Below are 115,343 nucleotides of genomic sequence, written 5' to 3' on the forward strand. Positions count from 1 at the left end.
CTTCCAATCCATCTATTTTTAAATTCTGTGCAAAGGGGACTTTCAACACATAGACCGTCATTGAAATTTGTAACGGAATTCATAACAATATTACCTAAACCTCAGTATCCTTTAGATCTAACTAAACCTTTCAGATAATTTAAATAATGAGGCTATAAAGACTAACATGGCTATCATGGAATAGAGAAAATCAGTTCAAAAAGTCATGGAGCAATCGTTGTTCATCGCTTTGTTGTGCTTCTTCCAGTTTGTTGTTTCGTAAAGATGTTTAGGTATGAGACTTTCACAAATGGTGGGGGTAAAAGTCAATTGTCATAACTTTTTGATTTAGTACCATTGATTTTAGGAGTAGAGGCTCGGGGTATCTTCTGTTATTTTTATTTTTACGTAAACATAATTATTAGCATATAGGTTAAGCTAACAACGCAGGTCAGGTAAATAGATTCGATAACCAAATTAGACCTACCCACTCGAAAAGTCACCACGCTTGGTTGATTTAGCTCTATCCACTTTAACAACAAAAGTTGCCCAAGGTTCAATTAGCTACACGTTAGTGTATATATTACCTTATGATTTAATATGCTTCTACTTTCATTCAAGAGCATTTTATCTTTATTTATCTCACAGTAAGAAAGTGCATATCCTGATATTTTTTTACCATTTATGTTTCCCTTAAACTTACATACACTATTTGATTCTGTACCATTAGCAAGCCTGAGTGTTGGCTCACAGTGCACATCAAAGATCTCAAAATCTTTTACTTCACGTGGGTTAATTCCAACCAGAGTTAAGTGAAAAGATATATATAGAGATAAAAATATGAATATAGCCATAAGCATTATTATAGTAATTTTTTTCAGTTTACTTCTCACACAAAACTCCTTTGACAAACCTGTTGTATACATCAACAATCACACATAAAAATTTTGAGGGAGGAAAGATGGTACTAGCCATATCACATACTTTCTATTGGACTCTCTTTCAATTTTTTCAATACCATCAGTTACTTCTTTGGGATAGTAATTCTCTAAAGATCTATCTGGTACGCATGGTATTGGGATACTTTGTTGACCATCCGGGTCCACATACCCTAGCGGATCACCATTCACATAAGCATAGAGGTAAATCTCGCCTGCTCTGCAACCAACTCTATGGGGTCAGAGAACAATCATTGTGCATAGATCTATTCTATTTCTTCTAGCTTATTGTTTTATAGCGATATCTAGACATAAGTTTACGACAATTGGAAAGGACAACAGATCGATTGTCGCAACTTTTTTAATTAGGTTTATTTATAGTCAATGGATAAGATCCATTTCCATTCCACTCTATTTCGCTAAGATATTCTAACAAAGTCTTTTCTGCGTAGAGTGAACCTTGATTAACATCAAGATGAAAAACTTGATAGCAACCTAAACTTTCAGCATCTCAAATAGCATTCTCACCATTATTATTTGATGTTACAATAACTCCATATCGACCAAAATCAGGAAATATCCTTTCAATTTCCCTAGTTATTCCTTCTTTATTTTTAAAAACAAATGGATAATTAAAGTCTATGCCATTTTTTTCATAAAAATCTATGCATAGTTTTCTTGCCGCATTAAATAATTGGAATATTTCTTGAATATTTTCACTTCTAGATTCGCATTCTACTTTATAAACTTCCAAATCTAAAAAACCAGACTCATCAAAGCTCACTAGCCAATATTTATCTCTCATTATGATTTTCACTGATATCCATGATGAGCACTTATAATCAATTTCATATTTAATATTTTCAGAATCTAATTTATTCAAAAATTCAAATAATTTCATATTTTCCAGCCATGATTTGTCAACCATTTTTAGCAATAATAGAAAACTTGGGGGCCGAATCTTTTGGCTCACTATCTTGATTTAGTGCTCCTCCTTTAGTTCCATGAGCATGCCACCAAGAACTCCATACGCACCAGCAGTCTCTAAGATTCAAAATGTTCATTGTTAAAATTACCAAAGCGAACCTAATAAACATTATGCAATCCTTTAAAATCATTAATAGATGTAGAAATATTAAACTCTGCTTTGAGAAAAATAGTCATTTCGGTATAGCAACCTCGACTATATACAATAAGATTCATTAGTGGAAATAACGTTAACTCATACCATCATAAACATAACTTATACCATCATAGAGTCATGTATATTGAACGATAGCTTTAATAAAAGGTAATTGGAGTTTATTGAGATGCTATTATGACTATTATAGTTCTCCTGCTCGCTGACCATTTGTGACAATATAAGAGTAACTCTGTGGTAGCCCGATAAAATCAAAGAGTTCTAAATCAGTAATTCAGTTAAATAGTTAGAAAATTCAGAAAAAAGAAGAATCACGAAGATTGATGTAGAGCGGTTAAAAGAGGTAAGTCAGAAAAAGTATGGAAGGTGTTAAAAAGAGTTCATGAGGTGATAAATATTACTCTCTTACAAAAAACTCCGAAAAACACTGTAGTTTTTCGGAGTTTTTAACTGGTACCAGAGTGGCGGAAGTAAAATTCTCCTAAGAGAACCTAGGAACTATTTTACCAGCTTTGCTCTATTCCCAATCAAGAATAACCTTGCCTGACATACCGCTACGCATTACGTCGAAGCCTTCTTGGAAATCATCAATCTTGTAGTGGTGCGTGATGATTGGTGATAGATCCAAACCAAATTGGATTAATGAAGCCATCTTGTACCATGTTTCGAACATTTCACGACCGTAGATACCTTTGATCACCAAACCTTTGAAGATAACTTGGTTCCAATCGATACCCATGTCTGATGGTGGAATACCTAGAAGTGCAATGCGACCACCGTGGTTCATCGTCGTTAGCATGGAGTTAAATGCTGATGGGTTACCAGACATTTCTAGACCTACGTCGAAGCCTTCTGTCATGCCTAGCTCGGACATTACGTCTTCTAGCTTCTCTTCAGCCACGTTTACTGCGCGAGTTACGCCCATCTTACGAGCAAGCTCTAGGCGGTATTCGTTTACGTCTGTGATAACAACATGGCGAGCACCAACGTGTTTCGCTACCGCAGCTGCCATGATGCCGATTGGACCAGCACCTGTGATCAGCACGTCTTCACCGACGAGGTCAAAAGAAAGCGCGGTATGTACAGCATTACCAAACGGGTCAAAGATTGATGCTAGATCGTCAGAGATGCCTTCTGGGATTTTGAACGCGTTAAACGCTGGGATCACTAAATATTCTGCGAATGCGCCTTCACGGTTTACACCAACACCGATCGTGTTGCGACACAGGTGAGTACGACCACCGCGACAGTTACGACAATGACCACACGTGATATGACCCTCACCAGAAACGCGGTCGCCGATTTCAAAGCCACGAACTTCCTGACCAATCGCAACCACTTCACCCACGTATTCGTGACCTACAACCATAGGAACTGGAATTGTCTTTTGCGACCATTCGTCCCAGTTGTAAATGTGTACGTCAGTGCCACAGATAGCGGTTTTCTTAATTTTGATCAGAATGTCGTTGTGGCCAACTTCCGGTTTTTCAACCTCAGTCATCCAGATGCCTTCTTCAGGCTTTAGCTTTGATAGTGCTTTGATTTTCATAATATTCACCCAATATTGCCCCGCTCTATGCGTGACAAAAAATTCTTTCATCTACCGTCATTAAAGAAGAGGTAAAGGCTTTACCCATGAGCCGACTCAAGAGAGTTGGGAAAGCCTTTGTAACCTTTTAGTCTCTCAGACTTAGATGATGCCCATATCTTTACCAACTTGGATAAACGCATCGATTGCTCGGTCTAGCTGCTCACGAGAGTGTGCTGCAGACATTTGAGTACGGATACGCGCTTGACCTTTTGGTACTACAGGGAATGAGAAGCCAATTACATAGATGCCTTTCTCTAGTGCGCGCTCAGCAAATTCTGCTGCTACTTTTGCATCACCTAACATAATTGGAATGATCGCGTGGTCAGCACCACCCATAGTGAAGCCTGCGTCTTCCATACGAGCACGGAAGTGTGCTGCGTTTTCCCATAGACGCTCACGTAGGTCACCGCTCTCTTCTAGTAGATCCAGAACGCGGATAGAAGCGTTTACGATTGCTGGTGCAACAGAGTTAGAGAATAGGTATGGGCGAGAGCGCTGACGTAACCAGTCAATCACTTCAGCTTTACCAGATGTATAACCGCCTGAAGCGCCGCCCATTGCTTTACCTAGCGTACCGGTGATGATATCGATACGGTCCACTACGTTATGGTGTTCGTGCGTACCTGCACCTGTTTTACCCATAAAGCCAACAGCGTGAGAATCATCAACCATAGTTAATGCGCCGTACTTATCTGCTAGGTCACAGATAGCTGGAAGGTTAGCCACTACGCCGTCCATTGAGAACACACCGTCAGTTACGATAAGAATGTGGCGAGCACCCGCTTCTTTTGCAGCGATCAATTGTTGCTCTAGTTCTTCCATGTTGTTGTTTGAGTAGCGGAAACGCATCGCTTTACATAGACGAACACCATCAATGATTGACGCGTGGTTTAGAGCGTCAGAGATGATCGCATCTTCTTTACCTAGGATAGTTTCAAATAGACCCGCATTTGCATCAAAACATGATGTGTAAAGAATCGTGTCTTCTTTACCTAGGAACTTAGAAAGCTTCTGCTCAAGCTCTTTGTGGATGTCTTGAGTACCACAGATGAAACGTACTGAAGCCATACCAAAACCGTGCTCGTCCATGCCTGCTTTGCCCGCTTCGATAAGCGCTGGGTGGTTAGCAAGACCAAGGTAGTTGTTTGCACAGAAGTTTAGTACTTCTTCACCAGTAGAGATTTTAACAGCCGCTTGCTGTTGAGACGTAATGATACGCTCTGCTTTGTAAAGACCTTCCGCCTTCACTTCTTCAATTTGCTGTTCAATCTGTTGGTAAAATGCAGAAGACATTCGCAATTCCTTCCTGTTTATTTTGTCGAGTTTTCACTCGATTAGAATTAGGTTGAGCCTTTATGTGACGGGGGTCACAGGCAATTACTTCTCAATTAAGTGTAGTGTAATTCAAGGAAGGAAAAACGATTATCCCTCAAGGTGGAAAAGCATTAATGAATTCTAGGCACGAATCCAACTAATGCTTTTCTATGAGGTTGTATTGAAAGGAGTTATAGCCAAGTTGGCGTTGTTAAAAGCGCTTCAAACTCCTTCGCTGGCAATGGTCGGCTATAGTGGAAACCTTGTCCGAACTCACAGTTTAGGTTTTTCAAGTAATCAACGTGACGCTGCTCTTCAATACCTTCTGCGACGATCTTAAGGTTAAGCGCTTTCGCCATTGCAATAATAACGTTCACAAGCTCACGATCCGATTCATTCTCAAACATGTTCTGTAAGAAACTGCGATCAATTTTAAGTCGGTCAAATGGGAATTTCTGTAAGTAACTCAATGCTGAGTAACCGGTACCAAAGTCATCAATCGTTAGCTTCGCCCCCATCGCACGTAAGTTATCTAACATGCTCATCAGTTCATTGCTGTGGTTGAATAAAAGACTTTCAGTAACTTCAACATCAAACAATTCTGGCGACAGCCCCGACTCCTCAAGGTGAAGCTTGATTTGCTCAAAGAGGCGATCACAGTATCTAAACTGCACACTAGAAAAGTTTACTGATACAAACAAGGGTGAATCTTTCTGCCACTTCGCCGCTTGGTGGCATGCTTGACGAATAGCGAAATCACCAAGTTGATGAATCAAGCCGTTCTTTTCTGCAATCGAAATAAACTCTTCTGGGTTCACAAACCCAAACTTGTCGTCATTCCAACGCATTAGAGCTTCAGCGCCGACAATCGCCCCGCTTTCTAAATCAATAATAGGTTGATAGTAAAGCTCTAATAAGTCTTGTGAAATGGCATTACGCAAGCGAGTTTCCAACTCTAAGAAGCGCTGCAAATCTTGGTTCATGTTGTGATCGTAAAAACAGAAAGCGTTACGTCCATCCTGCTTAACTCGATACATGGCCATATCCGCGCACGCCAACAACTGCTCGGCGTTATCACCATCTTCTGGGAAGACTGACATTCCGACACTCGCCGAGAGGAAAAACTCGTGGTTTTGCCATACAAACGGCTCGTTAAACACAGATAGAACCGTTGTCGCAAATCGTTTTGCGCTGTCCGCATTGTGCAAGTCTGGAATCACTAACAAAAACTCATCACCGCCAATCCGAGCCAATAAGTCTGTTTTTCGAACTGCGTTGTGCAATCTTTCCGCTGCGAGTTTTAATACTTCATCACCAACGAAATGTCCCATGGAATCATTAATCTGCTTGAAGTGATCAAGGTCGATGAACATCACCAACACATTCGAACCGATGCGTTCTGCACGCGAAAGCTCTAAGTCGAGACGCTCGGAGCCATAAACTCGGTTTGGTAATCCGGTCAAGGAGTCATGTTTCGCTTGATAAGCTAACTCCATCTCTGACGATTTACGGCGCTCGATTTCACTGGTCAGGCGCTGGTTCTGTTGAGAAAGAAAGTCTTTACGCTTCTTCTCCTCTTCCAATTTTATTTTCAGCTCTACGCGAGTGTTGTTTAGCGTGAATGCATAAAGCAACCCAACCACAATCATGATGGCAAGTACACTTAAACCATTAATGAACATGCGTGAAGTATAAATATCTCGCTCACTGAGTGATTCAAACCACGCCATCAACTTAAAGTGATGATGTTCAATGGGTACTTCAAAATAGATTTTTTGCTTTAGCTCTTTGGCAAGTGCTTCTGGAGCCGTGATGTTTTCTTGTTCCAGCTTACGACTAATAGAATCCCAAACTTCCATTTCCACATCGTTGATCTTTAACACCATCCGGCTATAGCTGCCTTCATGTTCTTGATTCGTCAGTTGGGAAATCACCACTTCTTTGTTGATATCAGCAATCAAAAAGCCAACAGGCTTGCCAGAAAACATCACTTGCTTAACGACTTGAATGAGGACCTTACCATCATTTTGTATCGCTCTGACTTCCTCAGGATGAGCGTGGTCGTTAAGCAATCGAGACGTATCGATGCGATGATCTGTTTTAACGCCCGTAGTGACGATGGTTGAACCATCTAGACCAACTAACGTCAGCTTGGTGTAGATGATCTGGTTGTTGACAGTTTTCGCGTTGGCTTTCTCTTGCAGCTTACGCTTCAAGTTGATCAAACTAGCGCCTAAGCCATATTCCATCGACATGCCTGAAGCAAGATTCGCAAAGAAGGTCTGCACCGTTTTATCAGTTGATAAGTGGTCGACATCTTCGCTGGCTATCGTGAATAAATTATCGAGAGTACCCGCGTAGCTTTTTACCTTTAGGTCAAGTTCACGATGCTGAGAATCTTTTAATTTGTTTTGACCTAAACTCGTCACAGTAATAATCATCGCTAAATAGAGCGACACCAAAATAGCACTGACGGTGATGATCTTCTGGCTTGATATCTTTTTTACAGACTTTCTCATATATCGTTCTTACTATCTTCTAAGAAGTAGTCATTATAAAAATAGTAAATTGACGGGTAGTATTTCTCGACCAACTTCTGGTACGTCCCATCTTTTTTAATTGACTTCAAATATTGATTAAATGCGGCTTTTAATTCAGGGGAGTCCTTACGGAAGGCAACCGCCATTTTTTGATTTTCGGACACAGGACCAATTACTTTGATTTCTCCTGGCCACTTTTCCAATGCAATCAGTGTATCTGCTACATCAAGCAGTGTACTTTCTGCATCATTCTTCATTATCGCTGGCACCATCTCATTCAATCGACGCTGCCCATCAGGCAAAATAACTTTTGCTCCCGTGTCATACAGATTGTAAAGGTTCGGGTCTAGACACGAGTGCTCCATCGCGAGAACTTCACGACCTTTGATAAGCGATTTCACCATCGAGATATCGTTCTCAATGGAACCTGTCGGTTTGATTGGAGTAAGGGTGGAATCTGTGCGTGCGACTAACCAAACCGCAGATGGGAAGTAATCATCAGAAAAATCGACGACATGAGTTCGCCAATCAAGAATAGTGACTCCGTTAGCAATCAGATCACCTTCAATGGGCATCGTTTTGCCAACCTGAAGCTGAGCGTCTTTGTACTCAACTTGTTGACCTGTCAGTTTGCCTACCACATTGTTCCATTGCGCTGGTACGTATTCATATCGGACGCCAAGAGACTGAGCAAACCCTTTAATAATATCCACATCCAGCCCTGTCAAAGTCTGCACTTCACCTTGGTCGATGTAAGAAACAAAGTTCGCGTATGGCACACCGATATGACGCAAAACGCCGCTGTCTTTGATGTCTTGTAAATCACCAGCAAACACTGAAGCAGAGAGTAGTGACGTCATACCAACAGCCATTGCCGTCATGGTTCGTTTGATTAATTTCACTGACATGGTGAATATCCCTCTCTTTAACAAAGCGCCCAAACATGGGCGCTTTGACGATAAACAACATTAGAACGAGTAATAAAGATCCGCAATGGCTTCAACCAGACCTTCAACATCTCTCTCATCATGGAATAAATGAGTCGAAATGCGCAACGCATGTGTTTCGTACGAATCATCCTTGTACAACTTGAAGCTTGTTGTACGAATGATGTAACCATAATCTTCACGAAGACGATCACGGAACTGCGTTAGTCGTTCTTCATCTGTTACATCAAAAAACGGGTTAAACGTAGTCAGACCGCTAGTTAAGCCCTCAACGTTTGGCGAGTACATTTGCGCTTCAGGTAACGCTTCGCTAAGCAGCACCTTACATAACTCACTTAACTCCAAGATGCGTTCTTGAATTCGATCGCGACCAATTTCATCCCACATCTTACAGCTGTCAGCAAGTGCTTGTTTTGCTGGGTAGTTGTCATTACCAATGTACTGCATTTGTAACTGCTTACCTAGGTAATCTGCATGAGATAAAGAAGAGTTAATCAACCACAATGGGTTTTCACGATCGCTCCAGTACTCATTTAAGCGTTTACCGTTGTCACGTACATATAAGATACCCGTAGCGCCCGGACCACACTGCCATTTATGACCAGAACCTGCATAGAAATCACAGTCCATGTCATGGAAATCAAGATCGAACATACCCACAGTGTGCGCACCGTCAACTAAGGTCGGGATTCGATGTTGCTTAGCCAAAGAACAAATGGCTTTCGCTGGAAGTGTTGTGCCAGTTTTGTAGGTGATATGAGAGAACACGATTAACCGAACATTTTGATGTGCTTGAATCGCATCGCTGAACGCTTGAATATAGTCTTCTTCTGTCACATCTTCTGTACCTGTGAAGACAGGAAGTTGAATCTCTACGACATCCACACCAAATCGATGCTTGGCAACGTTCATAGGGGACGTCGCCGCAACGTGTTCGTGATGAGTGGTTAAGATCACATCGCCCGGCTCGAAGTGAAGACCGTTGATGATAGAGCATAGACCATCAGTAGTGTTACGACTCAAGATGATTTCATCCGCATTTGCACCAAAGCCCGGTGCAACTTGCGTCACCATTTCAGACACATAAGGCCATGAACCAAATTTATTCTTCATGTCCCACGGGTATTTCGCAACCAGTTTGTTGTTATCCTCATACCCTTCAAGAACATGTCTTGGCATTGAGCCCGTAGTACCGATGTTCATATAAGTCGTTCGCTTATCCAAAACGAACTGCTTTCGAACTTTACGCCAGAGGCGTCTTTCATTTCTTTTACCTAGTCTGCTCCAATCGATATTCTGTTCCTTTGCTTGAACAGCACCAGAAAACGCCGAAGCACTGACGCCAGCCACAACTGCACCAGTTGCACCTTTTAAAAAATTGCGGCGGCTGCGATTAGTCTTAATAGATTCCTTGTCGCTCATCTTTTCGATCCTTGTCGGAAGTTTAGCCATATTATTAATTATGAATCCGTAACTAACTGTTACTTAAACATTATTACCAAATAGATTCCCTGTTTAGATTTTTCGGCGGCAATTAAGTGACTTTAGTTCCATTTTTTCATTTCATTTGATGATATAAGCAACAGTTCTTTACGATAAAAATAAACAACTAAACGCATATTACAATATTCACTAAAACACCTAACTCTAATATAAATAGAAATTAATTTTATAATGTAAAAATCATAAAAAAGCGTGAGTTGTAATATTTACGAAACAAATTAGATAGCAAGGTTAATATCAAGTTCTAGCACGTTAAATATGTAACAGAATAAATTTAATTCATCAGCGCTATCATTCGTTTGTTGAAATAACAATCATGACGAATTATTAAGCGAAAAATTCTATTTAAACAGTAGATTTGTTCGATGAACAGAAAGGGAAAGTAAGCAAGAGGAAGGTGGCGGTAGCTATACCCAAGTAATCTCGAGACACTTCATTCAGCGAGAATGGCTTGGGTATAGATAGATTAAACGGCTCGTAATGTGAACTTTTGTTGATATTGAGATGGTGTGCTGCTGGTCTCTAGATAACTGTGATGCAACATGAGTATCGACTGTACAATCTTGGTCCCAATACCTAGCGAGCCTCCCTGTGCTTCTTCTTCAATATGGTTAATAAAGGCAAAATGAATTCTTGATTTATCGTCACTCAAATGAGCATGACAATGTACTTCTGAACGCATTGGACTGTGGCGCAGCGCATTTTCAAGCAAGTTAAGCACCAACCGCTCTAAAAGGCCTTTATCACCCACAGTTTGAATTTCGTTATCGACGTCTATTTTCAGCAGCACTTCTTTTCGAGCAAACTGGCTTTGCATCGTCTCGGCGCACTCTGCCATCAAGGCTCCAAGATCCACTGGTCGATACTCGTAATTCGGCATGGGCGCTTCTTTTCGAGCTACGTCCAACAAAGAGTGCAATTGCGTAGACAGCTTCTCACAGTTTCTGAAAGCGACGTCAATCAAAGGGTCGGATTCAGGATGCTGCAAACGCCACGTTTCCAAATAGCCAAGAACGCTCGATAACGGTGTTTTTAAATCATGACTAAGCTGCAATAAGCTTTGACGACGATGAGACGATTGATACTCCAACTGCAAAAACTGTTGCTGGATATGCTTCGCCATCATCTGATAGGAATTTGCTATCGGTACTAATTCCGGAACTTGGCGCGTAAAATCGGGTTGCAGGCGGAAATCATGTTCTGCTTGTTGTTGAAGCTGATTGGTCACACGCTCAATCGGGTTCAATAAACTGCGTTTCACTAACACATAAGCACCTAATGCAAAGCCTAAAATAGACACTAAAACTAACCCAGCGAGCGCGATATAAGGTGTGTCTACTTGGGCGTTGGCAATCGCATCATGTCTGGTACTGCCAATGACTACATAGAGATAACCCACGGTTGAGCCGAGTTCCTCAATCGCTGCTACGGAAAACACTTTGTGCTCGCCACGATTACGAGGATCTTCGCCTAAGATGGGGAATGGCTCGTCATTCAAGAATCGTTTAATTGGGTTAAGATCTACCTTACCCATGATCTCTGCACCTTCTGGTGCTGCATGGGTAGTGATGTTGCCTTGGCTATCAAGAAAGTAAATTTCGAAATCCGGACCAATCAACATAAGGGTATGAAAGATGGATTTAAGCGCTTTCGGGTTGTAATCCGTACCTATCATCAACGGATTATCATCACGCATGTGGCTTGCCAGCTCTTTGTGCAGACTCTGTTTAGTGCGTAATTCAATGGTCTCTTTTTGCCAATTGTACGTTAATGCAATAACGGCTGCTGCTAAACAAAACCATAGGCTCGTGAACACCACTAAGCGAGATTTGAAGCTCATCCTAGCGCCTCCTTAATCAGTCATTACTCGGGTAGTAAAGCTACTGTCGTGGTTGAAACTTGTACCCCACGCCCCATACCGTCTGGATAAAATGATGATCAGAGTCAGACAAAGACAACTTGCTACGTAGGCGATTGATGGTGCTACACACCGTATGATGATAACCGGAATGGCTGGTATTCCACACATGGTCGAGCAATTCATCTTTACTGTAGACTCTACCCGGGCGTGTCGCGAGGAATTGCAGCAAGGTAAACTCTGTCGCGGTAAGAGTGACATCCTTGTCATTTAGGGATACCTGATGCAATTCTGGAATAATTCTTAATGGACCAAAATCCATGCTATCTTCAAGTTCACTTCTTTCAACTTGTACTTCAACGGTTTGACTTACCCGTCGCAATACATTGCGTACTCGAGCTTGAAATTCTAATACGCTAAACGGCTTGGTAATGTAGTCATCCACACCCGCCTCCAAACCATCCACTTTATCCATCTCACCATCTCTGGCGGTCAGCATGAGCACAGGGCTCCAATCTTGTTGCTGACGTAAATAATGGCAGATATCTAAGCCGTCACCGTCTGGCAAACCTCGGTCAAGAATGAGTAAATCAAAAGGTTGTTGTTGGTATTGCGCTTTGGCTTCGGCGACATTCGTTACCCGCAACACTTGGTGTCCTTGAAACTTGAGATGCATTTGAACCAGTTCTGCCAAATCATCATCGTCTTCTACCAGCAAAATGTTCGCGACTAAATTGATTGCCTGCTGTTCCATGGTCCTTTCCCTGCGTCTGAGAATCCTCACTTTGCACATGACCGGAACAAATCGGAATTTCTTTCAAAAAAGGTTCCGATGACGCCATGAGGATTAAAGCGCTCGGCTACAAGCGCTTTGGAAAGGAGACGCCATCGGAGCCTGTATTACTCGACTCGGGTGATAGTGAGTTTCGCTCCAGGATTCAGGAAGCGATGGTTCGCAGAAAGCGCAGAATTGGCTAAACCATCATCTTTACTTACCACTCCCGCGTGAAACGCCACTACGTCATTTGTGTCGTTACGAGTAGCATTAAAGCCTTCACCACCGCCTGCAGGTCCCGGAATGGTGGCTGCAAGTTCATCGTTCAATTCCGTGCCGGAATCCCAAACGTTCATGCTCATTTCGTAGCTTTCTCCCACCGCCAATGATTTAAGCGATAGACCCGTTTCCCCAACAAACGCATCGTTGGTGTTCACAAACATGGAAGCGACTGAAACGTAGCCCGCTTTGTGTGGGTCAACTGTAAAGGTTACGGAATCACTTGAACCAGGAAGCACTAAACCATTACCTGACAACGTTTGGTAGACATAGTCATTGGAATCCTTTAGCGCTAACAGCTCGGCATTGCTGCCCCCTTCTGCAAGATGCTCAAGCTCAACAGAAGAGCTTTTGCCAATTTCAAACAGTTTGTATTTGTCGTTGTGAGCCAAAATCGCAAGTGGCGACATTGGTTGATTCGCGGTCAAGTTTGCAACGTTAATCGTGTAACGGTATGACTTCACCACATCATTATCATCATCGCTTGGACAACCGGCGAGTAAGCCGACTGAAGCTGCTACGAGTAAGATTCTGTATTTCATACATCCCCCTTACTTCACAACAATTGTGATGGTTGCAACTGGGTTCAGCCAACGATGGCTGCTGCTGTCTAGGTCACTGATGCCGCCAGTTGGATCGCTATCACCAAGGTTACCCGGATGCACGTGAACTTTGTCATTAGTCACTGCCGCTTCAACACCGGTGCCGCCTGTACCAAAGGTAATGAAAGGTGGATTTGGCATGCTACCTTTAAGTTCATCATTGGCTTCTGTGCCTGCATCATAACTTCTTAGCGTTGCTCGGTATGTGCCAGCTTCCGTTGGGATTTTCCAGCTATCTAGCCCCACGAAACCATCATTGGTTGGCAGAAGCATCGCACTAAGAGACAAGTATCCATGATCACCACTGTTCATGGTAAAGGTAGTCGCGACACCCGGATTCAAAATACCACCAGCCGGGTTCTCAACCACAACACCACCAGCATTACCAATGACACTAGCAAGACCCGAGATGTCACCACCTTCCGCCATTGCTTCTAACTCTGGGGTAGCGGCTTCACCGGTTCTGAACATCTTAAGATCAGAGCCATGTGCTGCGACAATCAGTGGCGTAAAGTAAATGCCTTTTGTCGCGTTAGTCACGGTGATTTCCAGTTCTGCTGCATTCACTGATGCAGAGCCTAGTGCCATAGCGACTGAAGTCATGACGAGTCCGAGTTGGGTACGTTTTTTCATTGTGATTCCATCCTTTAATGAGGGTTGAACTACTCAAGTCCATGTTTACGGCTTTACTTCTTTGTTTGTAACTTGAGTAGGTTAAGCATTACGTTTCGAACGTTTTGCGTTCTTGCCTCTAAGAATGACGAACAAATCTATCAGCAACTTCATCGAATTCTCATATAATTCTCACAAGTTCTGTTCGATTTTTTCAGCAGCGATTTTTACTCTTAATCAGCTATTTACACTTCGTGTACTCCCCTCCTACAATGCGGCATTCCCTGTTTAAATCACGATTCTCAGCATGATTCATAACGTACTGGCTGCTTACTATGGCGAAATCTACGGCATCGCTTTTTTCAATCACTACTTGAACCATTACGCCCATGGTAAACAACAAACGCTGTGGCAAACCTTGATTGAAGTAGAAGAGCTCACCGCAGAAAAGCTCAAGCTTGTATTACTAGCAAATGGCATGGATATAGAAAGCCGACACCAAGAGATGCTTGATAAAGGCTTGGCAGACGCAACCAAGTGGATAGAGTTGCCATGGCTGGAGTTGGTGGCAACTCTTCTGAAGTGGGTAGAACCTTATGAGGTCAAGTATCGAGAGTGGCATGAAGAAGTGAAAGCTTCACAGCAGTATTCAATCGCTGAGCAAGAAGCTATCGAGTTGATTGCGGACCACGAAACGGCTATTTATCACTGTTGGCAGCACTACCATATTGGTGAATCTGGCTTGCCTGCCCTGAATACCTTCTTAGCAAAATATCGCTAAAGCGAGACGGTGACACTTGAACCGAACAAAACCGTACCAGACAATACCGTTATTCCGCTGCGCAGAACTGAACAAATATGGTTAACCCAAAACTCATTGCCCTACTCCCTGATCTTGCTTCGTTTATCTTAGTGGTAAACGAGGGCAGTTTTACCGCTGCAGCCAAACAACTTGGCGTGACGCCATCGGCTTTAAGTAAGTTGATCACACGGTTAGAACAAGCCCTCTCAGTGAAACTGTTCGAGCGAACGACTCGCAAGTTGATCATCACTCAAGCCGGGCAAAAGGTTTACGACCAAAGCATCGCCATGGTGAATGCGGCGCAGCAAGCGGTTGAATTATCGGCGGAAGATCATGCCGAGCCCACGGGTGCACTCACAGTGGCTGCACCCGAAGCGTTTCTTAACTCGGTGCTTCAACCATTTGTGTTGCCATTCCTAGATCGCTACCCAAACATTCAGCTCAAGCTACGTGCTGCTGATGGTGAGATTGATCTTTTTCGCCAAGGTATCGACGTAGCATTTAAGCTCACCGACAAACCCGATGAGAATCTGGTACTCAAAGAGATCAGCAAGACCAATCTTGTTTTGTGTGCCTCTCCAGATTACCTTGCCAAACACGGTATGCCAGAGCATCCGACTGAACTTGAGCAGCACGATTGTATTTATCTTGCTGAAAACGACAAAGACAACATCTGGTCTTTCTTTAAAGAAGAAGCTTTCCACTCTATTGCCGTGAGTGGACGCTACGCCATTAACCACTCTCAAATGCGATTGAACGGGGTTAAGTCTGGCTTGGGAATTGGAATCTTCCACGACTTCGTGATTAAAGACGCGTTAGAACGAGGAGAAGTGGTAGAGGTTCTGTCTGATTGGATGATCAAAAGTAACTACCACGGCGCTATCGCGATGCAGTATGCACAAACCAAATACATGCCTGCTCGCCTGCGCGTGTTTATTGACTTCGTTAAGGAGCACTTAGTCTCCGGAGAGGCTAACCATGTTTAATGCCATTCACCACGTCGCCATCATTTGCAGTGATTACCCAACATCAAAACACTTTTACACCCAAGTCTTGGGGCTAAAAGTCATTGCTGAAAATTATCGTGAAGCTAGAGACTCTTACAAGCTAGACCTTGCTCTACCTGATGGAAGCCAAGTTGAGCTGTTTAGCTTTCCGGGCGCACCGAATAGACCAAGCTTTCCCGAAGCACAAGGGTTGAGACATCTCGCGTTTTTGGTTGATGATGTTGATCAAGTAAAAGCCTACCTCGAATCGAATGACGTTGAAGTCGAGCCGATTCGCATTGACGAGTTCACAGGCAAAGCATTTACCTTCTTCCAAGATCCAGATGGCTTGCCGCTGGAGATTTATCAGAAATAAAAAGAGCCAGCAATTCGCTGGCTCTTTTACTCTTTCACTCGTCTCTTGCTAGTTCAACGCCGTTTTCAGCTTCTCGACGCGGTTGAACAACAGCCAATCCAGTGCGAGAACGGTAACAATTGCCAAACCGCCCATCGGAAACGCCAAACACAATACTACCAACGTTACTAAACCAAGCTTCCAAATGCCGTCTTGTTGAAATTTAGGTGGCGCCCCTAATGCAGCACTGCGACTTGGTCGACGAATCCACCACATCACAACCCCTGTGATTGAGATTAAAATGAACGCCAGACAGAACACCACGTTGAGCACTTTGTTCAATACACTCACATCACCTTGGTGCAACGACACTCCTGCCGCCATGAACTTGGCAAACAAACTGTAATCTTGCCATGTGACGTCCACCAACAAGCGACCGGAATATTGGTCAAAGTGACTGGTGCGATCTTGTCTTGGATCGGAAATATCACCGCCCATTGAGTTAGCAGCCACGGTGTAAACACCTGTCTCAGAGCGTGGCAAAAATAGCTTATAGCCAGTAAAACCCATCATTTCTGCCTTGTGGACGATATCATCAATAGATAGTGCATCATGACTGCCTGCATAAGCTGATTCTTCCTTCATGTTGGCGTGATCATGAGCTGGTTTATCTTTCGACTGTGGCACAGCAGCAAGCTCTAAGTTCCATGGCATCTCTTCTGATGCACCATGATTCAGGTCTTTGTGTATCAGTGTCGACTCTGGTTTCTCACCCCATGTGTAATAGGTTGGGAAGGTATTCCAAGCTTGCACCATTTTCGCGCCCCATATCCCAGCCCAAGACAGACCTGAAATCAAAAAGAACAACAGAACAATTGATAGCACACCGCCTAAATTCGCATGCAGATCTCGCATCAAAATACGAGTTCCACTGCCAAAACGAATTTTCAAAAAGCCAGCACGGCTTGCGTTGTCTCTTGGTAACCACAGGTACAAACCAGACACCAACAGTAAAATGCCTAAACTGGCGGCGATTTCTATTAACCGATCACCCAAATCACCAATAAGCAAAGTGCCATGGATGTTATTCATCAGTTCATAGATGCTATCACCACGGTTAATCGTCCCTTGTACTTCTCCGGAGTATGGGTTCACAGCAACAATCAATGAGCTGCCTTCTTGATTTTGAATCGAGAATCGGTTGGCGATATCAGATGTTTTTGCAGGCACAAATTGGGTGATATTAAAATCGGGATACGCCTGCTTTACCGCGTCTAACTGTCTAGAGACAGGAACGGTTTGCTCTTGCGGTATAACGTGCAACGTTGCCTCATATCGAGCCAGTTCGATTTCATCATCAAACAGCATCACTAACCCCGTAAGGGAGAGCATCAACATAAATGGAATAACGAATAAACCTGCGTAGAAGTGCCATCGCCACGTCATAAAATAGATGGACTTTTCGCGTGAAGCTTCCTTGAGTTGAGGCTTTGCCGAGTTTCTCAACATGTGTATTTTCCTTTTTTCATTGTGAACACCCAAATTCAGTCAAACGCATCCTGAACATACTCATCGGTATGTGACGTCATTTGACTTAGATTCGGGAGTACCACTGCTCGAATGGCAGTGTTGTTGGCTTTATTTACTTGTAATTGTTTTTGTTATGAGAAAAAGGAAATTGGGGGAGCACGAGGAACTGGCGTTTCAAATCGCACACTTAGAGCCAAATAAGTGTAGCTGTCAGAAACGACCAAGCTCAATCTTGAGAGTATCGGTGTCGTTGGAAGTGTATCGTGATGAAAAGTCGAGAAGTGGCTGAACGGACAAGGCTTACCTTTGTGGCTGACGGAGTTGTCACCCTCTTCTATCTGCACCAACTCAAAACCGTTCAGTGTACATAGCGTCGCCCACACCCCCATGCTGTTACCATGAGCATTGATAACAGGCATCAGTGTCACTAGTGCCCAACTTAGAGCACTAGCAAATAACATGGAGCGATAAAAAGGAATTAATCTACGCATAACGGTGACTTAACAAATTTCACATAGCGTAACCAATTCTGAGTGCTAGCTCAAAAAGAGGATTCATAAGTGGCTGCTACCTCACAGGTTTTCTTGAATACTGTGATTGACAGGCACAAAAAAGCCCGCCGAAGTGGCAGGCTGATGGTCATCTTTTCAAGTTGGATAAACGGTTAGCTAAACAGCTTGCTCCAAATACTTGGGTTACGCTTATCGTGGTACTCTTCGCGTAGACTATCGATTTCACGTAATTGATCTTTCGCTTCTTGTAGCTTGCCCGCATCGAGATCAGCTTCAATCTTATCTAGCGTTACCGTCAACTTGTTAAAGCCTTCTAGGTAGATATCAAACTTCTCTGGTGGGTAATTACCACGCTTAGATTGTTCGACGATCGCTTGCAAGCTATCAATCGCAGATTTCATGGTTTCAACATCAGACGCTTCCGCCGCCTGTTTGAATTCCATCTTCATCTGCTTCATGTTTTGTTTTAAATCGACGGCTTCTGCCATTGCATAAGTTGAGCCTAACGCAATCACACACCCCAGTATTAAAGGACGTAACATCTTCACTTCTCCATTGAATGCCGAATTCTGAGTCGGCTTTTTAATGCGAGCAGTGTAAAGCAATCCCTTAACACTTGCATAACCAAAAGTGTAATCAAGTTTATGCGTTGCGAATCTCGTCATACTCTGCGATTGGCTTACGACCGCGCAACTCTAAGAAGGCTAAGAATTGTTGTGCTGAGTGAGTAATAACTTTGCTGCTGTCGATACCCACTCTGTCCATTAACTCGCCGACTAAGCTCAGATTACCCACATCATGGCAGAAGTGTGCATCGCTGCCGGTAGTGAAAAATACACCCAATTCTTTGCCGATTTGTGCAATCTCATGGCAGCGGTCTACACTACCGACGCGGCTATTGCCCTTCAGAGTGGTGTTGTTAATTTCAATCGCTACATTGTGCTCTTTAGCGCACTTCAGCACAGCTTCAAAATCAAAGTCAAAGTTCGGGTTACCTAAGTGACCCAACGCATCAACACGACCATTTTTGATGATATTCAACAACGCTTCCGTGTGCGTGGCACTATCTGCAGGGCGGAATACTGGCTCATGAAAACTGGCAATCACCCAATCCAAATTTCGATCAACGCTGTCGGGAATGTCGATGTCACCTTGAGTGTTCATAATGTTAGATTCAACGCCACGAATGATCGCAACCCCCTCAAGAAAACGAGGCAGAATTTTCTGGTTAGAGAAAAACCAGTAATGAGGCGCACCCGGCATTGATTCAGCGTGATCGGTCGTACAGAACATATCAAGTCCGTTCTCTTTTGCCGATTTCGCGTTTTCAATCAACGTACTGTATGCGTGACCACTGGCGTACGTATGCGTGTGGGTATCAACCTTAAATTCCATCATCAACTCTCTTGGTGCGCAAATTGGCGGCTATTGTATACCCACAAGTCACCTGTCGTCAGCCCAATCTTAGCTTGCAACCTCACCCTATTCTTCGCTGATGGTTTTGATCAAAGGCAGAGCCTTCTCCCAGCCGTGGTTGAACATCGACACAAAATCACTGTGAGTGTGTATGGTTATACTCAGCAATAAGCGATCCTCCAAAGTATCGATCTGATAGATCTCTCGCGATCCGATCCACTTTGACGCTAAGTCTCCATCCAATTGCTGCCGATTATCTGGGTTAAAAATGGCAACATGATGAAACTCCAGTTTTTGTAGCGGCTGTACCGTGTCAATTATCGCTCTCGTTCCGCCCATGTCTGGGTCAAAAAAGGTCATGTCACAACCTTCTTCCCATGCGCCATCAAATTGAGACTGAGGCGAAAAGGCTTGTGCCCATCGTTTGTATAGTTCGACATCGGTCAGCACGCTCCATACGCGCTGAGGTGTCGCGGCAATCTCGACGTGATAGTTTAAAGTCAGCATGTTTTCTCTCCCTGCACCTTTCTTGACGCTAGCTCATTCTGATTAAAAATCAAACAGGCACTGACGTTTACACTTCATTTGTCACAGCTTGCTAGGCTAAACCTCCCCTTAAGGTGTTTTAGCTCGCAGTACATGTACGCGGCGTGCCGAGAACCTAACCCAACAGGTATTCAATACCGTCGCTAACACAATCAAACTCACTCCTGCAACTTGGCTATGACTCATTTGGTCGTCAAAGAAGGTCCATTGCCATACTGCGGTAAACAACAGATTGGTGAATATCAGCGGTGCAAGCTGCGAACCACTGCTTGCAAGCTGGTACGCTTTGGAACGGAATACTTGCGTATTAATAATGAGTAACGACATCAAAAATACGAGTGCAGTATTGGGCGTTTCAAAAGTGCTTATCGATAGGGAATTAACCAACATACTCGCATCATTCACGAACACGAGTGGCAAGATAAGCAGTGCCGCTGTGCCGAAGGTCCAAAAATTGATTTCTAGTGGTGATAGACCACTCTTACTTGCTTTGTAGAGCGTCAATTGAGAACCCGAGTTAAACAGCCCACCAGCTAACCCCAAGAGCAAATCGATACGCCATGTAAACTCGCCATCTGCACCCGCCAATAAAATCACACCTGAAAACGCCATAACGAGCGCTACGATAGTCGACATTCGAATCTGACCACGCATAAACAGCTTCTCGACGATGGGCATAAACAGTGGTCCAGTTGCGAACAGTACAACCCCTTCAACCAAGGTGAGCGTTTGCAAAGAAGCAATGAAACACAACTGACACATTGCGATGAAAAGAGCACGCAGAACAATTGGTTTAATAGTACCTACAGTAGGTAAAGCCAGATTCTTGAAGCGCAGCATGACCAATAAAATGAGAGCTGGAGTAAAGAAGCGTAAAAAACTGAACATGGTCACGGATAAATCATCACTGAGCTGCTTTGCTAACAGCCCTGTAACAGATAAGCTTAATGTCGACATCAACATAAAGATGACGGGTTTATTTTCTTCTTTCATTGGATACTCCTTAATTCACGGAGTATTTTAGGAAAAGGCGTTAGTGATAAATAGCGAGTATTTTTAAACGCTAATGTAAGTAAAACTTACAACTTAAATTAAATCCAGTTCATAGAGAGAGCCGAAGCAGTATGCGCAAATTAGTCCCACTAAAATCCATCTACGCATTTGTCGCTGTAGCGGAGACAGGCAGCATGACAGAAGCCGCCCACCTACTCTCTGTGAGCCACTCTGCGGTGAGCCAAGCCATCAAATCGTTAGAAGGTCAGGTCAATAAACCTTTGTTTGATCGCATTGGTCGCCAAGTCAGACTCAACAATGATGGTAAAAAGTATTATCGCAAAGTGGCGCCTGCGTTGGAGCAAATCGTCGATGCCACTGAAGCTTTGATTCACGATCAAAACTCCAAGCGTATTACGCTCAATATGGTTAACTCACTTGCTTTGCATTGGTGGATCCCTCGCATGTCGAGCTTGCAAGATTACGCCCCTCAGTTGGATGTTCGTCTGTCTAATTTGGTGGGATTGTTTAGCTTAGAGCAAGAGGGGATTGACGCTGCGGTCGTGCATGGCAGTCCTCAAGAGTGGCAAGATTACTATTGTGAAAAGCTGAGTGAGGATGAGTTAGTGTTGGTGTGCAGTCCCGAATTATTAGAGCAGCCTGATAACCGAGACATTCAGCAACTGCTATCAACTTACCCCATCATTGAAGTCACTAACGATCGCCGAAAGCATGACTGGCAAGTTTGGGAAGAAGAGACAAGATTACTGCGACCTACCAATAAAAAGCCAATGACCTTCAATATGTCCATTCAAGCGGTGCAAGCAACGACAAGACGTTTGGGGTTATTGGTAACCCATCGTCTATTTGTCAAAGATGACATCAAATACGGGCAATTGGTGGAATTGGGCGAGCCTGTGGTCAACCCATACCAGCAGTTTTACTTTGTTTGCCCACCACACAAACTCAAACAGGAAGCCTTTCATTTACTGAGGTCTTGGCTAAGACAAGAGTTTAGCTGATACGCCAACATGCCCGTGTGCTGGAGCAGCGATCACACGAATTGTATTGAACCTAAAGTTTCGCCAGTACAAATGTGCAATCGACTGAATATTAAATTGAGATAATCGACTTTATACCCAAGTGACTTCAAGATGCAGGATTCAGAGCGTTGTCATTGATTCGAGAGTAAGGAAAACAACTTGGTAATAGCTAGCTCTTTCCAAGTTGTTTGACGCAGCCATTTGTTTGACTAAAAAAGCGAGTCAAAGACACGCTCCCAAAGGGCACTCTTTGCAAATAGTAAGGGCCTTGGCTTGTATACTTTGTTGCCGATTCTTGATTTAGAATGACTAGATCTTTAAATCGCCGCCGCGTCTACAAACCAAGTCATTCTCGCTGAACCTAGCATCTCGAGGTTACTTGGGTATAACGTGGATTTATTTGCATCACGAGTGAATAGATTAATGCCGGAATTGGTATAAAGTAAAAAGAGTGCTTTTGAAATCCAAGGATGGCTTTATGAGGTTGTATCATTTCTTTATGAGTGGCGTTGTTCTCATTGCCCCACTTTCTAGCTCAGCCGAAACGATGGGTGAAGTCAGTTCACCTGACGTGAAACCTTTTATTATTGGCGGACAACAAGCTACAGCCAACCAACTCCCTTTCTTTGCACGCGTCATTTTACACCGTACGGGTTCCAGTCAGTTTGCCAACATTTGCGGTGGTACCATCGTTAATGACAGGTACATCATGACCGCAGCACACTGTGTCGAACCGAGTGTCTTCACTGGCGGATGGACAATCAACGATCTTCGCGTGTTGGTAAAAAACCCAACCATGAACGATGTGTTTGTGGAAGAATTTAAAGACGTGCGAGCTATCACCATTCATCCAAACTACGATCCAGATGACCTTTGGATTAACGATATTGCTGTCTTGGAGCTCACGCGTCCAATTACCGACAACGTCCAATCCATCACACTACCACAGGACTTTGGCGACTACAGTGAGCAGACGGTATATCAAATCTTTGGGCTTGGACAAACCTCAACGAACGACACATCAGGCCCTAACTATCTACGCTGGGCAGAAATCCACCCCTTAACAGATTTACAGTGTGCCTCACTTGTTTCAGGCTTTAACTCACAAGAAAGCTTGTGCGCTAATGGCTTCCCTAACCGAACTTACACTGGGATATGTGCAGGAGACTCTGGTGGTCCTTTGACCTATCAAGACACCAACGGGGATTATCAACAGATCGGCATAGTGAGCTACGGATCTTCGGTTTGCGAGTCTCCCGCTATTCCTAGCGTATTTACAGAAGTACTCAATTACACTTCTTGGGTCGAGGCGCAAACCAGTTCCGGAGTAAAAACGGTCTACAACGCCGCTCTGGCTGCAAGCGAGGATTACCATAGCGAAGGGGATTCAGGGTTCGATCCGGAAGACACCACCAGCAATGATTTTGGCAATAATAACAGTGGTGAAAGCAGTGGCGGTTCACTTGGTTTCGGGCTGGTCACTCTTGGCAGTTTATTCGCTTGGGTCAGACGCCGTCAGCCCTTGTAGCACGTGCCTTAAACCTTACTTACAATTTTTAGAATAAAAACTCTAAAACTTATCATTTTCCAGTACATCTTAAGCCGATAATCCTGTTATTATCGGCTACCCAACTACTTTCAGATCAAGTCCATGAATAATGCTGCATCGAGTCGCCGTATTTCAGCGATGCTGTTTTTGACTCTTGGCGTCATATTGTCCGTGTTTGCTGGTTTTGCGCTGTCGCAGATGTTTGTTATTGAGCAAGATTCCTTTCAGCTAATTTCTGCCGTCAGCTCCGTCATGATAGTGAGTTTTCTTCGTTATCAATGGCGCGCATTGCCTGCAGTAATACTCGGGTTATTCGCTTATTATTTTTGGACCGGAAGAACACTCGAACATGCGTTGCTTTACGCTTTCACTGTTCCATTGTTGCCTTTCGCATTTTCTAGCTTGTTTCATTACCTCAACAACCGTGCCCTCTATCAACCCGCAGAGCAAAGGATCACTTTATTCTTTGTCGTCATTGGGTGCTTATTTCCGTTCGCTAATACGATCAAGATGATGTTGGTCAACACCTTTGTTGATGGCCAATTTCTAAGTCCGGACTTTTTGTTCTATGCCACACTAGGGAATTACTTAACTCAGTTGTTGGTGACACCTATTTTGTACGTCATGGTGAGCTTACTCACCGATACCGACACACAATCGTATCTTGCCTTAGACAAGCGTTTAAGAGTTTCAAACTCCCGCTGTCGCGGCTACATAACATGGCTAGTAAGCTGTATTACCATTTTTATTACTGCGGTACTTTCTTCATCTTCTTTCATGCTCAACTCGCTGAGCTTCTTTGCCGTACTTCTTGTCGTGATTGGTTTAGCTAAGCACGGACTCATTCGCCCACTGTTTGTTGGCGCGCCGTTCATTTTATTGATCATTAATGACAGTATCAGCCACTACAACGCGGGCTTAATTGGTGACAAACAGTTCTATGGTTTGCTGATCATCATTACCGTGCTCACTACCTTGGCATATTTACTCGGTGGCTATTCGGTGAAGCTGTTCGAGATGACACAAAGACAGATTCGTTCAGAGCGGATTGACCCGTATTCAGGCTTGTCCAACATCGCCCAGTTAAAAGAAGACATCAGTCGTCAACGCCATTCCCTGTTGCTCTATCTTGATCTGACGCCAACGCTTTCTATGCTCACAGACCTCGGTCATGAGGGTAAATCGCAATTAATCATGCAACTGAGTGAGTTTCTTTATTCTCGCAACGACAGTATCAATCGCTGCTACCGCCCACCTTTCTCTACAGGGTTGTTGAGTTTTACTCATTACTCAGACCTCGCAGAGGAAGAGTTGCAAGAAGTCGTGGAGTATCTAGAGAGCTTTCAATTCTATTGGCGTGGCACCTCTGTTGCTCTTGTTTCGCCAACGATATTTTGTACCGTCGTTCATCACGGGCAAGACATTGAAAAGGTGGTGTCGATTTTGTGTGATCAACCACCTCAAAGCGATCGCAGTATTCATTGGATTAACGCGCAATCGTTCGAAATGGACCGCGTCGATAAACTCAACCATATCCAACAGGTGTTTAAGCGCGAGCAGTTTGAACTGTTCTGCCAACCATATATGAAGCTCTCAGGTGTCGAAGAAACTAAGCACAGTTTTGAAGTGTTGTTACGCCTAAAAGAACAAAACGGAAAAGTGCTCTCACCTGCGGCATTTTTTCCTCTGATCAACCAATTCGGATTAGAGATAAAACTTGATCACTGGGTGATCATCAACACGTTTCGAATGCTTGGGGACAAGGTAAAAAACTGGGATGACATTGGGCATTGCGCGATCAATCTTACCGCGAAAACCCTAAGTGCAGAAAACCTAGCCTCTCGCATTATAGAGAGTGCCAAAAGCTTTAATGTACCGTTGGAAAAGATTTGCTTTGAGATTACCGAATCTTCAGCACTCATCAATGAACAACAAGCGATTGAAACCTTAAGCTTGTTACGCAAACTCGGCTGTAAAGTCGCAATTGATGATTTCGGTACTGGTTACGCTAGCTTTGCGTATTTGCGCCGCCTGCCATTAGATATTCTGAAGATTGAAGGGGCATTTGTACGTGAAATCACTAAGAGTGAAACCGACCGATTGATCGTCAGTTCCATTGCGACGGTTGCGAAAGAAATGCACTTAGAAACCGTCGCAGAGTTCGTAGAAACCGCAGAACATAGCGAGATATTACGCAGTTTGGGGATCAACTTTGCACAAGGTTATGGCGTCGCAAAGCCTATGCCGCTGAGTCGTTACCTAGCGAACCTCTTTGACCACCAAGACAAGAAAGAACAGTTACCAGCGCCAGAGTTCGCAACTTTATAGCGGTTTGCGTTTTAGGCGGGAATTGATGATGTCTTCAATCAATTTCTGCTCTTTCTTGGCTTTCTCATAATTTTGTTTACTGCGCCAACGTTCCAACACTTTCTCTAGCCCCTGCACTCGGGCATGTTTGTATTCAAGGTGTTTTTGTACCGAAGCGCATTCTGCTTGCATCACGGCTTGTTCGTGTTCGTGGTGGTGAAGCATTTTTTGTAGCATGTGATCAACGCGATTTAAGTTCATCAGCGTCGCGCTATTAAGCACAGGTGTTGCAAGGGCGGATTGACCCGCATGGTTTTTGAGTTCAGAAAGCTGCTCTAGCTGCATCGCAAGATGAGAGTGACGCTGCCGCATCACATCGAGCTGCTGCCCCACTCTATCACGCTGCTTTTCTTCCATTTGTTGCAGCTTACCAACAGCTTTTAGTTTGGACTCCATGCTGTAACCTTATTGCGTCTCACTCTGGAACATCTGCGCCAACGCCGTCAAACTGGTTGGGTAGTCTACGGCTTCATTTGCAGACTGCTGTAGATAAGCACGCAATTGCGGATACATAGAAACCGACTGATCCAACTCAGGATCTTGCCCTGGTTGATAGCCACCCAGTGGTAATAACTCTTTAACTTGCAGATAGTTGGAGTAAAGCTGACGGAAGTTATTAGCAATCGTGCTGTGCGCTTCGTGAGTACAAGCGTTCATACAACGGCTAATAGAAGCATTGATATCAATCGCTGGGTAATGCCCTTGCTCAGCCAATTGACGAGACAACACCACGTGCCCATCCAAAATTGCACGAGCAGAATCAACCACAGGGTCTTGTTGGTCATCACCTTCGGCAAGCACGGTATAGATTGCGGTCAGACTGCCATGCGGGTTTTCGCTGTTACCCGCTCGTTCTAAAAGCTGAGGCAAAACGCTGAATACCGAAGGCGGATAACCTCGTGATGCTGGCGGCTCACCTAAAGACAAGGCAATTTCTCGCTGCGCCATCGCATAACGCGTCAAAGAATCCATCAGCAGCAATACGTCTTTACCTTGGTCACGAAAGTACTCAGCAACTCGGTGACAAAGTAATGTAGCGCGCAATCGCATCAGTGGCGATTCATCCGCGGGTGCGGCGATAATCACCGCTTTCTGACGGGCTTCTGGTGTTAGGTTTCGTTCAATAAACTCGCGGACTTCTCGACCACGTTCGCCAATCAAACCCACGACAATCACATCTGCCTCTGTGTTCTGCGTGATCATTCCCATCAAGACACTTTTACCGACACCACTGCCAGCCATCAAGCCAATGCGCTGCCCTTTACCCACGGTCAATAAACCATTGATAGCACGAACGCCAACATTAAGAGGCGTATCGACCGGGCGACGTTTAAGTGGGTTGATCGGTTTAGGTTCAAGTGAAACACGATCTCCCCCTTTAAGTGGCGCACCGTCATCGAACGGTTCACCTAATCCGTTGACCACCCGCCCTAACCATTGCGAACTAAGCTGTACCGTGCTGTCTCCATCCAGTGGAATGACTTTGGCACCAGCAAATAAGCCACCTAAACGGCGAATAGGCATTAAGTAGGCGACGGTATGATCAAAGCCAACCACTTGCGCTTCGATCATATCCCCTTCTGCGGTTTCAACTAGGCAACGTTGTTCCAGTTTGAAACGACAGCCAACGGCTTGAAGCATCAAACCATTTACTTTGATCAATCGCCCTGTCACTCTCGCAACGGGAATTGAATCGAGCGACGCTAATGCATCGCTCAAACGCTCACTTAATACTTCATGGCTTAAGGTGCTATTCATCTTCGGTTTCAACCTGCGGAATCGACACTTCATCAAGCAAGTGCTGCTTTACGTTGTCCATACAAGCTTCCAAGCGTGAATCGCAGCTCGCATCAGCTTCGGCATCTTCGGTGACAAGCTGACAACCGCCCACAGGCAACTCGGCATTTGCAACCAACTTCCAAGCTGATGGCAAATCTGCATTGATCTGATTAATACGCTCTAAATCCTGCGGATTCAAATGCACAATCACACTCTCCGCTTTGCCCGGCATTGCCGATAGCGTTTCATCAACCAAGGCTAAGATTTGCTGTGGCATTAAGGTCAGCTCAGCACGAATAACCTGCTGCGCCACCTTTTGTACTAGCTCGCAAATCATGTGACGTTGTTGCTGTTCCTTTTCGTTCTGCCAACGAGACAGAGCATGGAACAACTCATTCACTGGTTTCGCCGCTTCCATAAAACCTTGCTTTCCAGATTGCTCTCCAGAAATAAACCCTTTTTGAAAGCCTTCTTTTTGTCCATCGAGCAAGCCTTGTTGTTTACCCTGCTCAATGCCTTGACGTAGACCTTCATCATGACCTTGCTGTAAACCCTGTTGAAAGCCAGCCTCAAGCTGTTGCTGAATATCAGCTTGAGTATCTTGCCAACCTTGATTTTCCAGCGCGAAGTCATCTTCAATATTTACTGGCTGTGCCAAAGGTGGAAAGCGATGTAAACGGTAACCACTTGGGGGTAAACGCATGGTATTTGGTGCTTTGTCTGCCATTGCGTTACTCCACCGTTGGCTCTTCGTAAAGTAGCAGTTGAATTTCGCCCGACTCATCGAGCTCACGAACTAGCTGCATAATGTCCTGACGTGCACGCTGCACTCGGCTCAATACCACGGCGCCGCGCAGTTCCATATCGTCTTCTAGCGCTTTAACCATACGTTGAGGCATAGAACGTTTGATTGCCTGCTGCATAGTAATCTCGGAGCCTTTCAATGCCACAGCCCACAATTCCAATGGGATCTGTTGAACCAGTGCATCCATGGTTTCTTCGCGCTGACGACCCAGCACCATGAAGTCGAACATGTTCTCTTCGATTTCATTCACAACATCCTCGTCGTGCAGTTTGAGCATTTCCATCAAGGACGCGCGATCACCTTCAAATCGGTTAATGATGTCTGCCGCTTGCTTCACACCAGACAAAGGCGTGGTTTGACTAGCAGAAACCTTGTCAATGCAACGCTCTACAAGCTCGTGCAAATCGTTCGCAACTTGGTGATCGATATCTTGCAACTGAGCAATGCGGAACAAGATCTCATCATGGTAATCCTGCGGCAGGTGCTTCAATACGGCTGAAGAACTGTCCGCGGGCAGATAAGCTAAGAAAATAGCCTGCATCTGTGGGTGCTCGTTGACGATAAATCGTGCCAACGTTTCCGCCTCTACCCACTGTAAACGCTGCATGTTATTGCGAATTTCATCGCCATACAGGTTGTTGAGCAACCCCTTTGCCAAATCGTTACCTAACGCTTTACGTAGCGTATTGGACAAGTATTCTTTCGACGCGCCACGAATGCCGCTGTGCTCTCGGAAATCTTCAAAAAAGTTTTGGATGACACCACGAGCAGAATCACTTTTGATGCCATTCAACTTCGCCATTGCGCGAGTCACACGCTGGGTTTCATCACGAGTAAAGTTTTGCAGCACTTTTGCAGCCGCGTCCTCTCCCATCCCCAGTAGCACAAGGGCGGTTTGTTCTACATAACTAAGCGTCTGTTTTGACGTCAACGGCGCTGTGTTCATTGATGTTTACCCATTGTTTCAGAATTTCGGCTACACGCTCTGGCTCTTCGTTGGCAATAAGCTGTAGGTGTTTCAATTGAATCTCAAGTGGAGAGCCTGCTGGCGGTAACATGTCACTGTTAACATCCAATCCAGACGAAACGGCAATCCCTTTCTCTGATAGTTTGCGATTAAGCACTTCTTCACGCTCACGCTCTTCACGAGTTTGTAGGTTGTCGTAATCCGGTTCGATTTGCGGCTCAGCAAACTCCAGCTCAGGAGCAGGTTTGTCTGCACCTGTGAGATGCATGATAAGCGGACGAAGAACAAAGAAGATCATCGCCAAACCCAACATTCCGCCAATCACGTAACGCAAAGGCTGCTGTACCGTCGGGTCTTGCCACCAAGGCATTGCTGGCGGCGCGTCAATCTCGATTGGAGTGAAGTTGAAGCTCATAAGGCTCAAGCTATCACCACGAGCGTTTGAGATACCAACTGCGTCCATGATCATGGTCGAAATTTGCGTTTTATCGGCTTCGCTCCAAGCCACACCATCCGGCGCCGCTTGTGAGTTCAGCAAGACTGAAACACTTAATTTGTCTATCTGACCTTGTTGGTATTGAGTACGACGAACACTGCTACCCACTGCGTATTGACGGTTGATCTCCGAACGCGCGTTTGAGTTCTGGCTGTCATTCGTTGGCGTTTCACCGGTGACTGGCGGTTGGTTGCTCAATGAACCAGGGATACCAAGAGCGATTTGGTCGATTGAGTTATTTTGAATCGTATGCTCATTACGGACCACTGGAGCGTTGTCTAAGATTTCTTGCGTTTCTTCAACTTGGCTGAAATCCATATCTGCCGCGACTTGAACACGGAAGTTACTTGGTCCCACGATTGGGGTCAGCATGTCAGCGGCACGTTGAATGATTTGTTTCTCAACGTTTTTTTGATATTCAAGGTATTTGGCGTTCACTTTGCCAGCTTCAGCAGAAGCAACGTCTGCACTCAATAGGCGACCGTATTGGTCAACGACAGAGACAAACTCCGGCTTCATTGCCGTCACACTGCCAACCACCAAGTTAATGATCGCTTCAACTTGCTCAGGCTTAAGGTCTTCACCCGGTTTAAGCTCTAGCATGACCGAAGCCGACGGGTTTTCCGTATTTTGACGTACAAACAGGGTTTGACGAGGAATAGCAAGGTGCACACGTGCGTTTGCAACCGAGTTTAGAGACATGATAGTACGTACTAACTCACCTTCTAAACCATGACGGTAGCGTGCAGTTTCCATGAACTGACTGGTACCAAGAGAACTGTCTTCTTTTAATGAATCAAGACCCGTTGGCAGCTTCGCTTTTACCCCCTTTGAAGCCAAAAGCATACGGATACGTGCAACCTCACCTTCAGGAACCAGCACTTGTCCATTTTGCTCTTGCATACGGTAGCTGATGCCTTCCGTTTCTAATACCGACACAATCTCGCCAATATCAAAGCGTTCTTGCTGGCTATATAGAGGACGGAAGCTCTGAGAAGAACTCCAAAGCGCGACCACAATGAGCGCGGCAACAATAGCAGCCAATACAGCAGACAACACCAGGTTGCGTTGGCTGCTTGACCACAATTGCTTGATTTTGTTTGTAACGTCATCCATTCCATTGCTTGAAGAGAATGACTGAGTGGTGCCAGTATGCATTGCAGAAGTACCGGCGACTTGAGTGGATAGTTCTGACATGTATTACACCGGCATCTTCATAATATCTTCAAATGACATCACGACTTTGTTGCGCACTTGCATCAAAGCATTGAATGAGAGACTCGCCTTTTGGCTTGCAATCATTGCCCCGACCAAATCATCACTTGCCCCAGTTTCTACAGCCGTCATTTTCTGGCTTGCGACTGACTGATGTTGATTGACCGTATCGAGCACGTTCGTCATCGCTTGTGAAAAAGAAATTGGAGTATTCAAGGTTTTCTGATCAAGTGGGTTTGCACTTACCACAAATTCCGGAGGTTGAGCTTGTGTTCGCATCACCTCCATTTTTGACAGCATTAGCTGCTCTGCTGAAACCGCATTGGTTGGTTGACTTGCCATCTTTGTTTTCCCCTTTTAGGCAGCCGAGCCAAGCGCCGACTGTAGATCAATACCGTGCTCGCGCATTGCCGCGAGCTTGTAACGTAACGCACGGGTAGAGACACCCAATGCGTTTGCGGTTTTGGTTCGGTTTCCACCAAACTGACGTAATTTATCTAGAACAAATTGAAACTCAGCTTGCTTCTTCGCTTCGACATGTCCAAAGCTTGAAACAGGCTCAACAGACTGGACTGGTGTTAACAATTCAATCGGCAACATCAAGTCATGGGCGGTAATGTAATCACCGTGACGCATGACTAAAGCGCGTTGAATAACGTTTTCGAGTTCACGAATATTGCCTGGCCAGTGATATTGGCTCAGTGCTGAAATCGCATCTTGGGACAGATGACAACGACTGCCATCTTGGTATTTTTCGATGAAAAATTGGCTGATCGGTAAGATGTCTTCTTTGCGCTCACGCAGCGGCGGCCAATGCAATGGCAGCACATCCAAACGATAGTAAAGGTCTTCACGGAACGTGGCTTTTTGCACTTCTTCACGCAAGTCTTTGTTGGTCGCCGCGATCACTCGGATATCCAGTTGAATTGCTTTGTGACTGCCAACTCTTTCCACCTCACGCTCTTGAAGTACGCGTAGTAGTTTCGCTTGCACTGCTGGCGACATCTCACCGATTTCATCCAACAAAATGGTGCCGCCATTGGCTTCTTCGAATTTGCCGCTCTGTGAGTTTGTTGCTCCGGTGAACGCGCCTTTTACATGACCAAACAACACCGCTTCCAACATAGATTCTGGAATAGCCGCGCAGTTGACCGCAACAAAAGGTCCATCCGCTCTTGGAGATTGCTCATGCACATAGCGAGCAAGCACTTCTTTACCCGTACCCGATTCACCAGTAATAAGAACGCTTGCATTAGTGCACGCTGCGCGATGAGCTAATTGAAGCACCTGTTTGCTACGCCATGATTCCGCCACAATGTTTGCCAATGGCTTACCTAAAGCTTCTACGCGCTTAAGTAAATTCAGTAATTGGTTGGTTTCGAACGGACGAAGTAGGTAGTCTGTCGCGCCTGACTTCATTGTTTCCGCAGCTAAGATGCCCTGTTCTTGATCGACAATAGCGATCACGACACCAGCATTGCGCTGCTTCTGATGACATGCCACAAACTCACGCACACACATATCAGGCAAGTTAGAACTCACCAGAGTGATACAAGCACGCTCTTGCAAAAGTGCGCTACGACCAGTGCGGCTGTGTTTTGTCGAATATCCTGCATTCTCAAGTACACCCAACACTGGTTGAGCAAGGTTTTCATTTGGCTCAACCAACAAAATATCTGTTTTCGTCATCATTGAACCTTTACCTTCTCTTGTTGGGGTTGTTTTACTTCTGGGCGATTTTTCGCAATCACACGTTCATTGTCTCGAACCAGTCTTAATGTGACTCGGCGATTTTTGGCTTGTCCGGCTGACGTGTTATTACTGGCGATAGGGTAGCGAGCACCATGGGCACGAATTTCAATCATGCTGCGCTCAGCACCTAGCGCAACAAGGGCATCTGCGACTTGCTGGGCTCGTTGACGTGATACGCTTAAATTTGCAAGCTGAGAGCCTACATTATCGGTGTAACCATCGATCAAAATCTTAGTGACGCGCTCATCGACAGACACATAACTGTATAAGGCGGCCAATGTGTCTGATTGCTTAACACTTAATTGCTTTTGACCAAAATTAAATGGCAGATTGATATCGCGTGCTTGGGAAAACGAAAGCTTAGGCAAACGAGCGCGGCACTGGTTGAAGGACTCCAATGCACTCTGCATTCGGATAGTTGGTAACGTTACAGCGCTAATAGCGGAAGGATTACTTCCGCCAAGTGACAATGTCACCCAACGACCTGAAGCAACTTGCTCCAGTAATGCATCTGCACCATGGTTAAACTTAAACCGATTCGTCGCCAATTTATACTCAACCAACGCCCCATCTTTCGTATAAAGCTCATTAGACCATGGAGCATTCTCACTACTTAGCACCGCGCTATTCCATTTATTGTTGTTATTTCGAACATCTGCAATAAACGAAATTTGGCTATTTGGTTCCGCTAGGAAATAAAACTTCCCCTGTGGAATATTTGAATGCATCAAGTTGCACTCAAACTTATTTCCTTTATATGTCCAATTAGAAAGATCCATGGGTATGGTGATCTTTTCTCCAGCAACTGAAGAATTAGACAAGGTTAATAGTGCAATAGAAAATAAGCTTGAAAATATTATTAAGCCATTTCTGCCTAGGTATATCTTACAAAGCCCTGACATAGAATGGTTAATTAAATATGCCATCAAATTAGGAAATTTGGCATAGGTAATCATATTAAGACCCTATTCTGAAATATTAAAATTGGTCAACAAACGCCCACGAAAGCAGGGTTCATTCTTACTTAAACTTAATTTGACCAACAAAAAATGGTTTGTATTGCATGAGGTTAGATGATTTTATTATCTTTCAACCCTAAATAGTTGAATTAACACCATCTTAGCTTCCGCTTGTTATATTTTTTATTAACTATTTTATAAGCCACAACCTAACTCTTTTTAAATTTCATTAAAAGTGCATATAGTTACCTACAAATCAACATGTGAACTAAAGTCACAATAATCAAAGTTGACACTAAAGGATCATTAAATTTTATGTATAGACTGGCCGCCATTAAGTTGAAGCAGTTTAGATTGTTAACGCACGGTAAAATATAGATGGAAAACAAAGTTAACGAGCCTATTTCCGACATCAATTTGTTAGATGTAGAATTATTAGGCAAACCTATTCATATCATTCGTGAAAAGCTCGAAATTTTGATTTCAGAATCCTGTTCCAGCCTCACAAATGAATTGCAAAATTGGCTCAGCTCAAACAAAGTCGAAGCGAGCTTAGTTTCTGTCGAGCTGCATCGGTTCTCGCCAACGCTGTTGGATAAGGACCAAACGTCCACTTACCAACATCAAGATGAGGGCATGGTGTATGTTCATGGTGATTCGCAAACTCTGATTAAGTTAGCAGACCGTTTTTACGGCGCAACGACAGAGCGCAGTTCAACCTCATTAACCGCTAGTGATTTACGATTACAAGAACGGATTAGCCGAATCATCACCAATTGGCTCGCTCCTCAAGAAATGTGGCAACTTTGTGAGTATGAAACGCCACGCGGAATTGGCTTACACGCCGAACTTTCCATCGCGTTTGAAGACTATCAGGGCACCATCCACCTCAAGCTAGACAGTGCGATGATTCAAACTCTGATTGAGCAGCTGGAAATGCACAGCGATGCCGATCTGTATCAGCCGTTTTGTCGTTCTTTAGAATCCACCCCCGTTCGTCTCAACGTCGTGCTAAGCAAAAAAACCATGGCGCTCAGTGACGTTGTGGGGCTACAGCCTAACGATATTTTGCCAATAGAGCTTCTAAATACCGTGCCTATCAGCATTGGTCCCCAAACCCTTTTCACTGGTCGTGTTGCCGAGCAAGACGGTCAGCTTGTTTTGATTTTTAACCCAGATAAGGAATCGCAGCGATGAGCGAAGCGCAAGAGAACACAGCATTCGACGCCGATGAATTAAATTTTGATGATTTTCAGTTGGAAGATTTTGAAACTGAGCCAACTTTTAAAGCTGAACCTGTTGCCGAGCGCGATTTGAGTTTCTTCAAGAGCATTCCAGTGACCGTAACACTTGAAGTCGCGAGCAAAGAGATACCGTTAGGTGACTTGATGAAAGCTGGTGAAGGTACCGTCATTGAGCTTGATAAACTCAACGGTGAGCCTCTAGACGTTAAAGTTAACGGGTCGCTAATGGGACAAGCAGAAGTCGTCGTTGTTAACGATAAATATGGACTTCGCCTTATTGATGTACACGACTCCGCACTTAGCGGTGTAGGTCGATAAGTTCGGATGGATTGCGCAATGAATGTTCTGAGTGTTTGTCAGCGTCGACGATCTTTGCTGACGATGGTGGTGTTCGGTTTATTACTGTTTGCACTGCCAACCATGGCGGCGGACAACGGCTTAACGATCCTATCGGTTTCCGACGGCGACACACAACAAGAGTACAGTGTGAAGCTTCAGATTCTGTTGCTCATGACAGCACTCAGCTTCTTGCCAGCGTTTATCCTCATGGCAACCAGCTTTACGCGTATTATCGTCGTATTGGCAATTTTGCGTCAGGCTTTAGGTTTACAACAAAGCCCACCAAACCGAGTGTTGGTGGGTATTGCTTTGACGCTGACGATTCTAATTATGCGTCCCGTTTGGACTGACATTTACGACAATGCGTTTAAGCCCTATGACAACGGTGAAATTACTTTGGTTCAGGCGTTTTCTGTGGCTGAAAAGCCAGTCAGAAGCTTTATGTTAGCGCAGACGCACCAAAGCTCATTAGAGCAGATGTTACGTATTGCGAATGAGCCAATAGATCAAAATGTTGAAGACATTTCTTTCGCTGTTGTACTGCCAGCATTTGTGATCAGTGAACTCAAAACGGCTTTCCAAATTGGCTTCATGTTATTTATTCCATTTTTGATCATCGATCTGGTGGTCGCTAGTGTCTTAATGGCAATGGGTATGATGATGTTGTCACCTCTGATCATCTCCCTACCCTTTAAACTGGTCATTTTTGTTCTTGTTGATGGTTGGGCAATGACGGTTGGTACCTTGTCTGCCAGCTTTGGGTGATGGGAGAACATCATGACACCAGAATTAACCGTCACTCTATTCTCTGACGCAGTATGGCTTATCATCTTGATGGTGGCAGTGCTTGTTGTACCTGGTTTGATTGTTGGTTTGTGTATTGCGGTATTTCAAGCCGCAACACAGATTAACGAACAGACACTAAGTTTCTTACCGCGTCTATTAGTCACACTCCTTATGGTGATTTTCGCAGGTCACTGGATGCTGCGAAAAATCATGGAGCTGTTCGATTACCTATTCCACAACATTCCGGGGATGATCGGCTAATGACGATCTCGTTCGCGGAATTGTCCATGATTCTTGGTCAACTTTGGTGGCCATTTTTCCGTGTGGGCGCGGTGTTTATCTCCATGCCTTTTTTCGGAGATGCGCTTATTCCTGTTTGGGTGCGCAGCTTGCTCGCCCTTTCTATTGTGGTGATCACCGCTCCACTGATGCCACCCATGCCAGAAGTCGAACTCTTCTCTATGACGTCTCTGTTTCTTGCTTTCGAGCAAGCAATCTGGGGCGTGATGTTTGGGTTGATTCTGCATATGCTATTCAATGTCTTTACCATGCTTGGTCAAGTCATCTCTCTGCAGATGGGTTTAGGTATGGCGATGATGAATGACCCAGTGAACGGACTTTCGGTCGCCATTCTTGGACGTATTTTTCTGATTTTTTCTACTTTGCTGTTCCTTGCACTTGAAGGACATTTGTTGGTTATCGACATTGTCATTCAGAGCTTTGTCGTTTGGCCGGTCGGCTCAGGTATTACCGCTCTATCTCTTCAAGGCATTATCAACATATTTGGGTGGATGTTTGCCTCTTCACTTGCTTTAGCGCTACCGGCTATCGTGTCCATGCTGCTTGCAAACATCAGCTTTGGTGTGATGAACCGAGCAGCCCCGTCACTTAACGTGTATGCACTCGGCTTCCCGATGACCATGTTATTAGGTCTATTCAGTGTTTTGATTTCAGTATCTGGCGTGCCAAGCCGCTACACCGCATTGGTGCATGACACGATTCGTTTTCTGAACAACTTTATGTTGGGGGGCTCATGAGCGATCAGTCGTCACAAGACAAAACCGAGAAAGCCTCCCCCCAGAAGGTAAAAAAAGCCCGCCAGGAAGGGCAGATTCCTCGCGCAAAAGAGTTCACGACTGCTGTGATATTTTTAGCGGTGGCGCTGTTCTTTTATTCTCAACTGAATGGCATTTGGGAAAGCGTCTCGGGCGTATTCCGCTACAACATGACCTTGACTAAAGCAGACTTAGAAAATCCAAAACAGTTGGTTGAGCACCTAGGTCAAAGTTTGGCTGTCATTATTGAGATGCTGTTACCGCTTTTCACGGTGATCATCATTGTGACCTGCGGCAGTAGCATGGTGCTAGGTGGCTGGATGTTTCGACCAGCCAACGTGATGCCAAAGCTAAGCAAGCTCAACCCTATCTCAGGTATTAAGCGCATTTTCTCGACTCGCTCAGTCGTTGAGCTGTTGAAATCGACCTTCAAGGTTTTGGTTATCTTCGGCATCCTCTATGGCTACTTGGACAACCATTTGCAGCCGCTACTTGGTATGCAAAACTTGCCATTGAGCCAAGGTTTTTCTCTGATCGTGTCGATTTTGTTCGAAGGTCTACTGCTGATGGGGTTTGCTCTATTACTGTTTGGGGTTATTGACATTCCTTACCAACGTTGGGAACACCTCAAGGAACTACGAATGACCAAACAAGAGCTCAAAGAAGAGTTCAAAAACAACGAAGGTCGCCCTGAAGTCAAACAACGTATTCGACAAATTCAACAACAGTTTGCTCGTCGTAAAATCGACAAAATGGTGCCAACTGCAGACGTAGTGATCACTAACCCGACTCACTACGCCGTCGCATTGAAATATGAGCCATCACTTTCTGATGCGCCATTTGTGGTCGCAAAAGGCGTCGATGAGACCGCAATGCACATTCAACGTATTGCTCGCGAGAACAAGGTCGAGATCATCAACTCGCCGCCTCTTACTCGTTCGATTTATCACACCACCGCAATTGAGCAAGCCATTCCGAGCCAGCTCTATATCGCTGTGGCTCACATTCTAACTTACGTTTTGCAATTGAAAGCCTTTCGTAAAGGGGAAGGAAAAGAACCAACACCTTTGCCTCATTTTTCAATTCCAAAGCATTTGCAACACTGATTAACCCGCGTTTACCCAAGGACACGAGAGTATGTTTAACCGGTTAAAACAACTTCAAACTTCCACCAAAGGCTATATGGGAATTCCAATTGTCTTGCTGATGGTTTTGGCAATGGTAATTTTGCCTCTACCACCATTACTGTTGGATGCGCTGTTTACCTTCAACATCGTTTTAGCGATTCTGGTATTGCTGGTCAGCACTACAGCAAAGCGACCACTCGACTTTTCAGTTTTTCCAACCATTTTGTTGGTCGCGACGTTATTACGCTTAACACTGAACGTAGCATCAACGCGTATCGTATTGCTTGAAGGTCACAACGGTGGAGATGCGGCAGGTAAAGTTATCCAAGCCTTCGGTGAAGTGGTTATCGGTGGTAACTATGTCGTTGGTATGGTGGTGTTCATCATCTTGATGATCATTAACTTCGTCGTGATCACCAAAGGTGGTGAGCGTATTTCTGAAGTATCCGCTCGCTTTACCTTGGATGCCTTACCAGGTAAACAAATGGCGATCGATGCCGACCTCAATGCTGGTTTGATCGACCAAGAGACTGCACGTCTGCGTCGTAAGGAAGTCGCGAACGAAGCCGATTTCCACGGCTCAATGGATGGTGCATCTAAGTTCGTTCGTGGTGATGCTGTCGCAGGTTTGCTGATCCTATTCATCAACATCATTGGTGGTATCAGTATTGGTGTATTCGAGCACGGATTACCTGCTTCCGAAGCCTTCAAGACTTATGCCCTACTGACCATTGGTGACGGTCTCGTTGCACAAATCCCATCACTATTACTTGCTACTGCCGCTGCCATTATCGTTACTCGTATCAACGATAGCGACAATGGCATGTCAGAAACCATGCATAAGCAGCTACTGGCAACACCAGCAACCTTGTTCACCGTTGCTGGCATTATGGTGGTGATTGGTATCGTACCAGGTATGCCTCATTTGGCATTTTTCACCTTTGCTGCAGTATTGGCATTTGCTGGATGGCGACAAAGTAAAAAGCCCGTTCAAGACCCACAAATTGACCAAGTAGAAGCGCTTTCTCATGCAATGCAAGAAGAAGAGACCACGCTAACTTGGGATGATATTCCACACGTTCACACTTTGTCCCTTGCCCTAGGTTACCGCTTAGTGCATTTGGTCAACAGAGAACAAGGTGCACCTTTGGCACAGCGTATTCGTGGTGTGCGTCGCAACCTCTCTGAACAAGTGGGTTTCTTACTGCCTGAAGTCCGTATCCGCGACAACTTAAGCTTAAAGCCAAATCAATATACCATCGCTCTAAATGGTGAAGTGATTGAACAAGGCTTTATCGAACCAGAACGCTTAATGGCAATTGCTGTTGGTGAAACCTATGGCGAAGTTGATGGTATTTTAGGAAGCGATCCCGCTTACCAATTGCCAGCCGTTTGGATTGAACATCAAGACAAAGCCAAAGCCCTGAATATGGGTTATCAGGTGGTTGACGATGGTACGGTAATCGCCACCCACATCAGCAAGATCATGAAGACCAATTTGGCAGAGTTGTTTACGCACGATGACGTAGAAGCCATGACTCAACGCCTTACAGCACAAGCGCCAAAACTGGCTGAAGCGTTAGCGGCAGCATTAACACCAGCCCAGCAACTTAAGGTTTATCGTCAGCTTCTGCTTGACCAAGTGCCACTAAAAGACATTCGCACCATCGCCAATACCATGTTGGAATCATCGGAAAACACCAAAGATCCAATTTTGCTTGCTGCAGACGTACGTTGCGCACTCAAACGCACCTTGGTCAACTTAGTTGCTGGTCAGAAAAACGAGTTGAACGTATACGCCTTGTCTGACGAACTCGAACAGATGTTGATGACATCACTGCAACAAGCACAAGCAGCAGGCACGGTCATGCTAGACAGTTTCCCGATCGAACCAAACATTCTTGGGCAGTTCCAACAGAATTTACCCTTGATTCGTCAACAACTTAAGCAACAAGGTCTGCCACCAATTTTACTGGTGATGCCTCAACTGCGACCATTGCTGGCACGTTATGCCCGCACCTTTACCCAAGGGTTGGCAGTACTGTCTTACAATGAAATTCCAGAAAACAAACAAATCAACGTGGTAGGTAACCTTGGATAATCTCATCTCAAACAAAGCGATGTACGACTATTTGTGTTGCCTTGCTGAGGAACACATTGTCACGGAAGACGATAAACTGGTGTTTGATGCACTCAAACACAATGACATTCAGCATGCATGTCAGGCAATTCGTGAGACGAAAACAGGAGAGGTGGAATACCAACACCTCACATTACGTTTTGGGTCACGTGGTGAGCAGAGCGTGTATCAATTTGAACTTTCTGAGCAAATGCTGTTTTGCTTAGATCTTTACAGCTTGTATCTCGCGCTTCGCCAAACTCAATTTCAGTTGGAAGCGTTTCATCCCGATTTGATCAGCAACGTGGTCGTGCCAATTCATGTTGATGCGCTGCTTTGGCAGCCTGGCGCGCACTTTCTTGAGCAAATGATTCAGTTTCACAATGCAGGATTTCAACATGTCGAGCCATCTCTGCAAGCAGATAAAGCGCTCTGCTTACACGAACGCGTTGGTACTTTGGTTGAGCAGCTCAAAGAAAACGCCTTCGCACTCTGGTTCGAGATCGCGACAAATCAAATTCACTTTGAGCATATTGTGGATTTCGAGCCAGACATGATTAAGTTATCTGTGACGATAGAAAACAAAGAAGATCAACATGCGTTTTTGCCTATTGCTCGTTTCCTACGTCGCAATCAATTTCCATGGGTAGCAGGGCGTGTCGCAAGCCAAGTAGAACTCAACCGCTACCGTTTATTAGGCGCGAGTTACTATTTCGGATACTTCAGCGATATTCCTACGTCACTGTCTTTTCAATCGTTTGATGACGAATAAAATAAGAATGCCGTAGAACAATAAGGGCGAATTCTAAATTTAGAGTTCGCCCTTTTTTATACCCAGTCGTGTCGAGACGATGGGTTCAGCGAGGTTGATTTGGTTTGTAAACATGAAGGACTTAGTTTGTAGATGCGATGGCGATTTAACGGTCTACTGGGCCTAAATCAGCGATTTTCTGGAATGGGCATCACCAAAAACCATCAAAATGAGCCATTTGGAAAAAATATTTAACTTTCTAATTAATCATTAAAACCAATTAACCGCCTCTTGTTAGTGAGCAGGGAAATTCCCGAGGCCTGAAAAGATATTGAAAACCAAGGAGACTTACGATGGCTTTATCTATGCACACTAACTACGCTTCACTTGTTACGCAAAACACGCTGAACAACACAAATGGTCTATTAAACACTGCAATGGAGCGTTTGAGCACAGGCTTCCGTGTTAACTCAGCGGCTGACGATGCTGCAGGTCTGCAAATTGCTAACCGACTAGAAGCACAAACTCGTGGCATGAACGTAGCAATGCGTAACGCACAAGACGGCATCTCAATGATGCAAACTGCGGAAGGCGCGATGGACGAAATGACTAACATCGTGTACCGCATGAACGACCTAGCAACACAGTCGTTGAACGGTTCAAACAGTGCTACTGACCGCGCATCTCTTGATAAAGAATTCCAAGAGCTAACTAAAGAACTTAACAACATCGTTGACAACACTAAGTTCGGTGGTCAAAACCTTCTTAAAGGCGGCGGCTTCGGTGCAGGCGCAGTATCATTCCAAATCGGTTCATCTTCAGCTGAAACACTATCTGTAGACGCAAGCGCTGGTATTACTGAAATCACGGATATCCTAGCTGACGCAGCAATCACTGACGGTGTTGGTGATGCTACTAAAGCGAAAGCAGCTCTTGATAAAATCAGTGGCGCTGCTGGTCTAGTTGAAAAGATTGGTTCTTCTCGTGCAGACTTCGGTGCGAACATCAACCGTCTAGAACACACTATGACTAACCTTGGTAACATGGTTGAGAACACTACTGCAGCGAAAGGCCGTATCATGGATGCAGACTTCGCAGCAGAATCTTCAAGCATGACTAAGAACCAAATGCTTATGCAAGCTGGTACAACGGTTCTTTCTCAAACGAACCAACTGCCTGGTATGGCAATGTCGCTACTACGTTAATAGTCCCCTTCTATTAACTAAAAGGTTACAACATTTAGTTCGTCTGAAAGCTCTAAGCCTCCCATTCATCCGGGAGGCTTTTTTCGTTCACATAGGGTTGATTTATACCTATACCCAAGTGACTTCAAGATGCAGGACTCAGAGCGTTGTCATTGATTCGAGAGCAAGGAAAACAACGCAGTGTAATAGCCAGCTCTTTCCAAGTTGTTTGACGCGGCCATTTGTTTGACTAAAAAAGCGAGTCAAGGACACGCTCCCAAAGGGCACTCTTTGTAAATAGTAAGGACCTTGGCTTGTATACTTTGTTGTCGATTCTTGATTTAGACCGACTAAACCTTTAAATCGCCGCCGCGTCTACAAACCAAGTCAGTCTCGCTGAACCTAGCATCTCGAGGTTACTTGGGTATAAATGAAAAACCGCCACGAAAAGATTTATTAACGACGAATGTAGATACTACTTGCACCATTATTTTGATTGGCAGGGACACGAAATCCAGCTTTGAGCATGGTGTTGATCAGCACCTTATTAAACAGCTCAAGCTCCGCAGATTCCGCGCCATGAGTCGGATGATAAGATTTAAGCTCAGGGAATCGCGAAACCGCTTCAATACGAATACTCGCCAACTCCTCAGCATTAATACTCTGTTTACTGCGTAGTTTGGTTCCAATGAAGGCTTCGTATGCACGGGCACACTTCATAAGTCTAAAAACAAAATCATTCATTACTGTCGTTCTTTTTGGGATCTAATTGAGGAATAGCCGGACGTTATACCCAAGTGACTTCAAGATGCAGGATTCAGAGCGTTGTCATTGATTCGAGAGCAAGGAAAGCAACGCAGTGTAATAGCCAGCTCTTTCCAAGTTGTTTGACGCAGCAATCGGGTCAATGACACGCTCCCAAAGGGCGAGCTGCCTTGGCTTGTATACTTTGTTGTCGATTCTTGATTTAGACCCACTAAACCTTTAAATCGCCGCCGCGTCTACAAACCAAGTCAGTCTCGCTGAACCTAGCATCTCGAGGTTACTTGGGTATAGCAACCACAAAAATTGCAGGGGCATAAGATAGCAAAAACAGTTCTCTTATTAGGGTCAGAAAAATCTGAAACACTTAGCAGTAAACCCCGAAATCCGCTCACTATGCGTACAGCCTCATAGCCTCGTTTTCTCCTCTCGATACCCAACTTATTCTCACTCAACCAAGCCTCTCAGGTTACTCGGGTATTGCGTTAAATCTTTGCCTAATTTTGGTCGCCTCTTCTATTTGGGAAACCCCAAGAGTATTCGGGGGAAGAGCGGAACCAACAGGTGGAAAACCCGCTTCCTCCCAACCACACAAAATCATCGTAATGCATTGTTTTATATAGACTTAAACATTAGGCACGCATCTTGCGATAGACAATTTATTAGTGGCACTGCGACAGCTCGCAGCGCCAACCACAGATGAGAGAGGGAGCGACCTCATGAGTTCGTTAGATCCAATAAGCATGGCAACCCAATTCGCCACGTTAGATGTTCAACCATTTCAGCAACGCTACAAGCTACAAACAGACAAGTATCAATCTCAATTAACGGCGTTGGGCAAAGTAGAAACCGCTCTGCGTGACTTCCGCACCGCCGTTAAAGAGATGAACAGCAGCACCAACAGCGTTATCAAAAACAAAGCTACGACATCTCAAGAAGGCTTTTTTACTGCTGATGCCGATGCTAAAGCTTTGGTGGGTAACTATCAGATCTTCGTTGAGCAAGTTGCAACCTCACACCAGATCTCTACGGGTATGCCTGCGAGCTTGGATGCATCGACAGAAATCCCTGCTGTGGGTTCTTTAGATTTCACCATCAACGGTGAAAGCATGAGCTTGGACTTATCAACCGTTGATAGCGACGGTGACGGTAAAGCAACCATGACCGAGCTGGTTAGTGCAATCAACAACGATGCCGATAACCCTGGCGTTAACGCCACACTTGTGCGTTCTAATGGTCAAACTCACTTCATGTTATCTAGCACCAAAACAGGTGTCGCAAACACAATCAATGTGAGTGCATCGGGTACTGGTGAAGCATGGTTTGAAAATGCTTTCACTAGCACGACTGAGATTAGTAAACCTCAAGACGCTGTCATTTGGCTTGGTGCAGAAAGCAGTGGTCTAAAGCTAACTAACGCAAGCAATACTTTTGAAGGCGTGATTGATGGTGTCGACCTCACAGTAACAAAAGCGCAAAAGTCAGGTGAAACACCGATTGCACTTGAAGTAGGCACAGATTCAGAAGGCACAAAAGAACAAGTTGATAAGTTTGTTGAAGCATATAACTCATTGATTTCAACCATCGACGAATACACCAAAACAGGCGGCGAAGATCAAGCACGCGGCGTACTTGCTAGTGATCCAACCATGCGCTCTATCGAAAGCCAAGTTACGAGCCTAGTTCGTGGTGAATACGGCGGCATGCGTTTGAGTGAAATCGGCATTACGTTAGACCGTTCAGGAAAAATGAAAGTCGATCAAACCAAGTTCAACGAAGCTCAAAAGAGCAACAGTGCCGCACTAGAATCCATCTTTAACGGCGATGGTGCACTTCTAGATTCACTGGATGACATGGCAGAACCTTTCCTGAAGTTCTCTTCTGGCACATTCAAATCTCGCAAAGATGCACTACAAGCCAACCTTGGACGCATCGAAGATAAACAAACCACGTTAGAGCGCAAGTACGAGATGTCGTACAAACGCTACATCAAACAATTTACCCAAATGAACACGTTAATGACGCAAATGAACCAAACCCAGTCGTTGTTTGGTTAAGGCTTTAGGAGAACTACTCATGCTCATGGATTCCGGCTACGACTCGTACCAGCAAGTCGATCTTGATGCGCAAGCTGCATCAGCAAACCCACATCAGCTCGTTGTCATGTTAATCGATGGCTTACTCGATGAAGTTGAACGCATACGCGGTCACCTAGCTGCCAACCGACTTGCGGAAAAAGGCGCAAGTATTAACAAATGCATGAACATCCTCATTGGATTAAGCAGCGCTTTAGACGAAGAGAACGGCGGTGAAATTGCTGATAACTTACGCCAACTTTACGACTTCTGCCAAGTAGAGCTGTTCTACACCAGCGTACAAAACGACACATCACGTTTAGACAACGTTGAACGTGTCATGGGTAACATTCGAGAAGGTTGGATGAATTTTGGACAGCAAGCATAAAGTGTCGCCAGAGCGATTTCGCCACTTGTCAAAACTGATCCAAATCGCCACTAAAACGGCTGATTGGCGAGCTCTCAAGCGCTACGACTTACAGTTGCGAGAGCTGCTTATTAGCCACAAGCCATTCTTGAAAGATCCAAAACTGGCGCCGGAAATCCAACGAGCGAAAGCAGTGCACGCGAGTGCTTTTACTACGTTAGAAAAAGCCACCAGCGAGCTAGAGCAAGAAATGAGTTCGGTGAGTAACCAGCAAGAGCGAGCCATGGCGTATCAACTTGCAATGACCATGGAGCTAACACAATGATGGTAACCAATTCAATTTCTGGCGGTGTTGCTTCTCAGCCAACACAAGATGGAAAAGTAATGCAGGCACGATCCGAGCAAGGGTTTTCTGCATCATCTTCTCAAACTCAGCAAGAAGCGCTATCCGGTCACGTTCCTGTACCCGGCTTTCGTTTGAATGCACAAGCGTTGCCTAAAGCGCCTGCCGATACAGAAACAACCGAGCAAGGTTCAAGTTCTGAAGATGCCCCGGTGGATGCCCTACTCAGTTCTCAAGCTCCAGCGACACCAGCCAATTTAGCAGCTCAAGCACAAGCTCTGATGCAAGGCATGGTGAAAGCAGCCGGCAAACAAGGCGAATCTGGTCAAGTTACGACCAAAGCGATAAATGGCTCAACGCAAGCAACCAGTACGGCAACTCAACCACACTCTACACTGGGAGCGGCGACGCCAACGTCAGAGAATCAAAGCATAGCTAAAGCTAGCACCACAAATCAGGTCAAAGTATCTGCAGCAGATTTGCAAACACTCCTTAACCAGCCAGTTCAGGGACAGCCTTTGACGGCTAATGCGCAAATGCAGTCACCGACAGCTCATGCGGCGCACACCAATCCTACGACGCCGCTCGCAGCAACCCAAGCTCAGGGCTCGGAATGGGCGGCAGTTCGTGTCGATACCAGTACTGGTAAATGGGGTGAGCAGATGATGCAAGTACTTCAAGACCGCGTGACGTTGCAAGCACAGCAGAACCTGCAAGAAGCCAAGATTCGTCTCGATCCGCCAGAACTCGGTAAGTTGGATCTATTGGTTCGTGTCGAGGGAGATCGCTTAAGTGTGCAAATCAACGCTAATAGCGCCGTAACACGCGAAGCATTGATGCAAGTTTCAGAACGCTTAAGAACGGAACTTCAAGAGCAAAACTTCGTTCATGTCGATGTCAATGTCGGCTCGGATCAAGGTCAAGAGCGACACGCGCATGATGGCAACCAAGAAGAGGCATCTATCTTTGCCGCTCGCGAATCCAACACCTTTCAATCTAATACAACAACAAACTATTCAGAGCATTGGCTAAACACTCAAGCCTAATGAATCACCGAGGAAAAAGGTTATGACCAAACAACAAATGATCGCCCTGTTTATCGCCATGATCATCACCAGTGCCCTCGTTTCCGGAGTCACTGTGATTGGTGGTATTTGGTATCTAAACAAAAGCGCACAGTCAGTATCATCGGCGTCCAGTTTCAACGATTATTTAGAGGACTCCCCACTGGCTTTTCTAGCGGTCGAGCAACCAACGAGTAAAGGACCAAGCTTCCATCCGTTGGAGAGAGTGGTATTGACTATCAAAGGTAAAAAACAAACGCACTTTGTAATGTTAGAGCTAGCCTTAGAAACACGTCGCCCTGAGCGCATCAAAAGCATCGATGACTACATGCCTATGGTGCAGAACTCATTGCTTAAGCTATTCAGCGATAAAACATTCGATGAGCTACAACAAACAGGTGCTATCGACACTTTGCAAAGTGAGGTGAAAGAAACCTTGCTACTGGCATTCGCAAAAACTGACATCGTGCGTGATATCGATGATGTTCTGCTAACCAAATACGTTGTGCAATAACGGGGCACAACTATGTTGGAGATGAACTTACAGGAAAGTTATACCGAGACGGAGGAAGTGAACACGCCGTCTCGCCCGATTGACGAGAATGCGCTATTGCAGCGTCATCAGATCATGGTCAAACGTGTTGTGAACCAACTGCGTGTTCATGCAACGTCTCATTGCAGCATCGAAGATATGCAACAAATTGGTCTAATTGCTCTTGTCGAAGCGGGTCGTCGTTACGGGGATGTGGAAGATCCACACTTCCCTGCTTTCGCCGTTTGTCGTGTTCGTGGTGCCATTCTCGATGAGCTACGCCGATTGGATTGGCGATCGCGCAAGACACGTCAGCAAGCGCATGAGCTGAACGACGTAACCCGAGATCTCACTCGTGCTCTTGGCAGAATGCCCACCGATGCCGAGATCATCAAAGCCCTCGGCACCGATGAGAAAGATTACTACAACCGTCAAAACGCGGCGCTTGCAGGCGAAATGCAAAGTCTCGATCAGTTGATGGAAAGCGGTAATGACAGCCACTTTGGTGGTCAATATGACGGTATGGAGCATGAACATATACGTCGTAGCTTAGACAGTGCTCTTGGCAAAATGCCAAAACGAGACCAACTGTTGCTGACCTTGTTTTACCAACACGAACTCAACCTACATGAAATCGCGCTCGTGCTCGACCTGACACCACCTCGCATCTGTCAGTTGCACAAACAAGCGCTTAAACAACTTAACCAATTAATGTCCTCTTAGGAGTCACGAGATGCAAAAGTTTTTTGGAGCCATTACTGTCCTGTTGTGTGTCTTCGGCGGATACATGTGGGCAGGCGGTAATCTGGGTGCAATCTGGCAGCCCGCTGAATTTATGATCATCATTGGTGCCGCTGCTGGCTCACTGATCATTGGTAACCCTCCGCAAGTCTTGAAAGAAATGCGTCAGCAATTGCGCGCAACCATTTCAGGTCCTGACGAAGAATATGAATACTACATGGAGTTAATGGCGCTGCTTAACAATCTACTAGAGACTGCTCGCAGCCGCGGTTTTAAGTTTCTCGATTCACATATTGAATCACCAGAACAGAGCTCTATGTTCCTCGCTTATCCAAAAGTAAGTGACGACCATCGTCTTATTTCTTTCATTACTGATAATTTACGTTTAATGGCAATGGGACAAATGTCGCCTCATGAATTAGAGGGACTGTTAGAACAAGAAATCGAAGCAATTCAAACCGAAATGCTGTTGCCATCGCGCTCTATGCAACGCACCGCAGAAGCACTTCCTGGGTTCGGTATTCTTGCTGCAGTTGGTGGCATCATCATTACCATGCAAGCCATTGATGGTTCGATTGCCCTAATCGGTTATCACGTTGCTGCGGCCCTCGTCGGTACATTCATTGGTATTTTTGGTTGTTACTGTTGTTTAGATCCACTCAGTAACGCCATGGCTCAGCGAGTGAAACGAAACATGACGGCTTTCGAATGTGTGCGCGCCACTTTGGTCGCTTACGTTGCGAAAAAGCCAACATTGCTCGCTATCGATGCTGGTCGTAAACACATTCAGTTAGACATCAAACCTACTTTCAACCAAATGGAGAAGTGGCTATCTGAACAGGAGGGATAATGCAAAAACAAGAGCATGTGGTGTTCAAACGCGTCAAAGCACACAACCATGATGAGTTTCATGGTGGCGCGTGGAAGGTCGCGTTTGCCGACTTTATGATCGCTTTGATGGCGCTGTTTCTTGTACTTTGGGTCATGCAGGTGGTCGACAAGGAAGAGCGCAAAGCCATTATGGCTCACCTTCATAGCTCGAGTGTCTTCGATAAGAGTTACGGTAACCCTTTCGATACCTCGCAAAGTATCTCTCCAATCGACTTGGCACAGGACTCTTCTGTGCCAAGTAAACACAACTCGAATCATGTCGTGAGCTCGTACTTCCAAGGTGATGGCGATGGTCCAGAAATCGACTCGCTGATCCCTGGTAACTTCGACACACAAGAGCAACTTGCTTTATTGGCGAAAGTCATCGATGAAGTGGTAGGTCAAATCAGCGCGCAAGGTAACGTCAACGTAACCATTACGCCACAAGGTCTACGTATCGCACTGCAAGATGATTACAAGCAGCACATGTTCAGTCGTGGTGGCGCGGAGTTGACCCCTTTCTTTGAAGATTTACTGCTTGCGCTTGCACCTGTGTTTGAACGCATCAGCAACCCATTGATCATCAGTGGTCATACTGACTCTACACCTTTCAAAAAGCACTTTGGTCGACAATCAAACTGGGCATTGTCCGCATCTCGTGCCGACGTTGCGAGAAAAACACTTGTTGAGGGTGGCATGCCTGATGAGCGAGTCATGCAAGTCACGGGGATGTCCGATCGTGCGCTGCTTAACCCGGATGAACCAGATTCAAGCGAAAACCGACGTATAGAGTTGTTTATTCTCACTACGCCCGCTGCTCAGGTTTTAGAAACCTTCTTCGGAGACCAGCAAGACAGTGAGCTAGAAAAAGCAAAACAGAAAGCGGAGTTTAACCAGCCAGTGATAAGACAAGAAGTGATTCGTTATTCTGTTGAATCTGACAATCAAAAAGCCAAGATTCAAGACCTCTAAACCCAAAAAGGTCACCAGTTTCATTCCTTCTGCGTGACCTTTTTTTTCCCCAATATCATGATTGCAGTAATTGTTTAGTTGAGTTCGATATGCCATTACCCGCGGCCAATAAGCCTAACAATGATTCGCTAAAGAAAGCGTTCCTTTGGCTAATCGTTTTTGATTATCTATTGCTGGGATTCTTTCTTACTCAGTTATCAAGTTTGAGCCTGAATAGCGGTACCATGATCAGTTTACTGCTCGTTGTTTACAACATCTTGCTGGTCTCATTCTGCTACCAGCGCACCAGCAATCATGACTCCTACATCATCTACCCAGTGTTATCTGCAACCTTGTTGGCGTTTGTCTTCTTCCTGTATTTTTTCTTTTTGGTATGAACTCGGGGGCTATTGTCTCACGAGTTTTCGCCCTCTTAATCGCAGCATCGCCAACGGAATATCAACCGAGTGGCACCATTTGTACGTTTCTAATCGCGTGGCTTTTTAGCGGAGTCGCACAATCAGTGATCGTTCCAACCTCAATCCGACTTGTTTTCGAATAGACCGCAAGCACGTCAATACAAGCTTCTTCATGTTCTACTTGCGAAGGATTAGCACGGATAAAATCACGAATTTTGTCCACATAAATGGGATGTTCTGAGTACAAGCTCGCGAGCTTTTTTCTACCAATATACGTATGTTGATTTGCGTCTCCGATTGGGAATAACACGCCTTTATGTCCACGCTCTAAATGGTAATTGCAGTTGTTGCAGCTCTTCACCTGAGCGAGAGTTAACGTATTTTCTTCATCCTTGAAAACTTTGATATTGGTTTGGGTTTGATTAAGAGCAGCGCTACTTTTTGTGTCGGCTTTTGAATATTCAATCTGCCCGACCAAGCTGGCTTTTTTACTGATTAAGAATGCCGTATCAACCCCTGAGGCACTAACAAGATGACTGTCGACGGGCTTAGCGCTCGAACATCCATTGAGAATAGCTACTCCAAATAGAAGAGTGAGTCCAAAGGGAAAAGTGAGTAGTTTTGATTTCATATCTGAATCCTTATTGAATGGGATAAGTGATACAAAAAGAATAAGTAAACCCCTACAGGATTAATTGTCATTGCATGCCTAAGTACATTGAACAGACATAAAAAAGCCCAGTATAAAACTGGGCTTATATTCAATTTTTGCGCTCGAAGACGTTACTCAGCATCCATGCGTTGCTTCTCTTGCACATATGCTTTTACGATTTTCTCTGCGGATAAGTCGATATCTTCAAGAGAAGTGTGACAACTTAGCACTGAGAACAACATAGTTTTCAGCCCTTTGTAACCCGAAGTAGAAGGGTAAAGCGTCCCTTCTTGCTGTAGCCGATGGACCACGCGTGCTGTCAGCTCATTACGATACGCCTCATCCCCTTCACCAAACTGTGCGGAAAAACGGTTGGACACAACATCATTCAAAATAGTAATGCCATCTACCGTTGAAAGCCTTTCTGCCATATGTTGTGCAAGCGAAGTACAACGATCAACATGCTCTTCAATGCCCTGTTTGCCAAGCGATTTAAACGCAGCGTAGACAGGTACACCGCGTGCACGACGCGAAGCACCAATGCCAAAATTAATGGCATTACGATCTGGTTTATCCATCGCATCGTTCAGGTAATCCCCCATATTGCTGCCTCCCATCGCTTGAGCCAGCAAACCTGCATCCTTCACAATGACCATGCCCGAGTCATAAGGCATGTTGAACCACTTATGACCATCTGTATCGATGGAATCGACTCTTTCAATACCATCAAGAAGGTAACGATGTGTTGCACTTGCAGCCGCCCACAAACCAATCGCACCATCAACGTGTAACCATGCATTGCCATGCGCAGCGACAGCGTCAGCAAGCGCGTGGAAAGGATCGAAAGCGCCAGAGTCGATACAGCCCGCTTGCGCACAAACTAAAGTTGGTCCTTCAAGTGCGGTGATCGTTTCCATTAAGTTGTCTGGAATAATGCGTAAGTTGTTGTCTGTCGGCACCTTAACAATATTTTCCAAACCAATACCGATCATTGAAAGAGCACGCTTAATCGTTGAGTGAATTTGATCACTTACAACCACATTAATGCGCGGCGCACCATACATACCTTGAACAGCCACATCCCAACCTGCACGTTGCAATAGTGCATTACGAGCAGTGATAAGGCTGGTGTAAATTGCCTCTTGCGCGCCAGAAGTAAAGCCAATGCCAGAGTTAGGCGCCAAACCGAGTAGTTGAGTCATCCATTCAGCGGCCGTCTCTTCAACCACTGACAACGCAGGGCTAGCAACGTAATACGGTACGTTTTGGTCCCACGCGCTTACTAGCCAATCTGCCGCTAATGATGCAGGGAAAGAACTACCAATTGCATAACCAAAGAAACGAGGACCACCTGTTGCAATCAGACCGGCATCGACGTTCTTAACCATCTCATCAATCACCGCAGATGGATCCGTTGGCGTAGTTGGCAGCGCACCACCAATCGCTTTTCTCAGTTCCTGGGATGTCACACATTTGTCGACAGGTCGTTCATTTAATGACTCTAAGTACTCGACGGCGTGCTCGAAGGATTGGGTAAGCGGTGAACGGTACTCATGGAATCGATGGGACATTTTCGTTTCTCTCTCTTTAGTTTCGATGCCCTTCATCTTATTGATTGAGAGAAATATAAATTGTCATCCTGTGCCACAAGATGGAATTGATGACCCTGAGTGAAAAGCACATTAGCGCCACACCCCAAACCTCAAGTTTTGCGGTAAGCAGAAGGCGTGATGCCTATTTTCCGACGAATAAAACGAGTGAAATTGGCGGTATCGGCATAGCCCAAGGATGCTGCAATGGTCGTGATAGAAAAAGTGGAGTTTTTGAGCAGAGATAAACTGCGCTCCAGCAGCAATGATTCCATCACTTGGCTGTACGTCACCTCACAATCATGCAGACGTCGCTGTAACGTTCGTTTATGAATACCCAAAATTTGAGCCGCTTCCAAAATGGAAAATCGCCCAAAAGAAATATAGGGAAGAATCGCAAAACCAAACGAGGAAACAAACGAGGTTGGCACTTCACTGAGATCGGTACTCCCATCAAATCGCCCTTTGTTCGGCATACAAATCGTCTTGTTTAACACGGCGTCATCAAGCTGGATACCCGTTGCCGCTCGGTTGGTGTAAAACTGCACATGCTTTAATTGCCGGCAATCAAAGAAGCGTTCCATATTGGTGCTCTTCACACTCACACTTACGGTTTGCTGCCGATAGTTTGCAAGTGCAGCAACCAGTTCATCCATAAAAATGAGACTAAACATCTCAGCATATTGATACCAAGGTTGGTTTTCCCCATCTTTGTACCTCGCAAACCATATGCGATCGTGGTATTGCTCCAAGCCAAGGCGTGTATTGTTCGAATATCGGCGCATCGAATGACAGAATACCTCAATGGCTTCAGCGACCGTCATTGTCGGCGTAAGGGCTAACTGTGCTAACACTTTGGGCACATACAAATCGCGACACAAGGTCCAAATGGTGTGAATAAATTCGTCGGTGGGGCAAGACTCTCCGAACGCTAAAAGCAGATTTCTAAGTATGGTTTCGGGCAAAAACTCAACGTCTGACATTTGAATGTCTTCAGGGGCTTTGCTTACTTTAATAAGCTGATGCACATCGATATTACTGTTGTCGAAAAGCGCTGCCAGATCGTGAACCCACTCTATTCGAACAAGAGGAACACCCTCAAATACAACCGTCATTTTCTTCCCTTTGCAATCATTCAAAAAGCCGAAAGGTAAAGAAAACACCATCGCTTGTCTTGTCATTTGGCGACAGCGCAGTGATTCAAACAGCAAACTTATCTACCCGTTCTTAATATACCCAAGTACAAGAACAAAAAAGGAAGCATATTTGCTTCCTTGTTGGCTATCTATATATATGGCATTGAGGCTCATTAAGCCAGCACATACTCGCTTATCATCTTATTGAATGAGATTAGGTCGAACGAGCCTTTTATCTCAAAGCGCACTCGCCCAACCTCACTGAGAAAGAACTCAATCTCACAGTCTAAATCGAACGTGCCTGATGTCTCAATTGAGAAAGCATTTATCTTGCTATAAGGAAGCGACGTGTAATCCACTTTTGAGCCAGTGATGCCCTGAACGTTAGCAGCGATAACACGCTTGTTGGTGAACACCACTTGGTCACGGACGGTTTTAAAGCCAGCAAAAACGGTCTCACCGTCAATTAAGAACTTGTGAAAATCGTCGCGAACTTTAGAGACTTCTATTGGCTTAAGCTTGAATACCGAGGAACTGTCAAAATCGATCATGGCATTACCTTGTGTTTGAATAAGTAGAGTGACGACTCCATTAATAGCAAAGTCTCTACAACGAACCTACTCATATTCATCACTTTTCTAACTCCATCTCGTTTTTGGGTTTCCAACGGCTTATTTCCATCCTTGTCGCCACTGCTGTGTATCTTTTAGATCATGCCAATCTAATTCATGCTCTCGCTTGGTCATAACCGCCTCAATCACACACCTCACGACATTGCCCTCTTCATCAAACTCCATTTCTGAAATGATAAAGTGCTTTTCTTTATTTACGGGTTGTGCCGCCGTCCATTTACTACGAAGCAATTTCTTAGGATGAATCCGATTCATAACGCCCTGCCATTCATACAAAAAACCTTGCTCTTCTTACGTATAAAGAGACAAATGCAATCACTTTCAAGACAAAAAATTATTTTTGAAAAATTACGCTTTTTTCGATTGGTTTGATCTGTTTTTGCTGCGGTTCCTGTTAGTTTGAAAATTCGTTCAAACACAACAAATCAGACAACAACAATGAAAAAAACAACATTATTACTTGCTTCCGTAGCACTTGCAGTTTCTGGCGTCGCTCAAGCCGACAAGCTAGAAGACATTCAAAAATCAGGAACATTGCGTGTCGGTACAACTGGCGATTACAAACCCTTTTCTTACTATGACGGCAAAAGTTACTCTGGTTACGATATTGATGTCGCGAAACACATCGCCGAGCAGTTAGGCGTAGAGCTAAAGCTGGTTCGTACTACTTGGAAAGACCTGCTGACAGACCTTAACCAAGACAAATATGACATCGCGATGGGCGGTATTACACGTAAGATGCAACGTCAATTGAATGCAGAACAAACTCAGGGTTATATGACGTTTGGCAAGTGTTTCTTGGTCGCAAAAGGCAAAGCCGAGCAATACAACACGTTGGATAAAGTAAACCAAGCATCCGTTCGTGTAGGCGTTAACATCGGTGGCACCAACGAGAAATTCGCCGATGCAAATCTGCAAGATGCCAACTTTACTCGTTTCAAAAATAACTTAGATGTGCCGAAAGCTGTCGCTACGGGCAAAGTGGATGTGATGGTTACCGAGACACCTGAAGGTCTATTCTATCAAGTCACCGATGAGCGTTTAGAAGCCGCACGCTGTGAAGACCCGTTCACCAAAGGTCAATTTGGTTACCTTATCCCGAAAGGCGAACAGCGCTTATTGAATACGGTGAATTTCATCATGGACGACATGAAGCTCAAAGGCATTGATGATCAATTTATGCACCACAACTCACTGAAGTAATTTATTAGCCGGCTTTTCCAAGCCGGTTTTTCTTGCTTCTTTTAGCACTTAACGCCATATTGTAATGCTGCGCTAATTTTACCGCACTAACCATCTCCTGATGGTTCTAATATCAACCATGATTAATAGGTAAAATATGAAATTCTCAAGCACGCTCCCTCAAGCTCATGAACAGCTTCTAAAAAAGATTCTTGCGGTATTTACTGCCGACCAACGCATCCTCGGCATTGGAGCGAGTGGCTCTTATGCTTCTGATTCAATGGATAAATACAGTGATTTGGACTTGGTTATCGCCATCAACCCTGATGATGTGGAATCGGTGATGACAGAACGCTTTGCACTTATCGATAAGGTAGAAGGACAAGTCGCGGCGTTCACTGGTGAGCACGTGGGAGAACCAAGGTTGGTCATCGCGATTTATGCACCTGATGCCATTCACGTTGATTTCAAATTTGTCGCACTGCAGGATGCAGCAGCACGCGTGGATCATACAAAAGTACTTTGGGAGCGCGATGGTCAATTATCGCAAGTCTTCACCACTTCGCAGCCCCATTACCCTCAACCAGATCCGCAATGGATTGAAGACCGCTTTTGGATTTGGGTCCATTATGGCGCGACCAAAATTGCGCGTGGTGAGTATTTTGAAGCAGCTGAGTTCTTGTCTTTCCTTCGTTCGGTTGCCATATCACCACTGGCTTTACAGCAACAAGGATTAACCCCTTCAGGTGTAAGGAAGATTGAATCCCGTTTGCCTAAGTTTAGTGAACAGTTAAAGCAGACCGTTGCAATGCCAGAACGCGACGCCCTTATTCCCGCATTCCAAAAGATCATTGAACTCTACTTAGCATTGCGAGAGAACGAGCAGGTCAGTATCAAACCACAAGCCCAACAGCTTTGTATGGATTATTTTACCCAAGAGCTAATGGGTAAGTAGAAACAGTAAAGGGGATAGTCATATCCCCTTTTTGTTGTACCCTCACGCTGTGCTGTTATACCCAAGTGACTTCAAGATGCAGGATTCAGAGCGCTGTCATTGATTCGAGAGTAAGGAAAACAACGCAGTGTAATAGCTAGCTCTTTCCAAGTTGTTTGACGCAGCAATCGGGTCAATGACACGCTCCCAAAGGGCGAGCTGCCTTGGCTTGTATACTTTGTTGCCGATTCTTGATTTAGAATGACTAGATCTTTAAATCGCCGCCGCGTCTACAAACCAAGTCATTCTCGCTGAACCTAGCATCTCGACGTTACTTGGGTATACTCACGCCACCGTTGTTGTTCAAAGCCTTATAGTGAATAAAAGTAGCATGGTCGCTGAATGCAGAGGCGTCACTAAAAAGTGGTGGGCACTTAATAAAACTTCCTTAACTTGAGAACCGTCGACTCAACATCTCGAAGCTTACGTAAACGAACGCTGAGAAAGCTCTGATTGATACCCACCGTTTCAGTGGCTAAGCGCTGGCTTTTTCCTTCGACTAAGTGCATTCGAAGTGCTTTTATTAATACTGTTGAGCGAATTTTAGTAAGCTGAATCAATAACATCAGTTGTTCTTCTGAAACTTGACCTCTTCTAAGTGCCATCACCTTTTCTCCTTGAGCGCAGAGTTTAAATTGCCTTATGAATAGTCAAACTTTTTAATTTCGGTATTGGCGTAAGAACTCGCCAAAACCAAGATCCCCGGTCCAAAAATTAATCGCGTGTTCAACGCCTTGGCTGGTGTAGGTTGCCCCACTGATTCCATCGACAGAGTAAGCGTCTTGTGTATTGCGCCCTTCCTGTACGATACGAATCGATGGATGACCATGGTCGAATAAAGGCTTGTCTTTGAACTGCTTTGTCCAGTTAGCGTTATCGGTAATCTCCGCCCCTAATCCTGCGCTCTCCCCATGTTTGTAAAACGACAGACTCGCAATGTGGTAGTTGTCGCTATAGAGGGCTAAGTAGCCATAAATCAAACCAAACTTACCTTCACCACGGATTGGCAAAACAATTCGAGAGACTTGCCCGTTATCATCTTTAATCAAATACACAGGCAACCTATTTTCACGCATTTTAATCCCAGCAAGATCATCACGAGAAGAAAGCTTTACTGCATTACTTGGGTCGATGGGAAATGCAGAGAATGACTCGTCTACACTCATGGAGGCATCGCGATATTCACCGCTATCAAGGTCGACGGCTTCAACCGATACATATTGCTCCATCAATTTCTTCATCGGCATACGCTTGTCCATTAACCCTGCCGATTCCGCGAGGGTAAGACGCTGATCCAACTGCGTCAATTTAGGTGGCTCTTTCTTTGCTTGCTCGGGTTCAGAACAACCACTCAAACTAAACAACGCTGCTGCGACCAGCGCCAAACCTATTCGTACTTTCATTGAGCCACCTTATTTCAGTTTACGAGGCACCACTTGCGCGATCACTTTGAAGTCACCTTGATTGGTGTTTACTACCATCGTCAGGTACTCACCAAGTTCTAATTCACGCTTTGGACCAAACATCATGAAATGGTGTGTATTTGGCGTAAGCGCGAGTTTTTTATGTGCAGGAATAGTGATGCTTTTCACCATAAACATTTTGCGCTTACCCGCTTCATACTTCGTCCCGTGTAGCATGGTCTTGTCGAATTCATCCACTTTGAAGCCATTGATGACTAAAGCTTCATCTGAGTTATTGTGAATGGTCATTTTCGACCCCGTTCCCTTTGCACCGCTGGCTAACTGAAAGATGACTGGTGATTCAATTTGTACTTTTTCTTGTAAGTTTTCAGTCGCCCAAGCAGAAGACATCATGGCAAAGACAGTAATCAGAGCGGTCAAAAACGGGCGGAATTTTGTAAGTAACATTTGGTTGATTCCTAAAATGATTAAAGTTGAGAGATGACCTTGTCCAGATCCATACTCGCTGAATAGCCGATGTGCATGTCCACCAGCTTTCCATCGCGATTAATGAGGTAAGTTGTGGGTGTCACCCCAATAGAGAAACGTTCTTTAGTGATGCCCAATTGATCTTTCACCATCGGAAATGAAAACCCATACTTGGTGGCGTATTCATTTAAGTCGACCTCGTAGTCATCAATGTTAATCGCTATCACTGCGACTTCATCGCTTCGACGTGCATATACGTCTTGCCATTTCTTCATCATGGCAATGCACGCACCGCAGGTGGAAGACCAAAATTCCAGAACAATTTTCTTACCTTGATAGCTTTCAAGGCTTACCGTTTGTTGCGCCGCATTCATTGCAGCAATATCAGGACTCGGTTGCCCGATTTGTGCTTTTTGGTCTTTACAACCAAATAGCGCAAGCATGGCTAACAGCGCGATCACGTAGCGGCGTTTATGCCACATCTAACACCTCCTCTCCGATGTACTTGCCGTGTTGGAGGCGGATGATTCGGTCCGTGTACTGACCTAAGCTTGGGTTGTGGGTGACCATAATGATGGTTCGGTTTTGTGCATGGAGTTTTTGGAAAATATCGAGGACGATTTTTTCGTTCTCCTCGTCCAAGTTACCAGTGGGTTCGTCAGCAAACAGGATCGGGCTTTCATTCACAATCGCGCGAGCGATGCATACACGCTGCTGCTCACCACCAGAAAGCTGACTCGGCAAGTGTTCAAAGCGGTGCCCTAGCCCTACTTGTTCTAACACTCGCTTTGCTGCTTCTTCATCGGGCACACTATGGTAATGCTGCGCAAGCATCACGTTCTCCAGAGCAGTGAGATAAGGAATGAGATGAAACTGCTGGAAGACCAGACCGATTTTCTCTGCTCGAAATGCTCGTCGCCCTTCTTCATCTAGGCTGTCCGCTTCCTCACCATCGAGGAACACCTTGCCTGAGGTCGGATTGTCCAAACAGCTGAGGATATTCATTAAGGTCGTTTTACCTGAGCCCGACGCGCCCATAATGGCAACAAACTCCCCTTTCTTGACCTCAATATTGATGTCGTCCAACGCATGAACTTGGTCAAAAACCTTGCATAAGCCTTCGGTCTTAATAGCGTAATCTGACATGGTTAATCTCCTTTGAGCACTTTAGCCGGATCGATACGAATGGCTCTGATGGTTGGAAGCGTTGCAGCCACTAAAGCCGCAGCGAAAGAAAGTAAGCTAGTGATAACCAGCACAGGGAAACGTAAATCAATGGTGGCGTTAAACACCGAGTGTCCAAGAAATTGCGCTAACACATAGCCGATTAGCAACCCTGCAATAACTGCAGCAAAGGTAATGGCAAGAGTTTCAACAACAATCTGACGAGTAATGGATTGATTGGATGCGCCCAAAGACTTTTGTAGTGCGAACTCATAACGTCGCTCAGAAATCATCGACGTCATGGTTGTATTCACGCATAAGGTAGACAACACTAAAATGACCAAAGCGACGATGCCCATTAACAGCTTAATCTTATTGAGTACTTTACCTTCCGATGCTGACACCTTTCGGATAGGACGAACAAGCAAGTCTGGGTACTGCTGCTTCAAAGTCGATTCAAACTGCCCTACCTGACCTTTATCATTCGTTAGACTGAACATGGCAAAATTGATTTCATCCCCTTTGTTCAACCATTTTTGTACGAACGGTAGGTTTACAATTAGGTAGTTATCTTCATCCGAACCTGACTCAATGATGCCCTTAATCTTGAACGTATAACGGTCACTTTTGTTGTAGACCGTCAGGTCAGAGCCAACTTTGAGTTCTAATTTCTCTGCCAGTTTCTTTCCGATCATGACATTCCGATCATCAAAAGAGACACCAATCCATCGACCTTCCACTTGCCAATAAGGAACCAGTTTTTTCAACTGCGAAAAGTCGATACCCATTAAGACAATTTTCTCTAGCTCGGCTTGTACCATGCCGTACAGATATGGGCTGGAAGCAATTAAACTGTCTTTAGGTGCCTCAGCTTTGATCTGTTGGTATTGCTTTGTCGTTAATGTCGCTGTCGCGTCCGGTCCTACAAAAAAGTTCGCTCCGTAGTTTCGTAGCTCATGACTCATCTTCTGGTTAATGTCGAAGTAGACCCCTGCCATTGCAGTAATGATTGCCGCGCCAACCGTCAACGCCATAAACACCACGAGAACACGTTGCGCACGTAATCTCAATGAACGCCAAACTAAGGTAAGCAGCATAGAGGAAGATTTATTTGCGGCCATACAACACCTCAATTGGGTAGAGAGAAGCAATTCTGCGTGAAGGGAAGTAAGTACCTAACACTGTAATTAGGGTTGAGATAAACAGCACCACTGGAACGATGATCCAATCAAAAGAGATGGATGAACCAAACAGTGCATAACCAACCACTTTGGATAGTCCCCACCCGGCAAGGCAACCAAGTAAGCCGCCCAACACGCCACAAATCATCGATTCAGAATAGAACAACGCATACACTTGCCAGTTGTGAGCACCAAGGGACTTCATCAAACCAATCTCTTTGGCTCGCTGCAATATCGCATTGGTCATTAATGAGGCGATCCCCATCGCAGAAGCGATCAAGGCGGCAAATGTCACAACAAATAATAAGCTTTGGATCTTATGAATCACCATGCCTTCTGAAGCGGCAACCTGCCACAAAGGCTTCACCATTGCGTTATTCATCGCGCCTTCTAATTGGAAAGAGATTGAGGAGACAAACGCCGTGCAGAACCAAAGGTCATATTCATCCGAATCGAGCGATTCCAAATCTTCACGTGCTTTTTTTGATAGTGCGTTTTCCGGCACCGTCAATGCTGAGACTTTTACCGATTGTACTCGTCCTTCCAAACCCAGTAGTTTCTGGCCAAGGTTCAGCGGCAGTAACACTGCGTTCTCATCCGTCGTGCCATTTTCCAGTAAACCCGTTATCGTTACTGACAATGTGCGGTTTTCGATGCCGCGCAACTCAAGCTTGTCACCAGATTTAAGACCCAGTTTTTGCGCCAATGACTGCCCTACCAAGGCTTGAGTTTTTTCATCATCTGGCCATTGACCATCGACATGCCAATACGTCGAGATGGTTTTATTACCCGTTCGGTATTTGCCATCGTCAGAAACAGGCAGGTTCTTATCAAAGAAAGTACCGATAATATTGACGGTTTTATTGAACTCAGGCGCTTTAACTTGCCCACGTACAAATGGAGCAAAACCAATAATGTTATTGCGCCAAAAGATATCCATGATGTTGGGCAGTTCACTCTCTGCAAGTAAGTCTTCTTTTTCCAACTTGTTGACATTCTTCGCCAAAATATCTGGCAGCTTTACTTGTCCTTCAGGAGAGATTTCAATGTTGGCACCATAGCTTTTCATCTCCATCGACATCTTGTTACCGATATTGATTGAAATAGCCAGCAGCGCTGAGATTAGGCTCGCCGCGAGAAAAACCGTAACGACGGCGAGTAATTTTCGGTTGGTATCATGTCGCCATGACTGACGAAGCATTCTGATTAACATGATTACTCTCCTAACGGATTTAGCGGTTCAACGTCCGCGTATTTCCATGGATCATCACGGAAAGCGTCATAAGATTGCTCAGAGGTAAAGAAGTAGGTCTTTCCTGAGAATGAATAACTGTGCTCAGCCTCCATATTGCTGATCTTCTCGCCATTGACTGGATCTGTCGCCATGACTTCCACCACGTCACTAAAATATTTCAGACCGCTTTCTAGGGTTGACTTCGAAATTACGATTTCATGATTCGCGACGGTCCATTTAGGAATAGGGATTGGATTACACCCACCAGGCTTACCAATCGAAGGAATAAAGATATGTACGCCACACGCCAAGCACACCACTTGATCGCCAACTTGCGCGTACCCTGCATCACCACACAGCATGCAAGCATCAAAGACAACGCCAAACTTCTCTTCACCGGCAAAACGATCAATGATGAAAAAGCGCACCACTTTGCCATCGCTTGCTACCCATTCAAATCGGTGCAGTTTTCCATCGATTAATTGCTCAGAGATAGGGACATGGACAGCGCCATCGGCTGCCACTTCAATACGCTGCGCTTCTGAACGACGAATCGGTTGAGAAGCGACAAGATCCCAGAAAAGCAGCGCAATCAGAATTGTAGCAATAGTCGCAATATTAAAACGCACTTTACGTTGAGCTGAATTCAAAGCCGCTTGATGTTTGCGTCGTTCAATCGCGGATTCAGCTTGCTTCACTTGCTCTTGTAGTGGTCGAGTCTGAGTAACGAAAAAGACAGTCACACAAATTGAAACTAATACCAGTACGGCGTAAGACAGAATCCAAGAGAAGTTGGTGACTTTAGATACGTAAGACAGTAAACCTTTATCGAGACCAAGAATCCCCAGCTTCATGCACGCCAGGATAATCTCGCCAGAGAGGGGCAATGCTGCCAGCACTAACAACAGTAAACAAAGTGCATTACGAGCCATCTTGGATAGGGATTTGGTCGTCAAAGAGACCGCGATCTTGATTAGTGCAATCAAGACAAATCCTAGAACCACAGAACTGATGTTTAAAATCAGCTCGGTGTTAATAACGTTGGTTGTGCTCAACATCGTGAGCTTGGCTTCTTTTGCCCAAACAAAACTGCATAGAAAGACCGTTACGCTTTGCAGGCACACCAATAAGACCGAAGGCAATCGCCATATGGCACCAAGTAAAACCGACAGGAAGATAACGCCAAGATAAACACTGTTAATAATAAGTACATTCACTTGGCTAAATGGCAGTAGATGAAACAGTGCAGAACCGGAAAGCACCGCAAGCACAAACCACCCAATCTGGTGTTTATACAAAGTGTTAGATTGCGCAGCCCACAGCACACCAAATAGCATCGCAGGGAGCAAAAAAACGAGTAAGACGTGAGAAAGATAGAAGCTCATATTTACCACTGACCATTCATGCACAGTGCATCAGACAGATAAGTCACTCAAAAAACCAGAACAACCAGACCACAAACTGCAGCCTGGTTGTTACGTAAGGAAGGTTACTTAATGCCTACGTACTTAAACTTGTATTGAGCATCAAATGGTTTGAACCAACGACCAACGCCAGTTTCTTCATCCGTATGACGTAGCAAACCCGCTTTTGACGGTGGATCGATGTGGAATGTAAGCTCGTAGTTACCCACACCTAACATGTTGATGTTTGAGCCGTAGTGAGGACCATCTGCTGCCACCATCGGCATGAAGGTCCCCTCTTGCACTTTACCGGTATCGACGTTTTTCAACGTGTAGTTAATGGTTAGGTAAGGGATCCACTCACCCGCACCAAAGCCGTTTTTGTTACCAGCAAGAGCATGGATGTCTGCCTCTAAGTGCACTTCCGATTTAGAAGCTGCACGCATCATACCTTGAGGCTCCATCGTAACGGGCTTAAGGTAAACAGCAGCAATCTCCATACCATTCATTTCAAGAGGTTCACCAGCTGGGTGCTCAACGAAAGGTAGATCATTTGCCATAGCCATACCTGATAGAGCTGAAGCAGCCACTGCGGTAGCGATGAGTTTTTTATTCAACATAGTAATGTCCTTTACTTACTTGATTTTACAAAGATTTTTTCATGTTTAACAACGAGCTTGCTGAGCAAGATCTCGCTTACTTCTTGCTTTCATTACGATGAGCGCAAAGACTGCTGCCACGATAAGCGCCAGTTGAGGCAGCAAAGTTTCCATGTATGGGTAAATGCCCAACGGAGCAAACTCTGGCGCGCCTGAAATTAATGTCGGTTGGAATAACTTGCCTTCAATCAGCTCTAGGACACCTTTACCCGCAAAGACAAACGCCATCAGATACATGAATCCGCCAGTAAAGATGAAGAAAGGTTTCAGAGGGAGCTTGACCACGCTATAGCGCATGACAAAGAAGATCACCGCGAGCAGTAGCACACCAATAGCGAATCCAGCAATCAGGGCGATCATGGTTTGAGAGTTGGTATCGGCCGCCAAAGCAAAGTAGAACAAGACCGTCTCTGCACCTTCACGGTAAACCGCTAGGAAGCTCGCCAGCCATAAACCAAAGAGAGAACCTGTGGTGATCGACGTGGCAAGTTTGCTTTCGAGGTAGCGCTTCCATTGAACGGCTTCAACTTTGGAAAGCAGCCAGTAACTCATAGAGAACAGCACGACAACAGCAATCAACATGGTGATGCCTTCAAGCAGCTCTCGACTTGCGCCAGAGTTTTCAAATAGCCACTGGAACAATACCGCGGTGATCGCACTGGCAATAAGACCAACAACGACCGAATTTTTGACAACATGTAGCTTGTCAGAGGCATCGTTTTTGATCAGGTAAGCGGTAATGGCGGCAACGATAAGCAGCGCCTCCAATCCTTCACGGAAAATAATGGTGAAGCTCGCGATCAACATCGCCCACCAACTCAAGTTGCCTTCAGATAGATTGCCTGCTGCATCCATCAAGCCTACTTTTAGCTTTTGCACTTGCTGGTCAATATCAGCCTGAGCTTGGTTTGCCTTTAGCATACTGACAATACGGGTGAAGTAGCCTTCAAGTTCTGATTTGAATGCGCTGTCTCTCGACCCCACCGCATTTTCCATACCTGATGCTTCAAAATGATCGAAGTAAGCGTCTTGTACCGCAAGAATAGCCGCCGTTTTGTCACCATGTTTATAGCTATCAATAGCGCCATCAATCGCAGTCATGATATCGCTGACGACTGGGTTCCAATCACGTGCAGCAACTGCTGTATCGGCGTTCTTCGCAGTATCAGGAACTTGGAAATCGCGTGTCGCTGGCAGACCCGGTAATTCGTCTTTCAACCCTTGAACCAAGGTCGACAACTCATACCCAAATCGGATCAGGTTTTGTTGATTAAAAGGTTGCTTGGTGATTTTGGCAATAGAGCGGAACGCCGCGTTGTATTCTGCCGAACGCTCTGCAGATCGATGTAACCGAATAGCGATTTCCAGCTCGGTATTTTTGTACCCTTTGAACTGCGCTTGTTGCACTAAATCGAATGCACGTTGTTGTTTTTCTGCTGCGCTTTCTGGTTGTTCGCCAGATTCACGATATTCAGTCAAAGCCGCATTGAGCTGGGTGTCGATGCTTGTGACCGCTTCACGCCAAAACGGCAAGATATCCTCGGTATGTAGATTGGTGTTTTCAGCTTTAAGTTGGTGACCTGACGCCAAGATCTCCGGCAGACCCAGAATTTCTTTTTTCAACCAATTGATTTCCGTATCCACTTCATCAACTGGTTTTCCCGCAACGATTAACTTGCGAATGTCACCAAACTTCGCCTCTAATTGATACGCGTATTGCTGTGAGTAATTAATCCGTACCGGACCTTCTAGGCTTTCAAACACCTCGAAATACGCCATTTGTACTGTTGTTTTTGCTTGGTCTTTATCGCCTTGTTCATAAAGCTGAGATGCTTTATCTAAGCGCTGCGCAATGTCGTTGACCGCACTGTCATAGTCAATCGCAAAGGCAAAAGAAGAATAAATAGAGACAAGTAACACCAAGAGTGTTGAGAACGTCGTTTTCTTTACCGCCAACATAGTTCGTCCACAAAACATGAATATTTCGTGAACGCTATTGCAAATTATTATCATTTACAATGAGTAAAATTTGCTGGGTGAAAACAACCATGAAGCACGTATAAGTGGTAAGAAGCTATCGCCTCAAATGTAAGGCTATGATTTTGTGGCGATATTTGCGTTACAGGATTTTTTAGTATTCATCTGGATAATAAATACGACAAAATCGACAAAACTTAAGTTTTCACTTCTGATGACAGGATATCATCCTGTTGTGAACTGTTTTCATCCGAATGAAAGTGCATATAAAACGAAAGTTCACGGTCCAATAAAAGTAAAAATGTAGAAATAAAGTCTGTATACCCAAGTGACTTCAAGATGCAGGACGAAGAAGATAGGCTCGAATAGCTGGCAAAAGGAAAATACCCACGACACATGCCATGGGTATTTCATTTTCCGGTTCGATTACATCACACACTCTTTGGCGGCTTGCGCTTTTTCGATGCCTTCTTCAATCAAAGATTTGGTTTCTTCACTACCGATCGATGACATTACTTTATCCATCACCTTATCCACCGTCGACTCTGAAGACGCTTCCACCAAACAAGCGTATGCGTTGGCAATATGCTCTTTTGCTTCAATCAAGGCTTGTGGATCACTGAAATCCACATTCATCGCTTCCTCTACAGATGCAGCTAACTGTTCTGCAGATTCAGCAGCATCACCAAACTGATCGAGATTGAATGCATCTTCTACCGATTCCATCTGCTCTTGAACCGTATCAATCGCTTTGTTTGCTGCTTCTTGTGCTTGGTCAATGGCTTTGCTTGCGTCATCACAGCCAGCCAGCGCCACTGCCAATACCATTATTGAGATTGTCTTTTTCATGTTTGTTCTTCTAACAAGTAAATCGCTCATCATCACAATACGTGATAAGCCAATAGATTTTAATTCAAGAGTTGTAAGAAGAGGAAACAGAAATACTTGAAAGCCCTAAAAACAAAAGCCGCTAAAACGAGCGGCTTTTGTTTTTATATTAACTTAACTGTTTAACCAACGGCTAAGCTATTCTACCGTGGCTAATCGCCATCATTTCATCATACGACCGTTGTAACGCATCAAATGTCCACTCGAAGTACACTCTTCGCTCCATCAGTGGCGCAATTTGATCGGCATAAAATGATTCAATAGTAAGATCAGAGTACTCAACTTGTAGGCTATCGCCGTCCGTCCCCCAATCTTCGTATTCACGATTACCAATGAGATCATAAAGATTGTTACTTAAGAAGCTGTATATCACTAAGAATGATTTTACTGCATCTTCAGAAAAGTTAAGCATGCCGGCAATCTGCGCCACGTCATACGACTTTTCTTTATCACCTTGGTTAATATCAAGCCTTACCAATTGGGTCTCCCACGTTGCCAATTCACCGTGGGAGTCCAAGACATGTTGATTCAGGGCTTCAAACACCTGAAAAAAGTCTTGGATCATTGCAATGTATTTGTCAGACATAACGTCCCTTATTGTATTTGGTGAACGGGCGATCTTCGCCGCCGTATTGTTGCTCACCCTAGCCAGTGGTTGTTAAAACGTAGACTACAAGTTGCAGCATTGCATACTGCCTCTGTAATCTTATTGTCATTTTTGAGTGATTAGTCAACTAATAGCGAAGGGTCATCAATGCCCATGTAATCACACAATTCACGCTTAATGCGGTGGAAGTCTTGGATTGAAACGAAGTAGTCGGCGTAATCAGTTTTGCCTTCAATACCAATATGAATCGATGTAAAAGTCTCAATTGCCGCGGTAATTTCAATGAAATCATTCGCAAGCGAGAACGTCACAACATGATCCATATTTAGGTAACGCCCTGACTCGATTTTTAATGCCTTCGCCATGATGATTTCCTACAGCCTAAAAGTAATAATGAAATTCGGTAACTGAACAACAGACCGATGAACAGCCACACAGTGACTGAAATTCTGCGCCAAGATTGACGTGAGACTATCATAAGCGCTCGCCTTCAAAATTAGAGCCAAACCGCACTTTCACTTGGATTTACTTACAAATGAAACATTTACCAAAAATCTGACCGCAAGTTCACAAACAAGGTAAAAAGCGCGTGTATTTCACAAAATATACAAACAAAAAGACCGCTGAATTAGCGGTCTTAAGAGGGTTCATAGGACAAGAGCATTAGATGTTGATTTGGTACATCGCGAAATAAGTATCCGCTTGGATAACATGCTTTTGGTTATGCTGTTTCAGCGCTTCAACAGCGTTTACAAATGGGTCATCTCCTGCAAATGCTTCCGCTAACTTGGAGTATCGCTTAGAAGACGAGAACAACACATGCGCCAGTTCTTCTGCACTGACTTCTAACTCTACTGTCTCTTTATAAACGTTGACCGCTTGAAACCCTTCACAATCACTGAAGTTGATAGCATGGTCGTAGTTGGATTCAACCAAGTCCATCTCGATACCAAGCTGCTCAAGAGATTTTTCTAGCAGCACTTCAAAATCATAAACCACGACATGTGCTTTAGGCTGGCAAACACGCTGTAGCTCTGCCAATAAAGCCGTTGACTTTGCATAAGAGAGCGAGCCAGCAAACGTCACCACATCCACGCTACTGTCTGAAAGAGGTACGTGTTCACCGTCACCAACATGATATTCAATACTTACTGATGGTTTGGCTTGTTCAATCATTGATGTGCTCGGGTCAACCCCATGAACCTGCTGACAGAACTTAGCCAAAGCAAACGTCGATACGCCCGTGCCGCAGCCGATATCCAACCCCAATTGAAACTGAGGTAACTCTTCCAAATTGGCTTGCAAAATCACTTGATGCAGTGGCGGACGATAAGCCGCGTAGTGCTTAGAAATGGCTTGGTTGTATTCTTCGCTCACTGATGTTCTCCCAAAAAACTGTCGATATTAACTAATCGTATAGTGTCGGATATTACTGCCACTCAAAAGCAAAAAGCCACTCAATTGAGTGGCTCTATCTCACAACTTTAAATCCTTAGCGATTTTGTACTAAACGCAGCAAGAAACCGACCTATAGCTTAGGCTCCGCTTCAAACTGTTTAAGCTCATCAGTAATCTCATTCCATGGCGCTTTCGAACCGACAAAAATGTGGAAACTCGGTTTGTCGGCAGGGATATCGTCAAGGATACCTAAACGAACATTCACAATACCGTTGTTCTTTTTCGAATAGAGGCTAGATCCGCAATGACGGCAGAATGAGAGTTCGGTATTTGCGCTCTTCTGATAGGTTTGGATATGCTCTTCACCTTCGATAACTATCAGCTTGTCGAGTGCAACACCTCCCGCCGATGAATAGTCAGAGCCCGTAAACTTGCGGCATTCAGAACAGTGACAATTGCCCATGTATTTGAATTCATCCGCAACTTCGATTTTTACCTTGCCACACAGACATGAACCTTTGAGTACTTCCATTTTTTAGTCCTTCTCTTATTGGAATTACGGTAACCATGCCAGTCCCATACAACGAAATAAAGATAAGTAAGTCAGGTTTGCAAAAATGGAACGAGAAATTGGAAGTAAAGAAACAGAAACACAAAAGCCGAGCATAGTGCTCGGCTTTCTCATTTTTGTTCGGTCAATTTAGAACACACAGTGTTTAGCAAAGTCTGTCGCTTCGTTTGCCGTCCACTCACCTTTCGGCTTGTCTTTTAGGTTCTTACACCACTGCTCGCTACCGATGCCATCTTGCAGAACGCAGTGCTTTGCAAAATCTACTGCGTTATCAGCGGTCCACTCTGTTTTAGACTTGTCACGCATGTCTTTACACCAAGCTTCTGTGCCCACTTCGTCAGTACATGCGGTAAGCGCTGTTGCCGCTAGCAGTAGCATTACCAATTTTTTCATAAATTCAGGTTCCACTTTCAATTGATGAATGGACTATACCCAAAATATCAGCGCAAGTGTTAAGACTCAGACAATTTATCGACGTTCACTCTGTAAAAGACGTGAAATTCGGCGAAATCAACCTAACTGTATCAATAAGCGAGTAAATATTAGCCGTTGAGCTAAAGACGACGAGCTTGGGTCAATGCTTGGAGATTTACAGAGCCGGTACCAAAGCACGCTAAACGCAGCTCTAATGCCATTTGTTCAAAGTGATCGACAACAGACTGTGTGCTGATTGTTGCGGCTTTTAATACCGCACCAGCTTGCCCAACTAGATTGGCACCCAGATGTATCGCCTTCGCGGCTTCTAAGCCGTTATGCACGCCGCCAGACGCAATTAAAGGTAAGTCAGGGTATTGAGCGTGAATTTGCTCTAAACACTTAGCCGTTGGAATGCCCCAGTCACGAAACAACTCAGCTGCGCGCTGCATCTTATTGTCTGTCTGACAGTAACCTTCGACCGCTGACCAACTTGTACCACCAGCGCCTGCAACATCAATCGCATCCACGCCCACTTCGACAAGTTGTTTCGCCACTGCGCCACTGATGCCAAAACCCACCTCTTTGATGATCATCGGGACATCAATGCGCTGTTTTAGCTGCTCAATCGATTTAAGCACACCAATCCAATCATGGTCGCCATTCTGTTGAAAAGCTTCTTGCATAGGGTTGAGATGCACAAATAAAGCGTCCGCTTGGATAAAGTCGACCGCACGTTGGGCGTTGTCGAGACGTTGTTTGTCTCTCAGTTGAGCGGCACCCAGGTTGGAATACAAAGGCACGCTCTTGGCGAGATCACGAATGGTTTTACCCAGACCTGAATGTAGGCTGTCTTCTAGGCTCACTCGCTGTGAGCCAACCCCCATCGCAATGCCCATTTCACTAGCCGCTTCTGCCAAACGACAGTTGATGATTTCTGCGTCTTTTGCGCCGCCAGTCATCGAACTGATCAAAAACGGCAACGCCAATGAATGACCAAGAAACTCGCTCGAAAGATCGATGGTGTTAAAGTCACATTCAGGCAATGCGCAATGCTCAAATTCGACAGACTCAAAGCCCGCCGTTTTGCTTTTCATGTTCATTTCATGATGTAAAACAGCGTCTAAATGTAAGTCTTTTCGATTAGATTGCGGAGCCATAATGTCACCCTAAAGTAAAACAGTCGCGCAGTATTGCGATCCTTGTCATTTACGTCAATGCGAAAATTCGGAAATTGAACAATTTATTCGCCGAATCGAGCCTTGTAGGCTCTGGTCTTATGACTAAGGAATCATATTACGGAGCAGCGTTTAAAACACTGCGCCTCACTGCTCTATTAAGCTTGGGTAACGATTAACAATGTTGCCACTCCGATGTGCCAAGAGTGGCAGTTCTATACGCCATTTGAGCTATTGAGTCTCGACCGATTGAATAAGCGCCACCACAGTGCTGGTTGTAGGCGGTTTGAACTGGTCTGGATCATCACAGAATTGAATTTTGCCCTTCTCTTCAACATGGAAAAGCGGAATCACCAAATTGTCTTTGTGGTGATCAAGGTAATCTTGGTAGGTGAAACTCTCGCTTAGCTTGGTGTGTTTGATTTCTGCCCCTTGGCTCAACAAACTTGCCATTTGGGTGTAACTGACGTTGCCACCCATCAGCAATTTGCCGTGATACTCTTCGGCAACCGAGTGTTTTTCATTGCCGTTAGATTTGGTTTTCTGCAGGCAATGTACTTTATCTTCGCCAAACTCGCCGACAAATTGCATACAAGCCATGATATTGAAGTGTTGGTCTGGCGTCAGTGCCACAACTTGCCCAATGCCAATTAGATTCAGGTTATCATCCGCATGGCTAGAGATCGGGTTACCGTAGTAATGGTCTAAGCCCAACATGCGAACTTGGCTGATGTAATCCCAGTTAGAATCGGTGAGCAGAACTTTGCGATCGTATCTCGCCAGTGCTTTTCCTATCTCTTGCGCCACTCGGTTTGCGCCAATCAATAGAAAGCCTCTCGGTGCTGGCTCAGCCACGCCCAACACTTTAGCCATAGGGCGAGCCGTAGCACTTTGTAGTACCACGGTGCCGATGATCACCATGAAGGTCATTGGCACCAACAGCATGGCTTCTGAAATGCCATATTCTGTCAGCTTGATAGCAAACAGAGACGAGATGGATGCTGCAACAATACCGCGCGGCGCAACCCAAGAGAGGAACAGCTTATCCTTGAAGGTTAAGTTACTGCGAATAGTTGAAGCGAAAATCGAAAGTGGACGCGATACCAACTGCATGAAAACAAACAACATTACCGCACCAATGCCAAGCGCGGCAAAGTCATCAAGACTGATTCGAGCCGCTAAGAAGATGAACAACCCGGTGATCAACAAGATGGTTAAGTGTTCTTTAAAGTGCAGGATCTGCTGAATGTTGATGCCCTTTGCATTTGCTAACCACATGCCCATAACGGTAACCGTCAGTAGCCCTGCTTCCGATTCCATTTGGTTAGAAATCGAGAACACACCGAGCACCACCATCAATACCGCAAATGGCTGAAGGTATTCCGGCAACCAAGCTCGGCGCAAAACGGTAGATACCGCAGCACCGGAGGCAACACCAAGAATCAAACCCACCGCAATGATGGTACCGAATACTTCGATACTGTTTACGGCATTGTGCGAGACAATAAACTCGTACACCATCACCACAAACAGCGCGCCTAGTGGGTCAATGAGAATGCCTTCCCAACGCAGAATATTGGCAAGTTTGGAGCTTGGGCGCACGGTCCTTAGCAATGGTACGATCACCGTTGGACCAGTAACTACGGTTAAACTGGCGAATAAAATCGCAAGCTCCCAAGTAAAGTTAAGGAAATAGTGCGTCGCCACACTGGTTGCCACCCAAGAGATGATTGCGCCGACAGACACGATGCTCCACACCGAACCGCTCACACCACGGATCTCTTTAAAGTTAAGGGTTAAACTGCCCTCAAATAGAATCACCGCCACAGCGAGGGAAACTAAGGGGAAGAGTAAATCCCCGAGAATGTCATCTGGATTGAGCCATTGTAGAATCGGACCAACAATGATCCCTGCTAATAGCAAGAACAGAATGGCAGGTAAGCGCATTCGCCACGCCAACCATTGACAACCTAAACCGATAACCCCAACCGCCGACAGCACCAGCGCCTCGTTGCCCACTTGCATTTATCATCACCTAATTTGTTATTGTTATGGTGAGCTTTCGCCCAAAACCAATTAACTCTATAAAAAAGATTAGTTTAGTGTGAATGCTCCGCCAGTTTTCGTTCAAATATGCGACTCTCCCTCAAAATTCTCGGTCTGTGTTGTATACCCAAGTAACCTCGAGATGCTCGGTTCAGCGAGAATGACTGGGTTTGTAGACGCGGCGGCGATTTAAAGGTCTAGCGGGTCTAAATCAAGAATCGACAACAAAGTATACAAACCCAGTCAACTCGCCCTTTGGGAGCGTGTCATTGACCCGATTGCTGCGTCAAACAACTTGGAAAGAGCGGGCTATTACGCTACGTTGTTTTCCTTGCTTGCTTTCGGTAAAAACAGAGAATCAATGACAACGCTCTGAATCCTGCATCTTGAAGTCACTTGGGTATATATCCCGTTAGCTTGCCACACAGTGAACTAAACTTAGCTAAGTTGCTCAAAGTTAAGGGTTCTCAAACAAGGAAGGGAGTGCAACAGTTGTTAATCTCATTGGCGGTCATCTTGGCGGTTTGTGCCATAGTCATCACATGGAAAGCAGTCGGTCGAATATCAAGGCTCGAAGACGAAGTGTCTCTGCTTCATAAAGAACTGACAGAGCTGCGTGCGCGTTGGTTTGAGGGAGATACATCAACGACTCCACAGCCTGAGCATAAGGTTACAGCAGCACTGCATGCGTCAACACCACCAGACAGTCTCGTACCACCTAATGATCCGGAGCCTAAATCAGATCCAGAGCCAATAACTGCGCCTCTAGCCGCCAAAGAAATGCCACAACCAATTGTTGAGCCGAGCCTCCCGTCACTCGACGAAGTGCACATTGGTGGTTTAGCCCATAGCAGTGAATCCGTTTTTGAGAAGCAAGCCAATAAACTGCTGACCAACATCCAAGAAAATTGGTTAGTTTGGGTTGGCGCGCTCGCCATGCTGATTGGTGGCGGTTACCTCGTGCAAGTGATTGGCAGTCATATCGAGTTCTCACCAATCATGCGCGTGACCATCGCATTCTCAATCTCCCTTGCTACCGTGATAGCAGGTGAGTGGTTCCATCGCCGTGAGCAAAAATCCTCAGACCGAGCAGAACGAGCGAAAGGTTTTACTTACGTGCCTGCTGCCATTACCGGAACAGGGTTAACAGGGATTTACTGCACGGTGATCTTTGCGTTTGTCTTCTATCAACTATTATCGCCTAGTGCATCGCTGCTGATCTTAGCGGGCGCCGCATTTTCGAGCTTAGCTCTCTCCCTGCGCCAGGGACCTTTAATGGCTGTACTTGGTTTGATCGGCGGCTACTCCGCGCCCCTGTGGATTGGCGGCGCAGAGCCCAACTATTACTTGCTCGCGGGCTATATCACTGCGATTTCAGTTGCAGCGACTTTGTTAATGCAAAAGATCCGACACGCTTGGATTTCACCATCGATGACCGTGCCGCATGTTTTGTGGATGCTTCTGCTGATCGAAAGCATACCAATAGAGCAACTATTCTCTTGGCTTACGCTCTTCCTTTCACTCAGTTTGTACCTGTTGTTTGTCGTACCAAGAATGGGCTGGATGCTCAAACCGCGTTACCGTCATTGCCAAGGTAAGTGGACACATCCGCCAACAGGCATTGCTCTGGCTGTCACATTGTTAATGCTGTCGGCATTGGCTCGCATGTCCAGCGTTGATACCGCAGAGATGGTTTACTTCTATGTGTTCTTTATTGCCATGATTTGGCTACCAGCCGTTCGAAAGGCTTGGTCGTTAAGAATCTTTTTACCATCAATTTTGGTGGCTTCTACCGCAATCATGCTGCTTTCTATCGCGCTTGAGTCTATCTATATGGCAGAGGGGCAAACACCAGTATTGGTTGCGCTCGGTGTCAGTATTGCGTTGATTGCACTGCGAACGTTATTCCAGACACTAGCAGGTGATCACTCACGGCTGACCGGTATCCTCTTCCTTGTTCTTGCCCCAGCAATGACATTGATTACCCTGCTCTACGCGTACGAGTTTATGAGTCGTCATGTTTTTGCTTGGACACTCTTCACCGCCGTGATTGCGGTTTATTACGCCTTACTCGGACAGAAATTCAAAGCTCTGGCGCTGGAGTGTTCAGCTATCATGCACGCCATCATTGCAGGAACGGCTTTTGTTTGGCTCAATGACACATGGCTTACGACTGCCATTTCGATTCAAGTGGCAGTAATGGCATTACAGACTCAAGCCAACCTGTTCCGCCCTGCAAGTTGGGCAGTGAAAGTTACCATGGGGATCTTGGTCATGCGTCTGACTTTGCTACCATTCATTCCAGAGTGGCAACCCGTTAATGCTGGGCACTGGGCTTGGGTATTGATCAGTTACTTGCCGTCTTTGGCGATTCTTGCTTACGCTCGTACTGTATTACATCACTCAGATACAGAACTCGCCAATTGGTTTGAAGGTGCATTTTTACACGTGTTCTTGATGGCAGTGTTCACTCAGACCAACTACTGGCTGACGGGGCAATACGGCTACCTTGGCTACGTCGATTTCACTTCTGCCATTGTGTTTGCCAACCAAGCATTAGTGATGGGATTGGTTTACAGCTATCGCAGCAAGTTCGCGCAACAATTAGAACGTGTTTATCAAGCTTACAGCTACCTACTTTGGGGCGTCTTTGTTGTGTTGGTGTTGCTACTCAATAGCCTTGAATCACCGTTGATGGTCAATAATGTTTCCGCTGAGTCCATGCCTGTATTTAACATGCTATCACTCGGCTGGCTACTGCCTGCAATTATTTTGCTAGTAACTACTTACAAACACTGGGACACATTGCAAATCCCACGTCCTATTGTTGCTAGCTTTGGTCTTATATTAACGGCAGCTTGGCTAGGTATGTCGATTCGCCAATTCTGGCAGCCTATCTCGATGACGCTAGCTCAACCAACGGGTATGGCAGAGCTGTTTACCTACTCGATTGCTGGTTTGATTGTCGGCGGCTTACTCACTTGGGTAGGCGCAACACGTAAAGCGATGACGATTCAACGCATTGGTTTGGCAGTGTTGGCGTGCATCGCGCTTAAGGTGTTCTTGTGGGATGTAAGCTCACTAGATGGCTTCTGGCGAGCGGTTAGCTTCTTGGGGTTAGGGGCGTCACTGATTGGACTTGGGTGGTTGTTCCAAAAACTCCATCGTTCGGTTGCAGGACCTGTTGAGCAAGCAGAATAGTGTTTGAACAAAGAAAGAGATTCCCGACGTCGCTCTCGGGAATGACCCAGAAGAGTATTGAGCGGTTGACGAATTCTAAAGCGGAATACGCGCCTAATGATCGTCTTTTCAGAGTTGAGGAATTAAGTGTCTGGAATCTCTCTTTTAATCGCGAACTAGAAAGGCGATTCCCAACTCTTTTCTGGTTTTTGAAACCACATATAGAATCGAGAAGGGAATCTTGGAGTGTTCTTGAAAGGTTATTTCAGGAGCGCCACAACCGTATGGCGACGCACATTCGCTTGTGCATTTAGCGCTTGGAACGTTGAGGTAAATTGATCTGACGTTGCCATAAATCCATCGAGTTTCGAATTCACATCCTCAGCACTCATCTGGTTAGATTTACTTTGCACCGAACGCATCTGAGCACTCAACTCACCGTGAAAAGCTTTGGCTTCTTCCAAACTGGTTTGCACTTGTCTTAAATGCTGATTCACCTTGGCAATAGTTTGTTTGATGCCATCGCGAGAACCTAGGTCAAAGCTTAACTCTGCAATACCGTCAGGTTCCGATTTTAGGTTCAGAACATTAGCGTGCCCCGCTGGGAATCGATGCCCTTCACCCGTCACCAATACCTTTTGCTGCATTTGCTGATAAGCAGTATCGCGCGCTTCAAATAAAATAGTGCCGTCTTCCGCCAGTGATGCGCGCATTCCCATCGCAATCAAACTGCGATCGAGCATTTTCACCGTACGCGCACCATCCGCCTGACCGTCAAACTGGATCATCACCGATTGACCCTGCGGAAAATCCAAGCGAATTTGCTCTGCTTTTTCACTCAAACGATGTACGTTCAAACCCGGGATAGAGAAGCGGCGAATATCGGCTTTATCCAGTTTTAGGTGCAGTTCGTTATCAATCACCTTTTGTCCATCAAAACGCGCCTGATCAACCACTTGTTGAATGGACGTTTTGGAGCGAACTAAGCTGTCTTGCAAACCGGGGACGTTCTGTGTTCCTTGGCTAACGGCTTGGGTCAAACCTCGCTTAATTTGAGTCAGCTCTCTACCAATCACTTGCAGCGATTTTGATGCGATCTGCACAGCGGTTGCTTGTTGCTGACCTTGAGTAAGCTGAATACCGGAAACAGAATAGGCTGACGCGGTGTCAGCCTGAACTTGCCTAGGACGCGGTTTAATCGCACTGCTCGTATCCGCTGAGCGGGTCGGCATGATAGAGGCTTGTTCTTGCCCACCTAAGCGTATACTGTGGGGTCTTACCTCTACTGTGCTCATCACCATATAAAACTTCCTTAAATACGATCAAACAGGTTGAGATCGTTGATCTTAACGTAGCTAGCTTGCGTTGCTTGTAACGCTGCCATGTAGTTGCTCAAACGTACTGATGCTTCACCGTAATCGAGCGCAGACAAATCGTTCGTCACTTTATCAACAAACAGCTTATTTTCGCCGTGAGCTCCATCCATCAGATCTAGGTTGTTGTGGCGTCCACCAATCTCTGTGATAGCACCTAATACGTTTGCAGAGGTATCATCAATGGCAGCAAGGCTAGCGTCCACTTCAGCTCGAAAATTCGGACTCGGCTTCTCAAATTCTGCAATTAAAGCATCAAGTTGGTTCAGCACATTGTCGCCACTGCCAAGCTCTAAAATGTCTTTAGCGGTCATGTTGGATTCCATGGTGACGCCTTTAGCAACCGTCACAACACGCTTATCGCTGTTGCCGTCTACTTGGTAAACACCGCCCCCGTTACTCACCGCTGGTTTGTCGGTTTGAGTGCCTGAAAACAAGTAATGACCTTCTTCGTCTTGTGCATTAAAGGACGACTGTATGGCGTCTCGGTAGCTTTTTAGTTCGGTAACCATGCCGCTGCGGTCATCATCGGTTAACGAGCCATTTGCCCCCCAAAGCACCAAATCGCGAACACTTTTCAGGCTTTCATTCACAGAATCCAAATGTGTTTCTTGCGCAGAAAGCGTCGTTTTCAGATTGGCAATATTGCTTTGGTACTGACCGATTGCGCTGTTTTCACGCTCAAGGTTAAGTAGCTTAATGGACGCCATTGGATCGTCTGAAAGCTTGGTCAGTCGATTACCTGTCGACATTTGTTGTAGCACATTCCCCAAGCCTGCGTTGTTGGTTTGCAGACTTTGCAGCATCATTTGGCTAAATTGAGTGTCACTGATTCGCATATCGAGTTCCCTTTAGAAAAGCTGCAATACAGCATCGAAAAGTTGGTTAGCTGTGCTAATGACTTTCATATTGGCATTGTGTGCGTTAGCAAACGTCATCAAGTTCGCCGCTTCTTCATTACTGTTAACCGCACTAACATTATCGCGTGCCGCGTGAGCTTGCTTGTTCATTGCGGTTTTTGCTTCATAATCTGCCGCAGCTTGGCGCGCTTTAATCGCCGTTTCACCAACCATTGCGGTAAATGCATCGTTCAAGCTCAAAGAACCAAAACCTGTAATGGAGACCGGTTTGTTGCTCAACTTAATCAAGTTATTCAGTACGTCGGCATTACCTGGCGCGCCATCACTTGAGAATGCCAATTCCTCTGCGCTGATTCCCGTAATTTTTAAGCTAGATGAAGGGTTTGCTGGGTCGTAACTGAACAAAGGTTTACCCGGGTTACCTTTAAGGTCTTTACCCGTCGCAAGTACCGCGTTGTACTCGTCTGCCATCGCCTTTGCCATATCGTCCAGTGCCACTTGGTTTGGCATTAGGATTTCTGTTTGATAGTCGTTAATCGCTCCCAATTTGCCGCCGACAGATTGATCGAGACCAAAACTTTGAGAAGCAAACTCAACATTTAAATCAGCAAGATAAGGATCGGAAGGATTTGGCTTCGACGTTAGCTGACCGTAATCAGTCCCCATCACCAAAGGCTGACCTGAAGCGAGTGTCACTTGCATGCTTCCATCAGCTTGATCCGTTGTCTTGATTTCAACGATCTGAGAGAGCTCACCAATCAAAACATCACGAGTATCCATTAGCTGAGCCGGGTTACCGCCCGTTCCCTGCATTTCGACAATCTGTTTGTTTATGTGAGCAATGTTCGTCATCAAGCTATTGGCATGATTTAACGCCGCATTACGTTGCTCACTCATGTCTTTATGCTGATTATGAAGCGACTCGGTTAACGTATTGAAGCGACGCGCTAACGCTTCTGATTCGTTGATAATTTGCTGACGGTATGGAATTGATTCTGGTTTTACTGTGGCATCATTCAAAGCTGCGTTAAGCGAATCCAAGCCCGCAGAAATACTAAAACCATCAGCGCCAAGCGTACTTTCAAGCTGGCTCATTGCGGTAGTGTAACCACTTGAGTATGACGCTAGGCTGTTTGTCGACCAAGTCTGTTTGACCAAAAACTGGTCTGTTACGCGGCGAATACTTGTGACTTCAACACCAATGCCCGGACTGAGCTTGTTGTACTTACCATCCCCTACAGATGCCATAAGCGCTTGTTGACGGCTGTATCCTGGCGTATTGATGTTTGCCACGTTTTGTGCCGTCACTTCAAGTGCGACTTGGTTTGCGTTCAAGCCTGAAAGGCCGATATTAACAAGGTTCATTTACAGCTCCATTTTTCTGATCAGCGGCTGAGTAAACGCGGTCGTCATACCGGCTTCACCGAGCACTTGTTTAACAGAGGCGACCACTTGCTGCACGGAATTAACTGCATCAGTGACTGTGGCGATATCATCACTTTCAAGTTGTGACTTGCGTTCAAGCGAGGTCACTTTTCCATCATTCGCCGAAGAGATACTGCGTGATTGGTCGAATGCTACCTCACGCATTGATGGGCTTAGCTGTTGAACCAGCATATTGGCAATGCCCGCATTTTGCTTTTTAGCAAGCTCCATTGCCAGTTGACCGTCATACATATCGCGAAACACACCTTGTTGTTGGCTAGCAAACGGACTGTCTTTGTCAGCCAACACGTCACTACTGCTGCGCATTTGACGAAGCACCATTTGCAGAAACATGGCTTCAAACTGACCTGCAACCACTTCCAAGGCACCTTCTTGATCACGGCTTCTCTTGATGTTCGCTAGCGCACTATTGTCGTGATACAACATGGAGCTCAGTTTGGCTTGATCGTTACTGGTATCTAATTTCATCTCAAACTCCTTAAATCACGACAAGCTCGGCATTCAACGCACCCGCTTCACTGAGCGCTTGCAGAATCGACATCAGATCCGTCGGTGTTGCACCTAAGCTATTCACTGCATTGACGATGGTGTTCAGCTCCGTTCCCGGCGGCCATATCACCATTTGCGCAAGCTCTTCATCAACGTTAATTTGCGTTTGATCTATGACTTTTGTATCACCACCAGCAAAGGCGTTCGGCTGGCTAACTTGCTGCGATTCCGATATACGGACAGTCAAGTTACCGTGGCTAACTGCCGCTTCGCCCACTTTGACATTTTTACCGATGACAACGGTGCCAGTACGAGAGTTGAAAACAATTCGAGCCGGTTTACGACCTTCTTCCACGCTCATCTCTTCTAGCATCGACATCATGGTTACACGCTGCTGGGTATCCATTGGTGCTCGCATTTCAACGCGTGCTTTGTTGATTGCTTTCGCTACATTTGGACCAAAGGTGTTGTTGATTTCGCGGGCGATGTTTTTTGCGGTAGTGAAACTTGGTTTACGAAGGTTTAACGTGATTTCACCACGCTGGTTAAAGTCTGTTTCGATTTCTCGCTCCAACGTTGCACCGTTTGGAACACGACCTGCAGTTGGTGTGTTCACTTCTACCTTGGAGCCGCTTTTGCCTTCTGCCGATAAGCCGCCAACTACCACACTACCTTGAGCGATGGCATAAACTTCACCATCAATACCGCGCAGTGGTGTAAGTAATAGCGTACCGCCACGTAAGCTTTTCGCGTCACCAATTGAAGAGACTACGACGTCGAGTGTTTGACCAGGTCCCGCCATTGGATCTACCGATGCAGTAACACTCACCGATGCCACGTTACGTAGTTTCGGGTTCATGCTGTCATCAATTTGTACACCAAATTGGCGTAACATGTTGGTAATCGATTGAGCAGTGAATTTGACTTGGTTCCGGTCACCTTGACCTGCCAAGCCCACTACCAAACCGTAGCCGACCAATTGGTTTTCTCGGATGCCCTGAACATCCACCAAGTCCATGATCGGAATTTCCACTTCAGCTTGCGAAGTGGCAGGAAGTCCCAAGGTCAATGCCAATAGGAAAGAAGAAAAGAATGCGTTAATTGGCTTCATTAGAATGGTACCCATGGGCTGTTGAAGAACTGCGTCAGCCACCCAGCTGCATTGCTGTCAGCTAATGCGCCGCGACCTGCATAGGTGATACGAGCATCTGCAATACGCTGAGAAGAAACTTGGTTGCTACGGTTGATATCATCAACACGCACGATGCCAGTTAGGCGAATAAATTCATCGCCTTGGTTAAGTCGCAACCACTTTTCACCGCTAATACGAAGCACACCATTTGGTAGCACTTCATGCACAGTAACCGTGATTGCACCCTGTAATTTGTTGCCCTGTGAACTAGAAGCGCTGCCATCAAAATTACGGCTACCGTCCACGCTTACACCCAATTCATCGATGGTTTTAGTGCCAATGGTTGGCGCAACAAAATTTACAGTGGAGCTTTTACCAAACTTAGTGCCTGCTTTTTTGCTGGATTCCGTCTCTTCCGATAGCTGCACCGTCAAGACATCACCAACACGGTAGGCACGTCGGTCTTGGAATAACGTCATGGTGTATTGGTGACGATAAAGGCTACCTGAGTTTGCTTCTGGCAAGGTGTAATCCAACACCGGCGGCGCGTATTCCTCTGCATTTGGTTCAGGCGGAATAAACTCCTGACGCCCAGCACATCCCACCAGCAACACGACGGCAACTGCCCAACTTTTCGAAAGCCATTTCATTGCTTTTTCCTTCATCATCACCAATTTCTTACCTACATTGCCTGTGCGACAAACTTCAGCATGTCATCCGCTGCAGAAACGACTTTTGCGTTCATTTCGTATGCGCGCTGAGTTGTGATCATGTCGACCATCTCTTCAACAACTTGCACGTTAGAGCCTTCTAAAGCCCCTTGCTTAATGCTGCCCGCGCCATCTTCACCTGCGATTAACTCGTCAGCTGGTCCGCTTGCTGCTGTTTCACGGAACAAGTTGCCACCCACTGCTTCTAAGCCTGCTGGGTTAATGAACTTAGCCAGAGTGATTTGCCCTAGTTGTTGCGGCGTCGGGTCATCTGCTGACGTGGTTGTTACCGTGCCATCCACACCAACAGAGAATGAAATGGCGTTATCTGGGATCTGAATTTGAGGCTCTAGTGGTAGACCTTGACTGTTCACCATCAAACCTTCTGAGTTGATATGGAACTGACCATTTCGGGTGTACATGATCTGACCGTCAGAGTTTTCGATTTGGAAAAAGCCCTGACCCATTACCGCCAAGTCGAACTCACCAGTCGTGTTTTGCGTGTTACCTTGTGTGAAGACTTTTTGCGTCCCCACAACACGAACACCAGAACCCAACTGAACACCGGTTGGTAGCTCGTTAACTTGGTCCACTTGCGCGCCTGGCTGACGCTGAATGCTGTAGAACAGGTCTTCAAACACTACTCGGTCACGCTTAAAGCCGACCGTGTTGACGTTTGCTAGGTTGTTCGAGATGGCAGTCATTTTTGTATCTTGAGCTGCCATGCCCGTTTTACTTACCCATAATGCTGAATGCATTGGTTATCTCCTTTGTGGCAGGAATTATCTAGAAGCACGATTTACGTTGAGCAAAAAGTGTTATCTCGCTGCCATCAATTTGTTTCCGGCTTGCGCCAAGGTTTCTGCGGTTTTCATCATGCGAACTTGCATCTCGAAGTTGCGCGTCAGTGACATCACGCTGAGTAGTTCATCGATGGCTGAAACGTTACTACCTTCGATATGCTCTGGTGCCAATTGCACCGTTTCATCAGCGACAAAAGGCACACCATCAACACTGTGCAGTAAGCTGTCGCTTTCTTTCTGAAGTTGGTTAATGGCAGGTTTCACCATTTTTAAAGTGCCAACTTCAACTTCTGCACCACCGCCCGGTGGGATCACAGACACGCGACCGCGCTCACTGATCTCAATCTTTTGAAAATCAGGCACGATCATTGGTCCGTTTTCACCTACAACGGGAAATCCATTGATACTCATGGCACCAAACGTATCGATTTTGATGTTACCCGCACGCGTGTAAGCCTCATTTCCAGCCGGTGTTTCTACTGTTAGGTAGCCTTCACCCATGATCGCAACGTCTAAGGGGCGTCCCGTTTTCATGATGTCGCCAGAATCAAAACGCGTCGATGCAGAGTTCGTCACTACCATGGTGCGACCATCAAAGCCCGCACCTTGCAATTCAACGCTTCGTACACGTTCCATATCCGCACGGAAACCAGCGGTGTCGGCGTTCGATAAGTTGTTAGAACGAACGTGCTGAGCCTTAAGAACTCGGCTCGCACCAGACGTTGCAGTAAATAACAAGCTATCCATGCAATACTCCCATTACACTGCGTTGAACAGAGCTTGAGTTAGCTTGTCGTTGGTTGAGATGGTTTTGGCGTTCGCTTGGTAGTTACGCTGCGCCGTCATTAGCGCGACAAGCTCACTGGTTAAGTCAACGTTAGAACCTTCCAATGCACCCGGAGTAAGGTCACCCAGTGTACCTGTACCCGGAACGCCCATGATCGGCGCACCAGAGCTAAAGCTTTGTGTCCAAGCGGTACCGCTCACTTTCGATAGACCTTGCGTGTTAGCAAAGTCCGCAAGCACTACTTGACCTTGAAGTTGAGATTGACCATTGGTGTACGTCGCGTAAACCATGCCGTTGTCTTCCACTCGAACGCCAGCAAGTTCACCCGATGTGTAACCATTTGGATTATTGGTGCTCACGCCAAATGCAGCACCAAACTGAGTACTACCTGAAAGGCTAATATCAACGCTCATTGCGTTTGCACCCGCGGCTGGGAATGCCACATTAAATGCGCCAGCAGGAGAAGCCAGCGTACCATCGGTATTAAATTGAACGGTTTGAGCTGTTGCAGGAGTCGTAGGCGCGCCATCCACTTCTACATTCACTTGCCATTCGTTATCTGACGTTTTAGTGAAGTACTGAGTCACCGTATGGGAATTGCCTAGCGAGTCGAAAACCTTGGTGGTGTAAGAAGAGTTGAATGATTTAGGGTCCGAAGAATTAAATGGATAAACCGCTTGATCAATCTTGGTCGCACTTGCATCGAAGTTAGCAACAAATTCTAAGCTGCTTGTTGCTTTAGCACTCAGAGAAGAAGTGGATACCTTGATATCGCCGACTGAACCTGTTTGCAGGTTATTATTGTTGTCAACGCTGTAGCCTTGTAGTTTGGTTCCGTTGTTCGCGGTAACGAAATTGTTCTTATCTGTGCTAAATACACCAGCACGGGTGTAGAGCATTTGACCCATAGAGTCTTTGGTCACAAAGAAACCGTTGCCGTTAATTGCTAGGTCCATTGCTCTGCCAGTACCCGTTACAGAACCGTTTTTTTCGAAGTTCTGAGAGATTGACGCCACTTCTACGCCGCCTGGCTGCATGCCGTTGTAAACCGCCGCGAATTCGGTACGACCGCCTTTGAAACCATACGTCGAAGCGTTAGCAATGTTATGACTGATGGTGTTCAATTCTGTATTGGTCGCGTCCAGACCACTAAGTGCGATGTTAAAACTCATAAATAACCTCTGATTTCCTTATTTGGTTAAGCACCAAACTGAGTAATTTGATAGAAAGGAACGTTGCCAACGCCTTGAACATTGACCAGTGCTGAGCCACCTGAGCTTGGAATACGAACCTGCTCAACCGTGCCTGCCAGCAAAACTTTCGGGCTTTTCTGCCCATCTTGAACTTCCACCGCAACGGTGTACTTACCCGGTTTCAAACCGAGCTCTTCAGGATTAATGGAGAATTCCAAATCACCAGCAGCGTGCGCGCCAAGAGGCACTTTCGTTGATTGACCAAACTGGTCTTTCACCACTAGCGTTACTTGGTTAGAACCATGTTCTAGTTCTATCTTGCCGTTTTGCGCGCCTTCACCGAGTTCAAACTCATTCGATGAAACGTACACGGTTTGACCAACCAAACCAGCGGTCGAAAGCACTTGCATGTTGTCGAGTAACACCATGCTGTTTTGCATCAACTTCGACATGTTTTCGGTACTCTGCACCTGAGAAAACTGCGCAAGTTGACCAACGTACTCGGTTCCGTCTAACGGGTTTAGTGGGTCTTGGTTTTGAATTTGTGCCACCATCAACGAGATAAACTCATTTTGCAGTGAGCTGGCACTGTTCATATCTGATGGGTTGGCGGAAACACTTGCGTCACTGCCAGACTTGGTTGTTACCGGCTTATCGGAAGACAGTGGGGTGTATTGTGCGATACTCATTAGCTACCCTGCCCTAATCGAAGCAGACCTTGCTGCATGCTTTTCACATTCGCCAATACCTCGACATTGGTCTCGAAGCTGCGTGTCGCTGACATCATGTCTGCCATTTCTGACACCACATCAATATCCGGGTAGTACACGTAACCTTCATCGTTTGCCAATGGGTTATTAGGTTCGAAGCGCTTCTCTGCCTGCCCTGCATTTTTCACAACATCCACAATGCGAACTTCTGCATTTGGATAAGCACTGTTCTCTGTTGCCATTTGCGTTTTTTGATACACAGTTGCAAACACAGGTTTAAGTGCCTTGTAGGCATCATCTGGGTTGGCAGACACCGCATCGGCGTTTGCAAGGTTACTGGCTACCGTGTTCAGACGAACGGTTTGCGCCGTCATCGCTGAGCCAGTGATCGAATAGATATCAGTAAATGACATGTTTAACGTCCCTCAATCGCTTTCGCCAAGCCACTGAATTTCATGTTGAGAAACGTCAGGCTGGTTTGAAAGTCCATGTTGTTTTGTGTGAATTTGGCTTGTTCAACACCAAGTTCCACGGTGTTGCCGTCTTTGCTGTTTTGGTAAGGCACTGAATATTGCGCCTCTACCTGAAACTTCGGCACTGATTTGCTCACACTTCCCGTCGACATATTGTTCATCACGGTGGTGAAGCTCAGGTCCTTTGCCAAGTACCCTGGGGTATCAACATTTGCTAGGTTACTGGCGAGGACTTTGGTACGCTGAACGCGAAAATTAAGTGCCTCTGGATGTACACCTAACGCATTTTCGAATGTGATCGCCATGCATCTTTCCTTCAAGTCGGCTCGAATACGCCAAGAATGAAACAAGATGCGTGCCATAAAAATTAACTATAAAAATCAATGAATTACAAACAAGGAAGGAAGCCTCGCTTCCGGTTTACGGAAACCACTCAAAACAAGGGGAAAGGTCGATTTCCCCAAATTATGCTGCTTTGTGGTTTGGTTTTGAGTGCCAGTTCGATAAGTGCCGCTGCCGCTGAGAAAACCCTCACGGCGAACGAACTAAAAGTCACCGTCAGTGAACAATTTGAGCAAGAAGTCGCACAAATCGCGCGTTCACACCATTGGGGAACCTATCAGCTCGAATATCGTATTTGGGTTCCGGGTTCTGCCAATCACTTGCCCGCCTGTACGTCGCCTTTGGTCATCGCAGGACGAGATAATCGCCCACTGCCTGTTGGCAATTTGAAGCGCGCGGTCAGTTGTGAGGACATCACCTCTCCTTGGCGAATCAACGTTACAATCAAATCTGCAGTGACACTCCCTGTCCTCGTTGCGACCAGCACAATTGGGCGTAACGAAACGATCTCCGCGACTCATTTAAAATCTGAAACGCGCACGATTTCGCGCCAAGACGACTTCTACACACAAGTGAGCCAAGCGGTAGGATTGGAGACCTCTCGCCGTATTCGCGCCGGACAAATTATTGATCCTTCAAACCTAAGCTCCCCTGCTCTGGTTGAGAAAGGCAACGAGGTGATTATTGTTGCGAGCAAAGATGGATTTAGCGCCAGTACCAAAGGCGTCGCCCTAGAACAGGGAAGGAAAGGTCAGCAGATCGATGTAGAAAACATCAGCTCTGGCAAAGTGATACGAGCAGTCGTGACAGGGTTAAATCAAGTACATACTCAGTTCTGATTTTGGACTCAGGTTATCATTTTTTGATTTTTACACTCGTCAGCACAGGTGAACTTCGAGTACAAAAAATAAATATTTAATGTTCATCACACCCTAGTCGCCTATTCGATTTAGAACATGATGATTGAGGACAACAGCATGAAAATCGACAAAGTCGCGGGCGGTCATGTCCCACAAACGAAATTCCAGCAAGCAAGCAAGAAGCCTGTCGAAACCATCGCACAGAGCAAAACTAGCGAGCCAGCATTCCAAGCTAACACTGCCGCCATCGATCGCGCTCAAGCAGAAATGAAATCACTGCCAGACGTAGATATGGCAAAGGTTGAAGAGATCCGCAACGCATTAGCACGTGGTGAACTGAATCTGGATACCAAAGCACTATCCAAAGCAGTAATGCAGTTCCACACTGGTCACGAGTAACGCAGCGCACTAGGAGTCATGCATGGCAACGGCCGCATCGCAGCACATTCAACAATTTGTTCGTTCCCTAGCGGAAGACATTAAACTCTACCAGCAATTGCTAGAGCTTATTCAGCAACAAAAAACGCTGTATTTGAAGTTTGATGGGGAATCGCTTAGCGAGAACATTCAAAAGCAAACGCCAATTTTGAATCGACTTAGTCGCTCGGCGAGTGAAAGAAGTCAGTTGATGCGCTCGCTTGGACTCCCTTGCAACGAAACCAGTGTGAATCGAATTTTCAATGCTCTGCCTGCTAAAATTGGCACGCAAGCAAGAAAACAATGGGCGCTGTTGGAAACCTTGGTAAAACAATGCCAAACGGACAATCAGAGCAACGGTCAAAGCTCTGCGGCGTTCCAAGAGTTGGTCAGTCAACTCAAGCAACCTGTGCAACACACTTATGAAGAGCGTTCGTTCTAAACAATTCTCGCCTTGCCTACAGAATCTTCCTCCATCCAGGTCGATTACTGTGGGCTTTTTTGCGTTTTGGCTCACCTGCTTTTCTTCTCTCTCAATAGCCAAACCCAACGAAGAAACCATTACCCAACAATATCAAGTGCTCGCGCCCTACCAGAGCCAAATTGCCAAACGTCTCGATTCTGTTCGCCCATTGCTCGATCATATTTTCAAACAGCTTAAGCAGCAGTCGTTACCGCCCACATTCGTTTTGTTGCCCATGTTGGAATCGTCTTATAACCCTCAAGCCGTCTCACATGCGAATGCTGCGGGTCTATGGCAATTAATCCCTGCCACAGCGACACGATTTGGTTTACAAGTATCAGACACCGATGATGAACGGTTTGATACCAAAGCCAGCACTCAAGCGGCGTTGAAATACTTGGCGTTCCTGTATGAGAAGTTTGATCAAGACTTGGCACTGACTCTAGCAGCTTACAACGCGGGCGAGGGACGCGTATCAAGGGCGATGAAAAATGCGGGTAGTCGAAATTTTGATGCGCTCACTTTACCCAATGAAACACAAGAGTACGTCAACCGCTTCTACGCACTAGAGCGCTTGGTTGATGTACAACAACTTCGTACGGATTCTTTTCAGCCTTTGCTGTTATTTTCCGACCAGTCATCTATCTACACCAAACCGCTTATAGACCTTAGTCGATTACCACCTCTGGTCGAATTGTGACACCTATCACTAAAACTCGACAATGTCAGGTGTTCGTAAAAATACAAGATCCTGTACTGCCAATTTGCAAACTCGTGATCTCGATGCAAACGCGTGCATAAAAGTTAAGGTAATGTATCTCAAAGATAAGAAAGAGCAGTGGTTTGCTGATAATTCACCAATTTGTGCTTGTGTATTGAGTAGAGATGCATCACATTACGGGTGCAAATTCAGTGAAATGCAATGGTTAGACCTATTAATTATTTACACAACAAATATAAAACCGCTATTGTTTTTACAGATTGAAACAAAATACAGAATATCGAGATGACGCTTCGCTTGCGCGTCTGGAATAAGTCCGGGTTCCGGGGGGGAGCTCGGACTTTTTTATTGGCTGGAAGTTACAACTTTGATCGGAGGGTGATTACAACAACTCTTTTGCGATTAGTTGGAGCAAGAAGGTTTCGCGTTCAATGCTCATTCCTTTCTTTGGGCTTTCTGCCATCGTCTTTTCATTATGCGCAATCGCATCATGCACATTCATCCAAACTGGACGCATGCCGTTTTTCACTTCGTAATCTTCATAAGACGTTTCACCTAGCTCACGGTCAATCTTGCACGTGTAGCAGTATGACGTCATGTGCATCACATCCGCATCGTCTTTGTACCAAGGAAGAAACTCTTCAAAGATACCAAATGGCTTAATGTTGTGAATGTTTTTCGCACCAGTTTCTTCTTCAAGTTCACGAACCAAACCTGCAATCACGTCTTCGCCTTCATCAATACCACCACCCGGCAGAGTGTAGTCGTGGTAACGTTCAGTGTAGAGGAGAAGAACATCTTCACCATCAAGCACAATGGCACGTGCTGCATTACGCTGAAAGATGATTTTGTCATCCAAATGTTCGATGTCTGGGTGCGTAGTTGTTTTTAAGTGTCTCATCGCAGGATCCGCTGTGAATGTTTTGCGCGCATACTACCGAAATTCATAACTATTCCCAAGTTTCAATTTGCGCAAGCCTACAACAATGCCACCCAAGATAACCTTGAGATACTTGGATATACAGACGAACAGTGAGCAAATTCTAAAATTACACAGAATTCCCTTTCAAGCGTCGTGCTTTTAACAAACATAAGACAGTATTTTTCTTAAACTCTCCTATAATCAACACACTACTCGTAATTCCCACGCGGAGATCAAGAATGAAAAAGACGGCTTTAGTAACGGCAGTGGCGGCAGCAATGGTGTTGGCAGGTTGTTCTACTTATGAAGGTGCAACTCGCTCAAACGAATACACATCAGCAGCAAACCCAGCAGCAGTATACTGCGTGCAGCAAGGTGGTGAACTAGATACAGTGACAGAAAACGGTGAACGCGTAACTTACTGCCTATTGTCTGAAAATGAGCGTGTTGAGCAATGGGAATATTACCGTAAAAACCACAAAGAAGACGCTGAGTCGTAATGGTTAACATTTACGCAATCTAAGATTGCACAATCCACAACAAAGGAGCTTCATGCTCCTTTTTATTTTATCTAAACATTCCAGATTTCTGACACTTAGTCCTTTATTTACCAGCCTTACCGCATAGCGACACCATATCGAACGCCGTTTTATTTCTGACATTCCTCTGACATTACTTTCCACTTGGGCAATAAAATTTCTCGCGCACATCACGAAATTTCACGTTTTTTCCACATTTTTATTGGAGCGGGTGGTCAGGATGAAAATAGATACTGTCAAACAAGTCGAATCGGCACAATCCAACCTTGTTGAAGACTCAAAAATTACTGAAGAATCAAAGCGCGTTATCTACAAAGCGATGTTGAGTGCATTGACCATCATCGCGATTAGTATTTTAGTGAACCTGAGTATTCGCGTAGATTACGTTCTACTGGGCTCAAGCTTGGGTGAAACATCCATCACTGAAACGCTACAACTGATCATGTTAGCCGTCGCTTCTTGGTCGTTCTATCGCGTTTCCAAGCAAGAAGCTCACTTATCGCACGCCGCGATCCTTATCTCTGGCTTTTTTGCGGTATTGATGATCCGCGAAATGGATTACTGGTTTGATATGATTCACCATGGCTCTTGGGTATTCCCAGCCTTAGCAGTAACAGCACTCGCATGTGCAAAAGCTTACCAAGGTGGTAAAGGTACCGTGAATCAGATGGCGGTTATACTTCAGTCGCCATACATGAAACTGCTCATTGGCTCTGTTGTTTTATTGGTGGTATTTTCTCGCTTATACGGAATGGGAAGTTTCTGGCAACACGTTATGGGTGAGCACTACGTGCGTGATGTGAAAAACATCTCTGAAGAAGGCATCGAGCTATTGTGCTACAGCCTTATTGCACTAAGCGCAGTTCGTACTCGTCGTGAACTTAAACGCCAGTAAACCTGAGTTTCATTCCGATACACTCGCTTCTGGGTCAAGGCGTTGATTTAACGCCGTGAGTATCGGATGAAACACAGCCAACGCTTGTTGCGCTGCAAAAACTGAATCATCAAAGGCCGTCATTTCGATGGCCTTTTTCATCTCTGCGATTTGGTTTTTAACGTCTTGTGTTAAAGGCAAAGTTTGGAGTTTTTCTATTGCTTTTAAAGCTATCGCTAATGGTTTCGCTTGTACTTGAGCCAAGTCTCGCTTAAATGCCTTGTTTTTCACCCCTTCCAAATAAACACGATAAGTCGTCAGTTCATCAAATAAAAGAAACGCATCTGCCTGAGTGCCTGAGTTTGGATATGGCACACTGATATGCTCAGCGATATCTAGTGAAACAGTGAGCTCTATTCCCATGTCTGCACAACGCGATTTCAATACTCGTAATAAGCCTTGTTCATCCATCAAGGTTTGGATCTCAATAATGCGCTCTAAATGGTAGTCATTGGAAAGCAGTATGACTTCGATAGCTTGTCCCATTGGACATAACCCACTTTTCAGTAGCTCTTTTGCCGCATTTTGCATGTTCTGCACGGTATTCAGGGAACGATTCTCGATGATGACTTGCTGATCAGGAAAGTCGATTCCCCTAACCTTGGTTAGCTGACCAAAATACTGATACATCGCATCCGCTTCAGAGATCGTTTGACCATGAGTGACCCCTCCACAAAAAACCAATGCCGTCGACTCAAAATCCCATTGGTTTAAAACGGAAACTAAAGCTTCCACACGTGAGCGCCCTTCAGCACTGAGCTGATCATGCACCAAACGCTTACCTAGAATGATCACTACCTTGTTTAACTTCATTACCGAGATCTCAATTACTCATACTTTCGCGAACAATTTGTATACAAAAATTTGCTTTGCCAATACTCTTTCAGGCATTAACATCTAATTAACAATGTCGTTCTAGAGACCTTGACAAAGGTCCGCAAAGAAAGGAAGTCAATTATGCTGTCGATTTTCGATATTTTTAAGGTCGGTGTCGGTCCTTCTAGCTCCCACACCAATGGTCCTATGCTCGCAGGTTACCATTTCACTCAATTGCTTAGCGACTCTATGGCGAAAGTGCACAAGGTGCAAGTCGACCTTTACGGCTCTTTATCGCTCACCGGTAAAGGACACCACACGGATCGTGCTACCGTCTTAGGGCTAATGGGTAATAAACCCGACACTATCAAGATGACGAGCGCGAAAAGCGCGCTACAACATACCATTGAACACGGCACGCTCTCTGTCGCAGGTGTTCATGAAATCGTGTTTAGTTATGAGCACGATATCGTCTTCCACAGCGATAACCTTCCTCTTCATGAAAACGGCATGACCATCACGGCTTTTGATGCTGCTGGTGAGCAAGTGGCGTTTGAAACTTACTATTCCATCGGTGGTGGCTTTATTGCCACTGCTGCCGAGCTAGAAAACGGTGGCAATGAGGCAGAAATCCAAGTTACTTACCCTTTCACGTCTGCTGACGAGATGTTAGAAAAAGCAGAGCAAAACGGCTTTAGCTTAGGGGGGATGATCCTTCAAAACGAATTGGCTTTCCGTGAGCAAGAAGAGATCGACCAAAAAGCAGAACAGATCTGGAAAGTAATGTCGTTGTGTATGCAACGTGGCTTTGACACCGAAGGCATTCTTGAAGGTGGGTTAAACGTCACACGCCGAGCGCCTAACCTACTCAAAAAGCTTGAAGCTAACGCAGCAGTAGAAAACGATCCAATGGAGATCATGGATTGGATAAACCTATTTGCTTTCGCAGTAAGTGAAGAAAACGCGGCTGGCGGTCAGGTGGTCACATCACCAACCAACGGCGCAGCTGGCGTTATCCCCGCGGTACTCATGTACTACCATCGTTTCATCAAAGAGCTCGACAACAAACAGCTGAAAGACTTCTTAGCTGTGGCTGGGGCGATTGGTATCTTGTACAAAACCAACGCTTCGATTTCTGGTGCAGAAGTCGGATGCCAGGGAGAAGTCGGCGTTTCTTCTTCTATGGCAGCAGCAGGTTTAACCGCACTGCGTGGTGGCAGCAACGAGCAAATCTGCATTGCTGCTGAGATTGCTATGGAGCATTCACTTGGCATGACTTGTGATCCAATTGGCGGTTTGGTTCAAGTTCCGTGTATCGAGCGAAACGCGATGGGCGCAATGAAAGCCATCAATGCATCACGCATGGCGTTAAAACGCACTAGCAAATGCCTTATTTCATTAGATAAAGTTATCGAAACCATGTACCAAACAGGTAAAGACATGAACAAGAAATATCGTGAGACGTCACTCGGCGGTCTGGCAGTGATTCACATGGCACCACCTTGCGAATAGCATACTTTATTTCAGCGTTTGCTAATTAATATTTTTCATTGTTGGCGGATAAAATTCCGCCAACGTCTTTATTCCTGCATAAAAATCACGTTATCTCCCACCTCACTCTCGACTGCTTATTATTTCAACGTCTTTTCAAAACCTTAAAAATCACTAAAGAATAATAGTCTTATAAAATGTTATTTTTTAGTCATTTATTCACATAATTCCCAGTTGATCTAGAACAATACATTAGCAAGGCAAACGTTTCGCATTAGAAAATTTAGTGCATTAAATTCGTTTTATGCGACAATTGTTTCAATATGTAACATAGCGTTTAAGTAACATTTAACAGAAATAATAACTACCTTTCTCGCAATAGTGAGTATTTAATTATGTGGAATAAACTAAATAAATCTATGATGTTCTGCCAAATGATGTTTGGCTTATCATTCTACGGCGTGTTAGTCAGTCTAACGCGTTTTTTCTTAGAGGATCTGAATTACAACGAAGCTGATACCATGATGATCGTGGGTGCCTTTTCTGCGATTGGTCCCCTATTTGCGATTGCTGGCGGTTTCATCGCTGACAAATTTTTAGGAGCTTACCGTTCTCTATCGATTGCCTTCCTAGCATTCGCATCTGGTTACGCGCTGCTTGTTCTTGGTGCTTCGGCTACCAACGTACCACTGTCTATGTGTGGTATCGCACTAGCAAGCTACGGTCGTGGTTTGATGTCACCTTCCTACCCTAGCTTGTACAAACGTACCTTTAAGTCTCAAGAAGACTTTGAGAAAGGCTATCCAATCAACTACTCAGTGAACAACGTAGGCGCCTTCCTAGGTCAATACCTGTTCCCAATGATTGTATTGGTGATTGGCTTTAATGGCGGTTTCACCATCTCTGCAGTAATGGCAGGCGCAGCACTGGTTATGCTACTTGTGTTCCGCAAAGGCTTGGTTGGTGTCGCATCAGATCTAGACAAACAAACCGTTAGCATCAAAAACTGGATCTTCTTTGCTCTTATTTCTGTGGCGATGATTGCGTTGGTATTCTTCATGTTCTCAAACATGGATATCGGTCAAAACATCGTTTACGCCATTGGTGGTGCAGCAATTCTTTACTTTGTTTCTTTGATGTTGAAAGCAAGCAAAGCGGAATCATTGAAGATGGGTACCATCCTTATCGTAACCTTCCTAACCACGTGTTTCTTCGTTTACTACGGTCAAATGATGACTTCAATGAACATGGTGGCGATCAACACACTAAAAGGTTCCCTATTTGGCTTTATTCCACTAGAACCTGAAGCTGCAATGGCGATGAACCCGCTATGGTGTATGGTTGGTGGTCCTATCGTAGCTGGCTTCTTTGGTGTGCTAGAAAAACGCGATATTCACCTATCTACAGCAACTAAAATTGCGTTGGCATTCGTGCTAACAGCGATTGCTTTCGGCATCCTAACCTTCGCTGTAACCACAGTGGGCGAAGACGTAATCATCATGCCTGAGATCTTCCTAGCGATTCACTTCTTCCAAGCAATTGCAGAAGTGATTGTAGGCTCAATGGTCGTTGCATTTATCCTATCGGTTGCACCGAAGCACATTGAAAACTTCTCAGTAAGCTTGTTCTCTGTTGCTATCGCGCTGAGTGGTATTGTTGGTGCTGCATTCTCGACTTCTATCGCTCTAGAAAAAGGGCAAGAAATCACCCAAGAAATCGTACAACACGTCTACGGTGATTACTTCCAATTGCTAACCGTGCTCGCTGTTGTAATGGTTGCTATCGCACTAGGTGCTTCTTTCATCATCCGCAAAATGCTTGAAGCTGCCAAACGCAGTGAAGCTGAATTGGAAATGGTTGAGGCTAACGCACAAAACTAATATTCCTCTTCACCTAAATGCAAAAACGGAAGCCAATTGGCTTCCGTTTTTTATCGACAGAGGTTTGTCGCTTAGCGAGCGTTGGCTATGCAGCAAGCGTAAACATCAAATACGCGTTCAATGCCAGTACAAGAGTGACGATAACCACACCCGAATAAGATACCCATTTGTTGTTTTTGAACTCGCCCATCAAGCGCTCGCTGTTGGTAAAGATAAGCAGTGGAATAATCGCCAGCGCAATACCGAAGCTTAATACCACTTGGCTCATCACCAAAATATCAGTGGTGTTCATACCCAAACCAATCACCACAAATGATGGCGCCATGGTAATGAAGCGGCGCAACCACATTGGAATAGAGAAGCGTACAAAGCCTTGCATCACGACTTGTCCTGCCATGGTTCCCACTACTGTGGAAGATAAACCCGAAGCAATCAGAGACACACCAAATAGCACAGAGGCAGCTTTACCTACGAGTGGGGTCAGCGTCATGTACGCGGTTTCAATTTCTGCTACATGCTGGTTACCAGAGTAATGGAAAACAGCTGCTGCCATCGCCACAATAGCGATATTCACAAAGCCCGCTATTACCATCGCAATCAACACGTCAAAACGAGTAGTACGAAGACGTGTTTTCGTACTTTCACCATAGTTGTTTTTGAACAATGCCGAGTGAAGGTATATCACGTGAGGCATCACAGTTGCGCCTAAAATGCCTGCCGCAAGGTAGATTTGGTGCGAGTTAGTAAATGTTGGGGTTAACAAACCTTTTGCCATTTCACCGCCAGCGGGGTGAGCGAAGAACAATTCCGCAATGTAGATAACCGCAACCAGCATCAGAAGCGAACCAATCACCACCTCTAGCGGCTTTTGACCTTTCTGGTTAAGCGTCAGAATCATCACTGTCGCAACGGCAGTGATCAACGCCCCTTCCATCAAACTGATACCAAAGACAAGCTGAAAGCCGACTGCTGCACCAATAAATTCCGCTAGGTCAGTTGCTATCGCTATGATTTCAGCCTGAATCCAATAGAAACCCACTGCCCATTTATTAGGTAGATGGTCGCGTAAGTGTTCTGCGAGGTTTTTGCCTGTAACAATGCCAAGTTTAGCGGACAAATACTGAATCAACATCGCCATGAGGTTTGCCCAAAGCACAACCCAAAGTAGTTGATAGCCGAATGAAGATCCCGATTCAATATTCGTTGCAAAGTTACCTGGGTCAATGTAACCAATTGCAGCAATAAACGCTGGACCTAACATGAGTAACTTGCGTTTTATTTTGTTAAAGGCTGACGCGTTTTGTGCCGCCGTTGTTTGTATCGCTGTAGCGTGTAAATTATTGGACGTACCATTCATGAGCGTATTCCCCTCTCGTCGATAGAGAAAATCATACGCCAACCCAAATGAGAATCAATATCATTTGGGTGCACAAAAATGGTAATTAAGATTTCAACAATTAATTTTCAATTATCGATAAACAAAAGCTATCAGAATAACTTTAAATCTAGAAGTGTCATAAACAACAATGCCGCGTTAAACGCGGCATTGAAAGTAAGGAGATTTCGACCATTTAGTCGCGGCGACCGCGAAGTTGGATCGGTTGAGTAGAAGCGTCTGTTTGAATCATAACACCACCATAAGCAGCATCATTTCGACCTTTTAGAGTCAGGTTAGAATCTGCGCGTTCCACATCAACTTGGTTAGCTTGGCTTGTTGTCATATCAATGGTACCTGTGTATGACCCATCGCCAGCGAATGCCACATTTACTGAACAAACCATTAAGCCTAGTGCGATTAGTTTTTTCATACGTCACCTCTGTTGTTTGTGGTACATCATTTCGATATAGAAACTTTAGCAACGCCGCCCAAGTAGCACGAGGAAAACCCGAATTTACCAAATGGAAATCCCTGTTGGAAAAAGGCTTTTTTGCCATAAACTTAGAATTGACCATTCCCTGTCTTTCCGCTGTTGAGGCAGCGCTATGATGCCGTAGCAAACGTTGGCTGGAGTAAAAGAATGACAATCAATCTAGATATGCAGAACGTCTTGGTAATAAAGCGCATGTACGATCTGCGCAACGTTCGCTTGGTCGCGGAATCAATGGGAAAAACCTCCGGCGCCATCAGCAAAAACCTCACTAAAATGAAAGCGCAACTGGACGATCCTCTGTTCATTCAAACCAAAAATGGATTTGAACCAACCTCATTTGTGGAAGCCAATATGCCTCATTTCGAGCAAATCTTGGCGAGCGCAGACGCAATCAAACCCCAAGAGTTTTCCCCGCCGCTTTATACTGGCGATGTTGCAATCTACGCCAACACACTTTTTTGGGATCGTTTTGGCGATAAACTTTACCTAGAGTTGCTCAAGCAAGCGCCGCATGCCAATTATGCATTTTTAAGGTGGGGGGCTGATGCTCGCAATCGCATCATTGACGGTGAGAACGCCATTGCTATTCATTACTTTGATGAAGATCTACCTCAATCCATCGCACAAAAAGAGTTGGGAAAAGGCAAAGCGGTATTCTTTGTACGCAAAGATCATCCTGCCAAGGACTTCCAATCATTGGGCGATTATACCTTTGTTTTGTTCAAGACGCCTGGTTGGAACGATCATAAATACCCACTTTTGGATCGCTTAAAAAACATCGGCTTTCATGTTGATCCAAAAGTTGAGATTGAACATCCTGCCATGATTCACAGCATCATCATGAACACCGACCATTTCGGTATTACGATGAGTGGTAACGTTCCTGAATCATGCCGTAGCATCGAACTTCCAAATGGTTTAGAGCTCGGCGTGAGCTTTGTGATGAGCTGCCGACGTTCTCAGCAGCACGACCCACAAAACCAATGGCTGTTTAGTGTGATTCAATCCATCATCAAAAGGCACACCAAGCCAGACTAAAATTTGATTTCTCCCAATACGCCCAAAGTAATCGCTTGGTGGTGTTTGTTGAGGTATTCGATATCTTGTAAATAAGCCGTATGGTGACAATCTTCCATATTGGCTTGAAACTGGGCATCACCATTGGCTGCCATCGTGCGCATGTGATCGACTAACGCCGTTAAGCGCAACGTCATTACCTCCACCAACTCTTCGCGTTCTAATCGGGAGCAGCCATAGGCATCACAAAAGATTTTGGCTCGTCGAATTTGTTCTTCTAACGTGCCCATCTTGTCATCTTCATCAGTCTTAAATGGCGCCCAACCGTATATAGAAAAAGCAATATCCCAAATTCGCGGCGCAGGATGAGCGGTATCGAAATCAAATACGCCGATCACGACATCCCCATCTAAAGCCACGTTATAAGGCATGAAATCACCGTGACAAATCACTTCTTGCGGCGAGCGAGCTGGCAACATCCAATGATGAACATCTTGATCATGCTGTTTAAGGAAACTCTCCGATGCATCATGATAACAACGGAGCAGGTTTGCGGCAGATTTCAACGCAGTGAGCGAAGCAATCGGTCCTTCTAACGGGTAGTTATAGCTGTCACCCTCAACAAAGGTCAGCAACTCTTTCCCGCCCTCAATCGACACTGCTTTTGGACATGCAGTAAAACCATGTTGATGAAGATGTTGGAGTAATTGATGGACGGTCATCGTCCAGTGGCTAGCTGGTCTACTGACCAAATTACCTTTACGATAAATGGCATTATCCCTGCCCCCTTCTAACGCTTCCATTACTGCTCCTTGATAACCAGAGCGCATGCTCTGTGAGTGATGACGACATGAAACGTACTCTGTCATCTTAGCACCCGAACTTTGGTCATGATGGTTGATAATGTTTCAGATTGTTAGCTCTATCTCAGTTCGTGCTCATCTTGTCATTTTGCCCCCCGATAGCCTGAAAATCGCTTGGACATCTGGTTACGCTTGTAAGCTTTTTACTAGCCATTGAGTAAAGGCTTTGACATGCGGCTTCTCGCCACAACGAACGATCATATGATGTGCGCCTCGGCTTGGCATTGACCAATGACCTACTTGGACCAAAGTACCTTGTTGAAGATGATCTTCTACTAACAAGTCGCGCACTAATAAGACACCTAGCTGATTCACCGCAGCCTCAATAGCCAACAAAGAATGCTCAAATTCTCCCGCTAACTTTACGCTCCCTCCTTCGTGCCCTTGGTACGCAAACCAACCTTGCCATGTTTCCTGATAGCCGCCAGTCGCAAGTTTCGGCAAACGGACAAGATCAACCAGATCAGAAACGGGATTTAGCAAAAGAAATCCCGGACTTGCCACCAAAATCCAGTTCTCTTGCGTGAGTTGCGTTGCGTGTTGCGAAGACCAATCACCATAACCATTAATGATTTCCACATCCGCGATGTCGCTATTACTCGGCACTGCATTTGCGGTAGTAGAAACTTTAAAACTCACTTCAGGGTACTGGCGATGAAAATCAGCGAGTCGAGGTATCAACCATTGGGAGCAAAAGCTGTGCGCCACGTGTAACGTTAACTGGGTCTGTTTTTGGCGAGAGAAAAGATGTTGAGTTGCGGCGAACAAACTCTGAAATACATTGCTAACCACGGGCAAGTAATCGCGTGCTGCTTGGGTCAAAATGAGTTGTGCGCCATTGCGTTCAAACAAAGTGGCATCTAGATACATTTCCAGAGATTTCACTTGTTGGCTAACCGCTGCACGGGTGACATTGAGCTCTTCAGCCGCTTTAGTAAAGCTGTGCAATCTTGCCGTCGCTTCAAATGCTTTTAAAGAATTGAGTGGGGGTAAGTTCTGCATCTGTAGCTCCAAACAAAAGAACACGAAAAGTGTAAGTCAGAGCTGTGACATTTCGATGAAAACAAAAAAGCCAGCGACAAACGCTGGCTTTTAGAATCATTAAGCTAATGGTGGATTATTTAGCTTCTTCAGTTGTTTGGTATTGGAACGCAGGAACAACAACTTCTACACGACGGTTTTGTTCACGACCTTCACGAGTTTCGTTGCTCGCTACTGGGTTAGCTTCACCCATGCCTTTAACAGTCATACGGTCTGCAGCAATACCTTCAGCTTGGAAGTGATCAGCAACTGCTTGTGCACGCTTCTCTGTTAGCTGTTGGTTGTAAGCTTCAGAACCTGTTGTATCACTGTAGCCGTTGATTTCAACTTGAGCTTGTGGGTAAGTGTTCATTAGCTCAACAGTACCGTTGAACGCAGAAGCGTCTTGTAGTTCAGCACTTTCTAGACCAAATTGTACTGTTGCAGTTTGAGCTGGGTATTCGTGCTCAACGATGCGAGTTACAGGACGAGTTTCAACCACTTCTTCTTGAACTACTGGCTCAGAACCAAACTTGTAGTTGAAGCCGATACCAAAGAAGTCAGAATCCATGTCGTCGATGATGTCATCAGACATGTCTTGGTAACGTTGGTACTCAGCGCGTAGGCTCCAGTTGTAGTTGATTTGGTATTCAGCACCTAGAGAGCCCGTTGGTACGAAATCTTTCTCATCGCCAGCCATCATGTAAGCAGCACCTACTTTAGCAAATAGGTTCCATGAGTCTGTTAGAGGTAGGTTGAACTTAGGAGCTAGAGTCAGTGCCCATAGGTCGCCATCAACAGTGTTTTTGCCAGCTTTGTTGAAGTTAGCAGTAAAGTTACCTAGGTAGTCAACGCCGTATTCAGCTGCAACGTATTCGTTAAAGTTGTAGCCAAGGTGCATACCTGCTGCAAAGCTATCGTCATCACATGGTGCGTCTAAGTGACATGCGTCGTTTAGTGCGTTGTAACCAAGTTTGCCACCGATGTATGTATCAGCAAGAGCAACATTTGACATTACGCCACCAGCAAGAACGGTAGCCACTGCAAGAGCAATCTTTTTCATTATTTTTTTCCTTTATGCGAAGGCGACCCGATTACTTTCCCCAGCATACGCTGTCATCAAGAAAGTCAGAACCTGCACTGTTTTTAGTGATTAAAACTACGCCAACAATCTCTATTAACGCATCATCGCATGACGCTCTAATTGGGATATTTCCATTAGGAGCGCTGGTTGGAATTTTGATACACCTATCTGCCACGTCTTGTCCCAAGCGTTTAAACCTGAACGATTGGAGTGATAGATAACGATGAGCAAACCTCTGTAGGTACAAGATTCCGCGAGAAAAATTATCCGGCTTCCATCTTGTAATTACATAGCAACTTAAAACTAATTTAACTGGCTGTGCCTACTTTCAACCTCACACTCAAGGCTGTTACCCCTATGAGATGTTATGATTTTTGTGACGAGAATCTCGAAATGGACTTTAACAGAATAAGTATCGCTAAATTAAATTAGATTTTTTATCGACACGATAAATCCAACTTATCGAGACTCACATAAGCATCAGAAATTGCAGATTTTTTGTCTTAACTGCGGAGAAAGTAGCTCATTAATAGAGAACACGGAGAGAATAATGGCAGGAAAGACAGCCCGCAAAGTACGGGCTGTGAACGAATTGCGTTAAATTTTGTCAGATACGGCTAGCGTCGCTGCTAAAATATCTTGCCCAAACAACACACTACGCTCTGGAGACCAACCGTAAAGTGGGTCGGGATGGTTGTTGTTGTCTTTGAATGGCATTTCAATGGTGTAAGACAGACATTTAAATTGCTCTGCTACCCAGTTAGAGCCAACGGTTAGGTTCGCTTTACCTGGTTCATCTTTGTCGTAACCAATCTCGTCTTGGAACTCTGGTGTAATCGTCAGAAGTGCTTGTTTAAACGCGTTTTCCAACTCAGCCATGCCTTCGTCATAAGAAGGAATGCCTTCAGATCCCGCTACAAAATTGTAAGGGATAGCTTCATCACCATGAATATCTAGGAACATATCCACGCCAGTTTCTAGCATACGCTCACGAACCAAGAAGACTTCTGGGCTCTTTTCCATTGATGGCGTTTGCCACTCTCGGTTGAGGTTCACACCCACTGCGTTAGTACGCAAGTGACCACGAACACCGCCGTCTGGGTTCATGTTTGGTACAACGTAAAGTACTGCTTTTTCTAGCAATGCACGCGCAACCGTGTCGTTTTCATCCAGTAGACGTTGAATCATGCCTTCCATGAACCATTCAGCCATCGTCTCGCCTGGATGCTGACGTGCAATCATCCAGATTTTCTTTTTACCTTCTTCTGGCTCACCGAAAGTAAGCAAGCTCATGTCATTGCCATCTAGCGTATGACCCAAAGTTTCCAACTGGCAGTGGTGTGCACTTTGTGCCATGTGTAATAGGTCTAGATGACGATCGTACGTGTATGGTGCAAAGTACGCGAAGTAGATTGAGCTGCGCTCAGGGATAACAGTGAAAGTCAGCGTGTCACCATCGAACTCTGCCGGCACGCGGAACCACTCTTCACGATCGTAAGACGCAACAACGTCGTAGCCTTGCCAGCCTTCTGGGTAAGCCGACTTCGCAAGATCAAGTAGTTTGATGGTGTGCGATTGCTCGGCTTCGGTCTCAAGACGGAAGTGGAACCACTGGTAGAATTCCGACATGTTGTCGTTAGGGATTTTAAGTTGGATGTCGTTTTTGTCGTCTGCTTTCACTACGTGAATGCTGCCGCTGTCGAAGTTGCTGAATACTTTCATTCTATTACTCACCTTTTGCATCTGAGCTTGAAAGACTGAGGCTAACACAAAGGGAAGAGGTGCCTCTAACGATTTCACTTCTTCCCTATCCGTTTGCGATCAAAATATTCAGTTTAGTCGAGCTTATCCGCTTTGCCTGCTGGTCCCGCAAGTTTTGCTAGCCACTTATCCCAGATAAATGGTGTTTGCTCATTATCTTCTGCTTCCTCTTTTCGGCGTACGGCATTACGCACCATCATTGCCCCTGTCCAACGAAAAGGCTCTGGTGGGAATTGTCCTAATGGTCCTCTGGCTAAACCGCTTCGCGTCCAGTCATTATCTAACCCCAATACGAATGAAGATAAGATCTTTCCGCCCATTCGAGTCTGAGCCACACCGTTACCCGAATAGCCAAAGCCGTAAAAGACATTGTTCTGTTTATCTAGCTCGCCAAAGAATGGGAAACCGGTAGCAGAGCGATCCGAACCACCCGTCCATGAATAAGCGAATTCTGTTCCTTTTAAACGCGGAAACAGCTTATCGAACGACTTACGCAGCAGATTTTGATAGCGCGTTGGTTTATTAAACATCACGTCGACGCGGTTATTGTAAGAGAATTGATTGCCGCCCTTACCCAACATCAAACGACCATCTGGCGTATCTCGATAATAATGGACGAAGATACGTGAATCCAACACGCTAGAGCCCGTTTGCCATCCTGATTGAGGCAAAGCGTCACCCAGAGGTTTTGTAATCACCATATCTGAAGAGACAACAACGATGCTGTTGTTAAATTGCTTAAAGTGTTCCACCATCCAAGCATTTAATGCCAACACTACTTGCTTCGCTTTGATGCTCGCATTAGGCGTACTAACAGTTGCAGGTTGACCATAATCTAAACGCGTCATTGGCGTATTTTCATAAACCTCAACACCCAGTTCGATAGCAACACGACGTAGCCCTCTAGCCAACAAAGCCGGCTGGACGCTTGCGGCAATAGGAGAGTGAAAACCGTCCACATGCCTTGGCGAGCCAGCATTCTCTCGCAGCTCTTCAGTCTGACAATGTCGCCAACTATTCACGTTTAGCCGCTTAAGTTCATCCACGACCGGCTGCATACTTCCGGTTTGCGCATGGTTTGTCGCCGTGTAGTAAACGCCTTTCAAGGATAATTGTGCATCGACATTATGCTGCTGACAAAACGCCTCAATTTCCAAGACTGCTTGCTCCGATTCTTTTACTAACCATGCCGCTTGTTGTTCACCAAACAAGCGCTTCAATGTTGGAAACTTTGTTGACCAAGTCAGCATACAACCACCATTTGCGCCCGATGCCCCGCTGCCACACAAGCCTTTTTCAATCACAACGACTTGTTTTTCCGGCGATTGCTGCTTAATCATGATCGCAGTCCAAAGACCTGTATAACCACCGCCGACAATCGCCACATCCGTCGCTATATCTTGTTGGAGTGACAATGACGGCGTTGGCTGTTCCATTTCCAGAGCTTGCTTGAACCAGTAAGAGAGATGAGTCATTCCGTATCCTTTGTAAAGTGGCACACAATCTTGCTTTAGTACCACTTTACAAACGAACATGAGAATCAACGAGCGAGAAAACCTGACGCTGAGCGTTAGAAAATATTGCCTATTAATAATAAATATAAATTAAGCAATAAAAAAAGGGGAGCAAAGCCCCCCAACATTCCTATAAATAACACACAGCAAGGATAAAGCAGAAATTAATAAATATTAGCTAGCGAGAATATAAATTAACGGTTACCTAACTCTCTCAAGCGATATTCGTATTTCACGTTTAAAATTGGTTGGTAGGCAATTTGTCCGTTATCTTGTAGAAACTCATCCACCGTAACTTTACTATCGGTGATTGAGAAAGAATTTTTGTCTACTTTTGCAAAAGAGCCATACAGTTCTTTGCTTAGTTGTAGAGATGTTTTACCTTGATATTCTTTAATCATTTCAAAGCCCATCTCGTAAGCAGCTTGCTTGCTGTCGACGACATTACCTTGAATCGATTTGCTGTTATTTGTCCATTGATACCCACCAGCGAATGCAGCAATTGGCGAAGCGGTTAGTGCAATGAGACCAACAAGAGTGATTAAACGTTTCATAATATGCTCCTTACTTACCTTTTAAATATCGAGTTCCAAGTGCTCGATGAATGTAGCGTACGTATAGAGACCTATAGCGAATAAAATTAATTTCAAAAAAGATTAAAATTAATTCATTTTATTTATCGGCTTTCTTTAAACGTCTTTGACTCTAAAAAAATAAACACTAGAAAAATCCATAGATTACGTTTTATACCTAACTCACTTCGAGATACTTGCTTCCGCAAAAATGGTTTGATTCGCACTCAAAACAACGATGTGTATCGCTTGTTTGTCTTCAAAGCTCATTCAGTCCCCCTAGATAGTGACAATGACTATTGGTTACTAAAGAAACGAACCCACTTATTAGCTCACTCAACGGGTTTGTCTGAGCACAACAACACGCTCTGACAATTTCATACTAAACCATACAAACCTCGCTTCTTTTTTCTCTTAAAATCTTCGCCAAAAGAACACCGTTCAAAACCAGCTCCCGTCAATGCTTGAGCGAAATAAGACCACTCTCTTTTATCGCCCTATTTTCGCGTTTTATATCAAGCGCTCACGCCTCTTTGACAGAGCCGAACAACTGGAAATGAGTTTGGAGTGAAATGACCATGAATAAATCCATCCTTGATCACAGCAGAACCATTTATTCTGATGAGTACGCTGACATTTATCGTCCAATTTGGACCTACCGCGTAAAATTCATCGCACGCGCTTTATTCTACAGAAAGTCGTTTAAGTACCTCGCGGACAACATTGAAGCATCACTGCTCGAACTGCTTTGCACTCGTACACACCGATTCTTAGAGAAGCCATTTCGTCCTTACATTATTAAGAATGGACCTGCTTTCGACCGTTCTGCGCTTGTTGTCGATCACTACAACTCGGTAGCAGACCTGATCTCGCCTGAACTGATTCAAGAGATCTACACCGATGCGGAAGGTCTAACTCTGACTTCATTTGAAATTGACGACATCTTGTATTCGGTCCGCTTGGTTTACGAAGCGCGTTACCAAAAAGAAGGTGATATGAGCTTGGTGCTGCATAGCCAAGAAGATGGCAACTTCTATACCCTTTCTTTCAGCTTGGGTCATGAGAATGGCGAGCGATGCATCATGATTGGTGGTTTACAAGGACCACGCAGCTGTGAAGAAAACAACGCAAAAATCAAAAAGCTGACGCGTAAGCTATACGGTCAACGTCCGAAAAGCTTGATGGTTGGATTGCTGGCTATCGTTGCGCAGGTTTGGGGCATAGAAACACTGTTGGCAGTAAAAACTCAATCGCACACTTACGCAGCTAAGCGTTACAGCAAAGGAAGAATCAAAACCGATTACGATGCGCTGTGGCTAGAACTTGGTGGCACAGAATACGACCGCAACTTCTACTCTATCGACGTAAATGCACCTCGTCGTGATATTGAAGGTATGTCTCGTTCAAAACGTTCTATGTACCGTCGTCGTTACGAATGGCTAGACAACACCAAAGTCACTTTCGAACAAGTCCTAAGAAACTAAAAGGCTAAAAGCTAAGGGGAAACGTTTATGCGTTATTCATTCGTTACTGCTTTGGTGTTGTCGACACTTTCTTTGTCTGCCAACGCAACCACCAGCGAACACATCATAGGTACAAACATTGGCTATGGCGGTGTGAACTACGACGCACCGACGAGCGAAGAATCAGGCGACATGTTCTTAGGTGAGATTTATTACCGCTACATGCCAACGCATAACTTTGGTATCGAAGCGGGTTATAAAGGCGCGTTTGACGGTATTGGTTCGATACTCGTGAGTCCGATTTCAGAAGTCACCGATACGAGCTTCTCCGGACCTCGCTTAAGTGGCTATGCTAGCTATCCACTGGGTTCAGGCTTCGAGCTTTATGGCAAGGCAGGTGTCACTCTCTACACTCTCGAATACACTTATAAAGTGAACGGTCAGAGCAAAAACATCGAACACTCAAGTGTTGGTGGTGAAGCGGCTGGCGGTATTGGCTGGAGCTATAAACACTTTGGTTTGAATGCAGAATATGTGTATTCAAAAAACAGCGATTTTGACTCTAGCGGCGTGATGTTTGGTGCGCAATTGCGTTTCTAAACAAGGCTTACAGGTTAATACAAAAGGCAGCGAGAGGCTCATTCGCTGCCTTTTCTTTTTTGTATTAACGGGCGCATATCCCGCACATTAGTTAATGCGTTAATGCCAAAATAATCCCCACCAGAATCGAAGTAACCCCAATACCCCGAGTGAGATACCATTTCTCAGACAGAAACCAAATCCCCATAAACAATCCAAACACGATGCTGATTTGCCTTAGTGCCACCACCAAACTTACGTTGTCTGTCATGGTCATCGCAAACAACACCAAGCCGTAGGTGGATGCCATCATTACCCCTGCCATACTGGCTGTTTTGCGGATCTGCCACGCTGTCTTAATCTCATCTGGCTTGCCCATAACTAAGCACCATACAAGGGCTGGAATACCAATCGCCCAAAACTGCACGCCCAAGTAGAAGATTGCACTGTACTGATCATTCAAGATCTCTGATGCTTGTCCTGTGAGTAAACTCAGCGCTTCTTTATCGACCACCGAGTAACCCGTTGTGCCTATTGCGGCAATCAATGCCCAGAACACACCAACATTCAAATAAGAACCCAATGTCATCTGACGAAAATTCGTCAGTGGTACCAGCATACAACCAAGAGTAATTAGTAAGAATCCAAGCCACTGCTGACTAGATAATTCATGTCCCAATGCAACACTGATTGCGCCGACCATCATCACAGGCAGTGCCCGAGCAATCGGATAAACCACCCCCACATCAGCGTGCTTATAAGCGACAATCAAACCAACCAGATAAACCATTTGTGAAATGCCGCTAATGAACAGCAATCCCCAAAACTCACTCGGTAATGATGTCCAGCCAATGGTTGCCAAATACCAAATCAAATAAGGGGTAAGAATGAAACATGCAGAAAAGCTGGCGGCCATGGTAAACGCGAGTCCAGAGCCTGAGTTGCTTTTGCCAAGGATATTCCAGCCCGCATGAAGAACAGCAGAGAAAACGACGAGACCAATCGCCAACAAATCCATTTCAATGTTCCTGTCTGAATAAAATAAAGGCCCCGAGATGGAGCCTTAGATAATGAGAAAATCCACTTAACGATTGAGTTCCGCCAGAGATTCAATGCTGATGGCATCGTGTCGCCAATACTCGATATCGCAATCAATCAACTCACCGTGCTGGTTGTAGTTGATGCGCTCCACTACCATCGCGGGCGTGCCGGCTGTCGCGCGCAGTGCCTGAGCCATTTCACCCAACAAAGTGCTGGTTGAAATGCGGTAGCGAATCTTTTGATACGTCACGCCATAATGCTCGCGGTAAATGTCCGTCAGTGAGTTTGACAAATCATAGTCCAGCAGATTCGGAAACAGCTCTGGGCGAATATAGTTTGTTACGAATACTACAGGTCTATCTTCAAGGTATCGCACACGGTCGACTCGATACACGTCCGAGAAAGGTTGCAAGTCCAGCAAGCGTGCCGCTTGTTTGTTTGCCAACGTTCCTTTTACTGCGACCAACTCCGTTTTTGGCACGCGATTTTGCGCTTTCGCCATGTTCGGGAAGTTCAGAGTTTGGGTTGGGTCGTAACGCAATGGCTCGGGTGAGATAAACCAACCTCGGCGATCTTCGCGATAGATTCGACCTTCTGCTTCCAGCAGTGATAAAGCTTCACGCAGAGTGACGCGTGTAGTATCGAACGACTCCGCTAACTTACGCTCTGCTGGCAGTTTTTGACGCGGCGATAGCATGCCCGCTTCAATCTGTTCAACAATCGAATCTTTAATTTTTACGTATTGCACGAAGTGTCCTTATCTTTTGCGCCAAGCTTGTGTGCGATTCTCTAACAATTTACCCAAAGTCATCTGAACAATCTTCGCAATTGCGGCAGCCATCATAATCATCACAGCCATTGCCGCTGCAGCGCCAGTTTGACCTGCATCGTCCATATTCAGAATCGAGACCGAAGCCGGAATCGTATCGGTTGAGTAAAGGAATACTACCGCAGAAGTGGTGGTCAATGCATTAACAAACAAGTAAGTCGCAATGTCCAAAATCGCAGGTAAACACACAGGTAATGTCACTTTAAAGAACAACTTGTATTGAGGAAGCTTCACCGATGCCGCTGTGGCTTCAATCTCTGATGGCAACTGCTTTAGAGCTGTCAGGGCGGTCATGTGCCCCACCGTGTAGTAATGCACTACCGTGTTAATTACCAAGAATGCCATGGTGCCATAAAGCACGTTCAGAGGATTGTTCGCATCATTGAAGTAAAAGATGTAACCCAAGCCAAGCACCATACCCGGAACTGCCATTGGCACCACACTGAGCATTTGCATCACCTGACGAATTGGACCAAACGCACGCCCTTTCTCAATGCAGTAAGCACCGACAAAGATGATGGCTGTACCAATAACTGCCGTCCAACCTGCCAACGTTAGCGAGTTGAAAAATGGACTCCAACCGTAAGTGCTCATTTCAGCAAAGTTGTAGTTGTTTAGCGTCAACGCTTTGTTCCAAGGCCAGAATGTAACTAACGAGCCATACACCGCCATACCAAGTACTGCCAACACTGCGATAGAAATGATGCTGCAGTAAACCAAACAAATACTGTCGCGCGCTTTGTTAGGTTCTGGCTGATAAGGCACCGAGCGAGTGTCAAATAAGCTCTTTTGCTTTTTCTGTACCCAGCGGTCTGCGCCGAACGCCATTACCGCAGGAAATAGCAACATAATGCTGGTCACCGCACCCATGGCAAAGTTTTGCTGTCCCACAACTTGCTTGAAGATGTCAGTCGCCAGGACGTTGTAGCTTCCACCAATCACTTTCGGCACACCAAAGTCCGTGATAACCAGCGTAAAGACCACGATAAGCGTACTGATCAAACCGTATTTCGCCGCAGGTAACGTCACCATAAAGAAGGTTTTGATGGGCGATGTTTTAAGTGCGCGGGCTGCTTCATACAAGCGAGCATCTGAAGTGCGCAGCGAAGTAGTCAAAATCATCAATGCATGAGGAAAGGTCCAGAAGATCAAACCCATCGAGATACCAATCACGCCATAAATCGAGTTTCCTAACAGCATCTCTTTGGCAATGCCTTGATTACCGAAAAGGAAGATTAAACTGATCGCCGGCAACAACGAAGGCGCAAGGATCGGCGCAGTACCTAGGATTTGGAACAAACCTTTAAACGGCATGCATGAACGAGTCAGCGCGTAGGCATAACCGAACGCAAGCACACCCACTACCGAGGTCACAATCACGCCCAAAGTGAAGGTGTTTCCCACCGACACCCACAAGCTTGAAGAAGAAAAGTACGCCGCAAAGTTTGCCAGACCGACAAATTCGCCATTGGCATTTTGCACACTCTTGGTCAACATTGCCCAAAGCGGCATTAAGATGAACAGCACCATCATGGTCGACAAGCCAGCGAGCAAACCAAACAACACAAGGTTGTCGCGGCTGACACGTCCGAGTAGGGATTTTGCTTTGTCTTGAGTGGTCAGGCTATTCATCGTCATTGTCTTCGCATCCATGTTTACACCTACGCTGCTAGCGCTTTATCAACCGAGGGCACGGCGTAACCATGCAGTCCTTCTTCAGCAAACTGGATGTAACGTACATCGCCCGCCTTGATATTGAGTTTTTGAACCGTTTCCACAGGCACATCCACTACGATGGTTTTCGTTGAGCTGTCGTTTTGCAATACGCAATCAATGCGGAAAAACGCCCCCAAAAACTCAGTTGCCGTAACTCGCACTGGTAAAGAGTTGGTGTAGTTTTCAACGAACTTGATGCTTTCAGGACGCACCGCAAGGTCGAAGCGGTCACCACGTTGGATCTTACGATTGGTCAAGCTTGGCGCTGGCATCAATGTTTCGGCAATCCGTACTTGGGAGTCCGTTGCGACTGAGGTTTCAATAAAGTTCATGCTGCCGACAAACTCAGCGACAAAGCGCGTGGCTGGTTGTTGGTAGATCTCTTGAGGTGTACCGACTTGCTCAATCACACCATGGTTCATTACCACGATACGATCCGCCATCGACAGCGCTTCGTCCTGATCGTGCGTAACCATGATGGTGGTGATGCCAAGCTTACGTTGCAGCTTACAAATCTCGTCACGTAAGTGAACACGCACTTTTGCATCCAGCGCTGACAGCGGCTCATCCAATAACAGTAAACCCGGAGATAGCGCCAATGCACGAGCCAAAGCAACACGCTGCTGCTGACCACCAGAAAGTTGGTTAGGAAATTTCTCGCCAGAGGTTGGAAGACCAATGGTTTCTAACCAGTAATCCACCTTCTCTAACGCTTCTTTGGTCGACATGCCTTGGTTCTTCAAACCCACCGCAATGTTCTCTTGCACGGTAAGGTTCGGAAACAGCGCGTAAGATTGGAAGACGATGCCGAAGTCGCGCTTCTCAGGTGGTAGGAATGTGGTCTCTTGACCGTTTTGAAAAATCGCACCAGACGTTGGCAAGTCTAAACCTGCAATGGCACGTAGCAGAGTGGTTTTACCGCAGCCAGAAGGACCAAGAAAACAAACGAACTCGCCCTTTTCAATCGCTAGCGAGATTTTCTTTAATGCAGTGAACTGTCCGAATTGCTTCACTACATTTTCAATATTTAGGTAATGTTGGTTAGTTGACATAACACACGCTCCAAATGGTATATACCAACTTTAGTTTTGGAGTGTTACGTTCCAATGACAAATTTATAGCCAGAAGATGACAAATAGATGAAGGGAGGTGAGGTTTGTTTAAGTGGTAATTAGAGATTCCCGACTCACTCCTTCGTCGCTCTCGAGAATGACGTGATGAGCGTGGATTACAAATTCTGAAATCACATTCGCGGCTCAGAACGACAAGTTTTGACGTTCACTCCATATACTTAAGATCGTCATTCCGGACGAGCCTAAGCGAGCCATCCGGAATCTCTTACAAGTACTATATTCTGAGATTCCCGACTCACTCCTTCGTCGCTCTCGAGAATGACGTTGTGAGTGCGGATAGAAGATCCCAACTTTCTTAAGTCCGTCATTCCAGCGAACCTAGGTGAGACTAGGAATCTACTTTCAGCAAACTCTGAAATAACAGAGAAAACAAAAAATCCACCTCAACCGAGGTGGATTCCAATATTCAACTCAAAGCAAATTCAATTAAGACTTTGGCTCTGATTTCGCGTCGAACTTCTCAGACCATGCTGCTAGAATCTCTGCACGCTTGCTGCCCATTTGCGCGAAGTCCATCTTCGCCATGTTCTCTTGAACGTTCGGGAAGTTAGACACGGTCGCTTTCACGTTTTTATGTGCAACCACCGGGTACATTTCTACGTAAAGCTCGTTTGCTGCTTTAGAGATTGACCAGTCCACAACGCGCTTCGCTGCATCAGACTCTTTTACTAGACCAACGGCTTCTGATTCCCAGCCGATGCCTTTTGGTGTGATAACCGCTAGTGGTGCACCCTGTGTTTTCAGCTTCGCGCCGCGGCTCGCCATCGAGATACCGATAGCCACTTCACCCATACCCGCTTGAACACATGGCTTAGAACCAGAGTGCGTGTAGTGTGCAATGTTCTTGTCTAAGTCACGCATGTAGTTCCATGCCTGATCTTCACCCATGTTTTGTAGCCAAGCAGAAACCTGCATGTAGCCAGTGCCTGAAGACGCTGGGTTCGGCATTGCAATGTGACCTTTGTAAACCGGCTTTGTTAGGTCTTCCCAAGACGTTGGTTTCGGTAGGTTAAGTTGTTTCGCTACCGCTTCGTTAAAACAAACTGCGTTAAAGAACGCATCGTTACCGAACCAAGCTTGGTTTGATTGAGGGTCGTTTAGATTCGCGTGCAGCTCTTCCAAACCTTTTGGTGTGTAAGGCTTAAGAAGACCTTCATCTTTAAGCAGTGCCATTGACGAGCCAGCAAGACCCCAAACCACCTCCGCTTGAGGGTTGTTCTTTTCTGCCAGCAATTTCGCCGTCATGATACCGGTGGAATCGCGAACCCACTTAATCTTGATATCTGGGTTATCTTTCTCAAACGCAGACTTGTATTTGGCAAGAATGTCAGTTTCGAAAGCGGTGTAAACCGTGACTTCCTGTGCTGCCATTGCATTCGTAGCTAGCAGAGAGACAAGTGCAGCCAGCGATCCTTTCATCAAACGGTTTTTCATCATTTTCTCCAGTTAATTTGGCTAAGTTTTCATTTGGTCTGTACCAGTTGACGATATACACCCTACTGAGCCTTTGTGACGAAATCATGACCATTAAATGGCAGTTTTACGAAAATTTGCGATGAATAATCGTTCAATTGATCCGCCTTTTTCTGGATATTAAAGTTTTATGAAATTGGATATTCGCCTATTTACTGCCCTTTTCTTCCTCGCTAGAGTGAACTCGAAATTTGGTGTAGACCAATTAATCTATTCTGATGGAAATCGAGATGAAAAACGAATATCTACTACTGACTCCAGGTCCTCTATCTACTTCTGAAACAGTACGTGAAGCCATGCTTAAAGACTGGTGTACTTGGGATGATGAATACAACAAAGACATTGTAGAAGTGATCCGCACTAAGCTTGTAAAACTGGCAACTCAACAAGACGGCTACACCAGCGTACTAATGCAAGGTAGCGGCACCGCATCAGTAGAAGCGACGATTGGCAGCGCCATTGGCAAAGATGGAAAATTGTTGGTTGTCGACAACGGTGCGTACGGTGCACGTATCGCTCAGATCGCTGATTACCTAAATATTCCATGCCATGTAGTTTCCCCAGGCGAAACATCACAGCCACACTTGAACGAGGTGGAAACTGCATTGGCATCGGATCCTGCGATCACGCACGTGGCGATTGTTCACTGCGAGACAACCACTGGCATGCTGAATCCAATTGAGGCATTTGCTTCTGCGGCAAAAGCACACGGTAAAGTCGTGATTCTCGATGCCATGTCGAGCTTTGGTGGCATTCCTATCGATATCGCAGAGCTAGGAATCGATTTTATGATCAGCTCAGCGAACAAATGTATTCAAGGCGTACCGGGTTTTGGCTTTGTGATTGCGAAGCAAACCGAGCTCGAAAAGTGCCAAGGTCAGGCTCGTTCTTTGAGCCTTGACCTTTACGACCAATGGCATTGCATGGAAGTGAACCACGGCAAATGGCGTTTCACATCTCCAACGCACACGGTTCGCGCTTTCTACCAAGCATTGTTAGAACTGGAACAAGAAGGCGGCATTGAGGCTCGTCATAACCGTTACCAAACTAACCAGAAAACACTGGTTGCAGGTATGCGCTCTTTGGGCTTCGAACCGCTACTGAGTGATGACCTTCACTCGCCAATCATCACTTCTTTCTACTCTCCAACGCACAGTGATTACCAGTTCAAAGCGTTCTACACGCGTTT

115 protein-coding genes (1 of these 115 running past the window's edge) are annotated in these 115,343 nt (G+C 45.4%); 39 read left to right on the plus strand and 76 right to left on the minus strand.

The window, feature by feature from the left end; all coding sequences use genetic code 11:
* Window positions 1–539 precede the first annotated feature (539 nt).
* The 11 genes from OH459_RS18285 to OH459_RS18335 all read right to left on the minus strand — a co-directional run bounded on the left by OH459_RS18285 (window position 540) and on the right by OH459_RS18335 (window position 14,100).
* Entirely contained in the window at window positions 540–872 is a 333-nt protein-coding gene (locus tag OH459_RS18285; protein ID WP_269987975.1) for a hypothetical protein, read from the minus strand.
* Window positions 873–1,428: 556 nt separating this feature from the next.
* On the minus strand, window positions 1,429–1,818 hold the full coding sequence (locus OH459_RS18290; protein WP_239968137.1) for a hypothetical protein: 390 nt from the start codon (window positions 1,816–1,818) through the stop codon (window positions 1,429–1,431).
* Window positions 1,819–2,575: 757 nt separating this feature from the next.
* Window positions 2,576–3,607, minus strand: a complete 1,032-nt coding sequence (gene tdh, locus OH459_RS18295) for an L-threonine 3-dehydrogenase (RefSeq protein ID WP_269987977.1) — start codon at window positions 3,605–3,607, stop codon at window positions 2,576–2,578.
* Between the two features lie 141 nt (window positions 3,608–3,748).
* The gene (locus tag OH459_RS18300) at window positions 3,749–4,942 is read right to left on the minus strand and encodes a glycine C-acetyltransferase (RefSeq protein WP_005448754.1); all 1,194 of its coding nucleotides are present in this window, start codon (window positions 4,940–4,942) and stop codon (window positions 3,749–3,751) included.
* A 212-nt stretch (window positions 4,943–5,154) separates the two neighbouring features.
* Window positions 5,155–7,482, minus strand: coding sequence for a putative bifunctional diguanylate cyclase/phosphodiesterase (locus OH459_RS18305; RefSeq protein ID WP_269987979.1), 2,328 nt, complete (start codon window positions 7,480–7,482; stop codon window positions 5,155–5,157).
* Complete coding sequence (locus tag OH459_RS18310) at window positions 7,479–8,411, minus strand: transporter substrate-binding domain-containing protein (RefSeq protein ID WP_009697226.1); 933 nt, start codon at window positions 8,409–8,411, stop codon at window positions 7,479–7,481. The genes OH459_RS18305 and OH459_RS18310 overlap by 4 nt, the downstream gene beginning before the upstream one ends.
* A gap of 60 nt (window positions 8,412–8,471) precedes the next feature.
* On the minus strand, window positions 8,472–9,872 hold the full coding sequence (locus tag OH459_RS18315) for an aminotransferase class V-fold PLP-dependent enzyme (protein ID WP_005448743.1): 1,401 nt from the start codon (window positions 9,870–9,872) through the stop codon (window positions 8,472–8,474).
* Window positions 9,873–10,419: 547 nt separating this feature from the next.
* Window positions 10,420–11,793 (minus strand): sensor histidine kinase, encoded by a 1,374-nt coding sequence (locus tag OH459_RS18320; RefSeq protein ID WP_005448741.1) that lies wholly within the window; start codon window positions 11,791–11,793, stop codon window positions 10,420–10,422.
* A 40-nt stretch (window positions 11,794–11,833) separates the two neighbouring features.
* A complete protein-coding gene (locus OH459_RS18325; RefSeq protein ID WP_005448739.1) occupies window positions 11,834–12,565 on the minus strand; it encodes a response regulator transcription factor in 732 nt (243 codons plus the stop codon).
* A gap of 146 nt (window positions 12,566–12,711) precedes the next feature.
* Entirely contained in the window at window positions 12,712–13,407 is a 696-nt protein-coding gene (locus OH459_RS18330; RefSeq protein WP_050923151.1) for a spondin domain-containing protein, read from the minus strand.
* Window positions 13,408–13,416: 9 nt separating this feature from the next.
* Window positions 13,417–14,100 carry a spondin domain-containing protein gene (locus tag OH459_RS18335; RefSeq protein ID WP_005448735.1) on the minus strand — a complete coding sequence of 228 codons (684 nt, stop codon included), beginning with the start codon at window positions 14,098–14,100 and terminating at the stop codon, window positions 13,417–13,419.
* 286 nt (window positions 14,101–14,386) lie between these two features.
* Between OH459_RS18335 and OH459_RS18340 the strand changes: the two genes are divergently transcribed.
* From OH459_RS18340 to gloA2, 3 genes are all read left to right on the plus strand, one after another.
* Window positions 14,387–14,860, plus strand: coding sequence for a hypothetical protein (locus OH459_RS18340; protein WP_047515030.1), 474 nt, complete (start codon window positions 14,387–14,389; stop codon window positions 14,858–14,860).
* A gap of 77 nt (window positions 14,861–14,937) precedes the next feature.
* Window positions 14,938–15,867: a LysR family transcriptional regulator gene (locus tag OH459_RS18345; protein WP_269987985.1), complete on the plus strand. Its 930-nt coding sequence runs from the start codon at window positions 14,938–14,940 to the stop codon at window positions 15,865–15,867.
* Window positions 15,860–16,243, plus strand: a complete 384-nt coding sequence (gene gloA2 / locus OH459_RS18350; RefSeq protein WP_009697230.1) for an SMU1112c/YaeR family gloxylase I-like metalloprotein — start codon at window positions 15,860–15,862, stop codon at window positions 16,241–16,243. The genes OH459_RS18345 and gloA2 overlap by 8 nt, the downstream gene beginning before the upstream one ends.
* 48 nt (window positions 16,244–16,291) lie before the next feature.
* On the opposite strand, the gene OH459_RS18355 is transcribed toward gloA2, so the two are convergent.
* The 6 genes from OH459_RS18355 to OH459_RS18380 form a co-directional block, all read right to left on the minus strand.
* Window positions 16,292–17,731 (minus strand): PepSY-associated TM helix domain-containing protein, encoded by a 1,440-nt coding sequence (locus OH459_RS18355; RefSeq protein WP_009697231.1) that lies wholly within the window; start codon window positions 17,729–17,731, stop codon window positions 16,292–16,294.
* Between the two features lie 152 nt (window positions 17,732–17,883).
* Window positions 17,884–18,243, minus strand: coding sequence for a hypothetical protein (locus tag OH459_RS18360; RefSeq protein WP_080585290.1), 360 nt, complete (start codon window positions 18,241–18,243; stop codon window positions 17,884–17,886).
* 173 nt (window positions 18,244–18,416) lie between these two features.
* On the minus strand, window positions 18,417–18,806 hold the full coding sequence (locus OH459_RS18365) for a cytochrome b562 (RefSeq protein ID WP_009697233.1): 390 nt from the start codon (window positions 18,804–18,806) through the stop codon (window positions 18,417–18,419).
* 100 nt (window positions 18,807–18,906) lie between these two features.
* A complete protein-coding gene (locus tag OH459_RS18370) occupies window positions 18,907–19,659 on the minus strand; it encodes a phosphatase (RefSeq protein WP_026138185.1) in 753 nt (250 codons plus the stop codon).
* An 87-nt stretch (window positions 19,660–19,746) separates the two neighbouring features.
* On the minus strand, window positions 19,747–20,187 hold the full coding sequence (locus OH459_RS18375) for an SRPBCC family protein (RefSeq protein WP_005448715.1): 441 nt from the start codon (window positions 20,185–20,187) through the stop codon (window positions 19,747–19,749).
* 108 nt (window positions 20,188–20,295) lie between these two features.
* Entirely contained in the window at window positions 20,296–21,219 is a 924-nt protein-coding gene (locus OH459_RS18380) for a DMT family transporter (RefSeq protein WP_269987990.1), read from the minus strand.
* 131 nt (window positions 21,220–21,350) lie between these two features.
* Between OH459_RS18380 and OH459_RS18385 the strand changes: the two genes are divergently transcribed.
* The 3 genes from OH459_RS18385 (at window position 21,351) to OH459_RS18395 (ending at window position 26,139) form a co-directional block, all read left to right on the plus strand.
* Window positions 21,351–22,241, plus strand: coding sequence for a LysR substrate-binding domain-containing protein (locus tag OH459_RS18385; RefSeq protein WP_101905580.1), 891 nt, complete (start codon window positions 21,351–21,353; stop codon window positions 22,239–22,241).
* Window positions 22,242–22,761: 520 nt separating this feature from the next.
* The gene (locus OH459_RS18390; protein WP_422453825.1) at window positions 22,762–23,790 is read left to right on the plus strand and encodes a S1 family peptidase; all 1,029 of its coding nucleotides are present in this window, start codon (window positions 22,762–22,764) and stop codon (window positions 23,788–23,790) included.
* A gap of 123 nt (window positions 23,791–23,913) precedes the next feature.
* On the plus strand, window positions 23,914–26,139 hold the full coding sequence (locus tag OH459_RS18395) for an EAL domain-containing protein (RefSeq protein ID WP_269987993.1): 2,226 nt from the start codon (window positions 23,914–23,916) through the stop codon (window positions 26,137–26,139).
* On the opposite strand, the gene fliJ is transcribed toward OH459_RS18395, so the two are convergent.
* The 8 genes from fliJ to OH459_RS18435 are packed head-to-tail and all read right to left on the minus strand — an operon-like array spanning window position 26,134 to window position 34,148.
* Window positions 26,134–26,574, minus strand: coding sequence for a flagellar export protein FliJ (gene fliJ, locus OH459_RS18400; protein WP_005448699.1), 441 nt, complete (start codon window positions 26,572–26,574; stop codon window positions 26,134–26,136). The genes OH459_RS18395 and fliJ overlap by 6 nt on opposite strands.
* Before the next feature lie 9 nt (window positions 26,575–26,583).
* On the minus strand, window positions 26,584–27,936 hold the full coding sequence (gene fliI, locus OH459_RS18405) for a flagellar protein export ATPase FliI (RefSeq protein ID WP_017188603.1): 1,353 nt from the start codon (window positions 27,934–27,936) through the stop codon (window positions 26,584–26,586).
* Complete coding sequence (gene fliH, locus OH459_RS18410) at window positions 27,929–28,684, minus strand: flagellar assembly protein FliH (protein WP_005448696.1); 756 nt, start codon at window positions 28,682–28,684, stop codon at window positions 27,929–27,931. Before fliH ends, fliI begins: the two co-directional genes overlap by 8 nt.
* A 4-nt stretch (window positions 28,685–28,688) precedes the next feature.
* A complete protein-coding gene (locus OH459_RS18415) occupies window positions 28,689–29,708 on the minus strand; it encodes a flagellar motor switch protein FliG (RefSeq protein WP_005448694.1) in 1,020 nt (339 codons plus the stop codon).
* Window positions 29,671–31,422 carry a flagellar basal-body MS-ring/collar protein FliF gene (fliF, locus tag OH459_RS18420; RefSeq protein ID WP_005448691.1) on the minus strand — a complete coding sequence of 584 codons (1,752 nt, stop codon included), beginning with the start codon at window positions 31,420–31,422 and terminating at the stop codon, window positions 29,671–29,673. The genes OH459_RS18415 and fliF overlap by 38 nt, the downstream gene beginning before the upstream one ends.
* 3 nt (window positions 31,423–31,425) lie before the next feature.
* On the minus strand, window positions 31,426–31,782 hold the full coding sequence (gene fliE / locus OH459_RS18425) for a flagellar hook-basal body complex protein FliE (protein WP_005448690.1): 357 nt from the start codon (window positions 31,780–31,782) through the stop codon (window positions 31,426–31,428).
* Window positions 31,783–31,797: 15 nt separating this feature from the next.
* Window positions 31,798–33,129, minus strand: a complete 1,332-nt coding sequence (locus OH459_RS18430; protein WP_009696357.1) for a sigma-54-dependent transcriptional regulator — start codon at window positions 33,127–33,129, stop codon at window positions 31,798–31,800.
* On the minus strand, window positions 33,129–34,148 hold the full coding sequence (locus tag OH459_RS18435) for a MotY family protein (protein WP_053053441.1): 1,020 nt from the start codon (window positions 34,146–34,148) through the stop codon (window positions 33,129–33,131). The genes OH459_RS18430 and OH459_RS18435 overlap by 1 nt, the downstream gene beginning before the upstream one ends.
* A 381-nt stretch (window positions 34,149–34,529) precedes the next feature.
* On the opposite strand from OH459_RS18435, the gene OH459_RS18440 reads away from it, so the two are divergent.
* From OH459_RS18440 to lafA, 9 genes are all read left to right on the plus strand, one after another.
* Window positions 34,530–35,348, plus strand: coding sequence for a FliM/FliN family flagellar motor switch protein (locus tag OH459_RS18440; protein WP_017817315.1), 819 nt, complete (start codon window positions 34,530–34,532; stop codon window positions 35,346–35,348).
* Window positions 35,345–35,713, plus strand: coding sequence for a flagellar motor switch protein FliN (fliN, locus tag OH459_RS18445; RefSeq protein WP_005448686.1), 369 nt, complete (start codon window positions 35,345–35,347; stop codon window positions 35,711–35,713). Before OH459_RS18440 ends, fliN begins: the two co-directional genes overlap by 4 nt.
* A gap of 18 nt (window positions 35,714–35,731) precedes the next feature.
* Window positions 35,732–36,499, plus strand: a complete 768-nt coding sequence (gene fliP / locus OH459_RS18450) for a flagellar type III secretion system pore protein FliP (protein ID WP_005448685.1) — start codon at window positions 35,732–35,734, stop codon at window positions 36,497–36,499.
* Window positions 36,500–36,511: 12 nt separating this feature from the next.
* Window positions 36,512–36,781, plus strand: a complete 270-nt coding sequence (gene fliQ, locus OH459_RS18455) for a flagellar biosynthesis protein FliQ (protein WP_005448684.1) — start codon at window positions 36,512–36,514, stop codon at window positions 36,779–36,781.
* Window positions 36,781–37,557, plus strand: coding sequence for a flagellar biosynthetic protein FliR (fliR, locus tag OH459_RS18460; RefSeq protein WP_005448682.1), 777 nt, complete (start codon window positions 36,781–36,783; stop codon window positions 37,555–37,557). Before fliQ ends, fliR begins: the two co-directional genes overlap by 1 nt.
* A complete protein-coding gene (gene flhB / locus OH459_RS18465; RefSeq protein ID WP_269988001.1) occupies window positions 37,554–38,681 on the plus strand; it encodes a flagellar biosynthesis protein FlhB in 1,128 nt (375 codons plus the stop codon). Before fliR ends, flhB begins: the two co-directional genes overlap by 4 nt.
* 31 nt (window positions 38,682–38,712) lie before the next feature.
* Window positions 38,713–40,803, plus strand: coding sequence for a flagellar biosynthesis protein FlhA (flhA, locus tag OH459_RS18470; RefSeq protein WP_005448679.1), 2,091 nt, complete (start codon window positions 38,713–38,715; stop codon window positions 40,801–40,803).
* A gap of 19 nt (window positions 40,804–40,822) precedes the next feature.
* On the plus strand, window positions 40,823–41,593 hold the full coding sequence (locus tag OH459_RS18475) for a diguanylate phosphodiesterase (protein ID WP_443088661.1): 771 nt from the start codon (window positions 40,823–40,825) through the stop codon (window positions 41,591–41,593).
* A 332-nt stretch (window positions 41,594–41,925) separates the two neighbouring features.
* On the plus strand, window positions 41,926–42,777 hold the full coding sequence (gene lafA, locus OH459_RS18480; protein ID WP_009696363.1) for a lateral flagellin LafA: 852 nt from the start codon (window positions 41,926–41,928) through the stop codon (window positions 42,775–42,777).
* Window positions 42,778–43,212: 435 nt separating this feature from the next.
* Here the strand turns inward: lafA and OH459_RS18485 are convergent, their stop codons facing one another.
* Window positions 43,213–43,500, minus strand: coding sequence for a hypothetical protein (locus OH459_RS18485; protein ID WP_005448676.1), 288 nt, complete (start codon window positions 43,498–43,500; stop codon window positions 43,213–43,215).
* 737 nt (window positions 43,501–44,237) lie between these two features.
* Between OH459_RS18485 and fliD the strand changes: the two genes are divergently transcribed.
* The 9 genes from fliD (at window position 44,238) to OH459_RS18530 (ending at window position 50,859) form a co-directional block, all read left to right on the plus strand.
* A complete protein-coding gene (gene fliD / locus OH459_RS18490) occupies window positions 44,238–45,575 on the plus strand; it encodes a flagellar filament capping protein FliD (protein ID WP_005448675.1) in 1,338 nt (445 codons plus the stop codon).
* Between the two features lie 19 nt (window positions 45,576–45,594).
* On the plus strand, window positions 45,595–45,981 hold the full coding sequence (fliS, locus tag OH459_RS18495; protein WP_005448674.1) for a flagellar export chaperone FliS: 387 nt from the start codon (window positions 45,595–45,597) through the stop codon (window positions 45,979–45,981).
* The gene (locus OH459_RS18500) at window positions 45,965–46,285 is read left to right on the plus strand and encodes a hypothetical protein (protein WP_005448673.1); all 321 of its coding nucleotides are present in this window, start codon (window positions 45,965–45,967) and stop codon (window positions 46,283–46,285) included. Before fliS ends, OH459_RS18500 begins: the two co-directional genes overlap by 17 nt.
* Complete coding sequence (locus OH459_RS18505) at window positions 46,282–47,349, plus strand: flagellar hook-length control protein FliK (protein ID WP_239968166.1); 1,068 nt, start codon at window positions 46,282–46,284, stop codon at window positions 47,347–47,349. The genes OH459_RS18500 and OH459_RS18505 overlap by 4 nt, the downstream gene beginning before the upstream one ends.
* Before the next feature lie 22 nt (window positions 47,350–47,371).
* Window positions 47,372–47,881, plus strand: a complete 510-nt coding sequence (locus OH459_RS18510; RefSeq protein WP_005448671.1) for a flagellar basal body-associated FliL family protein — start codon at window positions 47,372–47,374, stop codon at window positions 47,879–47,881.
* Between the two features lie 12 nt (window positions 47,882–47,893).
* Window positions 47,894–48,622, plus strand: a complete 729-nt coding sequence (locus tag OH459_RS18515) for a FliA/WhiG family RNA polymerase sigma factor (RefSeq protein WP_005448669.1) — start codon at window positions 47,894–47,896, stop codon at window positions 48,620–48,622.
* A gap of 10 nt (window positions 48,623–48,632) precedes the next feature.
* Complete coding sequence (gene motA, locus OH459_RS18520) at window positions 48,633–49,490, plus strand: flagellar motor stator protein MotA (RefSeq protein ID WP_005448668.1); 858 nt, start codon at window positions 48,633–48,635, stop codon at window positions 49,488–49,490.
* Window positions 49,490–50,482: a flagellar motor protein MotB gene (locus OH459_RS18525; protein ID WP_005448665.1), complete on the plus strand. Its 993-nt coding sequence runs from the start codon at window positions 49,490–49,492 to the stop codon at window positions 50,480–50,482. Before motA ends, OH459_RS18525 begins: the two co-directional genes overlap by 1 nt.
* Window positions 50,483–50,571: 89 nt before the next feature.
* The gene (locus tag OH459_RS18530; protein WP_038898762.1) at window positions 50,572–50,859 is read left to right on the plus strand and encodes a hypothetical protein; all 288 of its coding nucleotides are present in this window, start codon (window positions 50,572–50,574) and stop codon (window positions 50,857–50,859) included.
* A 61-nt stretch (window positions 50,860–50,920) separates the two neighbouring features.
* Here the strand turns inward: OH459_RS18530 and OH459_RS18535 are convergent, their stop codons facing one another.
* The 5 genes from OH459_RS18535 to OH459_RS18555 form a co-directional block, all read right to left on the minus strand.
* Window positions 50,921–51,511: a hypothetical protein gene (locus OH459_RS18535; protein ID WP_017188596.1), complete on the minus strand. Its 591-nt coding sequence runs from the start codon at window positions 51,509–51,511 to the stop codon at window positions 50,921–50,923.
* Between the two features lie 152 nt (window positions 51,512–51,663).
* Entirely contained in the window at window positions 51,664–53,103 is a 1,440-nt protein-coding gene (locus OH459_RS18540) for a pyridoxal phosphate-dependent decarboxylase family protein (RefSeq protein ID WP_114320763.1), read from the minus strand.
* 131 nt (window positions 53,104–53,234) lie between these two features.
* Window positions 53,235–54,302 (minus strand): helix-turn-helix domain-containing protein, encoded by a 1,068-nt coding sequence (locus tag OH459_RS18545; RefSeq protein WP_269988012.1) that lies wholly within the window; start codon window positions 54,300–54,302, stop codon window positions 53,235–53,237.
* Window positions 54,303–54,430: 128 nt separating this feature from the next.
* Window positions 54,431–54,808 carry a PH domain-containing protein gene (locus OH459_RS18550; protein ID WP_005448655.1) on the minus strand — a complete coding sequence of 126 codons (378 nt, stop codon included), beginning with the start codon at window positions 54,806–54,808 and terminating at the stop codon, window positions 54,431–54,433.
* Between the two features lie 120 nt (window positions 54,809–54,928).
* Complete coding sequence (locus OH459_RS18555; RefSeq protein ID WP_009695918.1) at window positions 54,929–55,144, minus strand: TIGR02450 family Trp-rich protein; 216 nt, start codon at window positions 55,142–55,144, stop codon at window positions 54,929–54,931.
* Window positions 55,145–55,327: 183 nt separating this feature from the next.
* Here OH459_RS18555 and OH459_RS18560 point away from each other — a divergent pair, with 183 nt between their 5' ends.
* Together OH459_RS18560 and OH459_RS18565 are read left to right on the plus strand one after the other, a co-directional pair.
* Window positions 55,328–56,092, plus strand: coding sequence for a transporter substrate-binding domain-containing protein (locus OH459_RS18560; protein ID WP_269988014.1), 765 nt, complete (start codon window positions 55,328–55,330; stop codon window positions 56,090–56,092).
* Window positions 56,093–56,228: 136 nt separating this feature from the next.
* The gene (locus OH459_RS18565; RefSeq protein ID WP_005448649.1) at window positions 56,229–57,026 is read left to right on the plus strand and encodes an aminoglycoside 6-adenylyltransferase; all 798 of its coding nucleotides are present in this window, start codon (window positions 56,229–56,231) and stop codon (window positions 57,024–57,026) included.
* 413 nt (window positions 57,027–57,439) lie between these two features.
* On the opposite strand, the gene OH459_RS18570 is transcribed toward OH459_RS18565, so the two are convergent.
* The 18 genes from OH459_RS18570 to OH459_RS18655 form a co-directional block, all read right to left on the minus strand.
* Window positions 57,440–57,670 carry a PapB/FocB family fimbrial expression transcriptional regulator gene (locus OH459_RS18570; protein ID WP_009699420.1) on the minus strand — a complete coding sequence of 77 codons (231 nt, stop codon included), beginning with the start codon at window positions 57,668–57,670 and terminating at the stop codon, window positions 57,440–57,442.
* A gap of 54 nt (window positions 57,671–57,724) precedes the next feature.
* Window positions 57,725–58,468, minus strand: a complete 744-nt coding sequence (nqrC, locus tag OH459_RS18575; RefSeq protein WP_009696933.1) for an NADH:ubiquinone reductase (Na(+)-transporting) subunit C — start codon at window positions 58,466–58,468, stop codon at window positions 57,725–57,727.
* Window positions 58,469–58,477: 9 nt separating this feature from the next.
* A complete protein-coding gene (locus tag OH459_RS18580; protein WP_005448646.1) occupies window positions 58,478–58,936 on the minus strand; it encodes a copper chaperone PCu(A)C in 459 nt (152 codons plus the stop codon).
* Between the two features lie 20 nt (window positions 58,937–58,956).
* The gene (locus tag OH459_RS18585) at window positions 58,957–59,439 is read right to left on the minus strand and encodes a TlpA family protein disulfide reductase (protein ID WP_009696931.1); all 483 of its coding nucleotides are present in this window, start codon (window positions 59,437–59,439) and stop codon (window positions 58,957–58,959) included.
* Window positions 59,429–60,103 carry an ABC transporter ATP-binding protein gene (locus OH459_RS18590; RefSeq protein ID WP_017188592.1) on the minus strand — a complete coding sequence of 225 codons (675 nt, stop codon included), beginning with the start codon at window positions 60,101–60,103 and terminating at the stop codon, window positions 59,429–59,431. Before OH459_RS18590 ends, OH459_RS18585 begins: the two co-directional genes overlap by 11 nt.
* A gap of 2 nt (window positions 60,104–60,105) precedes the next feature.
* Entirely contained in the window at window positions 60,106–61,242 is a 1,137-nt protein-coding gene (locus tag OH459_RS18595; protein WP_017188591.1) for an ABC transporter permease, read from the minus strand.
* A complete protein-coding gene (locus tag OH459_RS18600) occupies window positions 61,229–62,515 on the minus strand; it encodes an ABC transporter permease (RefSeq protein ID WP_050935419.1) in 1,287 nt (428 codons plus the stop codon). Before OH459_RS18600 ends, OH459_RS18595 begins: the two co-directional genes overlap by 14 nt.
* A gap of 2 nt (window positions 62,516–62,517) precedes the next feature.
* Window positions 62,518–63,921 (minus strand): Fe-S-containing protein, encoded by a 1,404-nt coding sequence (locus OH459_RS18605; protein WP_269988018.1) that lies wholly within the window; start codon window positions 63,919–63,921, stop codon window positions 62,518–62,520.
* A gap of 104 nt (window positions 63,922–64,025) precedes the next feature.
* The gene (locus OH459_RS18610) at window positions 64,026–64,559 is read right to left on the minus strand and encodes an iron transporter (protein WP_017188589.1); all 534 of its coding nucleotides are present in this window, start codon (window positions 64,557–64,559) and stop codon (window positions 64,026–64,028) included.
* 45 nt (window positions 64,560–64,604) lie between these two features.
* A complete protein-coding gene (locus OH459_RS18615; protein WP_269988022.1) occupies window positions 64,605–66,575 on the minus strand; it encodes an FTR1 family iron permease in 1,971 nt (656 codons plus the stop codon).
* A gap of 426 nt (window positions 66,576–67,001) precedes the next feature.
* Window positions 67,002–67,424, minus strand: coding sequence for a hypothetical protein (locus OH459_RS18620; protein ID WP_017188588.1), 423 nt, complete (start codon window positions 67,422–67,424; stop codon window positions 67,002–67,004).
* A gap of 172 nt (window positions 67,425–67,596) precedes the next feature.
* On the minus strand, window positions 67,597–68,049 hold the full coding sequence (locus OH459_RS18625; protein WP_005445358.1) for a hypothetical protein: 453 nt from the start codon (window positions 68,047–68,049) through the stop codon (window positions 67,597–67,599).
* A gap of 140 nt (window positions 68,050–68,189) precedes the next feature.
* Window positions 68,190–68,435 (minus strand): hypothetical protein, encoded by a 246-nt coding sequence (locus OH459_RS18630; protein ID WP_017188587.1) that lies wholly within the window; start codon window positions 68,433–68,435, stop codon window positions 68,190–68,192.
* A gap of 298 nt (window positions 68,436–68,733) precedes the next feature.
* The gene (locus tag OH459_RS18635; protein WP_017817323.1) at window positions 68,734–69,447 is read right to left on the minus strand and encodes a class I SAM-dependent methyltransferase; all 714 of its coding nucleotides are present in this window, start codon (window positions 69,445–69,447) and stop codon (window positions 68,734–68,736) included.
* Between the two features lie 151 nt (window positions 69,448–69,598).
* The gene (locus OH459_RS18640; RefSeq protein WP_009696921.1) at window positions 69,599–70,000 is read right to left on the minus strand and encodes a GFA family protein; all 402 of its coding nucleotides are present in this window, start codon (window positions 69,998–70,000) and stop codon (window positions 69,599–69,601) included.
* 168 nt (window positions 70,001–70,168) lie between these two features.
* On the minus strand, window positions 70,169–70,432 hold the full coding sequence (locus OH459_RS18645) for a DUF3012 domain-containing protein (RefSeq protein WP_053050442.1): 264 nt from the start codon (window positions 70,430–70,432) through the stop codon (window positions 70,169–70,171).
* 161 nt (window positions 70,433–70,593) lie between these two features.
* Window positions 70,594–71,613 carry a type 2 isopentenyl-diphosphate Delta-isomerase gene (gene fni / locus OH459_RS18650; RefSeq protein WP_269988027.1) on the minus strand — a complete coding sequence of 340 codons (1,020 nt, stop codon included), beginning with the start codon at window positions 71,611–71,613 and terminating at the stop codon, window positions 70,594–70,596.
* 249 nt (window positions 71,614–71,862) lie between these two features.
* The gene (locus OH459_RS18655) at window positions 71,863–73,656 is read right to left on the minus strand and encodes a cation:proton antiporter (RefSeq protein ID WP_269988029.1); all 1,794 of its coding nucleotides are present in this window, start codon (window positions 73,654–73,656) and stop codon (window positions 71,863–71,865) included.
* 504 nt (window positions 73,657–74,160) lie between these two features.
* Here OH459_RS18655 and OH459_RS18660 point away from each other — a divergent pair.
* Window positions 74,161–76,878 (plus strand): DUF2339 domain-containing protein, encoded by a 2,718-nt coding sequence (locus OH459_RS18660; RefSeq protein WP_269988031.1) that lies wholly within the window; start codon window positions 74,161–74,163, stop codon window positions 76,876–76,878.
* Window positions 76,879–77,117: 239 nt separating this feature from the next.
* Here the strand turns inward: OH459_RS18660 and OH459_RS18665 are convergent, their stop codons facing one another.
* The 12 genes from OH459_RS18665 to flgB are packed head-to-tail and all read right to left on the minus strand — an operon-like array spanning window position 77,118 to window position 87,138.
* On the minus strand, window positions 77,118–78,158 hold the full coding sequence (locus OH459_RS18665) for a hypothetical protein (RefSeq protein WP_005445367.1): 1,041 nt from the start codon (window positions 78,156–78,158) through the stop codon (window positions 77,118–77,120).
* Window positions 78,159–78,169: 11 nt separating this feature from the next.
* Window positions 78,170–79,069 carry a flagellar hook-associated protein FlgL gene (flgL, locus tag OH459_RS18670; protein WP_005445368.1) on the minus strand — a complete coding sequence of 300 codons (900 nt, stop codon included), beginning with the start codon at window positions 79,067–79,069 and terminating at the stop codon, window positions 78,170–78,172.
* A gap of 12 nt (window positions 79,070–79,081) precedes the next feature.
* On the minus strand, window positions 79,082–80,455 hold the full coding sequence (gene flgK / locus OH459_RS18675; RefSeq protein ID WP_269988033.1) for a flagellar hook-associated protein FlgK: 1,374 nt from the start codon (window positions 80,453–80,455) through the stop codon (window positions 79,082–79,084).
* On the minus strand, window positions 80,456–81,004 hold the full coding sequence (locus OH459_RS18680; RefSeq protein WP_005445370.1) for a rod-binding protein: 549 nt from the start codon (window positions 81,002–81,004) through the stop codon (window positions 80,456–80,458).
* A 10-nt stretch (window positions 81,005–81,014) separates the two neighbouring features.
* Complete coding sequence (locus OH459_RS18685; protein ID WP_005445371.1) at window positions 81,015–82,136, minus strand: flagellar basal body P-ring protein FlgI; 1,122 nt, start codon at window positions 82,134–82,136, stop codon at window positions 81,015–81,017.
* Window positions 82,136–82,807 carry a flagellar basal body L-ring protein FlgH gene (flgH, locus tag OH459_RS18690; protein WP_009696916.1) on the minus strand — a complete coding sequence of 224 codons (672 nt, stop codon included), beginning with the start codon at window positions 82,805–82,807 and terminating at the stop codon, window positions 82,136–82,138. The genes OH459_RS18685 and flgH overlap by 1 nt, the downstream gene beginning before the upstream one ends.
* Before the next feature lie 32 nt (window positions 82,808–82,839).
* Window positions 82,840–83,625 (minus strand): flagellar basal-body rod protein FlgG, encoded by a 786-nt coding sequence (gene flgG / locus OH459_RS18695; RefSeq protein ID WP_005445374.1) that lies wholly within the window; start codon window positions 83,623–83,625, stop codon window positions 82,840–82,842.
* A 60-nt stretch (window positions 83,626–83,685) separates the two neighbouring features.
* Entirely contained in the window at window positions 83,686–84,417 is a 732-nt protein-coding gene (gene flgF / locus OH459_RS18700) for a flagellar basal-body rod protein FlgF (protein ID WP_029789141.1), read from the minus strand.
* A gap of 12 nt (window positions 84,418–84,429) precedes the next feature.
* Window positions 84,430–85,629: a flagellar hook protein FlgE gene (gene flgE, locus OH459_RS18705; protein WP_005445376.1), complete on the minus strand. Its 1,200-nt coding sequence runs from the start codon at window positions 85,627–85,629 to the stop codon at window positions 84,430–84,432.
* A 26-nt stretch (window positions 85,630–85,655) separates the two neighbouring features.
* On the minus strand, window positions 85,656–86,339 hold the full coding sequence (flgD, locus tag OH459_RS18710; RefSeq protein ID WP_005445377.1) for a flagellar hook assembly protein FlgD: 684 nt from the start codon (window positions 86,337–86,339) through the stop codon (window positions 85,656–85,658).
* On the minus strand, window positions 86,339–86,773 hold the full coding sequence (flgC, locus tag OH459_RS18715; protein WP_005445378.1) for a flagellar basal body rod protein FlgC: 435 nt from the start codon (window positions 86,771–86,773) through the stop codon (window positions 86,339–86,341). Before flgC ends, flgD begins: the two co-directional genes overlap by 1 nt.
* A gap of 2 nt (window positions 86,774–86,775) precedes the next feature.
* Entirely contained in the window at window positions 86,776–87,138 is a 363-nt protein-coding gene (gene flgB / locus OH459_RS18720; protein ID WP_005445380.1) for a flagellar basal body rod protein FlgB, read from the minus strand.
* Window positions 87,139–87,216: 78 nt separating this feature from the next.
* On the opposite strand from flgB, the gene flgA reads away from it, so the two are divergent.
* From flgA to OH459_RS18740, 4 genes are all read left to right on the plus strand, one after another.
* Entirely contained in the window at window positions 87,217–88,014 is a 798-nt protein-coding gene (flgA, locus tag OH459_RS18725; protein WP_017188579.1) for a flagellar basal body P-ring formation chaperone FlgA, read from the plus strand.
* A gap of 138 nt (window positions 88,015–88,152) precedes the next feature.
* A complete protein-coding gene (gene flgM, locus OH459_RS18730) occupies window positions 88,153–88,434 on the plus strand; it encodes a flagellar biosynthesis anti-sigma factor FlgM (RefSeq protein WP_026000156.1) in 282 nt (93 codons plus the stop codon).
* A gap of 22 nt (window positions 88,435–88,456) precedes the next feature.
* Window positions 88,457–88,894 (plus strand): flagellar export chaperone FlgN, encoded by a 438-nt coding sequence (gene flgN / locus OH459_RS18735; RefSeq protein WP_005445383.1) that lies wholly within the window; start codon window positions 88,457–88,459, stop codon window positions 88,892–88,894.
* A gap of 43 nt (window positions 88,895–88,937) precedes the next feature.
* Window positions 88,938–89,615 (plus strand): lytic transglycosylase domain-containing protein, encoded by a 678-nt coding sequence (locus OH459_RS18740; protein ID WP_033002550.1) that lies wholly within the window; start codon window positions 88,938–88,940, stop codon window positions 89,613–89,615.
* A gap of 403 nt (window positions 89,616–90,018) precedes the next feature.
* On the opposite strand, the gene OH459_RS18745 is transcribed toward OH459_RS18740, so the two are convergent.
* Window positions 90,019–90,537, minus strand: coding sequence for an NUDIX hydrolase (locus OH459_RS18745; protein ID WP_269988040.1), 519 nt, complete (start codon window positions 90,535–90,537; stop codon window positions 90,019–90,021).
* A 260-nt stretch (window positions 90,538–90,797) separates the two neighbouring features.
* Here OH459_RS18745 and OH459_RS18750 point away from each other — a divergent pair, with 260 nt between their 5' ends.
* On the plus strand, window positions 90,798–91,058 hold the full coding sequence (locus OH459_RS18750) for a putative hemolysin (protein WP_005445386.1): 261 nt from the start codon (window positions 90,798–90,800) through the stop codon (window positions 91,056–91,058).
* Between the two features lie 259 nt (window positions 91,059–91,317).
* Complete coding sequence (locus OH459_RS18755; protein ID WP_009696910.1) at window positions 91,318–91,992, plus strand: hypothetical protein; 675 nt, start codon at window positions 91,318–91,320, stop codon at window positions 91,990–91,992.
* A gap of 9 nt (window positions 91,993–92,001) precedes the next feature.
* Here the strand turns inward: OH459_RS18755 and OH459_RS18760 are convergent, their stop codons facing one another.
* Entirely contained in the window at window positions 92,002–92,844 is an 843-nt protein-coding gene (locus OH459_RS18760) for a YdcF family protein (RefSeq protein WP_269988042.1), read from the minus strand.
* A gap of 144 nt (window positions 92,845–92,988) precedes the next feature.
* On the opposite strand from OH459_RS18760, the gene OH459_RS18765 reads away from it, so the two are divergent.
* Together OH459_RS18765 and OH459_RS18770 are read left to right on the plus strand one after the other, a co-directional pair.
* A complete protein-coding gene (locus tag OH459_RS18765; protein ID WP_005445390.1) occupies window positions 92,989–94,359 on the plus strand; it encodes an L-serine ammonia-lyase in 1,371 nt (456 codons plus the stop codon).
* A 374-nt stretch (window positions 94,360–94,733) separates the two neighbouring features.
* A complete protein-coding gene (locus OH459_RS18770) occupies window positions 94,734–96,218 on the plus strand; it encodes a peptide MFS transporter (RefSeq protein ID WP_009696908.1) in 1,485 nt (494 codons plus the stop codon).
* 85 nt (window positions 96,219–96,303) lie between these two features.
* Here OH459_RS18770 and OH459_RS18775 read toward each other — a convergent pair whose 3' ends face one another.
* Both OH459_RS18775 and OH459_RS18780 read right to left on the minus strand, forming a co-directional pair.
* On the minus strand, window positions 96,304–97,575 hold the full coding sequence (locus OH459_RS18775; protein WP_005445392.1) for an Nramp family divalent metal transporter: 1,272 nt from the start codon (window positions 97,573–97,575) through the stop codon (window positions 96,304–96,306).
* Between the two features lie 214 nt (window positions 97,576–97,789).
* Entirely contained in the window at window positions 97,790–98,026 is a 237-nt protein-coding gene (locus OH459_RS18780) for a hypothetical protein (protein WP_005445393.1), read from the minus strand.
* Window positions 98,027–98,236: 210 nt separating this feature from the next.
* On the opposite strand from OH459_RS18780, the gene OH459_RS18785 reads away from it, so the two are divergent.
* A complete protein-coding gene (locus OH459_RS18785; RefSeq protein WP_005445394.1) occupies window positions 98,237–99,127 on the plus strand; it encodes a LysR family transcriptional regulator in 891 nt (296 codons plus the stop codon).
* Here OH459_RS18785 and OH459_RS18790 read toward each other — a convergent pair.
* The 6 genes from OH459_RS18790 to OH459_RS18815 form a co-directional block, all read right to left on the minus strand.
* Window positions 99,124–99,909 carry a phosphotransferase enzyme family protein gene (locus tag OH459_RS18790; RefSeq protein WP_009700230.1) on the minus strand — a complete coding sequence of 262 codons (786 nt, stop codon included), beginning with the start codon at window positions 99,907–99,909 and terminating at the stop codon, window positions 99,124–99,126. The two genes, OH459_RS18785 and OH459_RS18790, sit on opposite strands and share 4 nt — an antisense overlap.
* A gap of 186 nt (window positions 99,910–100,095) precedes the next feature.
* Window positions 100,096–100,971: a LysR substrate-binding domain-containing protein gene (locus OH459_RS18795; RefSeq protein ID WP_017188574.1), complete on the minus strand. Its 876-nt coding sequence runs from the start codon at window positions 100,969–100,971 to the stop codon at window positions 100,096–100,098.
* A gap of 115 nt (window positions 100,972–101,086) precedes the next feature.
* Window positions 101,087–102,052: an OmpA family protein gene (locus OH459_RS18800; RefSeq protein ID WP_005445398.1), complete on the minus strand. Its 966-nt coding sequence runs from the start codon at window positions 102,050–102,052 to the stop codon at window positions 101,087–101,089.
* 618 nt (window positions 102,053–102,670) lie between these two features.
* Window positions 102,671–103,795, minus strand: coding sequence for a M14 family metallopeptidase (locus tag OH459_RS18805; protein ID WP_005445399.1), 1,125 nt, complete (start codon window positions 103,793–103,795; stop codon window positions 102,671–102,673).
* Window positions 103,796–103,908: 113 nt separating this feature from the next.
* Window positions 103,909–105,309 carry an FAD-dependent oxidoreductase gene (locus OH459_RS18810; RefSeq protein WP_269988049.1) on the minus strand — a complete coding sequence of 467 codons (1,401 nt, stop codon included), beginning with the start codon at window positions 105,307–105,309 and terminating at the stop codon, window positions 103,909–103,911.
* Window positions 105,310–105,542: 233 nt separating this feature from the next.
* Complete coding sequence (locus OH459_RS18815; RefSeq protein WP_009696903.1) at window positions 105,543–105,902, minus strand: DUF3316 domain-containing protein; 360 nt, start codon at window positions 105,900–105,902, stop codon at window positions 105,543–105,545.
* A 590-nt stretch (window positions 105,903–106,492) separates the two neighbouring features.
* Here OH459_RS18815 and OH459_RS18820 point away from each other — a divergent pair.
* Entirely contained in the window at window positions 106,493–107,404 is a 912-nt protein-coding gene (locus OH459_RS18820) for a VirK/YbjX family protein (protein WP_017188571.1), read from the plus strand.
* Window positions 107,405–107,431: 27 nt separating this feature from the next.
* Entirely contained in the window at window positions 107,432–107,983 is a 552-nt protein-coding gene (locus OH459_RS18825; protein ID WP_005445404.1) for an outer membrane beta-barrel protein, read from the plus strand.
* Window positions 107,984–108,074: 91 nt separating this feature from the next.
* On the opposite strand, the gene OH459_RS18830 is transcribed toward OH459_RS18825, so the two are convergent.
* The 5 genes from OH459_RS18830 to OH459_RS18850 all read right to left on the minus strand — a co-directional run bounded on the left by OH459_RS18830 (window position 108,075) and on the right by OH459_RS18850 (window position 114,118).
* Window positions 108,075–108,980 (minus strand): EamA family transporter, encoded by a 906-nt coding sequence (locus tag OH459_RS18830; protein WP_009696899.1) that lies wholly within the window; start codon window positions 108,978–108,980, stop codon window positions 108,075–108,077.
* Between the two features lie 66 nt (window positions 108,981–109,046).
* Window positions 109,047–109,751: a phosphonate utilization transcriptional regulator PhnR gene (gene phnR, locus OH459_RS18835; protein WP_269988053.1), complete on the minus strand. Its 705-nt coding sequence runs from the start codon at window positions 109,749–109,751 to the stop codon at window positions 109,047–109,049.
* Between the two features lie 9 nt (window positions 109,752–109,760).
* Entirely contained in the window at window positions 109,761–111,485 is a 1,725-nt protein-coding gene (locus OH459_RS18840; protein WP_269988055.1) for a putative 2-aminoethylphosphonate ABC transporter permease subunit, read from the minus strand.
* A gap of 8 nt (window positions 111,486–111,493) precedes the next feature.
* Entirely contained in the window at window positions 111,494–112,600 is a 1,107-nt protein-coding gene (locus OH459_RS18845; RefSeq protein ID WP_005432488.1) for a putative 2-aminoethylphosphonate ABC transporter ATP-binding protein, read from the minus strand.
* A gap of 507 nt (window positions 112,601–113,107) precedes the next feature.
* A complete protein-coding gene (locus OH459_RS18850) occupies window positions 113,108–114,118 on the minus strand; it encodes a putative 2-aminoethylphosphonate ABC transporter substrate-binding protein (RefSeq protein WP_258456469.1) in 1,011 nt (336 codons plus the stop codon).
* Between the two features lie 266 nt (window positions 114,119–114,384).
* Between OH459_RS18850 and phnW the strand changes: the two genes are divergently transcribed.
* Window positions 114,385–115,343, plus strand: partial view of a 2-aminoethylphosphonate--pyruvate transaminase gene (gene phnW / locus OH459_RS18855; protein ID WP_054824292.1) — the 5' portion only. The gene runs 145 nt beyond the window's last position; the window shows 959 of its 1,104 coding nt (coding positions 1–959); it begins with the start codon at window positions 114,385–114,387; the stop codon falls past the right edge of the window.

It is taken from the genome of Vibrio sp. MM46 (assembly GCF_027587135.1).
GTDB lineage: Bacteria > Pseudomonadota > Gammaproteobacteria > Enterobacterales > Vibrionaceae > Vibrio > Vibrio harveyi.

Excerpts from the sequence above, each read along its gene's own strand:
- OH459_RS18290 (WP_239968137.1), bottom strand. The coding sequence starts at position 1,818 with ATGAAATTATTTGAATTTTTGAATAAATTAGATTCTGAAAATATTAAA.
- tdh (WP_269987977.1), bottom strand. The coding sequence starts at position 3,607 with ATGAAAATCAAAGCACTATCAAAGCTAAAGCCTGAAGAAGGCATCTGG.
- OH459_RS18300 (WP_005448754.1), bottom strand. The coding sequence starts at position 4,942 with ATGTCTTCTGCATTTTACCAACAGATTGAACAGCAAATTGAAGAAGTG.
- OH459_RS18305 (WP_269987979.1), bottom strand. The coding sequence starts at position 7,482 with ATGAGAAAGTCTGTAAAAAAGATATCAAGCCAGAAGATCATCACCGTC.
- OH459_RS18310 (WP_009697226.1), bottom strand. The coding sequence starts at position 8,411 with ATGTCAGTGAAATTAATCAAACGAACCATGACGGCAATGGCTGTTGGT.
- OH459_RS18315 (WP_005448743.1), bottom strand. The coding sequence starts at position 9,872 with ATGAGCGACAAGGAATCTATTAAGACTAATCGCAGCCGCCGCAATTTT.
- OH459_RS18320 (WP_005448741.1), bottom strand. The coding sequence starts at position 11,793 with ATGAGCTTCAAATCTCGCTTAGTGGTGTTCACGAGCCTATGGTTTTGT.
- OH459_RS18325 (WP_005448739.1), bottom strand. The coding sequence starts at position 12,565 with ATGGAACAGCAGGCAATCAATTTAGTCGCGAACATTTTGCTGGTAGAA.
- OH459_RS18330 (WP_050923151.1), bottom strand. The coding sequence starts at position 13,407 with ATGAAATACAGAATCTTACTCGTAGCAGCTTCAGTCGGCTTACTCGCC.
- OH459_RS18335 (WP_005448735.1), bottom strand. The coding sequence starts at position 14,100 with ATGAAAAAACGTACCCAACTCGGACTCGTCATGACTTCAGTCGCTATG.
- OH459_RS18340 (WP_047515030.1), top strand. The coding sequence starts at position 14,387 with ATGATTCATAACGTACTGGCTGCTTACTATGGCGAAATCTACGGCATC.
- OH459_RS18345 (WP_269987985.1), top strand. The coding sequence starts at position 14,938 with ATGGTTAACCCAAAACTCATTGCCCTACTCCCTGATCTTGCTTCGTTT.
- gloA2 (WP_009697230.1), top strand. The coding sequence starts at position 15,860 with ATGTTTAATGCCATTCACCACGTCGCCATCATTTGCAGTGATTACCCA.
- OH459_RS18355 (WP_009697231.1), bottom strand. The coding sequence starts at position 17,731 with ATGTTGAGAAACTCGGCAAAGCCTCAACTCAAGGAAGCTTCACGCGAA.
- OH459_RS18360 (WP_080585290.1), bottom strand. The coding sequence starts at position 18,243 with ATGCGTAGATTAATTCCTTTTTATCGCTCCATGTTATTTGCTAGTGCT.
- OH459_RS18365 (WP_009697233.1), bottom strand. The coding sequence starts at position 18,806 with ATGTTACGTCCTTTAATACTGGGGTGTGTGATTGCGTTAGGCTCAACT.
- OH459_RS18370 (WP_026138185.1), bottom strand. The coding sequence starts at position 19,659 with ATGGAATTTAAGGTTGATACCCACACGCATACGTACGCCAGTGGTCAC.
- OH459_RS18375 (WP_005448715.1), bottom strand. The coding sequence starts at position 20,187 with ATGCTGACTTTAAACTATCACGTCGAGATTGCCGCGACACCTCAGCGC.
- OH459_RS18380 (WP_269987990.1), bottom strand. The coding sequence starts at position 21,219 with ATGAAAGAAGAAAATAAACCCGTCATCTTTATGTTGATGTCGACATTA.
- OH459_RS18385 (WP_101905580.1), top strand. The coding sequence starts at position 21,351 with ATGCGCAAATTAGTCCCACTAAAATCCATCTACGCATTTGTCGCTGTA.
- OH459_RS18390 (WP_422453825.1), top strand. The coding sequence starts at position 22,762 with ATGAGTGGCGTTGTTCTCATTGCCCCACTTTCTAGCTCAGCCGAAACG.
- OH459_RS18395 (WP_269987993.1), top strand. The coding sequence starts at position 23,914 with ATGAATAATGCTGCATCGAGTCGCCGTATTTCAGCGATGCTGTTTTTG.
- fliJ (WP_005448699.1), bottom strand. The coding sequence starts at position 26,574 with ATGGAGTCCAAACTAAAAGCTGTTGGTAAGCTGCAACAAATGGAAGAA.
- fliI (WP_017188603.1), bottom strand. The coding sequence starts at position 27,936 with ATGAATAGCACCTTAAGCCATGAAGTATTAAGTGAGCGTTTGAGCGAT.
- fliH (WP_005448696.1), bottom strand. The coding sequence starts at position 28,684 with ATGGCAGACAAAGCACCAAATACCATGCGTTTACCCCCAAGTGGTTAC.
- OH459_RS18415 (WP_005448694.1), bottom strand. The coding sequence starts at position 29,708 with ATGAACACAGCGCCGTTGACGTCAAAACAGACGCTTAGTTATGTAGAA.
- fliF (WP_005448691.1), bottom strand. The coding sequence starts at position 31,422 with ATGTCAGAACTATCCACTCAAGTCGCCGGTACTTCTGCAATGCATACT.
- fliE (WP_005448690.1), bottom strand. The coding sequence starts at position 31,782 with ATGGCAAGTCAACCAACCAATGCGGTTTCAGCAGAGCAGCTAATGCTG.
- OH459_RS18430 (WP_009696357.1), bottom strand. The coding sequence starts at position 33,129 with ATGACGAAAACAGATATTTTGTTGGTTGAGCCAAATGAAAACCTTGCT.
- OH459_RS18435 (WP_053053441.1), bottom strand. The coding sequence starts at position 34,148 with ATGATTACCTATGCCAAATTTCCTAATTTGATGGCATATTTAATTAAC.
- OH459_RS18440 (WP_017817315.1), top strand. The coding sequence starts at position 34,530 with ATGGAAAACAAAGTTAACGAGCCTATTTCCGACATCAATTTGTTAGAT.
- fliN (WP_005448686.1), top strand. The coding sequence starts at position 35,345 with ATGAGCGAAGCGCAAGAGAACACAGCATTCGACGCCGATGAATTAAAT.
- fliP (WP_005448685.1), top strand. The coding sequence starts at position 35,732 with ATGAATGTTCTGAGTGTTTGTCAGCGTCGACGATCTTTGCTGACGATG.
- fliQ (WP_005448684.1), top strand. The coding sequence starts at position 36,512 with ATGACACCAGAATTAACCGTCACTCTATTCTCTGACGCAGTATGGCTT.
- fliR (WP_005448682.1), top strand. The coding sequence starts at position 36,781 with ATGACGATCTCGTTCGCGGAATTGTCCATGATTCTTGGTCAACTTTGG.
- flhB (WP_269988001.1), top strand. The coding sequence starts at position 37,554 with ATGAGCGATCAGTCGTCACAAGACAAAACCGAGAAAGCCTCCCCCCAG.
- flhA (WP_005448679.1), top strand. The coding sequence starts at position 38,713 with ATGTTTAACCGGTTAAAACAACTTCAAACTTCCACCAAAGGCTATATG.
- OH459_RS18475 (WP_443088661.1), top strand. The coding sequence starts at position 40,823 with ATGTACGACTATTTGTGTTGCCTTGCTGAGGAACACATTGTCACGGAA.
- lafA (WP_009696363.1), top strand. The coding sequence starts at position 41,926 with ATGGCTTTATCTATGCACACTAACTACGCTTCACTTGTTACGCAAAAC.
- OH459_RS18485 (WP_005448676.1), bottom strand. The coding sequence starts at position 43,500 with ATGAATGATTTTGTTTTTAGACTTATGAAGTGTGCCCGTGCATACGAA.
- fliD (WP_005448675.1), top strand. The coding sequence starts at position 44,238 with ATGAGTTCGTTAGATCCAATAAGCATGGCAACCCAATTCGCCACGTTA.
- fliS (WP_005448674.1), top strand. The coding sequence starts at position 45,595 with ATGCTCATGGATTCCGGCTACGACTCGTACCAGCAAGTCGATCTTGAT.
- OH459_RS18505 (WP_239968166.1), top strand. The coding sequence starts at position 46,282 with ATGATGGTAACCAATTCAATTTCTGGCGGTGTTGCTTCTCAGCCAACA.
- OH459_RS18510 (WP_005448671.1), top strand. The coding sequence starts at position 47,372 with ATGACCAAACAACAAATGATCGCCCTGTTTATCGCCATGATCATCACC.
- OH459_RS18515 (WP_005448669.1), top strand. The coding sequence starts at position 47,894 with ATGTTGGAGATGAACTTACAGGAAAGTTATACCGAGACGGAGGAAGTG.
- motA (WP_005448668.1), top strand. The coding sequence starts at position 48,633 with ATGCAAAAGTTTTTTGGAGCCATTACTGTCCTGTTGTGTGTCTTCGGC.
- OH459_RS18525 (WP_005448665.1), top strand. The coding sequence starts at position 49,490 with ATGCAAAAACAAGAGCATGTGGTGTTCAAACGCGTCAAAGCACACAAC.
- OH459_RS18530 (WP_038898762.1), top strand. The coding sequence starts at position 50,572 with ATGCCATTACCCGCGGCCAATAAGCCTAACAATGATTCGCTAAAGAAA.
- OH459_RS18535 (WP_017188596.1), bottom strand. The coding sequence starts at position 51,511 with ATGAAATCAAAACTACTCACTTTTCCCTTTGGACTCACTCTTCTATTT.
- OH459_RS18540 (WP_114320763.1), bottom strand. The coding sequence starts at position 53,103 with ATGTCCCATCGATTCCATGAGTACCGTTCACCGCTTACCCAATCCTTC.
- OH459_RS18545 (WP_269988012.1), bottom strand. The coding sequence starts at position 54,302 with ATGACAAGACAAGCGATGGTGTTTTCTTTACCTTTCGGCTTTTTGAAT.
- OH459_RS18550 (WP_005448655.1), bottom strand. The coding sequence starts at position 54,808 with ATGATCGATTTTGACAGTTCCTCGGTATTCAAGCTTAAGCCAATAGAA.
- OH459_RS18555 (WP_009695918.1), bottom strand. The coding sequence starts at position 55,144 with ATGAATCGGATTCATCCTAAGAAATTGCTTCGTAGTAAATGGACGGCG.
- OH459_RS18560 (WP_269988014.1), top strand. The coding sequence starts at position 55,328 with ATGAAAAAAACAACATTATTACTTGCTTCCGTAGCACTTGCAGTTTCT.
- OH459_RS18565 (WP_005448649.1), top strand. The coding sequence starts at position 56,229 with ATGAAATTCTCAAGCACGCTCCCTCAAGCTCATGAACAGCTTCTAAAA.
- OH459_RS18570 (WP_009699420.1), bottom strand. The coding sequence starts at position 57,670 with ATGGCACTTAGAAGAGGTCAAGTTTCAGAAGAACAACTGATGTTATTG.
- nqrC (WP_009696933.1), bottom strand. The coding sequence starts at position 58,468 with ATGAAAGTACGAATAGGTTTGGCGCTGGTCGCAGCAGCGTTGTTTAGT.
- OH459_RS18580 (WP_005448646.1), bottom strand. The coding sequence starts at position 58,936 with ATGTTACTTACAAAATTCCGCCCGTTTTTGACCGCTCTGATTACTGTC.
- OH459_RS18585 (WP_009696931.1), bottom strand. The coding sequence starts at position 59,439 with ATGTGGCATAAACGCCGCTACGTGATCGCGCTGTTAGCCATGCTTGCG.
- OH459_RS18590 (WP_017188592.1), bottom strand. The coding sequence starts at position 60,103 with ATGTCAGATTACGCTATTAAGACCGAAGGCTTATGCAAGGTTTTTGAC.
- OH459_RS18595 (WP_017188591.1), bottom strand. The coding sequence starts at position 61,242 with ATGGCCGCAAATAAATCTTCCTCTATGCTGCTTACCTTAGTTTGGCGT.
- OH459_RS18600 (WP_050935419.1), bottom strand. The coding sequence starts at position 62,515 with ATGTTAATCAGAATGCTTCGTCAGTCATGGCGACATGATACCAACCGA.
- OH459_RS18605 (WP_269988018.1), bottom strand. The coding sequence starts at position 63,921 with ATGAGCTTCTATCTTTCTCACGTCTTACTCGTTTTTTTGCTCCCTGCG.
- OH459_RS18610 (WP_017188589.1), bottom strand. The coding sequence starts at position 64,559 with ATGTTGAATAAAAAACTCATCGCTACCGCAGTGGCTGCTTCAGCTCTA.
- OH459_RS18615 (WP_269988022.1), bottom strand. The coding sequence starts at position 66,575 with ATGTTTTGTGGACGAACTATGTTGGCGGTAAAGAAAACGACGTTCTCA.
- OH459_RS18620 (WP_017188588.1), bottom strand. The coding sequence starts at position 67,424 with ATGAAAAAGACAATCTCAATAATGGTATTGGCAGTGGCGCTGGCTGGC.
- OH459_RS18625 (WP_005445358.1), bottom strand. The coding sequence starts at position 68,049 with ATGTCTGACAAATACATTGCAATGATCCAAGACTTTTTTCAGGTGTTT.
- OH459_RS18630 (WP_017188587.1), bottom strand. The coding sequence starts at position 68,435 with ATGGCGAAGGCATTAAAAATCGAGTCAGGGCGTTACCTAAATATGGAT.
- OH459_RS18640 (WP_009696921.1), bottom strand. The coding sequence starts at position 70,000 with ATGGAAGTACTCAAAGGTTCATGTCTGTGTGGCAAGGTAAAAATCGAA.
- OH459_RS18645 (WP_053050442.1), bottom strand. The coding sequence starts at position 70,432 with ATGAAAAAATTGGTAATGCTACTGCTAGCGGCAACAGCGCTTACCGCA.
- fni (WP_269988027.1), bottom strand. The coding sequence starts at position 71,613 with ATGGCTCCGCAATCTAATCGAAAAGACTTACATTTAGACGCTGTTTTA.
- OH459_RS18655 (WP_269988029.1), bottom strand. The coding sequence starts at position 73,656 with ATGCAAGTGGGCAACGAGGCGCTGGTGCTGTCGGCGGTTGGGGTTATC.
- OH459_RS18665 (WP_005445367.1), bottom strand. The coding sequence starts at position 78,158 with ATGGTGATGAGCACAGTAGAGGTAAGACCCCACAGTATACGCTTAGGT.
- flgL (WP_005445368.1), bottom strand. The coding sequence starts at position 79,069 with ATGCGAATCAGTGACACTCAATTTAGCCAAATGATGCTGCAAAGTCTG.
- flgK (WP_269988033.1), bottom strand. The coding sequence starts at position 80,455 with ATGAACCTTGTTAATATCGGCCTTTCAGGCTTGAACGCAAACCAAGTC.
- OH459_RS18680 (WP_005445370.1), bottom strand. The coding sequence starts at position 81,004 with ATGAAATTAGATACCAGTAACGATCAAGCCAAACTGAGCTCCATGTTG.
- OH459_RS18685 (WP_005445371.1), bottom strand. The coding sequence starts at position 82,136 with ATGAAGCCAATTAACGCATTCTTTTCTTCTTTCCTATTGGCATTGACC.
- flgH (WP_009696916.1), bottom strand. The coding sequence starts at position 82,807 with ATGAAATGGCTTTCGAAAAGTTGGGCAGTTGCCGTCGTGTTGCTGGTG.
- flgG (WP_005445374.1), bottom strand. The coding sequence starts at position 83,625 with ATGCATTCAGCATTATGGGTAAGTAAAACGGGCATGGCAGCTCAAGAT.
- flgF (WP_029789141.1), bottom strand. The coding sequence starts at position 84,417 with ATGGATAGCTTGTTATTTACTGCAACGTCTGGTGCGAGCCGAGTTCTT.
- flgE (WP_005445376.1), bottom strand. The coding sequence starts at position 85,629 with ATGAGTTTTAACATCGCACTTAGTGGTCTGGACGCGACCAATACAGAA.
- flgD (WP_005445377.1), bottom strand. The coding sequence starts at position 86,339 with ATGAGTATCGCACAATACACCCCACTGTCTTCCGATAAGCCGGTAACA.
- flgC (WP_005445378.1), bottom strand. The coding sequence starts at position 86,773 with ATGTCATTTACTGATATCTATTCGATCACTGGCTCAGCGATGACGGCG.
- flgB (WP_005445380.1), bottom strand. The coding sequence starts at position 87,138 with ATGGCGATCACATTCGAAAATGCGTTAGGTGTACATCCAGAGGCACTT.
- flgA (WP_017188579.1), top strand. The coding sequence starts at position 87,217 with ATGAATTACAAACAAGGAAGGAAGCCTCGCTTCCGGTTTACGGAAACC.
- flgM (WP_026000156.1), top strand. The coding sequence starts at position 88,153 with ATGAAAATCGACAAAGTCGCGGGCGGTCATGTCCCACAAACGAAATTC.
- flgN (WP_005445383.1), top strand. The coding sequence starts at position 88,457 with ATGGCAACGGCCGCATCGCAGCACATTCAACAATTTGTTCGTTCCCTA.
- OH459_RS18745 (WP_269988040.1), bottom strand. The coding sequence starts at position 90,537 with ATGAGACACTTAAAAACAACTACGCACCCAGACATCGAACATTTGGAT.
- OH459_RS18750 (WP_005445386.1), top strand. The coding sequence starts at position 90,798 with ATGAAAAAGACGGCTTTAGTAACGGCAGTGGCGGCAGCAATGGTGTTG.
- OH459_RS18755 (WP_009696910.1), top strand. The coding sequence starts at position 91,318 with ATGAAAATAGATACTGTCAAACAAGTCGAATCGGCACAATCCAACCTT.
- OH459_RS18760 (WP_269988042.1), bottom strand. The coding sequence starts at position 92,844 with ATGAAGTTAAACAAGGTAGTGATCATTCTAGGTAAGCGTTTGGTGCAT.
- OH459_RS18765 (WP_005445390.1), top strand. The coding sequence starts at position 92,989 with ATGCTGTCGATTTTCGATATTTTTAAGGTCGGTGTCGGTCCTTCTAGC.
- OH459_RS18770 (WP_009696908.1), top strand. The coding sequence starts at position 94,734 with ATGTGGAATAAACTAAATAAATCTATGATGTTCTGCCAAATGATGTTT.
- OH459_RS18775 (WP_005445392.1), bottom strand. The coding sequence starts at position 97,575 with ATGAATGGTACGTCCAATAATTTACACGCTACAGCGATACAAACAACG.
- OH459_RS18780 (WP_005445393.1), bottom strand. The coding sequence starts at position 98,026 with ATGAAAAAACTAATCGCACTAGGCTTAATGGTTTGTTCAGTAAATGTG.
- OH459_RS18785 (WP_005445394.1), top strand. The coding sequence starts at position 98,237 with ATGACAATCAATCTAGATATGCAGAACGTCTTGGTAATAAAGCGCATG.
- OH459_RS18790 (WP_009700230.1), bottom strand. The coding sequence starts at position 99,909 with ATGGAAGCGTTAGAAGGGGGCAGGGATAATGCCATTTATCGTAAAGGT.
- OH459_RS18795 (WP_017188574.1), bottom strand. The coding sequence starts at position 100,971 with ATGCAGAACTTACCCCCACTCAATTCTTTAAAAGCATTTGAAGCGACG.
- OH459_RS18800 (WP_005445398.1), bottom strand. The coding sequence starts at position 102,052 with ATGAAAAAGATTGCTCTTGCAGTGGCTACCGTTCTTGCTGGTGGCGTA.
- OH459_RS18805 (WP_005445399.1), bottom strand. The coding sequence starts at position 103,795 with ATGAAAGTATTCAGCAACTTCGACAGCGGCAGCATTCACGTAGTGAAA.
- OH459_RS18810 (WP_269988049.1), bottom strand. The coding sequence starts at position 105,309 with ATGACTCATCTCTCTTACTGGTTCAAGCAAGCTCTGGAAATGGAACAG.
- OH459_RS18815 (WP_009696903.1), bottom strand. The coding sequence starts at position 105,902 with ATGAAACGTTTAATCACTCTTGTTGGTCTCATTGCACTAACCGCTTCG.
- OH459_RS18820 (WP_017188571.1), top strand. The coding sequence starts at position 106,493 with ATGACCATGAATAAATCCATCCTTGATCACAGCAGAACCATTTATTCT.
- OH459_RS18825 (WP_005445404.1), top strand. The coding sequence starts at position 107,432 with ATGCGTTATTCATTCGTTACTGCTTTGGTGTTGTCGACACTTTCTTTG.
- OH459_RS18830 (WP_009696899.1), bottom strand. The coding sequence starts at position 108,980 with ATGGATTTGTTGGCGATTGGTCTCGTCGTTTTCTCTGCTGTTCTTCAT.
- OH459_RS18840 (WP_269988055.1), bottom strand. The coding sequence starts at position 111,485 with ATGGATGCGAAGACAATGACGATGAATAGCCTGACCACTCAAGACAAA.
- OH459_RS18845 (WP_005432488.1), bottom strand. The coding sequence starts at position 112,600 with ATGTCAACTAACCAACATTACCTAAATATTGAAAATGTAGTGAAGCAA.
- OH459_RS18850 (WP_258456469.1), bottom strand. The coding sequence starts at position 114,118 with ATGATGAAAAACCGTTTGATGAAAGGATCGCTGGCTGCACTTGTCTCT.